The 115343-nt window shown below is 66.5% G+C and carries 86 protein-coding genes, 1 tRNA gene and 1 pseudogene (2 of these 88 running past the window's edge); 46 read left to right on the top strand and 42 right to left on the bottom strand.

Features of this window, described 5'->3' with window-relative positions; translation table 11 throughout:
- The 7 genes from BSF38_RS21755 to BSF38_RS21725 form a co-directional block, all read left to right on the top strand.
- Positions 1-695 carry the end of a UbiD family decarboxylase gene (locus BSF38_RS21755; RefSeq protein WP_076349179.1) on the top strand. 1135 nt of this gene lie to the left of the window's left edge, so the window shows 695 of its 1830 coding nt (coding positions 1136-1830); the start codon falls outside the window, past its left edge; the stop codon is at positions 693-695.
- A 78-nt stretch (positions 696-773) separates the two neighbouring features.
- A complete protein-coding gene (locus tag BSF38_RS21750) occupies positions 774-1628 on the top strand; it encodes a hypothetical protein (RefSeq protein ID WP_076349177.1) in 855 nt (284 codons plus the stop codon).
- 271 nt (positions 1629-1899) lie between these two features.
- Entirely contained in the window at positions 1900-2883 is a 984-nt protein-coding gene (gene rpsB / locus BSF38_RS21745) for a 30S ribosomal protein S2 (RefSeq protein ID WP_237170559.1), read from the top strand.
- A gap of 226 nt (positions 2884-3109) precedes the next feature.
- Positions 3110-3706 (top strand): translation elongation factor Ts, encoded by a 597-nt coding sequence (locus BSF38_RS21740; RefSeq protein ID WP_076349173.1) that lies wholly within the window; start codon positions 3110-3112, stop codon positions 3704-3706.
- 110 nt (positions 3707-3816) lie between these two features.
- Positions 3817-4590, top strand: a complete 774-nt coding sequence (gene pyrH, locus BSF38_RS21735) for a UMP kinase (protein ID WP_076349171.1) — start codon at positions 3817-3819, stop codon at positions 4588-4590.
- A gap of 157 nt (positions 4591-4747) precedes the next feature.
- Entirely contained in the window at positions 4748-5308 is a 561-nt protein-coding gene (gene frr / locus BSF38_RS21730; protein WP_076349169.1) for a ribosome recycling factor, read from the top strand.
- A 117-nt stretch (positions 5309-5425) separates the two neighbouring features.
- A tRNA-Val gene (locus BSF38_RS21725) sits at positions 5426-5499 on the top strand.
- 118 nt (positions 5500-5617) lie between these two features.
- On the opposite strand, the gene BSF38_RS21720 is transcribed toward BSF38_RS21725, so the two are convergent.
- The 3 genes from BSF38_RS21720 to BSF38_RS21710 form a co-directional block, all read right to left on the bottom strand.
- On the bottom strand, positions 5618-8989 hold the full coding sequence (locus tag BSF38_RS21720; RefSeq protein ID WP_076349167.1) for a PVC-type heme-binding CxxCH protein: 3372 nt from the start codon (positions 8987-8989) through the stop codon (positions 5618-5620).
- A gap of 315 nt (positions 8990-9304) precedes the next feature.
- The gene (gene hrpB, locus BSF38_RS21715; protein ID WP_076349165.1) at positions 9305-11854 is read right to left on the bottom strand and encodes an ATP-dependent helicase HrpB; all 2550 of its coding nucleotides are present in this window, start codon (positions 11852-11854) and stop codon (positions 9305-9307) included.
- A gap of 57 nt (positions 11855-11911) precedes the next feature.
- Positions 11912-13408 (bottom strand): peptidylprolyl isomerase, encoded by a 1497-nt coding sequence (locus tag BSF38_RS21710; RefSeq protein ID WP_076349163.1) that lies wholly within the window; start codon positions 13406-13408, stop codon positions 11912-11914.
- A gap of 430 nt (positions 13409-13838) precedes the next feature.
- Between BSF38_RS21710 and BSF38_RS21700 the strand changes: the two genes are divergently transcribed.
- Positions 13839-17732: a serine/threonine-protein kinase gene (locus BSF38_RS21700; protein WP_076349159.1), complete on the top strand. Its 3894-nt coding sequence runs from the start codon at positions 13839-13841 to the stop codon at positions 17730-17732.
- Here BSF38_RS21700 and BSF38_RS21695 read toward each other — a convergent pair.
- Positions 17675-18886: a GTPase gene (locus tag BSF38_RS21695; protein WP_076349157.1), complete on the bottom strand. Its 1212-nt coding sequence runs from the start codon at positions 18884-18886 to the stop codon at positions 17675-17677. The two genes, BSF38_RS21700 and BSF38_RS21695, sit on opposite strands and share 58 nt — an antisense overlap.
- A 306-nt stretch (positions 18887-19192) precedes the next feature.
- On the opposite strand from BSF38_RS21695, the gene BSF38_RS21690 reads away from it, so the two are divergent.
- From BSF38_RS21690 to BSF38_RS21675, 3 genes are all read left to right on the top strand, one after another.
- The gene (locus BSF38_RS21690; RefSeq protein WP_145952264.1) at positions 19193-21058 is read left to right on the top strand and encodes a hypothetical protein; all 1866 of its coding nucleotides are present in this window, start codon (positions 19193-19195) and stop codon (positions 21056-21058) included.
- 752 nt (positions 21059-21810) lie between these two features.
- Positions 21811-22299 (top strand): EVE domain-containing protein, encoded by a 489-nt coding sequence (locus BSF38_RS21680; protein ID WP_076349151.1) that lies wholly within the window; start codon positions 21811-21813, stop codon positions 22297-22299.
- A 9-nt stretch (positions 22300-22308) separates the two neighbouring features.
- Positions 22309-22692: a VOC family protein gene (locus tag BSF38_RS21675; RefSeq protein WP_076349149.1), complete on the top strand. Its 384-nt coding sequence runs from the start codon at positions 22309-22311 to the stop codon at positions 22690-22692.
- A 30-nt stretch (positions 22693-22722) separates the two neighbouring features.
- On the opposite strand, the gene BSF38_RS21670 is transcribed toward BSF38_RS21675, so the two are convergent.
- The 5 genes from BSF38_RS21670 to BSF38_RS21650 all read right to left on the bottom strand — a co-directional run bounded on the left by BSF38_RS21670 (position 22723) and on the right by BSF38_RS21650 (position 30665).
- Entirely contained in the window at positions 22723-22926 is a 204-nt protein-coding gene (locus BSF38_RS21670; RefSeq protein ID WP_076349147.1) for a hypothetical protein, read from the bottom strand.
- A gap of 142 nt (positions 22927-23068) precedes the next feature.
- Positions 23069-24538, bottom strand: a complete 1470-nt coding sequence (locus tag BSF38_RS21665; RefSeq protein WP_076351269.1) for an RtcB family protein — start codon at positions 24536-24538, stop codon at positions 23069-23071.
- 85 nt (positions 24539-24623) lie between these two features.
- Entirely contained in the window at positions 24624-27446 is a 2823-nt protein-coding gene (uvrA, locus tag BSF38_RS21660; protein WP_076351267.1) for an excinuclease ABC subunit UvrA, read from the bottom strand.
- Positions 27447-27572: 126 nt separating this feature from the next.
- Positions 27573-29396 (bottom strand): hypothetical protein, encoded by a 1824-nt coding sequence (locus BSF38_RS21655; protein ID WP_076349145.1) that lies wholly within the window; start codon positions 29394-29396, stop codon positions 27573-27575.
- Positions 29397-29651: 255 nt separating this feature from the next.
- Positions 29652-30665, bottom strand: a complete 1014-nt coding sequence (locus BSF38_RS21650) for a S1C family serine protease (protein ID WP_076349143.1) — start codon at positions 30663-30665, stop codon at positions 29652-29654.
- Between the two features lie 402 nt (positions 30666-31067).
- Between BSF38_RS21650 and BSF38_RS21645 the strand changes: the two genes are divergently transcribed.
- On the top strand, positions 31068-31874 hold the full coding sequence (locus BSF38_RS21645) for a hypothetical protein (protein WP_076351265.1): 807 nt from the start codon (positions 31068-31070) through the stop codon (positions 31872-31874).
- Positions 31875-31917: 43 nt separating this feature from the next.
- Here BSF38_RS21645 and queC read toward each other — a convergent pair whose 3' ends face one another.
- Positions 31918-32622 (bottom strand): 7-cyano-7-deazaguanine synthase QueC, encoded by a 705-nt coding sequence (gene queC / locus BSF38_RS21640; protein ID WP_076349141.1) that lies wholly within the window; start codon positions 32620-32622, stop codon positions 31918-31920.
- A 228-nt stretch (positions 32623-32850) separates the two neighbouring features.
- Between queC and rpmA the strand changes: the two genes are divergently transcribed.
- The 4 genes from rpmA to proC all read left to right on the top strand — a co-directional run bounded on the left by rpmA (position 32851) and on the right by proC (position 36073).
- The gene (gene rpmA / locus BSF38_RS21635) at positions 32851-33123 is read left to right on the top strand and encodes a 50S ribosomal protein L27 (protein ID WP_076349139.1); all 273 of its coding nucleotides are present in this window, start codon (positions 32851-32853) and stop codon (positions 33121-33123) included.
- A 172-nt stretch (positions 33124-33295) separates the two neighbouring features.
- A complete protein-coding gene (obgE, locus tag BSF38_RS21630; RefSeq protein WP_076349137.1) occupies positions 33296-34423 on the top strand; it encodes a GTPase ObgE in 1128 nt (375 codons plus the stop codon).
- Positions 34424-34425: 2 nt separating this feature from the next.
- The gene (locus BSF38_RS21625) at positions 34426-35193 is read left to right on the top strand and encodes a type III pantothenate kinase (protein WP_076349135.1); all 768 of its coding nucleotides are present in this window, start codon (positions 34426-34428) and stop codon (positions 35191-35193) included.
- Positions 35194-35206: 13 nt separating this feature from the next.
- Positions 35207-36073: a pyrroline-5-carboxylate reductase gene (gene proC, locus BSF38_RS21620; protein WP_076349134.1), complete on the top strand. Its 867-nt coding sequence runs from the start codon at positions 35207-35209 to the stop codon at positions 36071-36073.
- A 39-nt stretch (positions 36074-36112) separates the two neighbouring features.
- On the opposite strand, the gene BSF38_RS21615 is transcribed toward proC, so the two are convergent.
- Positions 36113-36556 carry a hypothetical protein gene (locus tag BSF38_RS21615; RefSeq protein WP_076349132.1) on the bottom strand — a complete coding sequence of 148 codons (444 nt, stop codon included), beginning with the start codon at positions 36554-36556 and terminating at the stop codon, positions 36113-36115.
- 414 nt (positions 36557-36970) lie between these two features.
- Here BSF38_RS21615 and BSF38_RS21610 point away from each other — a divergent pair, with 414 nt between their 5' ends.
- Together BSF38_RS21610 and guaA are read left to right on the top strand one after the other, a co-directional pair.
- On the top strand, positions 36971-39295 hold the full coding sequence (locus BSF38_RS21610; protein ID WP_145952263.1) for a hypothetical protein: 2325 nt from the start codon (positions 36971-36973) through the stop codon (positions 39293-39295).
- Between the two features lie 243 nt (positions 39296-39538).
- Complete coding sequence (gene guaA, locus BSF38_RS21605; RefSeq protein WP_076349128.1) at positions 39539-41101, top strand: glutamine-hydrolyzing GMP synthase; 1563 nt, start codon at positions 39539-39541, stop codon at positions 41099-41101.
- Positions 41102-41123: 22 nt separating this feature from the next.
- On the opposite strand, the gene BSF38_RS21600 is transcribed toward guaA, so the two are convergent.
- Complete coding sequence (locus BSF38_RS21600; RefSeq protein WP_076349126.1) at positions 41124-42497, bottom strand: DUF3999 family protein; 1374 nt, start codon at positions 42495-42497, stop codon at positions 41124-41126.
- A complete protein-coding gene (locus tag BSF38_RS21595; protein WP_076349124.1) occupies positions 42494-45031 on the bottom strand; it encodes a DUF2339 domain-containing protein in 2538 nt (845 codons plus the stop codon). Before BSF38_RS21595 ends, BSF38_RS21600 begins: the two co-directional genes overlap by 4 nt.
- A 264-nt stretch (positions 45032-45295) precedes the next feature.
- On the opposite strand from BSF38_RS21595, the gene BSF38_RS21590 reads away from it, so the two are divergent.
- Both BSF38_RS21590 and BSF38_RS21585 read left to right on the top strand, forming a co-directional pair.
- Positions 45296-46501 carry a C45 family autoproteolytic acyltransferase/hydrolase gene (locus tag BSF38_RS21590; RefSeq protein WP_076349122.1) on the top strand — a complete coding sequence of 402 codons (1206 nt, stop codon included), beginning with the start codon at positions 45296-45298 and terminating at the stop codon, positions 46499-46501.
- 53 nt (positions 46502-46554) lie between these two features.
- Positions 46555-46935 (top strand): hypothetical protein, encoded by a 381-nt coding sequence (locus tag BSF38_RS21585; protein WP_076349120.1) that lies wholly within the window; start codon positions 46555-46557, stop codon positions 46933-46935.
- 9 nt (positions 46936-46944) lie between these two features.
- Here the strand turns inward: BSF38_RS21585 and BSF38_RS21580 are convergent, their stop codons facing one another.
- Entirely contained in the window at positions 46945-48492 is a 1548-nt protein-coding gene (locus BSF38_RS21580) for a serine/threonine protein kinase (protein ID WP_076349118.1), read from the bottom strand.
- A 556-nt stretch (positions 48493-49048) separates the two neighbouring features.
- Here BSF38_RS21580 and BSF38_RS21575 point away from each other — a divergent pair.
- The 6 genes from BSF38_RS21575 (at position 49049) to BSF38_RS21545 (ending at position 56084) form a co-directional block, all read left to right on the top strand.
- On the top strand, positions 49049-49381 hold the full coding sequence (locus BSF38_RS21575) for a hypothetical protein (RefSeq protein WP_145952262.1): 333 nt from the start codon (positions 49049-49051) through the stop codon (positions 49379-49381).
- 295 nt (positions 49382-49676) lie between these two features.
- Positions 49677-51164: a glutamate--tRNA ligase gene (gene gltX, locus BSF38_RS21565; protein WP_076349112.1), complete on the top strand. Its 1488-nt coding sequence runs from the start codon at positions 49677-49679 to the stop codon at positions 51162-51164.
- Positions 51165-51308: 144 nt separating this feature from the next.
- The gene (locus BSF38_RS21560; protein ID WP_076349110.1) at positions 51309-52283 is read left to right on the top strand and encodes a carbohydrate kinase family protein; all 975 of its coding nucleotides are present in this window, start codon (positions 51309-51311) and stop codon (positions 52281-52283) included.
- 93 nt (positions 52284-52376) lie between these two features.
- Positions 52377-53129, top strand: coding sequence for a leucyl/phenylalanyl-tRNA--protein transferase (aat, locus tag BSF38_RS21555; RefSeq protein WP_076349108.1), 753 nt, complete (start codon positions 52377-52379; stop codon positions 53127-53129).
- Between the two features lie 475 nt (positions 53130-53604).
- Entirely contained in the window at positions 53605-55626 is a 2022-nt protein-coding gene (locus BSF38_RS21550) for a PQQ-dependent sugar dehydrogenase (protein WP_076349106.1), read from the top strand.
- Between the two features lie 86 nt (positions 55627-55712).
- Positions 55713-56084 (top strand): GxxExxY protein, encoded by a 372-nt coding sequence (locus tag BSF38_RS21545; protein ID WP_076349104.1) that lies wholly within the window; start codon positions 55713-55715, stop codon positions 56082-56084.
- 305 nt (positions 56085-56389) lie between these two features.
- Here BSF38_RS21545 and BSF38_RS21540 read toward each other — a convergent pair whose 3' ends face one another.
- From BSF38_RS21540 to BSF38_RS21510, 8 genes are all read right to left on the bottom strand, one after another.
- Positions 56390-58294 (bottom strand): pyrroloquinoline quinone-dependent dehydrogenase, encoded by a 1905-nt coding sequence (locus BSF38_RS21540; RefSeq protein WP_076351263.1) that lies wholly within the window; start codon positions 58292-58294, stop codon positions 56390-56392.
- 76 nt (positions 58295-58370) lie between these two features.
- The gene (locus BSF38_RS21535) at positions 58371-59708 is read right to left on the bottom strand and encodes a Gfo/Idh/MocA family protein (protein ID WP_076349102.1); all 1338 of its coding nucleotides are present in this window, start codon (positions 59706-59708) and stop codon (positions 58371-58373) included.
- Positions 59709-59929: 221 nt separating this feature from the next.
- On the bottom strand, positions 59930-60985 hold the full coding sequence (locus BSF38_RS21530) for a DUF1559 domain-containing protein (RefSeq protein WP_076349100.1): 1056 nt from the start codon (positions 60983-60985) through the stop codon (positions 59930-59932).
- A gap of 195 nt (positions 60986-61180) precedes the next feature.
- Positions 61181-61435 carry a hypothetical protein gene (locus BSF38_RS30850; protein ID WP_145952261.1) on the bottom strand — a complete coding sequence of 85 codons (255 nt, stop codon included), beginning with the start codon at positions 61433-61435 and terminating at the stop codon, positions 61181-61183.
- Positions 61436-61618: 183 nt separating this feature from the next.
- A complete protein-coding gene (locus BSF38_RS32395; protein ID WP_257787853.1) occupies positions 61619-62116 on the bottom strand; it encodes a LamG domain-containing protein in 498 nt (165 codons plus the stop codon).
- Between the two features lie 1217 nt (positions 62117-63333).
- Positions 63334-63891 (bottom strand): sigma-70 family RNA polymerase sigma factor, encoded by a 558-nt coding sequence (locus tag BSF38_RS21520; RefSeq protein WP_076349096.1) that lies wholly within the window; start codon positions 63889-63891, stop codon positions 63334-63336.
- A 494-nt stretch (positions 63892-64385) separates the two neighbouring features.
- On the bottom strand, positions 64386-64724 hold the full coding sequence (locus BSF38_RS21515) for a hypothetical protein (protein ID WP_076349094.1): 339 nt from the start codon (positions 64722-64724) through the stop codon (positions 64386-64388).
- A gap of 104 nt (positions 64725-64828) precedes the next feature.
- On the bottom strand, positions 64829-65158 hold the full coding sequence (locus tag BSF38_RS21510; protein ID WP_076349092.1) for a cupin domain-containing protein: 330 nt from the start codon (positions 65156-65158) through the stop codon (positions 64829-64831).
- 223 nt (positions 65159-65381) lie between these two features.
- Here BSF38_RS21510 and BSF38_RS21500 point away from each other — a divergent pair, with 223 nt between their 5' ends.
- The 3 genes from BSF38_RS21500 to BSF38_RS21490 all read left to right on the top strand — a co-directional run bounded on the left by BSF38_RS21500 (position 65382) and on the right by BSF38_RS21490 (position 68736).
- Complete coding sequence (locus BSF38_RS21500) at positions 65382-65933, top strand: HD domain-containing protein (RefSeq protein ID WP_237170557.1); 552 nt, start codon at positions 65382-65384, stop codon at positions 65931-65933.
- Positions 65934-66206: 273 nt separating this feature from the next.
- Positions 66207-67505: a HEAT repeat domain-containing protein gene (locus BSF38_RS21495; protein WP_145952259.1), complete on the top strand. Its 1299-nt coding sequence runs from the start codon at positions 66207-66209 to the stop codon at positions 67503-67505.
- 205 nt (positions 67506-67710) lie between these two features.
- Positions 67711-68736, top strand: a complete 1026-nt coding sequence (locus BSF38_RS21490; RefSeq protein WP_076349084.1) for a DUF1559 domain-containing protein — start codon at positions 67711-67713, stop codon at positions 68734-68736.
- Here the strand turns inward: BSF38_RS21490 and BSF38_RS21485 are convergent.
- Both BSF38_RS21485 and BSF38_RS21480 read right to left on the bottom strand, forming a co-directional pair.
- Complete coding sequence (locus tag BSF38_RS21485) at positions 68717-70873, bottom strand: hypothetical protein (RefSeq protein WP_076349082.1); 2157 nt, start codon at positions 70871-70873, stop codon at positions 68717-68719. The two genes, BSF38_RS21490 and BSF38_RS21485, sit on opposite strands and share 20 nt — an antisense overlap.
- Positions 70874-70909: 36 nt before the next feature.
- Complete coding sequence (locus BSF38_RS21480) at positions 70910-72019, bottom strand: HD domain-containing protein (RefSeq protein WP_076349080.1); 1110 nt, start codon at positions 72017-72019, stop codon at positions 70910-70912.
- 303 nt (positions 72020-72322) lie between these two features.
- Between BSF38_RS21480 and BSF38_RS21475 the strand changes: the two genes are divergently transcribed.
- A complete protein-coding gene (locus tag BSF38_RS21475) occupies positions 72323-72907 on the top strand; it encodes a YdeI/OmpD-associated family protein (protein WP_076349078.1) in 585 nt (194 codons plus the stop codon).
- 332 nt (positions 72908-73239) lie between these two features.
- Here BSF38_RS21475 and BSF38_RS21470 read toward each other — a convergent pair whose 3' ends face one another.
- A complete protein-coding gene (locus BSF38_RS21470; RefSeq protein WP_237170556.1) occupies positions 73240-74685 on the bottom strand; it encodes a serine hydrolase domain-containing protein in 1446 nt (481 codons plus the stop codon).
- Between the two features lie 445 nt (positions 74686-75130).
- Between BSF38_RS21470 and BSF38_RS21465 the strand changes: the two genes are divergently transcribed.
- Entirely contained in the window at positions 75131-78499 is a 3369-nt protein-coding gene (locus BSF38_RS21465) for an AsmA family protein (RefSeq protein ID WP_076349076.1), read from the top strand.
- A 31-nt stretch (positions 78500-78530) separates the two neighbouring features.
- Here the strand turns inward: BSF38_RS21465 and BSF38_RS21460 are convergent, their stop codons facing one another.
- The gene (locus BSF38_RS21460; RefSeq protein ID WP_076349074.1) at positions 78531-79037 is read right to left on the bottom strand and encodes a DUF2243 domain-containing protein; all 507 of its coding nucleotides are present in this window, start codon (positions 79035-79037) and stop codon (positions 78531-78533) included.
- Between the two features lie 19 nt (positions 79038-79056).
- Positions 79057-79329: a hypothetical protein gene (locus BSF38_RS21455; protein ID WP_076349072.1), complete on the bottom strand. Its 273-nt coding sequence runs from the start codon at positions 79327-79329 to the stop codon at positions 79057-79059.
- 319 nt (positions 79330-79648) lie between these two features.
- On the opposite strand from BSF38_RS21455, the gene BSF38_RS21450 reads away from it, so the two are divergent.
- Entirely contained in the window at positions 79649-79891 is a 243-nt protein-coding gene (locus tag BSF38_RS21450) for a hypothetical protein (protein ID WP_076349070.1), read from the top strand.
- Positions 79888-80289, top strand: coding sequence for a type II toxin-antitoxin system VapC family toxin (locus BSF38_RS21445; RefSeq protein ID WP_076349068.1), 402 nt, complete (start codon positions 79888-79890; stop codon positions 80287-80289). The genes BSF38_RS21450 and BSF38_RS21445 overlap by 4 nt, the downstream gene beginning before the upstream one ends.
- A gap of 200 nt (positions 80290-80489) precedes the next feature.
- Here the strand turns inward: BSF38_RS21445 and BSF38_RS21440 are convergent, their stop codons facing one another.
- Positions 80490-80999 (bottom strand): gamma carbonic anhydrase family protein, encoded by a 510-nt coding sequence (locus BSF38_RS21440; RefSeq protein WP_076349066.1) that lies wholly within the window; start codon positions 80997-80999, stop codon positions 80490-80492.
- 404 nt (positions 81000-81403) lie between these two features.
- Here BSF38_RS21440 and gdhA point away from each other — a divergent pair, with 404 nt between their 5' ends.
- Together gdhA and BSF38_RS21430 are read left to right on the top strand one after the other, a co-directional pair.
- A complete protein-coding gene (gdhA, locus tag BSF38_RS21435; protein ID WP_076349064.1) occupies positions 81404-82750 on the top strand; it encodes an NADP-specific glutamate dehydrogenase in 1347 nt (448 codons plus the stop codon).
- Between the two features lie 188 nt (positions 82751-82938).
- Positions 82939-84360, top strand: coding sequence for a DUF2339 domain-containing protein (locus BSF38_RS21430; RefSeq protein ID WP_076349062.1), 1422 nt, complete (start codon positions 82939-82941; stop codon positions 84358-84360).
- Positions 84361-84375: 15 nt separating this feature from the next.
- On the opposite strand, the gene BSF38_RS21425 is transcribed toward BSF38_RS21430, so the two are convergent.
- The 6 genes from BSF38_RS21425 to BSF38_RS21400 form a co-directional block, all read right to left on the bottom strand.
- On the bottom strand, positions 84376-85842 hold the full coding sequence (locus BSF38_RS21425; protein ID WP_076349060.1) for a carboxymuconolactone decarboxylase family protein: 1467 nt from the start codon (positions 85840-85842) through the stop codon (positions 84376-84378).
- Positions 85843-86135: 293 nt separating this feature from the next.
- Entirely contained in the window at positions 86136-87515 is a 1380-nt protein-coding gene (locus BSF38_RS21420; RefSeq protein WP_083713210.1) for a carboxymuconolactone decarboxylase family protein, read from the bottom strand.
- A gap of 49 nt (positions 87516-87564) precedes the next feature.
- Positions 87565-87966, bottom strand: coding sequence for a hypothetical protein (locus BSF38_RS21415; RefSeq protein WP_145952258.1), 402 nt, complete (start codon positions 87964-87966; stop codon positions 87565-87567).
- Between the two features lie 44 nt (positions 87967-88010).
- A complete protein-coding gene (locus BSF38_RS21410; RefSeq protein ID WP_076349056.1) occupies positions 88011-88988 on the bottom strand; it encodes a DUF1559 family PulG-like putative transporter in 978 nt (325 codons plus the stop codon).
- 506 nt (positions 88989-89494) lie between these two features.
- Positions 89495-89932 (bottom strand): hypothetical protein, encoded by a 438-nt coding sequence (locus tag BSF38_RS21405; RefSeq protein WP_145952257.1) that lies wholly within the window; start codon positions 89930-89932, stop codon positions 89495-89497.
- Between the two features lie 203 nt (positions 89933-90135).
- On the bottom strand, positions 90136-90711 hold the full coding sequence (locus tag BSF38_RS21400; protein ID WP_076349052.1) for a TetR/AcrR family transcriptional regulator: 576 nt from the start codon (positions 90709-90711) through the stop codon (positions 90136-90138).
- A 105-nt stretch (positions 90712-90816) separates the two neighbouring features.
- Between BSF38_RS21400 and BSF38_RS21395 the strand changes: the two genes are divergently transcribed.
- The 3 genes and pseudogenes from BSF38_RS21395 to BSF38_RS32710 all read left to right on the top strand — a co-directional run.
- A complete protein-coding gene (locus BSF38_RS21395; RefSeq protein ID WP_076349050.1) occupies positions 90817-92112 on the top strand; it encodes an MFS transporter in 1296 nt (431 codons plus the stop codon).
- On the top strand, positions 92109-92723 hold the full coding sequence (locus BSF38_RS21390; protein WP_076349048.1) for a peroxiredoxin family protein: 615 nt from the start codon (positions 92109-92111) through the stop codon (positions 92721-92723). Before BSF38_RS21395 ends, BSF38_RS21390 begins: the two co-directional genes overlap by 4 nt.
- Positions 92724-92840: 117 nt before the next feature.
- A pseudogene (locus BSF38_RS32710) lies at positions 92841-93440 on the top strand (RNA polymerase sigma factor); the annotation flags it as partial.
- A 1141-nt stretch (positions 93441-94581) separates the two neighbouring features.
- Here BSF38_RS32710 and BSF38_RS21380 read toward each other — a convergent pair.
- On the bottom strand, positions 94582-95418 hold the full coding sequence (locus tag BSF38_RS21380; protein ID WP_076349044.1) for a hypothetical protein: 837 nt from the start codon (positions 95416-95418) through the stop codon (positions 94582-94584).
- 1311 nt (positions 95419-96729) lie between these two features.
- Between BSF38_RS21380 and BSF38_RS21375 the strand changes: the two genes are divergently transcribed.
- The 3 genes from BSF38_RS21375 to recA all read left to right on the top strand — a co-directional run bounded on the left by BSF38_RS21375 (position 96730) and on the right by recA (position 99001).
- Complete coding sequence (locus BSF38_RS21375) at positions 96730-97188, top strand: hypothetical protein (RefSeq protein WP_145952256.1); 459 nt, start codon at positions 96730-96732, stop codon at positions 97186-97188.
- A gap of 50 nt (positions 97189-97238) precedes the next feature.
- Entirely contained in the window at positions 97239-97853 is a 615-nt protein-coding gene (gene thpR, locus BSF38_RS21370) for an RNA 2',3'-cyclic phosphodiesterase (protein WP_076349040.1), read from the top strand.
- A gap of 65 nt (positions 97854-97918) precedes the next feature.
- Positions 97919-99001, top strand: coding sequence for a recombinase RecA (gene recA / locus BSF38_RS21365; protein ID WP_076349038.1), 1083 nt, complete (start codon positions 97919-97921; stop codon positions 98999-99001).
- 87 nt (positions 99002-99088) lie between these two features.
- Here recA and BSF38_RS21360 read toward each other — a convergent pair whose 3' ends face one another.
- On the bottom strand, positions 99089-100420 hold the full coding sequence (locus BSF38_RS21360) for a hypothetical protein (protein ID WP_076349036.1): 1332 nt from the start codon (positions 100418-100420) through the stop codon (positions 99089-99091).
- 183 nt (positions 100421-100603) lie between these two features.
- Here BSF38_RS21360 and BSF38_RS21355 point away from each other — a divergent pair, with 183 nt between their 5' ends.
- A complete protein-coding gene (locus BSF38_RS21355; protein WP_210405627.1) occupies positions 100604-102979 on the top strand; it encodes a serine/threonine-protein kinase in 2376 nt (791 codons plus the stop codon).
- Between the two features lie 203 nt (positions 102980-103182).
- Positions 103183-104655: a hypothetical protein gene (locus tag BSF38_RS21350; RefSeq protein WP_076349032.1), complete on the top strand. Its 1473-nt coding sequence runs from the start codon at positions 103183-103185 to the stop codon at positions 104653-104655.
- A gap of 90 nt (positions 104656-104745) precedes the next feature.
- Here BSF38_RS21350 and BSF38_RS21345 read toward each other — a convergent pair whose 3' ends face one another.
- From BSF38_RS21345 to BSF38_RS21335, 3 genes are all read right to left on the bottom strand, one after another.
- Entirely contained in the window at positions 104746-105231 is a 486-nt protein-coding gene (locus BSF38_RS21345; RefSeq protein ID WP_076349030.1) for a molybdopterin-dependent oxidoreductase, read from the bottom strand.
- Positions 105232-105233: 2 nt separating this feature from the next.
- Complete coding sequence (locus tag BSF38_RS21340; RefSeq protein ID WP_076349028.1) at positions 105234-107057, bottom strand: Hsp70 family protein; 1824 nt, start codon at positions 107055-107057, stop codon at positions 105234-105236.
- A 159-nt stretch (positions 107058-107216) separates the two neighbouring features.
- Positions 107217-107693, bottom strand: a complete 477-nt coding sequence (locus BSF38_RS21335; protein WP_076349026.1) for a DUF2760 domain-containing protein — start codon at positions 107691-107693, stop codon at positions 107217-107219.
- A gap of 628 nt (positions 107694-108321) precedes the next feature.
- Between BSF38_RS21335 and BSF38_RS21330 the strand changes: the two genes are divergently transcribed.
- On the top strand, positions 108322-108684 hold the full coding sequence (locus tag BSF38_RS21330; RefSeq protein ID WP_076349024.1) for an STAS domain-containing protein: 363 nt from the start codon (positions 108322-108324) through the stop codon (positions 108682-108684).
- A gap of 262 nt (positions 108685-108946) precedes the next feature.
- Positions 108947-110758 carry a hypothetical protein gene (locus tag BSF38_RS21325; RefSeq protein ID WP_076349022.1) on the top strand — a complete coding sequence of 604 codons (1812 nt, stop codon included), beginning with the start codon at positions 108947-108949 and terminating at the stop codon, positions 110756-110758.
- A gap of 629 nt (positions 110759-111387) precedes the next feature.
- Here BSF38_RS21325 and aroC read toward each other — a convergent pair.
- Positions 111388-112551: a chorismate synthase gene (aroC, locus tag BSF38_RS21320; protein ID WP_076349020.1), complete on the bottom strand. Its 1164-nt coding sequence runs from the start codon at positions 112549-112551 to the stop codon at positions 111388-111390.
- A 68-nt stretch (positions 112552-112619) separates the two neighbouring features.
- A complete protein-coding gene (locus BSF38_RS21315) occupies positions 112620-113507 on the bottom strand; it encodes a phosphoribosylaminoimidazolesuccinocarboxamide synthase (RefSeq protein ID WP_076351257.1) in 888 nt (295 codons plus the stop codon).
- A 233-nt stretch (positions 113508-113740) separates the two neighbouring features.
- Here BSF38_RS21315 and BSF38_RS21310 point away from each other — a divergent pair, with 233 nt between their 5' ends.
- On the top strand, positions 113741-115069 hold the full coding sequence (locus tag BSF38_RS21310; protein ID WP_076349018.1) for an SGNH/GDSL hydrolase family protein: 1329 nt from the start codon (positions 113741-113743) through the stop codon (positions 115067-115069).
- 9 nt (positions 115070-115078) lie between these two features.
- On the opposite strand, the gene BSF38_RS21305 is transcribed toward BSF38_RS21310, so the two are convergent.
- Positions 115079-115343 carry the end of a hypothetical protein gene (locus BSF38_RS21305; protein ID WP_076349016.1) on the bottom strand. 365 nt of this gene lie beyond the right edge of the window, so only the last 265 of its 630 coding nucleotides appear in the window; its start codon lies beyond the right edge, outside the window — the gene reads right to left on this strand; it ends in the stop codon at positions 115079-115081.

Genomic DNA, 115343 nt, shown 5'->3' with positions numbered 1-115343 from the left:
CCGTCGCCAACGCGATCCTCGGCCAGGGGCAGCTCTCGCTGGCGAAGTACTTGCTGATCGTCGCCCGCGAGGACGACCCGGATCTGGACGTCCACGACATCCCCGCGTTTCTCCAGCACTTGCTGGAACGCATCGACTGGAGCGCCGATCTTCACTTCCAGACCCGGACGACGATCGACACCCTCGATTATTCCGGCCACGGCTTGAACCAGGGGTCGAAGGTCGTGATGGCCGCCGCCGGGCCGAAGCGCAGGGAGCTTCCCCGCGAGCTGCCGTCCGGATTGCGACTCCCCGACGGCTTCAGCGAGCCGAGGCTTGTACGGCCCGGCGTGATCGCCGTCTCCGGCCCGAAGTACGACGAGGGAACTCGCCGGCTCGACGGATTCACCGGCTTCTTCGGCCCCGACGATCCGATCCGACGGTTCCCGCTGATCGTGATCGTCGACGACAGCGAATTCACCGCGCGGAGCGTGTCGAACTTCCTCTGGGTCGTCTTCACCCGGTCGAACCCGGCCGCCGACGTCGACGGGATCGACACGTTCGTTCACGACAAGCATTGGGGGTGCAACGGGCCCTTGGTCATCGACGCCCGGATCAAGCCGCACCACGCCCCCCCCCTCGTCGACGACCCCGAGATCGAAGCCCGCGTCGACCGCCTCGCCGCGCCCGGCGGCCCATTCCACGGAATTTACTGACGCCAGCCCGACTCTCTCCGTATCCTGAACGTCGCATCCGTCGTCGTTTCTCCGGCACACTCAAGGTGAGATAGCGCGATGAAGCTACCCCGCGTGCAGATCAGCGTGCGTTGGCTATTGTTCGCGGTGGCCGCTTTCGCCGTATCGACGTGGACCGCGATGATGCTCCAGAGGGCCTTCCATTACCGAGAGCAGGCCGAGAACCAGGCGTGGCTGGAAGCAAAACACCGGAGTGAGGAGCATCGCTTGCGGACCTCCGAGGACAGAAGTTTCGGTGCCGAAGCAATTCCGGGCGAGATCCGGAGGGAAGCCGAGGAGGCCGACCGTCATGGTCGCTTGAAGAGGCAGTATCAGCAGCTGGCGACTCACCCCTGGGAGGACGCCCCGCATGACTTGCCCTTGCCCTACCCCTGGGACCGCGATCGGGACCGCGCCGTCCTGGAGGCCGCGCTGGCCGACCTGATGGACCCCAAAAATCCTGAAAATGCGATCGAATTCTGGACGGCCGGCGGCGCGCCTTGCCCGGAGATCGTCGTCGGCGAGACGACGTACTCTTGGTCGAGCGATTCGGATGGGGACGAGTCGGATGACGCGTGGGACGACCTGAACCGGCGCAACTCGGGCGGACCGATTCTGATCGCGGGGATCGGCGTCGGCGGAAGCCTGAAGGTCAGTTACGACGACCCGGATCGACTCTTCCAAGAGTCGGTGGATGCAGACATGGCCTTCCGTGATTACTTCCATAAGCTCCATCCCACGTCGTGTGGGTATGCCTGGGTGACGCTTCCCGGATTCTCCCGCGACGGTCGCAAGGCGTTCCTCTTCATCTCCGGCGGGTACGGCGGCGGTCATTCCGTGAGCTGGACGTACGAACTGGCTCGTGCCGATAGTGGATGGGAAGTCAGGGAACGAGGCTGTCATGTCAGCCAGTAGACTCCTCCGTCGTGCAAGCGAAGGCGGACGGATTTGACGGAGTACGTATTAGCCGATAAACTGATACTCCCCCTTGAGAAAGGGATCGGCGCGGCGGGTCGAGGCTGAGTTTTCGCCTGGATTGGCGAGCGTGTGCGCTCACTGCGAAGCTTCGCGGCGAGCTGGTGAAATCCACGCAAACCGGTGCCGCGTCGAGGATTGTGACGTAATTACGATCCCTGCTACTCTCGCAAGACCGCCCTGGGCGCATCGCTCCAGGGATCGCGGTCGGATGGAACTAGGATTCGAGAAGGGTGGATTCATGGCTCTGGTCGTCAAGGATCTGATCGACGCCGGCGTACACTTCGGCCATCGCGCCAGTCGCTGGAACCCGAAGATGAAGCCGTACATCTACGGCAAGCGCAACCTGATTCACATCATCGATTTGAAAGAGACCGTGCGCGGCCTGCTCCGCGCGACCAAGTATTTCAACAAGATCGCCTCAACGAACGGATTGATCCTGTTCGTCGGCACCAAGCGGCAGGCTTCCGAGACGATCGTCGAGGAATGCACGCGGAGCGGAATGCCCTACGTCACCGAGCGTTGGCTGGGCGGAACCCTCACCAATTTCCGGACGATCCGCAGCCGGCTTCAGCGGCTTGAGGAGTTGGAGCAGATTCTCGACGGCGAACAGGCCTCGAGCTACTCCAAGAAGATGATCTCCACGCTGGGCCGCGAGCGCCGCAAGATCGAGCGCAACCTCAGCGGCATCCGCAGCATGACCCGGCTTCCCGAAGCCCTGCTGGTCATTGACCCGCGCCGCGAGCACATCGCGGTGGCCGAAGCCCGCAAGCTGGGCATCAAGGTCGTCGCGATGCTCGACACCGACTGCGACCCGGACCTGGTCGACCTGCCGATCCCCAGCAACGACGACAGCATGCGGTCGATCGAGTTGCTGATGAAGCGGCTGACCGACGCCATCATCGTGGGCAAGGCCTCGGCCCCGCCCGAGCCGCCCCCGGCCCCCGAACGCGAGCAGGGACGCGGCGGCCGCCGCATCCCGGGACGCGGCGACGGCATCCGGTTCGCTGATCGCGCCCCGGCCGCCGCCCCGGCTCCGGCCGCGCCCGCCGCTCCGGCCCCCGTCGCGGAAGCGCCCGCTTCGGAAGCTGCAGCCGTCGAAGCTCCGGCTGCCGAAGCGCCGGCCGCCCCCGCCGTCGAAGCGCCCGCGCCGGCCGAGACCGCCGCGCCGACGCCGGCCTCGGAAACCGTCTGAGCACGAGAACGCGGTGAATCGCGAGCGGCCGAAGCTTCGAAGACCTCGGGGTTTCGGCCGTTCCCCACTGGCCGCCGGCGACGCCCTCGACCCATGCCGGCGCAGGCCGGAACCATCTTCGCGCGCCGCCCCGGCCGGTTCCGACGGCTCTCGACCCGCTCGAAGCCTTCAACCAAAACAGCAGCGCATCGCTCTAACTCACAAAGTCTGAAGAGGAGAATTTCTGATGGCCGCGATCACGGCTCAGGCTGTCAACGAGTTCCGCAAGAAGACCGGGCTGGGCCTGATGGAGTGCAAGAAGCTCCTGACCGAAGCCGACGGCGACCTGGCCAAGGCCGAAACCCTGGCCAAGGAGCGAGGGCTCAAGCAGGCCGAACTGCGCGCCGGCAGGGCCGCCACGGCCGGCCGCGTCGAGGTCTACATCCACCACGACGCCAAGTCGGGCGTGCTCGTCGAACTCAATTGCGAGACCGACTTCGTCGCCCGCAACGACGAGTTCAAGCAACTCGCCAAAGACCTCGCGCTGCACATCATGGCCACCAACCCGAAGTACGTCAGGCGGGAAGACGTGCCCGCCGACGTGGTCGAGGAGCAGAAGCGGATCTTCATGAGCCAGGTGGGCGACAAGCCCCAGAACATCCAGGAGAAGATCGCCGTCGGCAAGCTCGACTCGTGGTACGCCGAGTCGGTCCTGCTCGATCAGCCGTTCATCCGCGACGACAGCAAGAGCGTCCGCGACGTCATCATGGGCGTCAACTCCCGCACCGGCGAGAACATCTCGGTGGCCCGATTCGCCCGCTTCGTCGTGGGCGAGGAACGTTGACGTAGGTCTTCCCCTGGAAGCGCCGGCCTCGGAGACGACCGAGCCGGCGCCTCCCTCCGCCAACCCGTTGCGAGCCTAGACGCCACCCGGACCCGCACAAGGAAATGGTCATGGATTCCACCGACTCGACCTCCACCCCGGCGTTCCGCCGCGTCCTCTTGAAGCTCTCCGGCGAAAGCTTCTGCCGGCCCGGCGAGGGAGGCATCAGCGTCGACGAGGTCAGCCGGATCGCCCGCCAGGTGTCGCGGGTCGCGGCCCGCGGCGTCCAGCTCGCCATCGTCGTCGGGGGAGGCAACATCCTCCGCGGCGCCCAGCTCAGCCGCGGCTCCGACGTCATCAAGGAAGCGACCGCCCACTACATGGGCATGACCGCGACCGTCATCAACGGCCTCGCCCTTCAGGACGCCCTGGAGAGCGTCGGCTGCGAGACCCGGCTCATGACCACGATCCGCATGGACGAGATCGCCGAGCCGTTCATCCGCCGCCGGGCGCTCTCGCACCTCGAACGCGGCCGGATCGTCGTCCTCGCCACCGGGACGGGCAGCCCGTTCGTCACGACCGACACCGCCGCCGCGCTCCGCGGCAAGGAACTCGGCGTCGAGGTGCTGCTCAAGGCCACCCGCGTCGACGGCGTTTACTCGGCCGACCCCGAGAAGAACCCCCACGCCATGCTCTACCAGCAGCTCACCTACGACCAGGTGCTCCGCGACGAGCTGAAGGTCATGGACATGACCGCCATCGGCATGTGTTTCGAAAGCGCCCTGCCGATCCTCGTGTTCAACTTCAAGCGGGAAGGCAACATCGAGCGCGCGGTCGCCGGCGAGCCGATCGGCACGTGGGTCGCCGCCAAATCCCGCCCACGCCCGACGCCCGGCTCCGCGTGAGAGAGACGACGGCGCCGAAACGATCTTTCCAACGACCGCCTCGGGGACTGTTCCGGGCGGTCGCGACGTTGGTAACATAATCGCGCAAACGCCCCGAGCCCGCGGGTGGAGAGAAGCCCCCCCGGGAAGGGACCTTGTCGAGCCAGGGAGCCGTAAGATGAGCATCGAAGAAATCGCGCTGGAAGCCGAAGACCGGATGGAGAAGAGCGTCACGCTGTTGACCGACCAGCTCCGCGGAATCCGCACGGGCCGGGCCAACGTCGGACTCATCGAGTCGATCCGCGTCGACTACTACGGCTCGTCCACGCCGCTGAAGCAGCTCGCCAACCTGAGCACCCCCGAGCCCCAGCAGATCCTGATCCGCCCCTTCGACCCCTCGGTGATCGGCGACATCGTCAAGGCGATCCAGACCAGCGACATCGGCCTGACGCCGAACTCCGACGGCAAGGCCGTCCGGCTCAACGTCCCCCCGCTCTCCGTCGAGCAGCGCAAGAAGCTGGTCGGCCGGGTCAAGGACCTCGCCGAAGAGGCCCGCATCTCGATCCGCAACATCCGCCGCGACGCCAACAAGCAGGGCGACCAGGAGCAGACCGACAAGATCCTCACCGAGGACGACCTGGCCACCTGTAAGGAAGAGATCCAGAACCTGACCAAGAAGTTCGAGAGCAAGGTCAACGACCTCGCCGACAAGAAGTCGGCCGAAGTCCTGGAATCCTGACCGTCGAACCGCCCTTCCGACGGAATTCCGGCTCGATCGCCCTCAAGCCTCTTGACCCGCCGGCCAATGAGTTCTATAGTTAACTTCCCCGGGGCGATAAGCTCCGCAACACTCCCCGGGCGATTAGCTCAGTTGGCTAGAGCGCCTGCTCGACACGCAGGAGGTCACAGGTTCGAATCCTGTATCGCCCATAAGAAGGTTCAAGCCTAGCTTGAACTTTCCATCCCGCCGACACAACCGCCGCCCCGCCGAGATCATTCGGCGGGGCGGCGGTTTTTTTTGTCCTGCCCCATTCGCTGAACTCGCGGGTCAGCGGCCTTCGGGTCGGGACTCGGGGGTGTCGCCGGAACCGGGCTTCTGGTTGGCGAGGTAGGCGACGAGGTCGCGGACCTCGGAGCGGGAAAGGGACTTGGTCAGGTCGGCGGGCATCGCGGATGCGCCTCGCTTACGTTCCTCGACGTCGTCCTTGGAGATCGTGACGAGTTTCCCTTCGGGGGTCATGAGCTTGAGGGCGTCGCCGGCCTCCGACTTGAGGATGCCGGCCTGGACCTGGCCGTCGGCGGTGGCGACGACCAGGGTTTCGAAGCCCTCGGCGATCTTGCGGTCCGGGGCGACGATCGATTCGAGGAGGTACTCGCGGGGCTGCCGGCCGCCGACGCCGGAGAGGTCGGGGCCGACGTCGCCCCCCTGGCCGCCGACCTTGTGGCAGCGGACGCACTGAACCTCGGCCTTTTCAAAGAAGATCCGCCGTCCTCGATCCGGGTCGCCGCCGGCCAGCGCCTCGCGGAACGCGGCCACCGGGTCGTCTTTCGGTCGTCCGGCCTCGATCCGCCCGAGTCGGTCCTTGACCTCGGAGGAAGGCCGCCTCGCCGCGGCTTCGATCACGTCGAGCTGGACTTCCGGGGCAACCTTGCCGGCCGCCAGGAGGTCGAGCCAGCGGGCGAGCACGACGTCGGCCGTTGGGTCGGCCAGGTCGCCGAGCGTCGCCAGGGCCGCTTGCTGCTCGGCCGAGACGCCCGAATCGAGGGCGCGCTCCAGGGCCGGGATCGCCTCCTTGGGACGAACCTTGGCCAGGACGCGGAGCCCTTCGGCGCGAAGGCTCGTCTCGGGGGAGTCGACGGCGTGGCGGGCCAGGTCGGCAAGCTGGGCGTCGCCGAGCTGGTTGAGCGCCCGGAGGACCTCGACGCGGACCTCGGCCGGCTTCTTGACGTCGGCGAGGACCTTCCTGAGAGCCTCCGCGTCGGCCTTGTCGGCCAGGGAGCCGGCCGCGCGGGTCGCCGCCTTCTGGACGACCGAGGAAGCGTCTTTCAGGAGTCCGTCGAGCACCGGCTTCAACGCGGCGGCGGCCGCCACCGCGGGACGGTCCGCGATCGGCCGCCAGAGGCCGACCACGGCGTCGCGGCCGGAGGGCTTGGCCCAGTTCCTCAAGGCGTCGATCGCCTCTACACGGACGGACTCGGGTACGTCCTGACGCGCGGCGATCGCAGCGAGGGCGTTCGCGCCGTCCGTTCCGCCGACCCGAGAGTTGGCCGCGACGACGCGCCGCCAGATCGGGCTCGGCAGATCCTTGCGCCCTGCCAGAGCGGCGAGTGCGGGGAATGCGGCGGCGATCGGCTGGTCGTGGATCGCCCGGGCCGCCTCAAGAACCAGTCGGGCGTCTTTGTCGCCGAGGAACATCGCGACCTCGGCCCGGCCGAGTCGCCGGTAAGCGAGGAGCGAGGCCAACCGGACGTTCGCCGAGTCGTCCTTCGCGGCCCGGGCGAGGGTCTCAAGGTCGCCCGCGCCGATAAGGCCCATGACGGCGGCGTGGCGCAGGTAGGCGTCGTCGCCGTCCTTACGGGCCATATCGACCAGCGGGCCGGCCGCCTCGCGACGCCCCATCCGTCCCAGCGCGATCGCGGCGAAGAACCGGACGCGCGGGGTGGCGTCGGCCAGCAGCGGAACCAGCCGGTCCCCCGCCGACGCGGCCCGATCGTCGCCCAACGTCTTCGCCGCCTGCGCGCGGACCTCGGCGTCGGCGTCGGTCAGCAAGTCCGCGAGCGCGCCGTGAACCGACGCTTCGCGGCGGCCGACCTGGCCGAGTCCCCAGATCGCGTGCAGCCGGGCGAGCGGCGCCTTGCTCTGGCGGGCCGCCTGGGTCAACGGTTGAATCGCGCCGGCGCCCTTGGCCGCGAGGGCGAACTGGGCTTTCTGACGGACGCGCATGTCGGCGTGGGCGAGCAGTCCGGCCAGCTCGTCGGGGCTTCGCTTATCGAACCCGTCGGCCAGAATCGTGCGGACCTCGGCGACCTTCGCGTCCCCCTTGAGGGCGGGATCGAACACGCGGTAGAGCCTCCCCTTGCCCGTCTTCTCCCAGCCCTCGACCCAGTCGGAGAAATACAAGGAGCCGTCCGGCGCGAAGTCGACGTCGGTAACCTCGACGCCCCAGAGGAATTCCTCCGATTCGGCCAGCTCGAACGAGGCGCCCTTCGGCTTGACGCTGAACGCGCGGATGCCGCTCGATGTGCCGCTGCCGCGGAAGTCGGCCAGGAAGAAGTGGTCCTTGTACCGATCGGGCAGGGCGGTCACGCCGGGGTTGCGGGTCAGGCCAGACGGGCCGTCGCTGAGGTTCGCGAGAGGCGGGAGGATCGACGCCGACTTTTCAGCCTCGCCGGGGACCCAAAGTTTCTCTTCGTTCCACGGGCCTCGGCTGGTCGGCTTCTCGATGAACTGGTAGCCGATCCGCCAGCCGCTGTCACCCCCTTCGACCAGATGGACCAGCCGGGCTTTGTCGCCGCTGTCGGAGTTGTTATCGACCGTGAACAGATCGCCGCGGGGGTCGAACGCCAGCTCTTGCGGGTTGCGAAGCCCGATCGCGACGACCTCAAGCTCGCTGCCGTCGGGGTTGCATCGCAGGATCGAGCCGCTGTCGAGCTGAACCAACCCTCGGCCGTCGACCTGCACGTTGAAGCCGCGGTCGCCGATGCTGGAATAGAGCTTTCCGTCGGGGCCGAACGTCAGGCCGTGGAGGTCGTGGCCGAGAAAGCCGACGTGGACGCCGTATCCGGTATGGAGAGTCGACCGCTCGTCGGCCACGCCGTCGCCGTTGGCGTCGCGGAGCAGCCAGAGATCGGGGATGCAGGCGAAATAGACGTCGTCGCCCCGCGCCAGCACGCCCGCGCCGATGCCGACGGCCGGGTTGTTGAACCCGTCGGCGAAGACGGTCGCCGCGTCGGCCGCGCCGTCGCCGTCGCGATCCTCGATCCGTCGAAGCCGGTCGTGCGCGACGGAGTACCCGGCGAACTCTTCGGGCGAGAGGAATTTCCGGTACATCGCGACGCGGTCGGCGACCGTCCGGCAGGCCAGGTCGTCGTCGATCCAGTTCACATGTGAACGGTTGTCGGTCACGCCGTCGCCGTGGCGGAACGTCTCGGCGACGTAAAACCGTCCCCGATCGTCGGCCCAGAAGGCGACCGGATTCGCCAGCAGCGGCTCGGCCGCGAACAGCTCGACCTTCAGGCCCGCCGGCACGCGGAACCGCGCGATCGCCTTCTTGCCCTCGTCGGAGGCCGGCTTGATCTCGGGCTCGTAAGGCGGCTTGGCGGCCGGCGCCTGAGCCGAAGCAGCGGAGGAGAAAAACGACAGCGCGGCCGCGAAAGCCAGGCTGAACGCGACGGCCGAGGCGAAGCGGGATCGAGGCATGGCGGCAGGCGACTCCAAGGCTAGGTCTTCGCGAAGCAATAACTTCTCCAAACCCATGCTGACATCTGGGTGCCACGCGGTTCGGTAGTCCGAACCCGTGCGTAACGTCCGAGGCGCTCGGGGCACGGGGCGAGTACGACCCGTGACACCCTTAACCCATCAATACAGTCTTTTTTCTATCCGTCTTTAACTCAGCTTATTGCTTCATCGCGACCAAAAGGCGGGGTGAGAAGGTTCCGACCTTTATTGGACCACGCTCCCGACGCATCTGTCCAGGGGGACCGGAGATCGGGCCGAAAAGCGGCGGCGCCCGCTTCAGGAACGATGAGGCCGCACGACGGCGCGGGCCGTGAGCGGGTCTTCGGGCCAGGCGTGTTTGGGGTAGCGGTTGCGGAGGTCCTTGCGGACCTGGTGATAAGTGTTCGTCCAGAAGCTCTTGAGGTCCGACGTCACCTGGACCGGGCGATGGTTCGGGCCGAGCAGCTCGATCAGCAGCGGAACGCGGCCGCGAGCCAGGCGCGGGGCGTCGATCCAGCCGAACAACTCTTGCAGACGCACCGAGAGCACGGGCGTTCGGCCGGGCTCGTAAGTCAGCCGCACATGCCGGCCGCTGGGGATCGTCAGGGATTCGGGCGCGCTCTGGGACAACTCGCGGACCTGCGCGGGGGCGAGCGTCGCTTCCAGGTAGGGAACCTTGGCGGCCTTCTCGACTTCGGAGGCGCGCGACTTGCCCTGGCAGAGGAATTCGAGTTGTTCGGCGAACATCTCTTCAGTGATCTCGGGCCATTCGAGTTCGGGGACGGCCAGGCGGACGAAATCGTAGCGGGCGAGCCAGGCCGCCGCCGTTGCGTCATCGCGGAAAATCGCGCCGGCGCGGGGGCGTAAAGCGTCGAGCAGGGCCGCCGACGCCTCCCGCGCATCGGCCGGCGGAGCGGCGTCCTCGCGGAGCAACAGATCCTCATACCAGAGCTGATTGACGGCGACGACGCGCTCGCGGTCGGCGTCGTACTGCGTGCGGCGCACCCGACGAACCGATTGCGGAACCAGCTCCTCCAGCCATTCCAGCCGCACCGAGCTGGCGATCGACACCTGCAATTCGAGCGTCCCGCGCCGGCGCTCCTCGCGGGGATCGAGGGCCAGGAACAACTCGCCCTCGCGGACGACCGACTCCCGCGCCAGGCGGACCCCGCGCCCGCCGACCATGACGCCCGTCTCCTCTGAGCCGCGCCGCCGCGCCACGCGGTCGGGGTACGCCAGAATCAGCAGCTTCAACAGCGCTTCCTCGCGGTCGTCCTCGTCGAGGTCGGCTCGTCGCGCCGGGCCTTCAAGCCTCGCTCCCAGACGAACCAGATCGTCCTGGATCCGCGCAACTTGACGAGCGGCCGAAGGATCGATCCCCCGGACGCGCAGCGACGGCGAAAACCGCGCGGATTCGGCCTCGGCGAGCAGGTCGAGGCGAGGCAGGACGTCGGACAGCCCGCGACGGCCGCCGCCAGGGCGGCGGTCGGCGATGTCCTTCTCCGAGAGCAACGCGGCGAGGGCTGCTCCCTCATGGAGCACCCCTTCGCCGGCGGCGGCCAGCAGCAATCGGGCGAGTCGGGGATGCACGGGCAAGGCGAGGATCCGCTTCCCCAGCGGCGTGATCGACCGGGCGACGGGGTCGAGGGCGCCGAGCCGGCCGAGCAGGGTTTCGGCGGCCTCGATCCGATCCTTCGACGGCGGCTCGTACCAGCCGAAATGCTCGGGCTCGCGCACGCCCCACGAATGGAGCGTCAGGACCGTCGAGCCGAGGTCGACGCGGTGGATCTCGGCCGCGTCGAACGGGGCGAGCGTGGCTTGCCGGCGTTCCGACCAGAGCCGGATGCAGCGCCCGGGGCGGGTCCGACCCGCCCGCCCGGCGCGCTGGGCGGCCGAGGCCTGGCTGATCCGTTCGAGGTCGAGCCGGTCCAGACCGCGCTGAGGATCGTGATGGGCGACGCGGGCGAGGCCGGCGTCGATCACGGTGGTCACGCCGTCGATCGTCAGCGAGGTCTCGGCGATGTTCGTCGCCACGATGATCTTGCGACGATCGGAGGGCCGAAGCGCCAGGTCTTGCTCGTCGGCCGGCAGCGAACCGTGAAGCGGCAACACCAGGGCGCCCGCCCGGGCGGCGACCGGTTCGAGTTCCTTGCAGGCGCGGCGGATCTCCGCCGTCCCCGGCAGGAAAACGAGGATGTGGCCGTCGTCGGAGCGATCGGCGAGGGCCGAGGCGACGGCGCTCGCGATGGTTTCGGGATTGGTAGGCTGGTCGGCCTCGCGGTATTCGATCGCGACGGGGAAGGCGCGGCCGGGAACTTCGACGATGGGCGCGTCGAGGAACCGGGCGACGGGCTCGGCGTCGAGCGTGGCCGACATCACGATGATGCGAAGGTCGGGCCGGACCTCGCGTCTGACTTCACGGAGCAGGCTGAGGGCCAGATCGGTGTGGAGGCTCCGCTCGTGGAATTCGTCGAGAACGACCGCCCCCACCGATTCGAGGAACGGGTCGGCCAGGATCTGGCGGGTGAGGACGCCCTCGGTCTCGATCAGAAGCCGGGACGAGGCCGACGCCCGGCGCTCGAACCGGATCTGGTATCCGACCTCGCGGCCGAGCGTCCAACCTTGCTCGTCGGCGATCCGGGCCGCGGCGGCCCGCGTGGCGACCCGTCGCGGCTGAAGGACGATCACCGACGGGTTGTCGGCCCCCAGCAGGCCCGAGCGGACGAGCGCGGCGGGCACGCGCGTCGTCTTCCCCGACCCCGGGGCGGCGGTCAGCACCACCCCCCGCCCCTCTCGGAGACAATCGAGGATGCGAGGCAAGCTGGGATCGATGGGCAGCGGAATCATGGAAGTCGCTCGGCTCGAATCGGCTCGGCGTGCGCGGTCGTCTCGGTCCGTCCCAGGTTAGCTGTTGATCTTGAGGACCGGAACCAGGTGGTTGTTGATGAACCGGTAGTAGGTTCCACCGGGCTTGAGCGGCTGGCCGTTCGAGGCGCGGCCGCGAGCCCGGCCGGTGAAGGCCAGCGCGGTCGCCTTGTTGGCTCGGAACCGGACTTGCCCCTGACGGCCGATCAGCTTGTTATAACCGCTGCCCGCCACCAGGGTCGAGCGCCCGAACCAGCCGTGGGCGAGCGTGTAGCCGCCGCCGCCGGTGACGACGTTCTTGCCGCCGCGGCCGCCGTCGATCGTCGCGGGGATCGTGATATCGTTCGAGACCGTGATCTTGTCACTAGCCTTGGAGCCGTAGGCGACGATCTGCGAGAGGGAGTCCGCCGCGGGCTGGATCGAGTCGAGCACGCCGTTGACGACGACCTGGACCTTCTCGCTGGGGGGGATCGTCGGGGCCGCGACCTGGTTGACCTCGATCGTGTTGGTCGTCGTCTTCAATTGCTTCCAGGTCCCGGGAACGGGAGTGGCGATCAGGACGTCGCCGATCTGCCGGACCGCGCCGGTGACGGCCGGGGTGTAGACCACGAAGGTCTGGGTCGACGTGGTGCCGTCGCTCGGGTCGGTCGCGGTGACCGTGATGTTGGCCTTCTCGCCCGGATGGGCCGACGTCGTGTCGATCAGCAGAACGCCGTTGGGATTCGAGTCCGACAGCGTCGCCGAGTTGATCGTGACCGGGTTGTCGGGGACGGAGACCTCGGGCGGTGAAGCGCCGTTCGAGTGGACTGTCACGTTCGACATGTCGGTCAGAGTGTTGAAGCCGGACACCTGCTGGCCGAAGATGGTGTAATTGTAGTTGAGGGCCGGCTGCGGGCCGAACGTGATGAAGAACTGGGCGTCGCTCGAACCGGCGGTGCCGGAGTTGGCCATGGCGAGCTGGCCGACGCTGTTGAAGGCGAGCTGCTGGGAGATCTCGGTGTTGATCCCCGGCGTGCCGCTCGACGACGACGTGCTGGTCGGGCTGTTCGATCCGCCCTGAGCCACGAATCCCGAGAGGATGCGCGGGAAGTATTTTCCGGTGTCGGTGTAATAACCGGTATTGGTGAAGTTGGTGATGCGGTCGACGGTGTTCGGAGTCAGACCGGGAAAGAACTGGAACGTCATCGGCTGATTGATGAACGTGACGTCGCCGGCGGTGGTGGACGCCAGGTGGGTGACGTTGATCGTCCAGAACTGCCCCTGGGCGACGTTCACCTTGATGTCCGCGTTGTCGGACGTGGCGGTGAACGTCTGCTTGGGGCTGGTGGTCCCGCTGCCGTCGAGCGTGAGCTGATAGCCCTGGGCCGCGGGGACCGAAACGTCGCCGATCGGGGCGAGCGAGGCCGTCATCAACTGGCGCTCTTCAAGCCCCTCGAGGATGGGCCGGCGCTTGGATCGCTGTGCGACGCGACGCCCTGCTCCACTCGCTTGCGAGATCGCGAGGAACAGGCTCTTTCGAAGAATACGGTCCCACATGCGCAGCCTCCTGGCGCTTCGATAGGCTCGACCCGGCCTCACGCGTTGCCGTGAGACGATCGGGCTTGACGATTCCAATAAGAGTATCGGACGAACGGGATTTCCGGCTTGAGTCGGTTTCCCCCCGGATCGCCATTGACCATCGCCCCGGTCGAAGAAAGGATCGGCTTCGACCGGGCCGGAGGATGAGCGAACCCCCGCGCGGCTCGCTCGCTCAAGCCCAAGGTTGTTGAACCGCTTGGACTTAGCGATCAAACCCAAGCATTTATGATTGACACGGCAGGTCCGTGGGACTATAGTATCTTCATAGGCCCGTGCCATTGCATGCACGTATTGGGTCTCATGTCTCCCTCGATCCGAATCTCAAAAGTCTCTGGCGGCGCACGGAAGTCTTGTGTGGGGACGAGCCCCTTGGAACGAGCACGATTTCATGCAGATCCCCGAATCGAACAGCGGGCGCGAACGTCCTGAGGGCTCCGGCTCGCAAGATGGTTCTCCGGCCGCGCGCGGCGAGTCGGGGCCGACGGTGGATCCTCCGACCATCGTGCGCGGGTCGAGCAGCACGTCGCGGCGCGTCCCGGTGCTCGGCCGTGCGGCGGTCTCGATCCCCCTGCCCCAGCCCGGCCAGGTCATCGACACCTTCGTGCTCGAAGAAGCCATCGGGGCGGGCGGCATGGGCGCCGTGTTCCGCGCCCACGACGCGAAACTCGACCGCCAGGTCGCGCTCAAGCTCCTCCCCCCCGACCAGACCGACGACCCCGAGGTCGTCCAGCGGTTCTATCAAGAGGGCCGGTCCGCCGCGCAGCTCGACCACGAGAACATCGCGCGGGTGTACAGCCTAGGCCAGGACGGGATCTATCACTACATCGTATTTGAATATATCGAAGGCGTCACGATTCGCCGGAAGGTCGACGACAACGGCCCGCTGCCGTTGAACGAGGCGGTGGACGTCACGCTTCAGATCTCCGAGGCGCTTGTCCACGCGACGAATCGCGGGGTGGTCCACCGCGACATCAAGCCGTCGAACATCATCCTCACTCCGCAGGGCCGGGCGAAGCTCGTCGACATGGGGCTGGCGCGTCGATTCGAGCGGCAGACCGACGTCGGGCTGACCCAGACCGGGATGACCCTGGGCACGTTCGACTACATCAGCCCCGAGCAGGCGCGCGACCCGCGCGACGTCGACGTCCGCAGCGACCTGTATTCGCTCGGATGCACGCTTTTTCACATGCTCAGCGGCCAGCCGCCGTTCCCCGGGGGAACCGTCCTCCAGAAGCTGCTTCAGCACCAGGAGGAGCCGCCGCCGGACGTCCGGGCGCTGAACCCGGCGGTGCCGGCCGATCTGGCGCGGGTGTTGACCAAGCTGATGGCCAAGGACCGCGACCGCCGCTACCAGTCGCCGGAGCAGCTCGTCCGCGACCTGCTGACCGTCGCCGGCCAGTCGGGGCTGACGTTGTCGCACGTCGACGCGCCCGCCTGGATGTCCAAGCCGCGCCGGCCGTCGTGGGAACGGCACCTGGTCTTCCTCGTCCCCACGGCGGGCTTCGTGCTGCTGGCGGCCGGGCTGCTCTGGTGGGGCCGAGAGCTGGCCGACTCCACGTCGTCCTCGCCGCTGGGCGAGTTCGGCGCGACCGCCCCCCCGCGCCCTCAGACGGCGCTGAACGCCGCGGCCGCCCGGATCGCTCCCGACGCCGCGGATCGGCCGGCCGCGGTCGGGGTCGACGCCGCGGCCCGGAGCATCAGCGTCCGACCGGCCGACGACCTGGCGTCGGTGATCGCGTCGGCGCCTCGCAAGTCAGTCGTCACTCTCACCGACGACGGCCCCTACTTGCTGGGCGGGCGGCTCGGCGGCCCGCGCGCGAACCCGACCCTGCTCAACCGCGACGTGACCATCCGCGCCGAGTCCGGCAAACGGCCGGTTCTCAAGTTCGCGGCCGACGCCCGGGGGGCCGACCAACCCGCCCCGGCCTTGCTCGCCTTCGCCGGCGGGCGCGTCGCGCTCAAGGGGCTGATCATCGAAGTCGAGAGCGAACCGCCCGCCGGCCGCGCGGCGGCCATCCTGGTCGAAGACGCGGAGCTGAAGCTGGAGGGCTGCACGTTCCGTCGCGACGACGGCCTCGAAGCCGCGACCGTCGGGCTCCCGGCCGTCCTCGGCCGCGTGCTCAAGGCCGGCTCGGCCGACGGCGGCCGTCCCCCCTTCATCTTCGCCGACCAGTGCCATTTCGACCCCGGCGCCGTCGCCTTTGAGTGCGAGGGGCCGGCCGATCTTCGGTTCAGCGACTGCACGTTCGGCCCCGGCGGGACCTCGATCTGGCTCAACAACGGCCGCGCCGCCGCGCCGCCGGCCTGCGACGTCTTGATCCAGCGCTCGAGCTTCATGACCGGCCCCGCGCCCGTGTTCCAGATCGACGGCTCGCTCGCCACGTTTCGGGTCGACGACTCGGTGATCGCCCCTGGCGCGGTCGGCGGCGCTCTGGGAAGCCTGATCCAGGTCGACACCCCCCGTAACCTCGACTGGAGCGGCCGATCGAACCTCTACGGCAAGCTCAACGCGTTCCTGACCGTCGCCGGCCAGGAGGACGCCGCGGAGAACGTCCGCGACTTCGAGCACTGGCGAGAGAACCAGTCCGAGCAGCGCGAGGTGAAGAGCGTTCCGGCCCGTTCGCTGGTCTGGGAATCGTCCGACCCCGCCCAGGATCTGGCCTATGGCGTCGATAACCCGACGCGCGCCTTTCAACTCGCGCCAGCCTCCAGCCAGTCGGGCCGTCGCGGGGCGAGCCGAGGTCCCTTTGGCGCCACGCTCGTCGATTCCACCAGCCCCCGACCGGACGCCGCGGCGAAGGAGACGATCGCCGCCCAGCCCGCGTTCGAGCCTGCCAAGACCGTACCGAGCGCCCCGGAGCCGAGCAAGGTCGTGGGCCCTCCCCTGAAACTCGACGCCGACACGCCGCTCGCGCCGATGCCGATGCCCATGCCGATCCCGACGACGACCGTCGCGGCCCGGACGAACGAAGCGACCGGCATCCCCGCGCTGCCGCCGATGACCACCACCCCGACCGATGACCCCGCCGAACCCGCCACGGCCGCATCGAACCGCGAGCCCGAGGTCGCCGTCACGTCCCCCAAAGCCCCGCTTGCGAACGCCGGCGAGCCGAAGCCGGCGGAAACGGACGAGGCGTCGGGACGAGCGACCACGAGGCGGACGGTCAACTCCGACGAGGACGTGATCCGCAGCGCCGAGCAGTTCGTCAACGTGCTCGCCCGCCACGGAACCAAGGGGGGCGTTTTGCGAATCGCGGCGGGGGCCGACCTCGAGCTCTCGCCCGTGGAGTTCAACGGCGGCGCCGAGTGGCGGATCGAGGCCGAGGCCGGCGGCCACCGCCCCCGAATCCGCTTCCGCCCGCCTCTGTTCGCCGCGCGGACGGCGTCGAACTGGACGACCCTCCTGAACGTGCAAGGGGGCAAGCTCCACCTTCAGGGGCTCGACGTCCTGGTTCAGGACGCCGATCCCGAGGCGATGAGCCGGATCGCGGCCGTCGGCCTGGTCGCGGGCGCGAGCCTGACGCTGACCGACTGCACGGTCACGCTCTCGGGACCGGCTTCGAGCCTCGCCGTCGTCGCCGTCCTGCCCGGCCGGACGTCGAACGACGCCCTCCCGACCGATTCCAACAAACCGGCGGTCGTGCGCATCCACGACAGCTTCCTGCGGTCCATCGGCGACGGCTTCACGGTGGCCTCGGACCGGCGACTCGACTGCGAGCTGCGCAACGTGCTAGTCGCCACCGACGGCAGCCTGCTGCACGCGTTGGGCTGCACCCAGGCCACCCGCCAGACGCCTTCGCTCACCCTGAAGCTCGACCGCGTCTCGGCGATGGCCAAGGGAGGCCTGGTTCACCTGGAAAGCTCGCCCGACGAGCCGGAATTGCACCTCGCCGAGGTCCAGGCCGAGAACTCGGTCCTCAGCACCGGCTCGGCCGCCGGACCGCTGTTCCGGGTCGACGGCCGCGAGTCCATGGAAAGCCTCCGCGACCGCATCCGATGGACCGGCGACAACGTCGGTTACCATCAGATCACGGCCTACCGCCGCGACGAAGTCGCCCAAACCGGAATCCGCCCCCGGATCTACGACCGCACCGACTGGAACAACTTCGTCCGCAAGGACGAATCGCCCGTGCTCGAAGTGCAGTTCCTCAACAAGCTTCCGCCGACGGAATCGGCCGGCTCGATGTCGAAGGACGACCTCCGTCTCTCACCCCAGAGCCCGCTCTACCGCAAGGGGTCCGACCTCCAGCGCATCCCCGAAGCCCCCGACGTCGAGACCTGAGCCAACGATCGCAATGTTTGCAACGCCGCGCGTTCGTTCCCGACGGCGAACGACGCGCGGGCGGCGCGCAGCGCCTCCACTTGCTCGGTCCGAAACGGCAAGCCCGCGCCCGGCTCGGGCGGATTCGGAACCAGTCGCCGGGCGATCTCTCGTCCCAGTTCGTCCAGGCCGTCGCCGCGCTCGGCGGATACGGCCACGACCGCAAACGCATCCATCCACGCGGTTTCGGGCGTCCACGCAGCCGGCAGGTCGGCCTTGTTGACGATCACCAGCGCGTCGCCGTCGGCGGCCAAAAGCCGTCGGTCCTCCACTTCGAGCGGCTGCGACCGGTCGAACACCTTGAGGAGCAGGTCGGCCCGCCGATGCTCTCGAAGCGCCCGTTCGATCCCCGATTGCTCGATCAGGTCGTCGGTCCCCCGCACCCCGGCCGTGTCGACCAGCTCGACCGGCCAGCCGTCGAAGGCCGCCGACACGGTCACGACGTCGCGGGTCGTCCCAGGCGTGGCGTCCACGATCGCCCGCTGATAGCCCGCGAGTGCGTTCAGAAGCCGGCTCTTGCCGACGTTGGGCCGACCCGCGATCACGACTCGCCAACCCGCGATGAGCCGAACTCCGACGCGCCCGCGCTCGATCAGCCGATCCAGCTCGGCCAGCCCCCGGCCGCGATCCGCTTCGATTACCGCGATCAACCGGTCGAGTTCCGCGTCGAGCGCCCCCTGCGCCTGTTCGAGCAGGATTTCGGCCGTGCGCAAGGTCGAGGCCCTCGCCAGATCCTCCAGGGCCGCCGCCCGGATCGGGCTCCCCGCCGCGTGCTCGGCGAACGCCCCTGGTTCGACCAGCCGCCCCCCGGCGTTCGTGAGCGTCTCGACCACCAGGTCGACCGCCGCCGGTCCGCCGTGGCACTGGATCTCCACCTCCGGCGGCTCACCGTCGAGGACCACCGCCACGACCTCGTCACCGAGCCCCGAGCCGATCCTCCCCAACCTCGGCCGCCGCCGCGGAGTGGTTCCGAGCCCCTCCCCCCGCGCCGGCCGGAACACCGCGCTCGCAGCCGCCAACGCCCCCTCTCCCCAGACCCGCACCACCCCGATCGCCCCCCGCCCACGCGGTGTGAGGACGCAGACGGATGGCCGACTCGCCGCCGCTTCGCTCATCGAAATCCCGCCTCGATCCGACATACCTGGCATAATTGGGACGCCGCCATGACATCTGGGACTGTCCACGAACAACGTCCAACTCGAAGAGTTGAGTCGAAACGTGAGACCGAAGACATCTGCCACGGAGGACTTGGAGGGGAACGGGGAGGATCTGGGAAACGATCAACCAGGTCGCGTCCCCCTCCGTATTATTCTCCGCGTCCTCCGTGGTGAATTTCCTTGAACCAGCAGTTGGCCGCTGTTCGTGGACGACCCCATGTATCGTAACAAGCTGACGTACCACCAACCGGCGGAGTCCGTGCGATGTCGAGCGGAGAACCGTCGCGCAGGATGATTCCAAGGCTGGCGACGTCGACCGGAAGGTTGCTTGAGAATCGTCGCCTGCCGATCATCGCGGCCGTGCTGGCCGTCTTCCTCTCGCTGCCTGCGCTTGGCGTCGGCTGGATGCTCGACGACTACTATCATCGGACGGTTCTGCTCGGGAACTCGCAGTTGCGGGACCTTCTCGGCCCTCCTTCGGAGATGTTCCGATTTTTCCGGGGCGACCCGGTTCGGACCGGCCGCGTCATGGACGTCGGGCTCTTTCCGTGGTGGACCGACCCAAGCATCAAGGGCGAGTTTCTGCAAGCGCTGACCGTCCTGACGCATCGGCTTGATTACGCACTCTGGCCAAACTCCGCGGCGCTCATGCACGCTCACAGCCTGCTCTGGCTCGGTGCCGCCGTGACGGTCGCGGCGGCCTTCTACCGGCGGATGCTCGGTCCGGCCTGGGTCGCGGGGGTCGCGGCGTTGCTGTTCGCACTCGACGACACGCGCGGCACGACCGTGGGATGGCTGGCTAACCGCAACGTGCTCGTCGCGGCGACGTTCGGTGTCTCGGCCTTGATCGCCCACGACCGCTGGAGGCGCGACGGCTCGCGCCCGGCGGCGCTTCTGGCCCCCATGTTGCTCCTGGCCGCCCTGTTCTCGAAGGAGGAAGGGATCGGGACGTGCGCCTACCTGGCTTCCTACGCGCTGTTCGTCGATCCTCGGGGGCGGTGGCGAGGTGGTCTGGCCTTGTGGCCGTATGTCGTGGCGGTCATCGCGTGGGCGGTTCTCCGGGCGTCGTGGGGTTACGGCGTCCACGATATGGGCCTCTACATCGACCCGCTGACCGACGCCGGGCGATTCGCGACGGCGGTCTCGACCCGCCTGCCGATCCTGTTGCTCGGCCAGTGGAGTCCGATCCAGGCTGACCTCGCCACCGTGCTGCGGCCGTCGATGTTCGCGGGCTTGTGGTGGCTCGCGTCGGCCTTCCTCGCCCTGCTCGCCTTTGCGGAGGCTCCGCTGCTCCGCCGCGATCGGGTCGCCTGCTACTGGGCCGCCGGCATGCTCTTCGCCTCGATCCCGGTCTGCGCCACGGCCCCGATGGACCGGTTGCTCACGTTCGTCGGCATCGGCGCATCGGGCCTTTTGGCCCAATACCTGGCGTTCGTGTTCGGCGGCGCCGTCGGCGGGCCTTCCAGCGCATCGTGGCGGGTCACGGCGAGGGCGCTGGCGTGGTTCCTCGTGGTGGTCCATGCGATCTTCGCCCCGATCTCACTTCCGTTCCGGGCCGCGAACCCGGTGGGCCCCAGGTGGGTCGAGGCGCGTTTCTACGTCCAAATGCCGCTGGGGCCGTCGTTGGAGGATCGAACCGTCGTCATCGTGAACGCCCCGAGCGCCGTGAACGCCACCTACCTGATCCTTCGACGCGAGCAGAGTGGGCTCTCCGTGCCCCGACACACGTGGGTCCTCGCGCCGGCGATGCCTTCCGTAACCATCCATCGCCTCGACGAGCGGACGCTCGCGATCAGGCCCCAAAAGGGGTATCTCCGATGGCCGCTCGATCAGGTTTTCCGGAGCGAGCGCCGCCCGTTCGCACTCGGGGATCAGGTAAGGCTGACGGGCATGATCGTCACGATCACCGACCTGACCGCCGACGGCCGCCCGGCCGAGGCGACGTTCCGGTTCGACGTCCCGCTCGAATCGCCGTCACTACTCTGGCTCTGCTTCCAAGGTGACGGCTTCGAACCGTTCACACCTCCGGCCGTGGGTCAGGACATTGAAATCCAGATCGACTGGAAGGCGCTGCTCTCCCCCGTTGGGCACACCGACCGCACGACCGACAAAGAGCTCTCGAATCATTGATTCCCGCCCCAGTTTTCCTAAACAGAATCGCGGCTGGAATCCATACTCTCCATAGACGTAGCGATGGTGCGCGCGGATCTTTGACAACTCGGATGATCGATGGTCCGTTCGTCGATCGAGGCGAAGGTCAGGACTCGGCTTCATAGAGCCCCAACTCGAAGCGAAAACGGGACGATCGAACCCAATCGCCCGGTCGACCGCGAGGTTGGATTTCCTGGTGGCCGGCGACGAGGCGGCCCTTCGAAAACGCGACGAGCGAACCCAATCGGCCAAGGCGCCCCGCCGGGTCTTGCAAGCTTCGGATCGGGCCGTGGACGGGCCGCACGGAATCGAAAAACGGAGCGATCGAACCCAAATTGCGAAGGCTCGAAAGGGCCTCAGCGACGACAACAACCCGAATCTAAAGTCTTTCCACACAAAAATGTTACAGCAATCTCCCGAAGCGGCAGTGAACACGAGCGGCGAATCGAAAACGCGACGATCGAACCCAATCGCCCCGAAAGCCGCGATGGCGGGTTTCCTGGCGGCCGGCGACGAATCGGCGTCGGGAAACCGCGACGATCGAACCCAATCGTCTTGAGGGTCGCGACGGGGAGCACCTCATCGGCGAGCGACGAATCGGCGTCACGAAAACGCGACGATCGAACCCAATCGCCGGGCGGCATCTGGATTGACTCGGGGCGGGTCTCCGGGTTCATTGGGAGGCCGGGCGGCAACGAAGACCCTGGTTACAACGACAGCAAGGGATACGCATGGCGTACTGGTTGTTCAAGTCGGAGCCCGACTCGTACTCGTTCGCCGACTTGATGGGCGAGGCCGATAAAACGACGGGCTGGAGCGGGGTGCGGAACTTCCAGGCTCGGAATTTCCTCCGCGACGCGATCCAGGTCGGCGACGGCGTCTTGTTCTACCACTCCAGCGTCACCCCGGCGGCGATCGTCGGGATCGCCGAGGTGGTAAAGGCGGGCCACCCCGACCCGACGGCCTTCGACCCGGGGACGGACTACCACGACCCCAAGAGCGACCCCGCCAAGCCGACGTGGTTCCAGGTGTCGATCAAGGCCGTGAGGCCGATCGACCCGCCGCTGGACCTGCCCAGGCTCAAGACGGTTCCCGAGCTGGCCGGCATGGAGCTGCTTCGCAAGGGGAGCCGGTTGTCGGTTCAGCCGGTCTCGGATGCGGAATGGAAGACGATCCTGTCCCTCGCGGGGGGCAAGGCGACCAAGAGTCGGAAAGGCTGAGGAGCGAACATGGCGCGTCTCGAACACTTCGCGATCTACGCCCAGAACGCCGGGGCTCTCAAGGACTTCTACGTCCAGACGATGGGCCTGCGGGTCGTCCTGGTCGGCCCCGGCGAGCCCCCCGCCGGCTACTTCCTCGCCGACGACCACGGGGGCGCGATCGAGATCATCGCCCGGCCCGAAGGCCAGGCGAACGCCAACCAGCGGTGGGTGTGCCACGTCGCGTTCTGGGTCGACGACGTCGACGCCAAGCGGACCGAGCTTGAGGCGCTCGGGCTGACCTTCGAGACCGATACGGCCGTCGACGACGACGCCATGAAGACCGCCTTCTTCCACGACCCCGAAGGCAACCGCTGCCAGATCGTCTGGCGACGCCGGCCGCTGGGAAGCTGAGTCTCAGCCCCGTGCTCCAGCGAATTCGGCTCAGGCGGAGGTCGGCTCTCGAAGGCCAGCGCCGCGCCACTCGATCTTGTAGTTGTTCTCGGCGGCGTACTTCTCGATCTCGGCCTTCGACTGGGGGAGCACGACCCGGGTCAGCTCACGGTACGATCCGCTCCCCGACCGCTTCCAGTCCACGACCTCCCCAAACCACTGTCCGTCCAGGTAATAAACGATCAGGATGGTCATGCCCAATACTCCGCCCCGATGACATCAAAGGATTTCGACGATCAGCGTCTTCCTGAAGTAATGTACGGGTAGAGGCCGCACCAAGCAACACGGCCGACGCGCCGGAGAGCATCCTCCCGGCGCGTCGGCTGGTTCTCATATTTTAACCCTTGATGACGCCGACGGGCCGCAGGCGGGCGACTTTCTTGGAGATGCCGACCTTGTCGACGACGTCGACGACGAGGTCGACGTCCTTATAGGCCGCCGGCTGCTCCTCGGCGAGTCCCTTGTGTCCACGCGCCCGGGCGATGATGCCGATGGCGTCGAGTTCTTTATCAATTCGGCGCCCCTCGGCCAGGCGGATCGCGGCGGTCCGGCTCATCATCCGGCCGGCCCCGTGACAGCTCGTGCCGAACGAGTGGATCATGCTCCCCGGCTGGCCGGCCAGCACCCAGCTCGCCGTCCCCATGCTGCCGGGGATGATGACGGGCTGGCCCACCTGGGCGTACGCTTCGGGGATCTCGGGATGCCCCGGAGGGAACGCCCGCGTGGCCCCCTTGCGGTGGACGCAGACCTGCTTCTGGACCCCGCCCCCGACGTCGTGGTCCTCGAACTTGGCGATGTTGTGCGCTACGTCATAGACCAGGTCCATCCCGAGCGCCTCCCATGGCTTGCCGAAGATCCGGGCGAAGACTTCGCGAGCCTGGTGCGTCAGCAACTGGCGGTTGCACCAGGCGTAGTTGGCGGCGGCCCGCATCGCTCCCAGGTAGTCCTGCCCCTCGGGGCTCCGAACCGGCGCGCAGGCGAGCTGCCAGTCAGGAAGCTCGAATCCATACTTCTTCGGCGCGTTCTTGAAGACGCCCAGGTAGTCGTCGCAGACCTGGTAGCCCAGCCCGCGCGAGCCCGAGTGGATCAGGACGGTTACCTGCCCCTCGCGCAGGCCCATCACCTCTGCGGCCGTCGCGTCGACGATCCGGTCGACCACCTGGACTTCCAGGAAGTGGTTCCCCGAGCCCAACGTGCCGCACTGGTCGGCGCCGCGGAGGATGGCCCGCTCGCTGACCCGCCCGGGGTCGGCGCCGTCGAGCCGCCCGCCGGCCTCGGCGAACTCGATGTCGCGGGCGACGCCGTAGCCCTTGTCGACGACGAACGAGACCCCCTCGCCCAGCAGCCTGATCAGCTCGGGCTTGCTGAACGAGAACGCCCCGCGCTGGCCTACGCCGGTGGGGATGTCGCGGAAAAGCTGGTCGACGAGCGGCCGGATGCGGTCTTTAATGTCCGCCCATTCGAGGTTGGTCCGCAGCAGGCGGACGCCGCAGTTGATGTCGTAACCGACCCCTCCCGGCGAGATCACGCCCCCCTGCTCCGGGTCGGTCGCAGCGACGCCCCCGATGCAGAAGCCGTACCCCCAGTGGATGTCGGGCATGGCCAGGCTGGCCTTCTGGATGCCCGGCAGCGTCGCCACGTTGACCACCTGCTCAGGACCCTGGTCCTTCTTGATCTGACCGATCAGCGCGTCGTCGGCGAAGATCAGGCCGTCGACCCGCATATCGGCGCGATACGTCTTGGGAATCCGCCACTGGCAAGGAGCCACCTGCTCCAGCGGTCCCTCGTAGCCTCCGGTCTTGGCCATCGTCCGAGCCTCCGTTTCGAGACGCTTTCGCTTCGCACTCGTCGTGTTCGCACGATCCAAAGGACGCAGACCCATCAAGACAGGTTCACGACCCGCCTTCAGATGCTTGAGCCAGGGCCTTCGCGACGACGACGCCGGTGAGCGTGCCGGCCTTGGCGACGTCCTCGGGCGTGCCCTCGGCGACGATCCGGCCGCCGTCGTCGCCCGCCTCGGGGCCGAGGTCGATGATCCAGTCGGCCGAGATCATGATCTCCGGGCTGTGCTCGACGACCAGCACCGAATGGCCTCGATCGACCAGGCTGTTGAGGGCCTCGATCAGCCGGATCATGTCGGACGGGTGGAGGCCGGCGGTCGGCTCGTCGAGGATGAACAGCGTGTGCGCGACGTTCCCCGCGCGGTTGAGGGCGGCGGTCGAGCTGCCGAGGAACGCCGCCAGCTTGAGCCTCTGTGCCTCGCCGCCGGAGAGCATCGCGGCCGGCTGGCCGAGCCGCAGATAATCGAGCCCGATGTCCAGCAGCGGCCGCAGCCGCGACTGGATCTTCGGGCGGTTGCGGAAGAAGGCGAACGCCTCGCGGCCGGTCAGATCCAGGACCTCGGCGATGTTCTTGCCGCGATACGTGATTTCGAGCACCTCGGGACGATACCGGGTCCCCTTGCAGTCGGGGCAGCGGACCATCACATCGGGGAGAAATTGCATGTCGATACGCCGGAAGCCGTCCCCCTTGCAGGCCGAGCACCGGCCGCCCTCGATGTTGAAGCTGAACGTCCCGGCCCCGTAGTTGCGGAGCTTGGCGTCGTGGGTCGCGGCGAACGTCCGACGGATCTCGTCGAACGCCTTCAAGTACGTCACCGGGTTCGACCGCCCCGATCGGCCGATCGGCGACTGGTCGAGAAACACGGCTTCCGCAAGGTCGCCCGTCCCCGTCAGATCGACGAACGGGGCGACCGGGAGGATCTCGTCGGCGAGCCGTTTTCGAAGGGCCGGGTAGAGCGTCTCCTCGACCAACGTGCTCTTCCCCGCGCCGCTGACCCCAGTGACGACGCAGAGGACGCCGAGCGGGAAAGCCGCGTCGACGTCCTTCAGGTTGTGTCCCGAGGCCCCCTTGAGGGTCAAAACCCCGCGCGACGGCTTCCGACGGTTCTTGGGGACCTCGATCCGCCTGCGGCCGGCGAGGAAGTCGCTGGTGGCCGAGCCCTCGACCGCGTCCAGGCCCGCGACGGGACCGGAGTAGAGCACCCGTCCCCCGGCGTCGCCCGCGCCCGGGCCGAGGTCGACGACGTGATCGGACGCGCGGACGACGTCGGCCTCGTGGTCGACGACGACCAGGGTGTTACCCTCGTCGCGAAGCGCTTGGAGCACGCCGACCAGCCGGCCGACGTCGTGGGCGTGCAGGCCGATGGTCGGCTCGTCGAGGACGTAGAGCGTCCCGACCAGGCCCGAGCCCAGCGTCTTGACCATCGTCACCCGCCGCAGCTCGCCGGCCGAGATCGTCCGCGACGGCCGGTCGAGCGTCAGGTAGCCGACGCCGATCCGCGTCAGGTAGTCGAGCCGCGCGGCGATCGGGGCTCGAAGACGGCCCATTCCGGCGTCGTCGAGTCCGCCCCACGACTCCAGCAGCTCGCGGGCGCGGCCGACCGAGAGGGCCGAGAACTCGGCGATGTTCGTCCCCTCGATCCGGACGGCGAGCGCCTCGGGACGGAGCCGCGCGCCCTGGCAGTCGGGACACGTCCGATACCGCCGCCAACGGCTGAGGAAGACCCGGACCGCGACCTTGTACGACTTGCGGTCGAGCCGCTCGAAGAACCCCGCCAGACCCGGAAACCCGGCGGCCGGAACGCCCTCGACGAGGATGCGGACTTGCTCGGCGTCGAGGTTCTGGAACGGGACGCTGACCGGCAGGCCGAGCGCCGGCCCCTCGACGATCAACTGATCGCGGAGCCCCCGGTGCGCGGGCGTGTTCCAGGCGGCCACGGCCCCTTCGCGGAGCGATTTCGAGGGGTCGGGGACGATCTTGGCCATGTCGAGGTCGACGACGCTCCCCAGCCCCTCGCAACGAGGGCACGCGCCAAGCGGGCTGGTGTAGCGGAACAGGTTCGGCTGGGGTTCAAGGTGGTCGGTCCCGCATCGGCTGCATCGCCAACCGCGGACGAACGTCCACGAGTCGGACCCGGTCACGATCCGACACCGTCCGAGTCCCTTCGTGAAGGCCGTCTCGATCGAATCGAGCCGGCGGCGGATCGAGTCCTTGCCGCGCGTCAGGCGGTCGACGACGACCTCGATCTGGACGGCGGGGGTCGCCTCGGTCCGACCGACATTGAGGCTCTCGGTCGTCAGGTCGATCAGGCGGTCGCCGAGCCGGACGCGCGTGAGGCCCTGTTCGAGCAGGCCGCGGCCGAGGGCTTCGACGTCGGTCTCGGCGAGGATCTCGACCGGATAGACGACCTCGTAGCGGTGGCCGGCGGGCAACGTCTCGATCGCCTGGGAAACCGAGCGGGGGGTAGCCGGGACGACGGGCTCGCCGCAGGTCCGGCAGACGACTCGGCCGTGACGGGTGAAGAGAAGGCCGAGGTAGTCGTGGAGTTCGGTGATCGTCCCTACGGTGCTCCGGCCCGAAGGCCGCGACTCGCGAGCGGCCAGCGCGATGGCTGGCGGGATGCTCTCGATCCGGTCGGCGTCGGGCTTTTCGAGGGGTTCGAGGAACTGCCGGGCGTAGGCCGAGAAGGTCTCGACGTACCGCCGCTGGCCCTCGGCGTAGAGGGTGTCGAACGCCAGCGAACTCTTACCCGCGCCGCTGACCCCGGTGACCGCGATCAGGCGGCCCAGTGGCAGGTCGAGGTCGATCGCCCTGAGGTTGTGGGTCCGGGCGCCTCGGAGGCGGATCCAGGATTCGGAACGCGGCGTGGGCATGGGGCCGACGTCCATGGTGCGAGGAAGGCGGGCCAGCCGCTTCAGCGGAAAGTGAAGCGGCGAGCCAGACGTCTGGCTCGCCGCGAGGTTCAACCGGTGGGCCGGCGATCGGCCTGGAGGCCGGGATCAGGGGTTGGCTTTACGGAGGCTGAAGCCGGTCTGGGTGAAACCGTCCTCATCCATGACGCTGTAGCTGCCGCCGAGGGTCAGGTACTTGGCGAAGACGTCGAAATCCGGCAGCTTGGCGGGGTCGATCAGCTTGGGGATCTCGGGCACGTCGCGGCCCTGGCGGCTGGCCGCCATCGCCTGCTGGATCGCCTTCTCGAACTGGCCGCTCTTGAGCATGTCGTAAGACAGCCGAGCCTGCTCGTCGGGACGGACGAAGGTCAGGCCGCTGATCTTCTCGGGGAACTCCTTGGACACGGTCTGGAAGGCCGAGCTCTCGGCCAACGGCACGACGCCGGGGCGGAGAACCTGCTCCAGAAGCGTGGCGTCGGTGGTCAGATAAACGGTGTCCTTGGCGACGGCCACGCTGACGGGGCCCTTGATCTGCGGCTGGACGCCTCCCTGGTTGGGAAGGTTGGGCAGCTCGAAGTCAAGGATGGTCGTCCCCTGGAAATCACGCTTCTTGGGGGCGGCGTGGGCGATGTCGATGACCCGGTTCAGGGTGTTCTGGAACGCCTTGGCGTCTTCGAGGCTGATCGCCACGACGACCCGCTGGCTGTCCTCCTTGATCGGCTTCTTGAAGTCGCTGATCATGGTGATCCGGTCGCCCAGGGGGCCGAACAGGTCCTTCTGGAAGCTCAGCGGCTCGCCGCCTTCGGGCCCGACGAGCTGCTGCTCAAGGACGTTGAGCATGCCAGGCTGGAACTTGTTGACCAGGTCGTTGATGGCGTTGAAGGCGTTGTCGAGGTCCCAACTGAACGACTGGTAGCTGGCCACGGTCGCCGGCACCCAGGGCTCGGGCTTGAGCGCGACCGGCGGGAACGAGAACAGCTTAAGCAGCCCCTGGATCGGAGCGGGGGCGAGGAAGAAGGTCTTGGTCAGGCTCGTGTAATTGCCGGTGTTGAGCGTGAGGCTGCCGCCGGCCGACTTGAGGCCGTTGAGACCCAGCTCCTGGACCAGGAACTCGATCTGCTGCGCCTGCGCCTCGGCCCCCTTGGAGCCGGCCTTGGTGACGATCTTGACGAGCTTGGCGAGGTCGATGAACCAGACGGCGTGGGCCGAATCGGCCCCGATCTTGGCCTGGGTCTTGATGTAGGCTTCGCCCGAGCCCAGCGACTGCGAGCCCCGGCCTTCCGCGTGGGAAACCAGGTCCTTGACGCTGTTCACGCTGCTGCCGATGTAGAAGACGCCGCCCGCGTTGGTCCAGACCATCGGCGGAGGCGGGACGGCCGGCTTGTCGTCGTCGCCCTTCTCCTTCGGCTCGGGGGCCTGGATCACGTGAAGCGGGAAGTTCTGGAAGGTCTCGGTGCTGACCTTCGCGCCGTTCTGCTCCGCCTGCTTGTTGCTGCGGTTCAAGACCTCGGCCATCTTGTCGGCGTTCTTGCCGGCGTCGGCGATGATCGCCACCGACACGGGAACCACCGGGTCGTCCTGGGCGACCGCGGCGATCGCGATGGCGCCCTGGGGCAGCTCGAGGAGTTCCAAAAGCGTCACGCCCACCTTGTCCTTCAGCGCGTCGCTGGTGGACTTGAGCTTTTCACTGAGATCGGCGCGGAGGGGCCCCAGCGCGGGATCGTTCCAGAGCTGTCCGTACTGGCTCTGGCGGAACGCCTCGCGGAACTTGACGGCGTCGGCGATCTTGACGAAGAAGATGGTCGAATCGGGGAGCACTTGCTCCGGAGGCGCCGCGGCCTGAGCGAGGTTCGCTTGCAGTCCCACGAGACCCGAAAGTCCGAGCCATCCGACGAGGGCCAGGCGAAGAATCGCCCGCTTGGCCTTAGGCATCGCTGTCACTCCATTCCTAGCACGCCACGGTTCACCGACCGAGGAGAATCGACCTGCCGACGACCCTATCCCGGCCGTCGGCCCCTGCGCGCCAGGCTCCAAGCTTGGCGCATCGCCGGCGGTGACCGACGAGCCTTCTTCAAATCCGAACCGGCCTCACGGAGGCCGGCTACAAATGCTGAATTCCGCGAAAGGTCCTGGTGCTCGATTGTCACGACCGGAGGCGGCGCGTCGAGGGGGCCGCACCGGACGTCCTCAGGATTTCGGACCTGAGCCGGTGGCGTCGGTCTGGGCCTTGTCCTTGACGGCGGCGGCGGCGTGGGCCTGAGCCGACGACAGCCCCTCGGGTTTCTCCCGCCGCATGCGACGCGGCGGATCGAGGTAGCGGTAGCCGCTGTTGGGGTTGGTCTTGTCGTACGAAAAGGCTTCACGATGACGCAGGAAATCCTTGACGTAGGCGACCGGAATGGCGAACCCGAGGTTGTCGGCCATGTCGGCCCGCGCCCCGCGGCTGGTCACGCCGATCACCTCTCCCCGCTGGTTGAACAGCGGCCCCCCGGAGTTCCCCGGGTTGATCGCGGTGTCCGTCTGCAGGTAGAGCTGCCCCTCCAGGTTCCGACTCCGGCTGCTGACGATCCCCTGGGTCACCGTCCGCTCGAGCCCGAGCGGGTTGCCGACCGCGAAGACCGAGTCGCCGGTGTTGACGTCTTCTCCATTACCCAGGACCACGTGGTTGGGTTTCAGGTCGGCGGGCAACGGCAGCTTGATCAGGGCCAGGTCGAAGAACGGGTTGAGCGCCACGATCTCGACGTCGTCGATCCGCCGCCGGGCCAGGCCGCCGCCGGGGATGTTCTGATAGAGGATCGCCGAGATCCGGGTCTCCCCCTCGATCACGTGGGCGTTGGTGATCGCGAACCCGGAATCGTTGATCAAGAACCCCGAGCCCTTGCCCGAAGGAGTCTCGATCGAAACCACCGCCTCACCGAACTTCGCCACCACCTCTTTCACCGCCGACGGCTTCAGGACGCCCGTCGAGTAGAACCCCGACGGGTCGGCGTCGACGCCCACCGCCGCCGCGACCGGGCCGGCGGCCGCCTCATCGACCTTCGCGCGCCGCGCGATCTGGTCTCGAGGTATCCGCAGCAGGTCGTAGCCCAGGTCCACGTAAAGCGCATTCGGCTTCTCAGCCACGACGTCGCCGGTCACCCGCTGACCGTCTTTCAAGACCAAGGTCTCGAAGACGCCGGCGTACGCGGTGCCGACCGCCAAGCATAGAAGACTCGCCGCCCCGATCGCACGATGCCCAAGCATTGGCGGAGAAGCCCTTTCGGTGAAATCCAAAAAGAGGGAGAATGGAGCCCGCGCAGCCCCATTGTAAAATCCCATGCAACCGTTGCAACCCTGGCGAAAGGGTCGGTCGCCGGAAATCGCCCGCCGGAAACCCTAAGCTCTTCCTTAGTTTGCTAAAACATTGGGTAAACTTGAAGACGACTTGACGGACTTTGCGGCTTCGGGCTACTTTTTGGCCGATCACAGCCCCGACGGTCACCTCTGAATCGCGATTTTCCTCGTCCTACAGTCATCCTCATACGCCTCGGTTACCTGACCTGGGGAGGTCGTCCCGTGTGGATCCTCGCAAAGCGGACAGCGCTAACACTTGTGCTCTCTCCCATGCTTATCGCGCTCGTCGTGCCAAGCGTTTGCCTGGGAGGGCAAGACGACCCCGATAAGGCCGACGCCGCGCAAGCGGCCGCCCCCAAGAACGATAACGACGCCTCCGCGCCGGAGGAAGCCCCCCAGCAGGCGGCGGCTGAGCTGCCCCGCCCCAAGCCCGACATCGCACCGCAATTGGTCCCCGCGCTGCCGACGATTCCCTGGCGGCACGACCGACACGCCTTCGGCTTCACGTCGATCAACACCAAGCCCCTGCCCAAGGATAAAGAAGGCATCTGGGCCCTCGACTTCGCCTACAAGCCGGTCCGAATCCTCACGGTCGAGATTCCCGGCAAGGGTCGTCGCAACGTTCACTACCTCTACTACAAGGTCGTGAATCGGACCGGCACCCCACGGACGTTCGTCCCCCAGTTCATCATGGTCAACAGTTCGGGTCAGCGATTCGAGGACGTGGTCATCCCGCAGGCCGTCCCGCTGATCCAGGCGCGGGAAGACCCCACGATCGCCGTCCGGGGCGCCGTCAACATCATGGGGGTCGTCCCGCCGAGCACCAAAAAGGGTGTCGACGACGCCGTCTTCGGAGTGGCGACCTGGGACAACTGGGACACCAAGGCCGACCGGTTCAGCATCTACGTCCGCGGGCTGTCCGACGGCTACAAGGAAATCGCCAACCCCAGCGGCGAAAAGCCGATCGTCCGGTACAAGACGCTCCGTCTCGACTTCATCCGTCGTGGCGACGAGCGGAACATCTCCGAAAAGGAGATCGAAGCCGGCGATCCTCCGTACGACTGGGTCTACTGGTGAACCCCGACGACCCACGCCTCGCCTACGCCGGCGACGCCCCGCGTCAGCCGGCGTAGGCGATCGGGTCGGTCAGCCCCAAACTCTCGAACGCCGCCAGGCGCAGCCGGCACGAATCGCAACGGCCGCACGACAGCCCTTCAGGCGTCGGGTCGTAGCAACTGTGAGTCAGCCCGTAATCAACCCCCAGCTCGATTCCCCTGCGGATGATCTCATTCTTGGTCATCGTCAACAGCGGCGCGTGGACCCGATACCGCCCCCGGCCCTCGACCCCCGCTCTCGTCGCCAGGTCGGCCAGGTATTCGAAGCCCTGCAGGAACTCGGGCCGACAATCGGGATAACCCGAATAATCGACGCAGTTCACGCCAACGAACAGGTCGTACGCCCCCAGCGTCTCGGCCCACGCCAGGGCCAGCGAGAGAAAGACCGTATTGCGGGCCGGGACGTAGGTGATCGGTATCCCCTCGGCCATCGCGTCGGCCGAGCGATCCTTCGGGACCTCGATCTCGGCCGTCAGAGCGCTGCCGCCGAAGGCCCGAAGGTCGATCGTCAGTTCGACGTGGCGGGCGACGCCCATCGACCGAGCGACGCGGCGGGCGGCCTCGATCTCGACGGCGTGCCGCTGACCGTAGGCGACCGACAGCGCGTACGGCGTGAAGCCCGCCGCCTTGGCCTCGGCCAGCGTGGTCGCCGAGTCGAGCCCCCCACTGAGCAAGACCACGGCCGGGCGGTTCTGATGTCCCTCGATCACGGTGAGCGACCCTTTCCGTCGAGTAGGGGGAATCCGACCAAGCGAGGCGTCAAACCGGACTTGTCGGCCGCCCGATCGCTCGGCTATTCTAACATGATCGGCGGGGAATCGTCGCGTTTCGCATTGCGCGACGCGCCGGACTCGTCCTCGCCTGTCCGTGGTCGCGGCGGCCGCGCCCGACGATTCGTTCCTGGTTTTTGTCACGTAGCGTAGAAGGTTGATCGCGCAATGGCTCACAAAAAAGGGCAGGGATCGAGCCGCAACGGTCGGGACTCGAATCCCCAGATGCTGGGCATCAAGCTGTACGGCGGCCAGACGGCCAAGCCGGGAAGCATCATCTGCCGGCAGCGGGGAACGCGCTGGAGGCCCGGCAAGAACGTCGGCGTCGGTCGCGACTGGACGATTTTTTCGCTGATCGACGGCAAGGTCAAGTTCGACCAGGAAGGCCGCCGGATCAACGTAATGCCGCTGGAAGTCGCTGTCGCCGCCGCCTCGAACTGAGCTGAGCAGCCGCGCTCGCCCGGGCATCGAGATTTCCATGATGAGGAGGGCGAGCCTCCCTGCGAATCGCTCCATGTGACGCGACTCGGCGGGAGGCTCGCTCTCCCTTTTACTTACGTCTTTCGTCGACAGGCCGCGACGGGCCCTAATCCCCGTCTGGACTCATTTTCTCATGTTTGCGGATCGTGCGACCATTTACGTGAAGGCCGGAGACGGCGGCAACGGCTGCATGAGCTTCCGCCGTGAAAAGTACGTGCCTCGGGGCGGCCCCAACGGGGGCGACGGCGGCAACGGCGGCAGCGTCGTGATCCGCGCGTCCGCCAACCACACGAACCTCGCGCACATGTCGCGACAACGGCACTGGAAGGCCGAACGCGGCGAGCACGGCGAAGGCTCCGACAAATTCGGCCGCACGGGGCAAGACCTCGTGATCGAGGTCCCGCCGGGGACCATCCTGCGCGACCGCGACCGCGGCCACGTCCTCCGCGACCTCAAGGAGCCCGGCGATACCGTGATCGTCGCCCAGGGCGGACGCGGCGGGCACGGCAACACCCACTTCAAGTCGTCCACCAACCGCGCTCCTCGGCAGCACGAGAAGGGGCTTCCCGGCGAAGAGCGGTGCATCGTCCTCGAACTGAAGGTCATCGCCGACGTCGGCCTGATCGGCCTTCCCAACGCCGGCAAATCGACCCTCCTGTCGCGGATCTCCCGGGCTCATCCCGAGATCGCCGACTACCCGTTCACGACCAAGTACCCCAACCTCGGCAGCGTCGTCATCGACCCCGAGAACGCGTTCGTCGTCGCCGACATCCCCGGCCTGATCGAAGGAGCCCACACCGGGCTCGGCCTCGGGCACGAGTTCCTCCGCCACGTCGAGCGCACGGGGCTTCTGGTCCATCTGGTCGAAGCCATGCCGGTCGACGAGTCGGACCCGGTCCACAATTACCGGATGATCCGCAAGGAGCTGGAACAGTACAGCCCCGCCCTGGCCGAACGTCCCGAGCTGGTCGTCGTCACCAAGATGGACCTCACCGGGGCCGACGAGGCCCGCGACCGGATCGCCGCCGAACTCGGCCGCGAAGTGCTGGCGATCTCGGCGGTCAGCGGCAAGGGCATCCCCATTCTGCTGAACGCCATCCGCGAGGGGCTCAAGAACCGGTCCAAGCCCGAAGACGTCGAGAGTCCGCCGGCCGAGGCTCCTCCGGTCAAGATTCTTCCGGGTAAGAAACCTTCGGTCGCAGCCGCCCCGGTCGAGAATGAGAATGCTCCGGTCGAAAGCACTCCGGTCGCGGGCGAATAACCATGTTGCGCGTCGTCGCCGACATTGGCAACTCGCGGCTCAAATGGGCCCGGCTCGGCGCCGACGGAATGCTCGGCGCCTCGGTCTCCCTGCCGCTTGACGATCCAGGCGCGTGGGCCGTCGTCTGGGACGACTGGCATCATGACGAGCCGGAAGGCTCGGCCTGGGCCGTCTCGACGGTGAACCCTCCCCTGGCCCGCCGGCTGGAAGAGTTCTTGAACGAGCGACGCCCCCAGTGCGTGCGGTGGTTCCTGACCGCCGCCGAGGTCCCGGTCGACAAGGACGTCGAGGGGGCCGACACCGGCGGCTCGGACCGGGCGTTCGCGGTCTTGGCGGCGTCGCGGCTGCTGGGGACGGGCAAGCCGGCGCTCGTGGTCTCGTGCGGAACCGCGATCACCGTCGAGCGGATCACCGCCGCGGGCGTCTGGCAAGGAGGGGCGATCGCCATGGGCCTGGGCCTCTGCGCCCGCGCCCTGCACGCCTTCACGGCCCAGCTCCCGCTGGTCTCGCCCGACGCGACCGCCCCCTCGTGGGGACGATCGACCGAACCCTCACTCGAAGCGGGCGTCTTCTGGGGCACTGTCGGTGCCGTTCGCGAACTGATCGCCCGCCAGCGGACCGACCTGAGCGCCGATCCCCTGGTCGTCTGGACCGGCGGCGACGCCGCGCTCCTGGCCCCGGCCGTCGAAGGCCCCTCCGCCCGGGTGGTCCCGGACCTCGTCCTTCAGGGCCTCGTCCACGCAGCCTTCGACCCGTCCCACGACCTTTGATTCGAGCCAGACCATGAGCACGTCGACGACAGCGCCGTCTCGTTCCGACCGCGACTCCGCCCCGAGCCGCCGATGGGGGTTCATCGGAGCGGGCAAGATGGCCTCGGCCCTGATCCGGGGGATGATCCGAGCGGGTGTGACGACGGCCGACCTAGTCTCGACCAGCGACCCGCTCGCGAGCACCCGCGACGAGCTGGCCCGGGAGACCGGGATCACGGCGGCGGCGTCGAACTTCGCCATGGTCGAGCGGAGCGACGTCCTGGTTCTGGCCGTCAAGCCGCAGAGCATGGGGCAGGTCCTCCGCGAGCTGGCGGCCGTCGTCACGCCCGACCACCTCGTGGTCTCGATCGCGGCGGGCGTATCGATCGCGACGATCAGCGATGCCCTGGGCGCCGGGCGACGGGTGGTCCGGGTGATGCCCAACACCCCGGCGCTGCTGGGCGAGGGCGCCTCGGCCTACGCGCTGGGGCCGAACGCGACGAGCGACGATGCGGCGGTCGTGCAGGCGTTCCTCGATTCGGTCGGCCGCGCGGTCCGCGTGCCCGAATCGCAGCTCGACGCCGTGACCGGCCTGTCGGGGAGCGGCCCGGCGTTCGTTTACATGATCATCGAAGCGCTGTCCGACGGCGGCGTCCGCGCCGGCCTCCCCCGCGACGTCGCCACGATGCTCGCCGCGCAGACGGTTCTCGGCAGCGCCCGGATGGTCCTCGAAACCAACCTCCACCCCGGCGCTCTCAAGGACCAGGTGACGAGCCCCGGCGGCACGACCATCGCCGGCCTCCACGCCCTCGAACGCGCCGGCGTCCGCGGCGCCCTCATCGACGCCGTCCAGGCGGCCGCCCACCGCTCCGCCGAACTCGCGGCCGTCGCGCCCCAATGAGCCGGTTCGCATCATACCCAATGGTGCTTCACGACGCAGCTAGCCGCCGAGGCTCTCGGCGGTCAGTTCGATGAACGCGAAGATGAGGGCGATGAAGAAGATCAGGTAGACGAGCGAGTACAACCGCAGCAGGTTGGTCAAGGCGAGCATGAGGTGGCCGACGTCGCTCCCTTCGGTGCTCGCGACCTTGTGGAACTCGCGGCCGGCGCGGTGGGTCCAGATTCCGAAGACCATGAACAAGAGGGTCAGAAAAAGAAGGCCGACCTCGATCTCCTCGCGACGCTGCCAGCGGATGATCGCCGAGACGACGAAACAGAGCCCGATCCCCAGCATGAACAGACCGACGAAGCTCATCTTCGAGCCCAGGTGGCCGACGACCGCGTTCTCCGACTCGCGAAACTCGTACTGTGAGATCGCGACGGCCGGTGCGTAGGGTTTGATGGGTGACGGGACGGGCCCCACGCCGCCGGATGCCGATGTCATCGCTCTGTCTCCTCTCCGAATTTCCAGCCCTGCTGATTCAGGTTCAGTCTGCCCCCATGGGTCGACGGCTGTCAAGCCGACGGCCCCCCCCCGACCGGCGGCCGGCTGTTGACAATCTTGATTTGATGCGATTATATTCGCGATCGTGCATGCGCGATGGCGGCTGTGAATGCGTCCGCAGACCATGAATAGTTATTCATAAAAGGACGGCGACGTCGCCGTGACGGCCCGGCGGAATCCGCGGTTTCGGGCTCGGTCCGTTCGACGAACCTCCTCCCAAATCGATCCACCCTGGGAGACTGCATCGTGATGAAGTTGGCGAACCGGCTGAGGCGGCTCGTAACGAAGGTTCCGTCGGCCCGGCGCGTCCGTCGGCGACCGCTCGGCTGCGAGCTTCTCGAGGATCGACGACTTATGGCCGTGAGTCTCCAGCTCGATTATTCGCTCGATTCCTCCGGCTTCTTCACGTCCGATCGCAGGGCGCTGCTGGAGAGCACCCTCAACGCCATCGCATCGCGGCTGGGAGACACGCTCGCCGCCGTATCGTCGTACACGTACACGATCTCGACGTCGGGCGGGTCGCGGCAGGTCACCACGTCCGTGCCCGCCAATACGATCAAGCTCTACCCGTTCGGCGACGCGCTGAGCGGTTCGACGGTGGGGCAAGGGTCGGGAGTCTGGTTCGAGAGCGCCAACAACGCCATGCGAGGCCAGGGGGCCAACGACTACGCGCCCAACATCGGTTACATCAAGTTCGACAACGACGGCAGCACCAACTGGTTCTTCGGCGCGACCACGGCCGGACTGACGGGGAGCCAGACCGACTTCGTGTCGGTCGCGCGGCATGAGTTCCTGCACGTCCTCGGGATGATGCCCAACCAACCGACTTTCTCTCGTTACCTCCAAAATTCGACGTTCGTCGGGCCCAACGCCAAGGCCGCCTACCACAACTCCCCCGTGCCTATGAACGGCGCCCACATCGCGAACTCGGTGACCTCGGTCATGAACGCCGCGACGCTCAACGGCACGCGCGAAGACCTCCGGAGCCTGGAGTGGGGCATCCTGAAAGACATCGGCTGGGACGTCCGGTCGCCCGCCGGCTTCTTCAAGAATTGGAGCCTCTTCACCGGGGGAGACGGCGACGGCAAGACCGTCGTCAAGGTCATCCCGTCGCAGGGGGTCTACATGATGCAGGTCGACGTCCTGGCCGGCGATCGACTGCGACTTCTCACCCGGGATGGGACGTCCGCGAGCGAACGGGGCGTGGACAGCTACCTGAAGATCTTCAACGCCGCCGGCCAGCAGATCGCCAGTGAGGACGACAACATCGGGGGAGGCAAGGAGGACTTCACGTACACCTTCGCCAACGGAGGAACCTACTGGGTGGGGGTCGGCACGTACGACCAGCGCGAATACAGCTTCACGACTCCCTCCACCGCGACGCCCTCGTCGACGGCCTTCTATCTTGAAGCCACGCTGACGGGACGAGCCGACGAAGAGCCGAACAACATCAAAAGCGCCTCGACGCCGATCGCCTTCAGCGCGGGTCGGTATGTGAAGCAGACGACGCTGGCGGGCGGCGACGCCGACTACTACCGCATCGACGCGCAGGCTGGGCACACCTACTCGATCAAGGCGGAACTCCCCGCCGGAGGTGGGTTGAGCGGGTCGACGATGGTCTCGATCTATGACGCCTCGGGGCGAAAGATCGCGGGTTCGGACGGGTCGTCGCGCTACGGCCAGACCAGTTTCACGGCCCCGGCCTCCGGCCCCTACTTCGTCTTGGCGTCGAGTTGGGTCGGCGCCGACCAAGTGAAACCGGACGAACTCACCATCTCGTTGGGTGGATCCACCGTGATCGGCTCCGAGTACTCGAGCTCGTTCGACCGCGTCGGCGGCAGTGACTACACGCTGAGCATCACCGACACGGCGCCTCCCATCCAGCTCGGCCCCCATCCGGTCTACCTTGATTTCGGCCCCGCCGGCTTGTGGGCCTGGAGCGCCGAGTACGGGTACCAGCAATTGAGCACGTCCGATCCGGAAGGGATGGTGGTCGGCACGGACGGCTCGCTTTACATCGACTTCGGCTCCGCGGGCGTGTGGCGGTGGACCCAGAGCGCCGGGTATCAGTTGATCAGCGCGGCTAATCCGGAAGGGATGGCGGCCGGCGTGGGGACGTCGCTGTTCCTCGATTTCGGCCCCTATGGACTGTGGCTCTGGAACGGCGCCGGTCTTCAGCAACTGATCGCCGCTGATCCCGAAGGGATCGCCGCCGCGCCGGACGGCTCGCTCTACGTCGATTTCGGATCGTTCGGCCTCTGGCGCTGGACCGCTGGCGGAGGGTTCCAGCAACTGATCGCCGCCAATCCCGAAAGGATCGCGATCGCGCAGAACGGCTCGAACTACGACGGCTCGGTGTTCGTCGACTTCGGGTCGTTCGGCCTCTGGCGGTGGACTCAGCGCACCGGCTTCCAGCAACTGATCGCGGCCGCTCCGAAGGGGATGACCGCCGCGCCCGACGGTTCGCTCGCCGTCGACTTCGGCTCGTTCGGCCTCTGGCGGTGGTCGGCCCAGGACGGCTTCCGGCAGTTGAACACCGCCCCCCCCGGAAAGCTCGCCGCCGCAGCCGACGGCTGGTTGTACATCGACTTCGGCCCCGCGGGCTTGTGGCGATGGAGCCTCATCGGAGGCTACCAGAAGCTGCACCCGAACGCCGTCCAGAACCTCGCGGCGCGCTGATTCGCCGCGTCGAACCTCCCCCTCGCTCCAGGCTCCAGACAGCCCACCCCGCCGACGCGCCCCGCGTCGGCGGGGTGGGCAAACGCATTACGATCGGAATCTCCGGAATCATTCGATTCGAAAACCGCTTCATCGCGGGTTCTCGGGGATTTCCCATCTTGCTAGAATGACGATTTGGTCGACGGGACTCGCAACGAGGGCCGTCGCGATCCTTGATTCCTTCCGGAAGGAACGCGAGCGTTCATGGATCCTTCTGCTCTTTCGGCCCGCCCGGTTCTGGTTCTCGACTTCGGCGCGCAGTACGTCCAACTGATCGCCCGGCGCGTCCGCGAGCGGCACGCGTTCGCCCGGATCGTCCGTCACGACATCACGGCGGAGCGCGTCCGCGAATTGAACCCGCTGGCGATCATCCTCTCGGGCGGTCCCAAGAGCGTGTACGAGCCCGGCGCTCCGCAATGTGATCCGGGCCTCTTCCACCTGGGCGTGCCGGTGCTGGGCATCTGCTACGGGATGCAACTGGCGGTCCAGGCGCTCGGGGGCAAGGTCGAAGCGCCGCCGGCTCGCGAGTTCGGCCGGACCGACTGCCACGTCCTCGACCCGGCCGAGCCGCTGTTCCACGACGTCCCCCGCGACACGGTCGTCTGGATGAGCCACGGCGACCAGATCCTCGACGCCGGCGCCGACTTCCTTCCCCTGGCCGCCACCTCGACCTGCCCGATCGCCGCGGCCAAGCACCGGACGATGCCGTTTTACGGCCTGCAATTCCATCCCGAGGTCTCGCACACGCCCTACGGCTCGCTGATCCTGGGCAACTTCCTCGACCGGATCTGCGCGAACCCGCGCTCGTGGACGATGGAAGCGTTCATCGAGCGCGCCGTCGAGCAGGTCGGTCGCCAGGTCGGGCCCGATCAGCGGGTGGTCTGCGGCCTCTCGGGGGGCGTCGACTCGGCGGTCTGCGCGGCCCTGCTGGCCCGGGCGCTCGGCCCCCGCGTCGTCTGCGTCTTCGTCGACACCGGGCTGCTCCGGGGGGGCGAACGGGCCGACGTCGAGAACGTCTTCCGGTCGCACAGCGAGGCCGAGCTGCGCGTGATCGACGCCTCCACGCAGTTCCTGAAGGCCCTCGAAGGGGTGACCGACCCGCAAGAGAAGCGGCTGCGGATCGGCCACACGTTCATCGACGTGTTCCGCGAGGAGGCCCGGTCGATCCCCGGCGCCCACTTCCTGGCGCAGGGGACGCTCTACCCCGACGTCATCGAGAGCGGCGGCGAGCCCGACGGGCCGACCGCCACGATCAAGATCCACCACAACGTCGGCGGCCTGCCCGCGGAACTCGGCTTCGAGCTGATCGAGCCGCTTCGCGACCTGTTCAAGGACGAGGTCCGCCGCCTGGGCCTCGAACTCGGCCTCCCTGACTCGCTCGTCTGGCGACATCCGTTCCCCGGCCCCGGCCTGGCCGTCCGCTGCCTGGGCGAGGTGACCGCCCCTCGCCTGGAGGTCCTCCGACAGGCCGACGCGATCTTCCTCGACGAGCTGCGGCAGGCGGGCCTCGAACGCCAGATCGCGCAGGCGTTCGCCGTCCTGCTGCCGGTCCAATCGGTCGGCGTCATGGGCGACGCACGGACTTATGAGAACGTGATCGCCATCCGCGCCGTCGAGACCGAAGACTTCATGACCGCCGACTGGTCGCGCCTGCCTCACGAGGTCCTCGCGCGGTCCTCCACCCGGATCATCAATTCGGTCAAAGGCGTCAACCGGGTCGTCTACGACGTCACCAGCAAGCCGCCGGGAACCATCGAGTGGGAGTGACCGAGCTTCGCCTACGGCTCCGCTAGCCGCCGAGGTCGTCCGCCGGGAGCTTCTTCAGCCGCTGGCCGGCGCGGAGGAGCGCCCAGGCGAGAACGGCGACCATGAAGATGATCGCAAGCCACAAGAGCGCGGAACCATCGAACCGCGACCGGTGGTCGGCCGACGCACGGTATCGGGGGTTTGGAACCTGCGGGCCGAGCGTCGCCGGGGCGGGTTGACGGTCTCGGCCGATCGCCGCCAGGACGGTCGCAGCGTCGTACTGGGGCGCGTCGAGCGTGTCGGAGCCGTACGCGACGCGGTAGGTCCGGCCCGCATCGGCGAGGAAGACGAGCCGACGCCCCTTGCCCTCCCCTTCAACGCCCGTCACGTCGAGCGGCGGATTGTCGGCGTTCTCGATGACGAGCCGGTAGCGGTCGGCCCGGCGCTCGGCGAAATCGATCCTCGTGTCCTCGCGACGAAAGTCCCCAAACGCGAACAGCGCGAGCGTCCCGCGACCGATCTCGACCCATTCCTCGCGGCCGATGCGATCGGCCGGAACCAGCACCCGGGCGGGCCGGCTGAAGTTCCGGCTCGACGTGCGGAGACGAAGGCCGGTGAGGGGCTGGCGGCCGGTCACGACGTCCACCTGCGTCACCTTCTCCTTGGCGACGGTCTCGACATGGAAGCTCACGACCGGGTAAGGAAACGTTTCCTCCTCGGCGACGCCCGGTCTTTCGACGGTCTTCCACAGCTCGATCCGGTCGATGCGAAACGGGCGACGGAGGATCGACGCGACTTCGACGTCCCCGCCCTGGCCCCGGTTGCGGATCAGCTCGCGAAACGGCGACTCGCGCTCGTCGAGTTCCTGCTCGACGACGAACTTGAACCGACGAAAGCCGTTGGTCGGAAACGCGACTTCCAGGTTGCGGACGTCCATGAACCGCGCGTAATCGAAGATCCGGCCGTCATTCTTCAGCAGGACCCACGCGCCGTCGCGATCACCGTAGACCCGAACCCGGCGCTCGAAATCGGTGAGCGGGGTGCGGACGGTCGCGCCGTCTGCGGCCGGCGCGTGTTCGTCGAGCGCGACGACGACCTCCAGGGCCTTGCCCTCCTCGACGCGCAGCGAGACGAGCTTGGCGAGACAGGCCTCGCGGCTCACGAAGGTTCGCGTCTGTCCGATATTCTCGATCACGAACGGGACCTCGGCGTTGCGGTCGTCGACGATCCGGATGTCGGGACAACCGTCGCGGCTGGCGGCGTAGATGTCGTCGTCGAGCGGGACGGCCAGGATCTCGTCCTCAGCCGCCGCGCCGCGGACGACGTCTTTCTGGAACCGGAGTCGTGATTCGTCGTCGGCCGCCGTCGCGGTGGTCGCGAGGCCGACGCAGAGCAGCAACGTGATTCGTCCGATCATGGCAGGGCCCCCTGGTCGTTCGCCACAGGCGTCTTGGCGAACTCCGCCCGCGACCTGAGATAGAGGAAGGCGGCGAAGAGGATCAAAATCCCCAGCAGGATGAAGGCGATGATCCGATAGAACTGGTCGAGGGTGGCCAGGTCGGAGAGGAAGACCTTGAAGCCCACCACGGTGAAGAGCCCAAGCCCGACGTATCGAAGCTCGCGCACTTGCTTCTGGATTCCCCCGACGATCAGACCGAGTGCGAAGACCGTCCAGAGGATCGAGATCCCTCCGGCCCTCAGCGTCGGCACGAACTGGTTCAGGAACGTGTTCAGCTCCAACGTCAGGAAGACGAACAGCAGGCCGATCGCCAGCCCGGCGGCCACGCTCGACAGCGAGGGAGCGTCCGGGATGTGGCGAACCCGAGGAGCCGCGAGCATGAAGAATGCGATGAGCGCACCGAAGTCGAACAGCCGCATGACGGCGTCCAGCGGCGAGTAGGCGCCTCCGTAGACCAGATCTTCGCTGACGTTCCACGCAGGCAGATCGAAAACGAACAGCTTGAGCAGCACGCCGGCGACGAACAGCGACAGGACGATCCCGATCGGCCTGGCGAACTCGCCCCGGCGCTCGCGGATGAGGACCCAGCACATCGCCAGCCACAAAAAGGTGAGCGTCGTCATCTTCGCGGCCGGGAAGAGGTCGCCCAGCGTACGAGCGATCTCCAGATGCAGGAACAAGAAGGCCATGCCGGCCGCCAGAATGACCGAGCCGCGGACGGCCCAAGGCGATCGGACGCGCTCCGGCAGATTGTTGGCCGGGTCGACGGTCAAGGCCGAAGCAGAACTCGGCGACTGGAGCAGGAAGTACGCGCCCGCCACCGACCCGATCGGAACCCCAAAAACGACCAGGCGCTGAAGGAGGTGGGCGAAGTAAACGCCCAGGGTCGCCCCGGCCGTCGCCGGGGCCCTCATGCCGTACTGGTAGGGCAGGTCGATCAGGCCGAAGCGGTACAGCACGATCGCGTACATCACGAAGGCCGCGCGGCGGATGAACTCGCTCTGGACCTTGTCGGCGAGCCAGAGCATCACGAGAGCCTGAACAGCCCAACAGACGGTGATCCACTGCCACGAGAGAATCAAGGGAACGGTCACGCCCAGGAAGAAGATCGCCAGGCTCATGAAGCCGTGCATCAGCTCGCGATCAGCGATCCGACGCGCCAGGAAGTAATAGACGTGGGCGACGTAAAAGGCCGCCAGCCCCAATGTGACCACGGCGACCGCCCGCTGGCCGTAGACGTCGCGGACGAGGTAATAACTCGACGCGAAGAAGACGCCGGCGTTGAGCAACAGCCCGATCAGCTCCAGGAGCGTGCTCCGGGTTCGCTGGACGATGTTGAAGAGGAACAGGGTCGTCGAGTAAAGGACGAAAACGCCGATCAGGAAGAGCATCGCCTCCCAGAAATGGGACGGGTCGTAGTCCGTCATGGCCCCGAAGAACAGGCCGTAGGTGAAGACGAAGGCCAGGTAATTGAGCAGGTGCCAGTTCTTCTTGAAGCTGATGAAGAAGACGCCGCAGCCGAGGAGCAGGATGTAGGAGAAAAGCCCGCTGAAGTTCGTCTGTTCCGAAGAAAGGATGATCGGCGTGCCATAACCGCCGACGATCCCCAGGACGGCGATCAAGAGCGAGTCGAACCGGACGGCCAGTGCGCCGGCGGTCACAGTGACGAGGGCCATGAGTACGAACGCCGGAAGCGGACCGATGAGATGGTGGAATTCGGCCGCGGCGTAGACGCTGAAATAAAGCGTGGCGATCCCCCCGCCGATGAGCGCGTGGCCGAGCAGATGATAGAGCGTGCCCAGAATGCGGACACCGGCCACGATCAGACCTGCGCCGGCGAGCATCGACAGCGCCACGCGGACGGCCGGGGCGATCCAGCCGTGGTCGATCGAATACTTGAGGAAGAAGCCGACGCCCGTCACCAGGACCACGACCCCCAGCCGCAGCAGCCACGTGCTGGCGACCGCGAACTCCATCGAATAGCCGGCCGGCCGATGCTCCTCGCCGACAACGATCCAGTTGCCGATCTTCGCCAGGATCTCCTTGGCGGCGGTCTCGAACCGGCTCGGCTCGCGAGGAGGAGGAAGAGGAGCCGACGGCCGCGGCGCTGGACGCGAGCCGACCGGCTTCTCGACGGCCGTAGGCTCGGCCAGGACCGGGTCGACGAGCGTGGAGCCGGGCTCGAGTATCCAGCCGTCCCGAGGCGAGGCCGACGGCTTCGGATGGATCGGCGGAGCCGCCCACCCAACTTCCACCCTGGGCTCGGCCGGAGCGGTTGCTTCCGCCGCGATCGGCTCGGACGGCTCGATCTTCTCCGTAACCGCCTTCCGCGTCCAAAGGCTCAGCAACTCGCGGCGCGTCTCCAGGAGGTCGTTCCTGAGACTGCCAAGCCGGCGTTCCAGGCTTTCGAGCATCTCCGACTGCTGGCGCAAGAGCCAGATCTGCCAGGAGATCAGGAAGACGGCGAGGATGACGAAGAGTTCGGAAAGCATGGCGGTGCGCCTCGGTGAAGTGAGGGTCGCGGACCTCGACCCGCGGCCGACGGTCGTCAGGCCGATCCTGAGAATACCATGACCGTTCCGATCCAACTTGTGCCAAACTTTCGGATGAATAGAAGGAAAACGTCTCCCCCCGCCGCTCGGCTCGATAGTTGTGGTTTTCGAGCGTCTCGCATTGGAATCGAGCGGCCGGTCGAGTAGAGTCGAGCGGCCGCGCCTCCACACATCGTCTCGGTTCGTAAAAAAGGACGGGTCGTCATGTTCCATCGGTCGTCGCGTCTAGCGGTCCTGGCTCTCATCGTCTTCTCGGCAGTCCCTTTGCCGGCGCGCGCCGAGACCAAGACCATCGCCCGATGCGGGGCGGGGTTTCTCGAAGAGGTCGACGGCTATCGGGTCTTGCACATCAAGGGCACGGCCTATGAGATGGGGTATCAGCAAGGCGCGTTGCTTCGCGACGACATCCGCGAGAACGTCCGCTACCTGTTCGACGTCAAGGGCAAGGAGATGAAGGTCGATATCGCCGGCCTCAACCTGCTCGATCCCAAGCGGGCGATCGGCGGCATCGCCGCGTCGCAGAAAAAGCACATTCCCGCCCGGTTCTTTGAGGAGATGCAGGGCGTCGCCGACGGCGCGGGGATGAATGTGCAGGATATCATCGTCGCCAATTTCATCCCCGAGCTGTTCCACTGTTCGGGATTCGCCCTGAGCGGTTCGGCCACCAAGGACGGCACGCTGTACCACGGCCGCATCCTCGATTACGGCTGCGACTGGCGGCTTCAAGAGCACGCCGTCCTGACCGTCGCCGAACCGACCGGCAAGATCCCGTTCGTGAACGTGACCTACGCGGGGTTCGTGGGATCGGTCACGGGGATGAACGCCAAGAAGGTCTCGATCGGCGAGATGGGGGGCAAGGGGCTCGGCCACTGGGACGGCGTCCCCATGGCGTTCCTCGTACGCATGGTGCTCGAAGAGGCCGAGACGCTCGATCAGGCCGTCGCGATCTTCCGCGACCATCCCCGGACCTGCGAATACTACTTCGTGATCGCCGACGGCAAGGACGGCAAGGCCGTGGGGATGGAGGCGTCGTGGAACGTCTTCACCGTGATCGCGATGGGCGAGAGCCACCCGAAACTGCCCGAAGGCGTGAAAGACGCCGTGGTCCTCTCGGCCGGCGACCGCTACAAGGAACTCGCCCGACGCGTGAAAGCCGGCCTCGGCCAGTTCGACGCCGAATCGGCCCGCCACCTCATGGACCGGCCGGTCGCCATGAAGTCGAACCTGCACAGCGTCCTGTTCGAGACCACCACCGGCCGGTTCTGGGTCGCCAACGCCGACAAGGACGGCAATCCGGCCGCCGAGCAGCCGTACCACGCGTTCCAGCTCCCCGACCTGCTCCAGCACCAGGCCGACGCCTCGGCCCCGTCGCTGCCGATCGAGGTCAAGCAAACCGCCGCCTCGCGCTGAGGCGGGGCGATCTCAGGTGTTCGAGGACCCCATCCGGGCCGAGGACGGTCGACGTGCTCCCTCCGGGTCAACGCGACTATAGCTCGGTCCGGCTCTCGCGGCACGCGGTGGAGCGGTTCATCGAGCGGTTCGGCGTCGAGCCCGAGCAGGCCGAGGAGGGGCTGCAGCGGGTGCTGGGGCGGACGCGCCGGTTGGGCCGCAACCCGGCCAACGGCGCGATCGCCCTGCTGGGGCTGCACCAGAGCCGCGTGGTGGTCGCGATCATCCAGGAATCGACCTGCTTGACGGTCTTGACGTGGAACCAGTTCGAGCCCCGGCTCGGCGAGTTCGGACGGTCGAAGACGCCCCGGAAATGGGGACGCCTCCTCAGCCGCCTGGCCACTCCCCTGACGAACCCGACCGAGCCGCCGGACGATCCGAAACCGAAGTCGTGAGGGCGATCGTCAGCTCGCCGACGTCTCCGTCGCCGACGCGACGGGAAGCAGCTCGGCGATCGCGTCTTGAACCTGTCTGAGCTTGAGGGGCTTGGAAAGCACGATCATCCGTTCCGCCGCCGGCAGCTTCTCCTTGAGGACGTCCTGACGAGGGCCGAGGAGGACCAGGGCGAGGAACGGCAGGCCGTCTTCCTCGGCCTTCGCGCGCATGGCGGCGAGCGAGTCGAGAGAGCCGGGGCCCAGGCCGTCGACGTCGAAGATCAAGGCGTCGGAGGGGGACTCGCTGTAGCGTTCGGCGGCGCGCTCGGGGTCGGCGACGATCATCACGCGGTATCCCATTCGCGAGAGGGTCTTCCGCATGGCGTCCTGGATCTCCGACTGAGCCTCGACGCAGAGGATGTTCTTCAAGGCGACGGGCTTGATCTCGGCCGCCTGCTCCCCTTCGGACTCTGGCGCCTCCACAGGCGCCTGGAAGATCGAGGGATCGAGTGCCAGGGCCTCTTCCAGGCTCCCTTCGACGTGCCCCGCCGGAGCGTGCGTGCCCCCTCCGGCCACCGAATCGCGGAAGTGCTTGAGGTCGTCGACGACGCCCTCCATCGTCTGATACCGCGCCTTGACGTCGACCTTCATCATCCGCTCGATGATCCGGCTCAACCCTTCGGCAGGCGGGTAGCTGTGCTCGCTGATCGGCTTGATGACGCCGAACGAGCGCTTGAGCATCTTCTTGAGCGGGTCCGTGCTCTCGGAATCGGCGAGCGCGACCTGGCCCGTCAGCATGTGATAGAAGACGCAGCCGAGGAAGAAGATGTCGGACCGCGGATCGCCCTTGGGGCTGCCACAGGTGCGCTCGAGGGCCGAATAGTCGACGGTGCGCTGGCTGTGCATCCCCTTGGCGTCGTCCCCCTCGATCGTGGCCAGGCCGAAGTCGACGAGCTTGGCCACGCCCGAATTCGAGATCAGGATGTTCGTCGCCTTGAGGTCGCGGTGGGTGACCCCTTGCTCGTGCGAGTATTTCAACCCTTCGGCCAGGCCGATCATGAGCGGCAGAGCCTGCGGCCCCTTGAGCCGCATCCGAAGCCGAAGGAACTCGCGCAGGTTCATGCCCTCGACGTATTCCATCGCCATATAAGGGCGACTGTCGTGCAGGCCGGCGTCGGTGATCAGGACGATGTTCTCATGCCGCAGCCGCATCCCGGCCTCGGCCTCCTTCTGAAACCGCCTTACGGCGTCGGGCATCTGGGCGAACCGCTGGCGAAGCACCTTGATCGCCACGGGCTCGCCGGTGTCGACGCGTTCGCCCCGGTAAACCCGAGCGAACGTCCCCTCCGCCAGGTGGAACAGGGTCCGGTAATTGCCGAAGAAGAAATTCCCGGTGTCCCCCTTCTTGAGCCGCTCAAGCTGCCAGCTCGTCAACCACCCTTTGCGCATGAGCACGCGGAGAAAGGCCTCGGCCGAGCTGTCGGCCGCATCGGCGCGCGCCTCGCGATATTGATCGCGACTGATTAGTCCAATGAGCGTGAGCTGATCCACCAGCGTGTCGATATCAAGTTCGGTCATGGGGTTGCGTATCCTGACCCAAGCCAAGAAGGGGGACCGCGAGATGACGACGCAAGATCCAACAACCGCCGAAGTGGCCGGCGCGACGCGAAGACCCTGGGCATGAAAACAGGCGTCCTTCGCCGAGGAATCTCGACGAACGCCTCGTCCCCAGCCTCGCCCCTGGCGACGCCGCGCTTTCGAGTTCTTCCGTAATTTCAGTTTACGCTCGAACACCTCCCACGTGACACGTGTCATTCCGACTCACGCGATTTTCCGAGCCCCTCTCGAATGGATCGATCGCCTTGTCTGGCAAGGTGTTGCGAGCGTCGCCCCGATTCCGGCGACGGCGGGCGAGGCTCTCGAACTCGCCGTTATTCAGAGAAAATAATGAGTCTGACATGCATCATGTCACTGGCAAGGCTTAGGTTGCTTAACGTGGAGTCTTTTTAAGTCGCGTCTCAGGCTGGAAACATCGACGAGCCACGCGATTGGGAAAGGCATCAGGGGCAGGATGAAGTCATCGCCGCTCGAGGCGTTCGAGCATCGAAACCGGCGGTTTGAGGAGCAACAGGGAATGTATCAGACATTGGCACCCACGCGAGCTACGACGACGACGACGACGACGACGACGGCCAGCGGCCAGGCGACGACTCCCGAATGGTCGAATCGGCGGGCGACCGAGCAAGCCACCCGGGCGGCGATGGCCCGACAGGTCAGCGGACGAAGGCGGTTCGTCGACCCGACCACCTGCGAGCGCGACTACTCGCAGGCCGAGATGGAGTTCATGCTCGCGATGAACGCTTACAAGCAGCAGAGCGGCCGGATGTTCCCCACCTGGAGCGAGGTGCTCGAAGTGCTCCGCGGCCTCGGTTACGAAAAGCCGTCGCTCGACGACGACGTCGAATGACGCCCGCCACCGTCCTGTCTCGTCGCGGACACGGAGGTCCCGACGGGGCCAAGCCTTTCCCGTCGGAGGTCGCGCCCCTCGACGGTCGTCCTCCCGTTGACAGCCGCCGCCAAAGACCCTATCGTGGACCCAATTCGTTCGTTCCCAAGCTGTTCGAGCGATCGCTGGTGGGCTGAAGGAGTGCCGCCGCGACCGCCCGATCGCGTCGGCTCGACGGTTCGAGCCCCGCCGACTCGCCCCTGGGCGTCGCGCGGCCGCCGTCCCCGCGTTCCACCACTCCCATCGATCGAGGTCCATGAGCGTACGCACCCGATTCGCGCCCAGTCCCACCGGTTTCCTGCACATCGGGGGAGTGCGGACGGCGCTCTTCAATTGGCTGTTGGCCCGTCATCACGGCGGTCAGTTCATCCTTCGGATCGACGACACCGACCAAGAGCGGCACGTCGACGACGCGGTCCAGCGCATCCTCGACGGCTTCCGATGGATGGGCATGGACTGGGACGAGGGCCCCGAGGCCGGCGGCCCCCACGGCCCCTACTACCAGTCGCAGCGCGCCGACCGCTACCAGGCGGCCGTCGACAAGCTGATCGCCTCGGGCCGCGTCTATCGCGACTATAGCACCGAAACCGAGCGGAACGTCGAGCGCGACGCCTCGAAGCGCGAAAAACGGCCGTATCGCTTCCGCCGGATCAACCATTCGCCCGACGACGTCGCCCGGTTCGAGTCCGAGGGCCGCCCGTACGCGCTGCGGTTCGAGGTCCCGCTCGGCCGCGTCCTGGTGTTGAACGACCTGATCAAGGGCGAGGTGACGTTCTCGACCGACGAGATCGGCGACTTCGTCATCGTCCGCCCCGGCGGCGCGCCGCTCTACAACTTCGCGAGCGTCGTCGACGACGTGGACATGGAGATCACCCACATCGTCCGCGCCGAGGAGCACCTGTCGAACACCTTCCCGCAGCTTCTGATCCTCGAAGCGCTCGGCGCGACGCCGCCGGCGTTCGCCCACGTCCCGTACGTGGCCGAGCCGGGTTCGAAGGAGAAGATGTCGAAGCGGAAGACGGAGGATTACGCCAAGCGCGGCGTCCTGGTCTACCTGCACCAGTACATCGAGAAGGGTTACCTACCCGACGCCCTGCTCAACTACCTGGCCCGCCTGGGATGGAGCTTCGACGGCACGCAAGAGCTGTTCACGCGCCCCGAGTTGATCGAGAAATTTTCGCTCGATCGGGTCAACAGCTCCCCCGCCAGCCACGACCCGGACAAGCTGTTCTGGATCGAGGGCGAGTGGATGAAGGAGCTTCCCCTCGAAGAGAAGATCGCCGGGGTGGTCCCGTTTCTGGCCGCCGAGGGGCTCGTCGAACAGCCGCTTGCCGACGCCAAGAGAGCCTACGTCGAAGCCGTGATCCTCGCCCTGGGCGATCGGCTCAAGACGTTCGCCGACGTCGTCAAGCTCGGCCGGTTCTTCTTCACGCCCGAGCTGACCTACGAGGCCGATGCCGTCAAGAAGCGGCTCCGCAAGCCGGGCGTTCCCGAAATGCTCGGCGAGCTCGACGCGCTGCTCGGCGCGGTCGAGCCCTTCGACCTGGCGACGCTTGAGGCGGCCGTCCACGAGTTCGCCGAAAAATCCGGCCGGAAGATGGGCGACGTCGTCAACCCGCTGCGCGTGGCGACCACCGGCCAGGGCGTCGGACCGGGCCTCTACGACTGCCTCTTCCTGCTGGGCCGCGAGACGTGTCGAGCCCGCATCCGCCAGACGTTGGCGATGCTCGAACAGAGCAATTGAGTAAAGCGGTTGGACCGGCCTCACAGAGACCGGCTACAAATCAGACCGGCGCGTAGGTTTTGTTGTAGCCGGGGTCTTTGACCCCGGGACGCGCGCCATGGGACAAGGGCGGCCGAGCTTCGGCTGACGAGGAGTTTTCTTATAATGCGCATCTTCGTGACCGGTTCGATCGCGTACGACTACATCATGGTCTTCCCCGGCAAGTTCAAAGACCACATCCTCGCCGACAAGATGCACGTGCTGAGCGTGTCGTTCCTGGTCGACTCGCTGACCCGCCGTCGCGGCGGCACCGGCGCCAACATCGCCTACAACCTGGCGCTCCTGGGCGAGAAGCCGGTGCTCGTGGGCACGGTCGGCGAAGACTTCGAAGACTACCGCCAGGGGCTCGAAAAGCGTGGGGTCGACTCCTCGGGGGTCCGCGTGATCGCCAACGAGCACACGGCGTCGTGCTTCATCAACACCGACCTCGCCGACAACCAGATCACCGCCTTCTACCCGGGCGCGATGTCCAAGGCCTCGACCGTCTCGCCCAAGGACCTGGGCGCGACGACCTCCGACCTGGTCGTCATCGCCCCCAACGATCCCGCGGCGATGGCCCGCTACGCGGCTGAATGCACCCTGGCGGGGGTTCCTTACCTCTACGACCCGTCGATGCAACTCCCCCGGATGGACAAGGTCGGGCTTCAGGAAGGTTGCAAGGGCGCCAAGATCCTCGCCGGCAACGACTACGAGTTCGGCATGATGGCCGAGAAGCTCGGCGTTTCCGAATCCGAACTCCGCGGCAGCGTGCCGATCACCGTCATGACGCTGGGCGAAAAGGGCGCGCTCATCACGGTCGACGGCAAGGAATACGAGATCCCCTCGGCCAAGCCGGAGAAGGTGCTCGACCCCACCGGCGCGGGCGACGCGTTCCGCTCCGGGTTCGTCGCCGGCATGAGCCGCGGCTTCTCCTGGCCGGTCGTCGGCCGCATGGCCTCCTTGACGGCGGTGTACGCCATCGAGCATCCTGGAACCCAGGAACACGCGTACTCGCTCGACGAGTTCCTCGCTCGCTACCGGTCGAACTACGGTTCGAACGAAGAGATCGAGGCGTTGAGCAACGGTCGCGGCAAGGCGTGAGCCGGCCGTCGACCTTCGGCCTTCCCGTCGCGACCCCGCGCTTTGCGAAGGCGCGGGGCCGCGACGGGCTTCGACAATCGAGAGTAGGCTGGAATGGCGCTCTTTCGGCTGGGTCCCGACCCAATCTTCCCGCCCCCCCATCTGGCCGAGCCGGAGGGCCTGCTGGCGATCGGCGGCGACCTCTCGGCCGGGCGACTCCTGGCTGCCTACCGCCACGGGGTCTTCCCCTGGTACGAGAACGGCGGGCCGATCCTCTGGTGGTCGCCGGACCCTCGCCTGGTCCTGTTTCCGAGCGAGCTGCGGGTCTCGCGCAGGCTCCGCCGAACGCTTCGGTCGGACCGGTTCGAGATCCGCTACGACACGTCCTTCGCCCAGGTCATCCGCGCCTGCGCCGAGACGCCTCGGGAGCATGAGGACGGCACCTGGATCACCACCGAGATGCAGGCGGCCTACATCCGCCTTCACAAGCTCGGCCACGCGCACTGCATGGAAGCCTGGCGCGACGGCGCGCTCGTCGGCGGCGTCTACGGCGTCCTGGTCGGCCGCTGCTTCTGCGGCGAGTCGATGTTCCACACCGAGACCGACGCCTCCAAGGCCGCCCTCGTCGCCCTCGTCGAGCGCCTCGAAGCCGACGGCGTCGGCCTCATCGATTGCCAGGTCAAAAGCGAACACCTCCTCCGCCTCGGCGCCCGCGAAATCCCTCGCGACGAGTTCCTGATGCACCTGGCCAGCGGCCTCCAGGACGATCCCCAAGCCGTCACACACGCCAACGGCAATGGCCGCCGCAACGGCTCGATCTTCAGCTACGCCTCCAGCCGGCTGCTGTCGCGGAAACGCAACGGATAGATCGCGTTCGGAACCGGCTACCCGAAACATCCACTTGCTGCTCTGAAAATAGCCCGTGAGAGCCGAGGGCCCGCCCCATTACGAGCCCGAAGCGCCAGCGAGTGAATCGATCCGAATGGCCGACCGAAAATTCACTCGCTGGCGCTTCGGGCTTGTATCCGGATCTGGCCGACCGCGATCCCCCATTTTCATGAGGCCGGATGTCCCCACGGCGTCATGATGGTTTGTATTCCGAGGGATCGGAATAACAGTCGGACACTGAGCACTTCGCCTGGAGGACGTGGCGTTGGCGTCGGATGTGATCGGAGATACGCACTGAGTCCATAGCGAACGGTCGCCGGCGCGCCAGCATCGTATCAGGCCGCGGCTGGATTGTGGCCCCTCGCGGCGTACGGGTATAACGGACTCCTCGGACCCGATCGAGGCGGCGTTTCCGCGGCGATCGGACAGGAACCAAGTCCCAGGAGTTTGCGCGATGAGGCGATCGATTGTTCTGGCTTTGGCGGTATGCGGCGCGGTCTCTCAGGCCGGGGCTCAGACGCAGCCGAAGGCCGTGGTCACGGGCCTGACCAACCCCGAATCGGTGGTCGTGAACGGTCAGGGGCAGGTCTTCGTCTCGGTCGTCGGCGAATTCGGCCGCGACGGCGACGGCGCCGTGCTGAAGATCGACCAAGGCAAGGCCGTGCCGTTCGTCTCGGGTCTCGACGACCCGAAGGGGCTTGTCGCTCATCAGCAATGGCTGTTCGTAGCCGACAAGACCCGCGTCTTGAGAATCGACGGCCAGGGCAAGTCGGAAGTCTTCGCGCCTGCCTCGGCGTTCCCCACGCCGCCGAAATTCCTCAACGACCTGGCCGTCGACGTCGAGAGCGGCACGCTCTTCGTCAGCGACTCGGGCGACCTCAAGGGGGGCGAAGGCGCGGTCTTCCAGATCTCGCCGAAGGGGGGCGTGAGCCTGGTCCTGGACAAGAAGGGGCTCCCCGCACTGCACACGCCGAACGGCCTGCTCCTCGATGGAGCGTCGCATCTGCTGCTGGGCGATTTCGGCACGGGGGCGCTTTACCGCATCAAGCTGGCCAACAGCTCGGTCGAGAAGGTCGCCGACGACCTCGGAACAGTCGACGGTCTCGCATGGGACCAGTTCGGCCGGCTGTTCATCAGCGACTACAAGGGCGGACGCGTGTTCGCGATCGCGCGTCCCGGAACCAAGCCCGTGCTTCTGGTCGAAGGCCTGAAGAGCGCGGCTGACCTCACGGTCGATCCCACCGCCAAGCGGCTCCTGATCCCCGACATGGGGGGCGGCTCGGTCGTCTCGGTGGCGATCTCCGTCCCCGGCGCCGAGGTCAACGAGGAACCGCTCGCGTTGAAGACCGAGGTCGCATTCCCGAACTTGCAATGGGCCGGCTGGAAGGGCGAGACCGAGGACGGCCGGGTCAACACCCTGCGGCCGATCGTGCTGACACATGCCAACGACGGCTCGAACCGCCTCTTCGTCGCCACGCAGCACGGCGTGATCCACACCTTCCCCAATGACCAGAAGGCGACCCAGACCACCATCTTCCTCGACATCCAGGACCGCGTCTCCTACAACGACAACACCAACGAGGAAGGCTTCCTGGGCCTCACGTTCCACCCTCGATTCAAGGAGAACGGCTACTTTTACGTCTTCTACACGACCCGGAAAGCCAAGCTGACGAACGTCGTCACGCGGTTCCAGGTCCGCAAGGACGACCCCAATCAGGCCGACCCGAACTCCGAGGTTGAGATCCTCCGCTACGAAAAGCCGTACTGGAATCACGACGGCGGCACGGTCGTCTTCGGGCCGGACGGCTACCTCTACGTCACGCACGGCGACGGCGGCGCGGGCAACGACCCCCACGAGAACGGCCAGAATCTCAACACCCTGCTCGGCAAGGTCCTCCGCATCGACGTCGACCACAGCGAGGGGGGCAAGAACTACGCGATCCCCAAGGACAATCCCTTCGTCGACCAGAGCGACGCCCGGCCCGAGATCTGGGCTTACGGCATCCGCAACATCTGGCGGATGGCCTTCGACCGCAAGACCGGCTGGCTCTGGGCGGGTGAAGTCGGCCAGAACCTCTGGGAAGAGATCGACATCATCACCAAGGGGGGCAACTACGGCTGGAACCGCCGCGAGGGCTTCCACCCGTTCGGAAGGAAGGGCGTCGGGCCCCAGCCCGACCTGATCGAACCGATCTGGGAGTACTACCACCACGACACGGGCAAGTCGATCACCGGCGGCACCGTCTATCGCGGCCCTCGTCTGCCCGAGCTGGACGGCGCGTACCTCTACGCCGACTACGTCAGCGGCCGCCTCTGGGCCTTGCGCTACGACGAAGCGAAAGGCCGCGTCGTCGAGAACCGCCCGATCCCGTCGCGCGGCCTGAACGTGATGTCGTTCAGCGAGGACGAAAAAGGCGAGGTCTACTTCCTGACCACCACCATCAATGGCCAGGGAATCTACTGGTTCAGCAAGTGAGACGCCCCTCCACGAACAACGTCCTATTGTGGATTCAAGGGAATTCACCGCGACTCACGCGGAGGGGACGTTGCGTGGAGGAGAACATGCTTCATGAAGAGACCAGCGGAGCCGTTATCGATGCGGCGATGAAGGTCCACTCCATTTTGGGACCCGGCTTGATGGAGAGTGCTTATGAAGCATGCCTCGCTCACGAGTTGCGGAGCAGAGGCCTGAACGTCGAGACGCAAGTTCCGCTGCCGGTGGTCTACGAACTTGTCCGAATCGACGCCGGGTATCGAATCGACATGATGGTCGCCGGTGTCATCATCGTCGAAGTCAAGGCGGTGAACGAGATTGCGCCGATCCATAAGGCCCAACTGATTTCCTACTTGAAATTGAGCGGCGTTCGAGTCGGCTTGCTGCTCAACTTCAACGTCGTCCATCTGCGAGACGGCATCTCTCGCCTGGTCGTCTGAGTCCCGTCAAACGTCCAACACAATCCACCACGGAGAATACGGAGCGGACGGGAGGGGGAATTCAGCAAGGTTCGACCTGCCCCGCCTCCGTGTCCCTCCTGTCCTCCGTGGTCGGTCCCGTCAAATTCCAACACAATCCACCACGGAGAATACGGAGCGGACGGGAGAGGGATTTCAGTAAGGTTTTGACCTGCCCCCCCTCCGTGTCCCTCCTGTCCTCCGTGGTCGGTCGTACCATCGTCCAGGAGGGGCCGTCCCCTTGACGACCCGATCTCCGGGGCGGCATGCCCGAGGGGAAGTTCGGCTCAAGGCTTCGCGCTGTCCCCGTCGCCCCCTTCCAACGCGAACGCCACGAAGGCGTCACCGGCTTTCGTGTTGAGCTTGCCGGCGCCGCCGGCGGCGATCACGACGTATTGGCGGCCGTTGACCTGATAAGTCGATGGGGTGGCGTATCCGCCGGCGGGCAGCGGGTGTTCCCAGAGCAGCTTACCGGTCTGCTTGTCGAAGGCGTGGAGACGTTCGTCCTTCGTGCCGGCGATGAAGACGAGTCCGCCGGCCGTGACGATCGAGCCGCCGAAGGTCTCGGTTCCGGTCCGGGGCACGCCTCGGGCGGTCAGTTCGGGGTGTTCGCCAAGCGGGACTTGCCAGGCGAATTCGCCGGTATTCAGGTTGATCGCCGTCAGCACGCCCCAGGGAGGCTTCATCGCGGGGTAGCCCTCGTGGTCGAGGAACTGGACGTAGCCCGAGTGCCCGTAAGGGCCGAACCTCGGCACGTCGCCCTTCTTGGATTCCACGAGCGTGATGATGTTGGGGACGTTGTTGGAGTTGACGAAGAGCAGGCCGGAGGTCGGATCGAACGACGCGCCCGACCAGTTGGCGCCGCCGTGATAGCCGGGGATCACGACCGTCCCACGCAGGCTGGGAGGGTTGAACGCCGGGCCGCCGCGGACCTCGCGGAGGCGGGCGAGAACCGACGCCCGGTTGGACTCGCCGATGTCGGTGACGTTCGACTCGTCGAACGACTGGACCGCGAACGGCGGCGGCTTGACCGGGATCGGCTGCGTCGTCGCCGCCTGCTCGCCGGGCACGTCCGAGGCGGGGACCTTGCGCTGCTCGACCTCGAACAGCGGCTTGCCGGTCTTGCGGTCGAACAAGAAGACGTAACCCGTCTTCGTCACCTGCGCGACGGCGTCGATCTTCTTGCCGTCGTGCGTGACGGTGACCAGATTCGGATAGACCGGCAGGTCGTGATCCCACATATCATGGCGCAACGTCTGGAAGTGCCAGACGCGCTTGCCGGTCCGGGCGTCGAGAGCGATGGTGCAGTTGGCGAACAGGTTGTCGCCGTGGCGGTCGCCGCCGTAGAAATCGAACGCCGCCGAGCCGAGCCCGGCGAAGACCAGCCCGCGCTCGATGTCGACGCTGAATCCTCCCCAGGCGTTCGCAGCGCCGCGATCCTTCCACGACTCGCCTTCCCACGTCTCGGCGCCGACATCACCCGGGCGGGGCACGGTGCGAAATTGCCAGAGTTCCTTGCCCGTGCGGACGTCGAACGCCCGGACGTCCCCCGGCGCGGCGATGCCCGGCCCCTCGCCGCACGCGAAGCCGACGATCACCACGTCCTTCCAGACCGCCGGGGCCGACGTCGGCCCGTAGCCGAGCGACGCGAATTTGGGCTCAAGCGCGGCGTGGAGGTCGCGGATGCCGCCGTCGGCGAACTTCGGGTCGAGCTTGCCGGTCTTGGCGTCGAGCGAGAACAGCCGCCCGTCCGACGTGCCGTGAAGGATGCGCCGCGCGCCCCCGGGCTGGCCGTCGGACCAGTAGGCGCAGCCCCGGTTGACGCCGCCGGACATCGGCCCGTGCGGGAACGGATGGTCCTTGAGCGGATCGAATTGCCAGATCTCCTTGCCAGTCGCCGCGTCGAGGGCCACCACGCGGAGATAGCCGGTCGTGACGTACATCACGCCGTCGACCACCAGCGGCGTGCATTCGATCGTCTTGCCGGCGCGGCCCTTGAGTTCCCCCGTGTGGTACGTCCAGGCCGGCTTCAAGCGCGTTACGTTCGCCCGGTTGATCTGATCCAGGTCCGAATACCGCGCGCAGCCGGGGTCGTTCCCCACGCCCGGCCAGTCGACGGTCCGCCCGGACTGCCCCGCGACATGACCTGAAAACACGAGCACGCAAACGACGCTGGCGACACATGAACGCATCACGAAACTCCCGAGACGACGCCGCGGACGGGGCGCCTCCAATTCCATTTCCGTTCGACTCGACCCGAGTCGACGATCACGCGCGGGCCGGGGCGCCCGCCTTGGCGGAGGGCGACTCGGGCAAGCGCCAGGGGGCGCGGTAGGGGCGGGAGAGCATCTTGGCGGCCTCGGGGTCGCCGACGATCGTCTCGGCGGCGGGGTCCCAGACGAGCTTCCGGCCGGTCCGGATCGCAATGTTGCCGAGGTGGCAGACCGTCGCCGAGCGGTGGCCGATGGCGACGTCGCAGATCGGCAGCTCGCGCGACTTGATACAGTCGAGCCAGTTCTGGTGGTGGTCTTTGCTCACGTAGAGGTGGACGTCCCCCTTGGCGAGCGGCTCCTTGAGGATCTCGTCGGGCGTCGAGCTGATCTTGCCGCGCGACACGGCGATCGAGCCCTTCTCGCCCTCGAACAGGACGTTAGGGCCGCCGTCAGTCCCCTGCGAGCAGAGGATCTTGATCCCGTCGTCGTAGGTGTAAACGATGTGGCTAGTCTCGGAGACCTCGAACCAGCCGTCCTTGTTGAACGTCGCCCTCGCCTCGATCGCGACCGGCCCGCTGTCGTCGCGTCCCAGTCCCCACTGGGCGATGTCGAGGTGGTGAGCGCCGAAGTTCGTCATCTGGCCGCCGGAATAGTCCCAGAAGAACCGGAACAGGTAGTGGACGTGCTTGGCGTTGTACGGCCGATCGGGCGCGGGGCCGAGCCAGGTGTTGTAGTCGAGCTCGGGCGGCGGCGAGCCGTCGGGCATGGCCGGACCGTCGAAGTTGACCTTGGGCAGGTGGATCTTGACCTGCTTGATCTTGCCGAGCCGGCCCGAGCGAACCAACTCGCAGGCGAGCCGGAACTTGTCGTCGGAGCGCTGCTGACTGCCGGTCTGAACGATCCGTTTGGCGTCGCGGGCGACGTCGACCATCGTCCTCCCCTCGGACACGGTCAGGCTCAGCGGCTTCTCGCAATAGACGTCCTTGCCAGCGACGCAGGCGTCGGTGGTGGCCAGGGCGTGCCAGTGGTCGGGCGTGGTGACGACCACGGCGTCGATCGTCTTGTCGTCGAGCAGCCGGCGGTAATCGCCGAGGGCCGCGACCTTCCGCCCCCCCTGCTCCGCGAGCTTCGCCGCCTTGGCCAGGCGGTCCTTGTCGACGTCGCAGACCGCGACGACCTCGGCGTCCTTAAGCTTCAGGAAGTCCTTGAGGTTGTTCGTCCCCTGGTTGCCGACGCCGATGAACCCGAGCCGAATCCGCTCGCTCGCCGCCGCCGTACCGGTCCCGCCGAGCGCCCGGCCGGTCACGATCGTCGGAAAGGCCATCCCGGCCGCCGCCGCCGCGCCGGTCCTTCGGAGAAACTCGCGACGAGGCGTCTTCGCGTCGGAACCCATCAGATCAACCCTCCGAAAGCGACGGAGAAACCGGACCGTTGCGCCCGGGCCGGCGGTCCGCGACGCCCCTCGGCCAAGACCAAGAGGCAGGACGCCCTCATTGTGCGGCGGCCGGCCCCTATTCGCAACCGACTACCCGGAGACCATCGAGAATCCAGGATCGGGCGTCGGCCGGTCCCCGTTCCGCACCCGTTCGGCGGGTGCCGTCCGATTCGAGAGGCTCAGTAGCTGTCCGCAGAGACGATCTCCCCGCCGTCGCGGCTGCCGAGGGACATCCAGGTCGATTGGCTGATGCTGTCTTTCACGAACCGGACCGAACCGTCGGCGAACGCGACGTTCACCCCTCCTGCGTGGTTGCTCGAAGGCGTCTGGAGCTGGCCGAAATCAACGCCGCAGTTCTCGTTGCAATCCCAGCGGCAAGTCGAAAACGTGAACTGCGACGAGTTGGGAGTGATGATGATGTTGGTCATGGTGAAGCCGGGGGCTCCGACCTGCCAGCGATACCCTTTGTTGGAGAAGAGGCTCGGGGTCTTGATCGTCGCCTGGCATTGGGCGGCGATCGCCATGATTCCGGCCAGATTCTGGCGGGCGTCTCTGACCATCATGGTCGGGTCGCCGGTCAGGCTGGAATTGAAGCCGGCTTTGTACCAGCGGTATTTTTGCGTCCCTTCGGCGCCGACCAACGCCTCGGTTGCGGCAATCGTGTTGGAGGTGCCGTCGCTCACGCTGGCGAGGCCATAGGTCTTATTCTGGCAGAAGATCCCGTTGGAATTCTGGGATACCCAGGCGTCGGTTCCGGTGCCGCAATTGCCCTGGTAGCTACAGATGTTGTCCTGGCCGGCGAGGCCGTCCGAAGGGCAGATGAAAGAGGAGACCTTGGTGTTCCAAACCGTGATGTTGGTCCAGGTCATGTCGGAATTCACCGATCCCCGAGGATAGGAGCCGAAGTCGAAGTTGCAGGCGTTGTAGACGGGAGACTGCTCCAGGTAGGGCAGCAGAAACGCGTGCGCGCCGAACACGCCCCAGGTCGTGAAATTGTCGTTGTTCGGCGGTACGTTCGAGTAAGCGGCGCTGTTCATCATGGGGAAGGCGCCGACGGCCTGGTGGTAGTTGTGCAGGGCGAGCCCGAGCTGTTTCAGGTTGTTGACGCACTGTGCGTGTCGGGCCGCCTCGCGAGCCGCCTGAACAGCGGGGAGCAACAGCGCGATGAGGACCGCGATGATGGCGATGACCACGAGCAATTCGATCAACGTAAAACCGCGTCGATTTCGTGACATGAAAGCTCTCCGAATGGATGAAGCCTGAGACGGTCGCAACCGCCCCGCCGAAACCCTCTGCAACAACGAATCCTGAATGAAGGTCAGGAGAATGAAACGCGGAGCTCCGGACCGGCCGGATCGAGTCGCAACATCAACCAATCATATTACGAGCATTTTTACAGCGAATGGCACGCATCGACCGAGACGCCGACGTCACGCGTTCCTTCCGATGGAGTCGGCCGACGACGCCCCGCCAGGCGGAGTGAGGTGGGACGTCGATTTCGGCTTGGTCTTGGGTTTGGCCTTCTTGTTGTTCTGCATGAACTCCTTCATCGCATCCTGCGATCTCAGGTCGGCCTTCCTGAACTCGGGAGACACCTGCCCGTCGCTCGAGCCTCCACAACCCTGGAAGACACCAACCAAACCCACCAAGGCGAAGCCCGTCGCGAGTGCTTGAAGACGACTCATCGATAAATCTCCTCCCGGCATGGAGCCCTTCGAGGGCTCCCGCTTCCACCAGCGTTTCGGACACCACCGCTGATTCCGAACTGACCGGCGGCATCATGAACATAAACCTATAACTCGCACACCATTGCCACCGAATTGATTCGGAGGATTCGCATCGACGACGGAGTTGGAGGCTCGCCCCGTTCATTCCGCGGGGAGTTCGGGTTTGGCCAATTCGTAATGGAGACGAATCTCCTGGGAAGTCAGCGGCCGATCGTAGACGGCCAGTTCGTCCAGCCGGCCGACGAACGATCGGCTGCCCTTCGGCGCCGAGGGCTCCGACGTGAGCCGCCCTACGGCCAACTCGCAAAGCAGATTGGAGGGCCCTCCTTCCACGGGGGCGGAATGGCTCTTCACCCCGTCGACGTAGAGGTCCATGCTCGCGCCGTTCGTTTGCGCGACGACATGATGCCAGCGCCAAGGAATGTAGAGCTTGTCGGAGAAGAGGTCGGTCCCCACGTTGTCGTTGAGCGGCCACCGTCGCAAGAAGCGGATCGACGCCGGTTTGTTCAAGGAATAGCGTTCATACGCGGTGAGCTCAAGGAGCAAGGCGTGAACATATCGCTTCTGACTCGCCTGCGCGAGGTCCTCCGTCGTCGGGCGAAGTCCAAAGAGCGAGGCATGGCGGATCTGGTCGGCCATGAACCAGAGTTCTACCGCGCACCCCGGCTCGCTGTCGAACCTCCAGAGGCCGACGGTGGACAGGAACTGCTCCGGATGGCCGGCCTTGAAAACGGCGTATCCGTCGCCCTGGGAGCCTCCCGACACGGTGATCGGGCCGTGAACGACGAGGGGCCTTTCGCCCACGACTTCGTTTGGAACGCCGCCGTCGACCAAGGCTTGAAATCGCCAATAGCTCTTGGGCTTCGACCGAAGCACCGCCGAGGGGTAAGTCGGATCCAATCGCAATCCAGGGGCCATCAGTTTCGGAGGGGTGGCGAAGCCCTCGACATCCGCGACCGCCTCCGCAATCCTTCCGGCGCCGGGATCGAGCTCGAATTCCTTGCTCTTCTCGATGCGTTGAATGCGGCGAGGATAGCCCTTCGGGCCGATCACTCCGGCTTCCGCCTCGCCTTCGAAGACCCTGACCTTGGATTTGCCGTCGGCCTCGACGTTGAGCGCGAATTCGGTGCCGAGATCGATCACGGCCGATCCGGCGGAGACGACGACGAACCCCTTGGCGCTTTCGGGCACCCTGGCTCGCAATTTGCCCCGGCGGCAGTAGACCCTGTCGATCGACACCAGATCAATGTCTGCAGGTCCCTCGAGCGTCAACGTCACGCCGTTCAAGAAGGAGAGGACCGCGTGACCAGAGCGAATCGAGAATCGCCCCGACGACAGAACGGCACCCTCGTTCAAGCCGGGCTCGCTCATCGCCTCCCACTGCACCTCGTCGAGCTTCAATACGATCGCCAATACGTCGTCGGCCTCGACGCCTTTGGATTGCAGCGTCGAGGAAAGGCCGGGCGGGTGGTCGGCAGTCTCAACTCGCCAATTCGTCCACCGAAAGATCGCCAGCGCGAGGAGCAGCGCGGTAAGTACCGCGGCCCCCGTCCACCTCGGACGGGGCCTGGGGCCCCGGCTGAATCCGGAGCCCCCGACGCGCCGCATGATCTCGTCTTCGTGGTCGTCGTCGAATCGGCCCTCGTCCGTTCCCCATCCCAACTCCTCCTGAAGCGAGAGCCACCTGGGCTCCACGGTCTGGACGGCCTTGAGCATGCCCAGCATGCGAATCTCATGGACGAACGACCGCAAGAGCTCCTCGTCCTGTCGGAGCCGCGAAAGCAGTTCCTCGACTCGGGACGTCGCGAGTTCCGCTCCTCGCCAGGCCGAGAGCAGATCGATCAGATCTTGGTCCATTATTCCAACGCCTTCTGCATGCAGGTTCGCAGCAAATGGTTCGCCCGATACTGAAGGCGATAGACCGCGCCCACCGTCGTACCAAGCTCGCCGGCGAGTTCGACGGGCTTGTGCCCGTCGAGCCCGGATCGCACGACCCGGCGCATCCGATCGGGAAGTCGCCCGATGCACTGCAAAAGCACCTCGATCGACTCCGAGCGATCGTTGGAGACCACTTCCTCAAACTTCGACTCGATCAGCCGAGAAACCTCCTCATGGAATCGTTCCATCGCCTTGTGGCGACGCGACGAGTTGCGGAAGTACTCGTAGACCTTGTTCCGGGCGATCCCCCTAAGCCAGGCCCCGAAGTCCTCGTCGCGACGGAACTCATGCAGGTTCCGGAACGCCGCGATGAAGACGTCCTGTGCTAGGTCGTCGACGACGTCCATCTGGTGGACGTGAGCCGCGATGAAGCTCCGCAAGAACAAGCTGAAATCGCGAATGATCTTTCGAAACGAGTCTTTGTCGCCACGGAGTACTTCGTCGATCGTGGCGTTGAGATCCGTGGCATGAGGCATGTTCCGCAGTCTCGATGAGGAGGACCTTCGCCCCGGAGTTTCCGACGTCGAAGGTAATCGGTCCATCAGTCGAAAGGCGATGCTCGCTCTCATCTCGAACGCTTAAGTCGGAACTCGTTCATGATTCACTCACGACGACTCAAGAAGGCGGGCTCATCCGAACCTCGACTTCGAGACGGGAGTGGCCAAGTAGATTTCAGGCAAAGGTGCAGATCGGACATCTGATGAGGTCGAGAGCGATGACGATCGCAAGTCGATTTCGTGTATCTAGTTTGCCACCGTAAGGCGAATTCGACACCGCTTCCGAAGTTTTTTTCCAGAGCGATCGAAGACTCGTTCACTCGAGCCTCGCCGAAGGACCCCGTCCCGGTCGAAAGGGTGTCGACGCGGCGAAACGCGCGACACGGGCCAGCCGTTGGAGCGGCGTTGCACTGCCCGGCGTCACGTTCCACAAGTCCGGTTTCTCTCGGAGTGTCGTCGGGCGTCTCGCCTCGCTAATTGAAGCTGCGGCATGGGAGCGTCGCGGCCCGCGATCGGAACTGTTCGTCCCACGCCCACCAGTCGGCCTCCGGAAGGACGCCGTAGACCTGCAAGCCGGGGGGTTCCACGGACGCCGACAGGAAGGGTGGGACGTCCTCGTCGTCGCCGAACCACCATGGCATGGCGTGGAGGCGCACATCCCCGGGGAGGGATTCATAGACGCGGGAGAGTTCCCGCCAATTGTCCTCGTCGAAGCGGCCCCAGTCGAAACCGTAGATGCGCACGACCTCGACGAGACAGGAGAGGTCGTCGACGGGTTCGGCCTCCAGAGTGTCGTAAAACGGCACGGTCAATCTCGAGCTCCTTCCGTTCCGCTTCGCCGTCGCTTCTTCAACGCCCCGTCCAGGAACCCGAACAGCGCCCGTCTCCGAGGTGAATCGCCGACCGGTCGGCGTCGTCACGTCGAATCGTAATGGATCGCCAGCCAGACCGTCGGCTGGCTCGGGTCGGTCCACTCGACCCGGTGTCGCGTGTGGGCGGGGATGTTGACGAACGCGCCCGACCGCAGGTCGATCGGCTCCTCCCCTTCGAATCTCAGCCTGGCCCCACCGGTCAGCAACAGCACCCATTCGGCCGTCTCCTGATCGTACCAGAACCCTTCGGGCGAAGCGTGGCCGAATGAGACGATCCGCTCGATGCGAACTCCCGGCGCGTGAAGGAGCGTCTGCAACAGTTCCTCGGGCGGCTCGGCGGGAATCTCGGCGAACAGGTTCGTGAGACCGTTCACGGCTACTCCTCGGCGGGATCGCCCGCCCGGTCTTCTGGGATGTAGGGGATCAGGCCCTTCCGAAACGCTTCCTCCTGAATCACCCTCGGCAGGCGCTCCGCCCGGCGCGGGCCAACCGCCGACCCGACGGAGACGAGCGGGTTCCGATCGGAGATCTCGCGCCGCCGTAGTGATAAACTATGGGAAATCGCGGACCGTTCCAACCCCTGGCCCGAGAGCCGGCGTGAAGCCTGATCGGAGCACGATGGCGACGAACATCCCCCTGATCCTCCGCGCCGTCCTCGAAGAATACGCCCTACCATGGGACGGCGACCACGGCGTCGCACACTGGGCGAGGGTGTACGAGAACGGACTCCACCTGGCCGGGGAGACGGGCGCCGAAGTCGAGGTGGTTCGGCTGTTCGCCGTGCTCCACGACTCCCGGCGGGTCAACGAGGGGCACGACCCGGACCACGGTCCTCGCGCCGCCGAGTTCGCCCGAACGCTCCGAGGCCGGCTCTTCGAACTGCCCGACCACGCTTTCCACCTGCTGCACCGAGCCTGCGCCGGCCATACTCACGAGCGCACGCATCCCGACGTCACGATCCAGACTTGCTGGGACTCCGACCGACTCGACCTGGGCCGGGTCGGGATCACGCCCCATCCCAGCCTTCTCTGCACCGAGGTCGCGAGACGGCCCGAGACGATCCGGTGGGCCGACGGCCGGGCGAGCTTCCGGAAGGTCCCGGAGTTCGTTCGAGAGGAATGGGGGATCGAACCCGATGAGATTCGCTGATCTGTCGGAAGCCGCGAACCCGATGCTCGATTTCGGCCTCGAACCCGATGGAGGTCGCCCCGCCCCCCCCTCGCTCACGAGGTGACCGGGAGAGACCGAGGCTGCCAACGAACGAACCGCATCACCCGTGCGCCATCGAGCGAGAGGATTGCTCCTGTGAACGCTTACACCTCGCCGCCCGACCCACTTTCGATCTTCCAACGCCTTCTCCTAAGCGTGGCGGAGTATTTCATCTTCGGTCGTCGTGTTTCAAACGCTCCGATTTCCGAGAACTTGTATCAACCGTTCGCGACCGACCGGATTGCTCTGGACTCGCCGGACGTCGCCAGCATGAGCCGCAACGGCCACGTCCGAGAGGCAGCCGTGCGACGGCTGGCGAAAAGCACCGACGGCTCCGAAGTCCCGTTCCTGCTCGTTTGCGTCAACGACTGGGTCTCTCCGGTGCGTGAGGCGGCCCTCGCCGCCCTCCAGGCGCGGCTCCGTCCCGAATACGCCGGGCATTTCGTCCGCAACCTCCCGCTCGTGATCCGGCTCGCCGATTGCGGCCGGCACGACCACGCGCCGTTCGTCGCCGCCGTCCTTGATCAGCTTCGGGCCCCGGAGTCTCGCCCGGCCCTGCTGGAGGGTCTTACTTCCGCCGACCGGGCCGTCCGGCGGCTCTGCTTCCGCCTGGCGATCGAGACGGCCGACATCCCTCGGCTGGAGTTTCTCGGACAAGCGATCCGGGACGACGACCCGAGCGTCCGCCTCTGGGCGGCCCGGACGGCCGGTTCGACGCTCGGCCTTGAGGACTATCTCGACCTGACGGCCGTGATGGCGCGCGATCGGTTCATGCCGGTGCGCCGGCAGGCTCTCGTCGGGCTGGTTGAGATGTCGCCCGAGCATGTCGAGCCCGTCCTCAGGGCCTCGCTGCTCGACCCGCACGTCTCGATCCGGGAGATCGCCCGCTACCACCTGGCGAAGTCCGGCGGATTCGACGCCCGGTCGTTCTATCGCGCGGCAGTTTACGAAGGCCGCCTGAAGAACCTCTCCTCCGCCCTCGCCGGCCTCGGAGAGACGGGAACCCGCGAGGACGCCAAACTGGTCGAGCCGTGGCTGTCTCAACCCAACACGAAGATCCGCCGCGCCGCCGCCCGAGCCCTGGGCCGGCTCGATGGCGATTCCCACATCGACGACTTGCTCCGAGCCCTTGAGGACGACCGGCCGAACGTCAGCCGCGCGGCCAAGGACGCCCTCCGAGGGCGGCTCCGCTTGATCGCCCCGGAACGGCTCTGGCAGGTGTTCGAACGGGATCGCCGTTCCCATGCGCGCCGCCATTCCCTGGGCTTGCTGGCCGGACTGGGGAAATGGGAACGACTCCCCTATCTCATCCGAGCGTGCTCCGACGATGATCCGGAGATCGCGGCGCGAGCGCATCGGCTCATCGCGGACTGGTTCGCGCGATTCAATCGCTCTTTCACCCCGCCGTCGCCGGAGAACCTCCGTCGTATCTCGACCGCTCTGGAGACGTACGGTCCAGCCATGGAGCCCGAGGCCGTAATGCGGCTTCGAGAGTATCTCAAAGGCTGGTAGAGCGGCGAAACCTCTCCCCAAATCTGCCCCGCGGCCCGCCCTTCACCTTAGCGATCCTTCAATGCTGACCACTTGACACAGAGATTCATGTCTGCCAGACTTCTCTGAACCTGAGACTGAGTCTCAATTCCAATAGACTAAGAAATCTTAATGAAATCTGGCCCCGAGTTGGGATTCTTCTTCGATGGGGAGCTTCAAGCCAGCCATGCAACGAGCGCGTACACGAGGTTTCACGCTGATCGAACTGCTTGTGGTGATCGCCATCATCGCCGTCTTGATCGCGCTGCTGTTGCCGGCGGTGCAGGCGGCTCGTGAGGCGGCGAGGCGGATTCAGTGCACGAACAACCTGAAGCAGCTCGGGCTGGCGCTCGCCAATTACGAGAGCAGCCAGAGCGTCCTGCCGATGTCGGTGGTCGTGGCCACGACCAAGACCGGGACGGGGTTCTGGTCGAACGGCTGGAGCGCTCAGGCTCGCTTGCTCCCGTTCATCGAGCAGGAGAATGCGTTCAACCTGATCAATTTCACGCTGTCTTACTCGCAGCCGGCCAACACGACGGTGCCGCAGATGACGATTGCCGGGTTCATCTGCCCGAGCGAGATCAAGCCCCAGCCGAAGCCGACGGCCACGGCTCAGTACGGGGTCCTGAATTACAACGTGAACGTGGGCGATTGGTACGTCTTCGGCGGCGTCGGCTCGGCTCCGAGTCGAGGCGCGTTCAGCCCGAATCGAAGCCGTCGCTTGGCCGAATTCACCGACGGCCTGAGCAACACGCTGATCTCTTCCGAAGTCAAGACGTACCAGGGATTTCTGACCAGTTGCTCGCTGTCGACGGTCCTTGAGCCCGGCTCCATGCCCTCGCCGGCCGCCGACCCCTACGCGGCCGTGCCGGAATACCTCTCCGGGGCTTGCACCTACAAGACGACCGGGCACGCCGAGTGGGTCGACGGCGCCTCGACGGAGACCGGCTTTACAACGGCTTGGCCGCCGAACAAGGTCGTCCAGGGGGGCCCCAATGCCAACTCGGCCGAGGTCGACCTGATCAGCAAGGGCGAGAAGGCCGGCGGCCCCACCTATGCGGCGATCATCTCGCGCAGCTACCACCCCGGCGGCGTCAACGTCCTCTTCGGCGACGGCTCGGTCCACTTCATCAAGAGCAGCATCAACGGCGACACCTGGCGTTCACTCGGCAGCGTCAGCGGCGGTGAGGTCGTCAGTTCCGACTCGTACTGACACGCCTCCCCCATCGTAAATTCCCAAGCTCAAACGACGCCCCGACTCCCCGCCTGATCCAGGTTGGGAGTCGGGGCGTCTTTGCTTGAGAAGCTCGACGACCCGTCATCCGGGGGAGGACATCGGATCGCTCGGGCCGTAAACGGAGCAGCATCCACGCCAAACCGATGAGGATCGCCCCCGCGACGTGAAGCCCGATTCCAAACGACAAGCCGCGAGGGCGGATCTCCAGCACGAGCCGTCCTTGAGCGTCGGCCGTCGCGATGAACGGCACGAGCAGTTCGGCGCAGCGGCGGCCCGGAAATGCGGGTCGGCCGTTGGCCCACCACCAGGAGCTGGGGTTTTGATTGACGTGAACCGTCTCGCCCGGTTCGACCTGGAAGATCAGACGGTTCGGGCTCCAGAAGATCGGCTCGACCGTTCCGCGATCGGTCCAGGCTTCGCCGCGATACTCCGGGTCTTCGCGAGCCAAGCGAAGCGTCGGCGCGTTGCGGTAATAGCTCAGCATCGGCTCATATCCCTGGATCACGCCGTACCCTCTCAGAGAGCACGGGTAGCCAAGGCCGCTCTTGACGTTCACGATCTCCGGGACCGGCGGCCCAGGGAACAACTCGGGATCGGGCCGAACGCTGAACGCCAGCGGGAATTGCTGATGGCCCAGAACGAGGAAGTCCACGGCGACGACGCCGACGAGTGATGCGGCCAGAGCGCGAACCGCCCATCGCCGTGAGCCGCGCCATCGGGCCACGACGCTGCCGACCGCCAGGCCGAGCCCCAGCATCCCCAGGAACCGCCAGCGGGTGACCACGTGGGCCGACCCGATGAACGGCCAGTCCATCAGCCAGGCGCTCGGCTGATACCATTTCAACGAGCCGATCGCGAGCCAGAAGCAGGCGAGCGCCAGCGTGTGCCACCACCGCCAGCCGAACGCCAGACTCACGACGACGAGAGCGAGGACGACCGGCCCGACATAGCAGGTGAGTTCGCCGAAGACGGTGCCGAGCGCCGCGTTGAAGTCGCCCGTCCAGTGGGGCGACGGGCGATGGATCAGGTAGTGGAAAAGGGTGAGCGGCGTCTCGTTCCAGTACGTGACGCGCTCGCGCTTGTCATCGAGCAAGATCAAGAGGATAGTGCTCAGCCGCCAGCCGCACATCAGTAAGAACACACCGACCGCCGCCGCCGTGTGAAGCAGCAGAGCCTTGCGACGCTCCGACGGCTGGACCCGGAAGGCGCGGAGCCAGATCGCGGTCGTCAGCGGGGCGGCGTAAAGGCTCATGTACTGGATGCCGTTCAGCACCACGAAGGCCATCCAGAAGCCCAGCCAGAGACCGTCGGAGAACCTCCGGCCGATCCGAAAGGCGAAGTAGGCCAGCCACGGGACGCTGCAATAGCTCATCGCCAGGATGTATCCGAGGGACGTGTCGATGACCACGCCCCCGTTCAGACCGTAAACGATCGCCGCGGCCGCCGCCGCCCAGGGCTCTCGAAACCAGAGCCAGGCGAGCCGATAGGCCCCCTCGACGGCGAGCAGCAGGCAGAGGATCGCCGAGACGCCGAGGCCGGTCGGCGTCCCCAGGACCAGCACCAGCGGAGTCGCCATCGAGATCGCGCCGATCTGGGGCTCGGACGCCAGGGGAAACCCACCGCGCGACCAGGGGTTCCACCACGGAAACTGCCCCCAGACCAGGATCGTCCGCCGCAACGCCTCGAACTTGTCGAGCACGAAATCCCAGTCGGAGAACCCGAAGCCGTCGGGGTTACTCAGCATCGGGTACGCGAGCGAGAGCACCCCCAAACGCAAAACCCAGGGAATCCAGCGATCAGCGGCCGATCTGGGCGGTTGATCCCCCGCAATCGAACCGATCGGCCAGGCGTCCGATGGTTTGACCCTCCACAGACGTATCAACCCGATCCCGAGGATCGACAGCACCAACCCCTGGCCGAACGCTTTCCGGAACCACGGAGGCAGGCTGAACACCATCGCGAAGACGACGTCCAGCGCCAGCGGCCCCAGCAACACCCCGAGAGCGACGACGACCAGCAGAATCAGCGGCCGATACGACCCGGGATCGACCCACGGGCGAAGACGCTGAAGCCAACCCTTCACCTTGTCCCACGACCTGCCGTTCGTCGTCACTTCGGCGGAACCCTCCCATTGATGGCTGTCCCGAACTTACTCCTCGTATTCTTCGGCCAGATCGCGGATGTAGTCGAGCGCCTCTTCCAGTTCGCAGACGATCGCGCCGGGCTGGCGGCCTCGGGAGTCGAGTTCGCGGAGCAGCATCAGGTCGTCGAATTCCTCGGACTGTTCGAGCCGCGACCGGGCGCGGGCGCCGAGGGAGCCGTCGCGGTAGGCGAGGGCGTCCATGTGCAGCGCGATGAGGGTCTCGGTGCGCTGGGTGATCGTCCCCTCAAGGGCCTGGAGGCCGGCGACGACGTGGTCGGCCGGGTCGATCGCCTTGCCGACGTCGTGCAACAGGGCGGCCAGCAGGAACTCCTCGTCGTACCCCCGCTCGTCGCGGGCCAGCTCGAAGACCTGCAAGCTGTGGTAGAGCGCGTCTCCCTCGGGGTGATGCTTCGGGCTCTGCTTGACCCCTTCGAGAGGGCGAAGCAACATGCGATACAACTCGAAGCGGTCGATCTGATCCTCGACCCGTTCGACCTCGAAATCGAGATCGACGTCGGGGTTTTCGGCCTTCAACGCGGCCTCCAGCTCGGCGATCGACGCCCGCTCGATCGGCTGGCCGGTGATCGAGCTTTTGAAGACGTAATGCACCTTGTCCTCGGGGTACAAGGTCAGCTCGTACGGGAAGCGGTCGTCGATATGGATGTGGGTGAAAACCCGCTCCTCGCCGTACTTGACGATCCGCTTGTGCTCGACTTCGTACTCCAGTCCGAATTCCTGAAGGACGTCGGTGACGATCGCCTGGCTGTCGGAGAAGATGTGGATGTCGATGTCCGACCCTTGCCGGACGTGCCCCGTCCAGACGCTGCCGATCAACCGGGGGCGGAACCGGGCGAGCTTGCGCATGAGGCGCAGGGCCTCGAAGCGCATGTCGCGCAGGTGATCGAGCCGCTTCGGCCCCTCGTGAATCCGGGCCATCGCCTGGATCTGATCGCGGATCTCGGCGTTCGACGGCAGGTCGGCCGGCCGGAATCGATACTCGACCCCGAGCTGCTTGGCGGCTTTGCGTTTCGCGGTGAAGTACTCGGACTCGGTCCGATGATACATGAGCTGGGCGGCGAGAAAGGCGATCTGCCGCCGGATGCGTTCGTCAGCCATGGGAGAAAGGTGCGTCGATTAGGCCCATCAAAGCGACGCCGGGCCGAGACGCCAACCCACCGGAACCCCCGGCCAGCGAACGCCTCCAACAGCCAATTTGACTGTCGCTCAACCCTATGGCGTCGATTCGTCCGGGTCAAGCCGTTTGCGGAAAACGTGCACCTGTAACGGAAACGTCCGGGCGGCCGATACAGAGTCGAGACGGGCACGAAAAACCAAGAACAAAGTCTGACTCCGACGGCCTCCAAGTCCGCCCCCGGCGGCCTGGGTCGACGCGATGGTCAAGCGGCAGGGCTGAAGCGCATGGACCCCATCTTCTTCGAAACGCCCGAGGACTTCCGGGCTTGGCTCGCCGAGAACCACGCCACGGCGGATCGCCTCCTGGTCGGCTTCTACAAAAAGGGTTTGGGACGGAAGCGTCTCACCTGGCCGGAATCGGTGGACGAGGCCCTCTGCTACGGGTGGATCGACGGCGTCCGGAAGGGCATCGACGCCGAGAGCTACACGATCCGGTTCACGCCGCGTAAGAAGGGCAGCGTCTGGAGCACCGTGAACATCGCCCGGATCCAGGCCCTGACCGAATTGGGCCGCATGCAGCCGAACGGCCTGGCGGCGTTCGAGGCCCGGAAGGAGGACCGGTCGGGCATCTACTCCCATGAGCAGGGGGACGTCGAAATGCCCGAGCCGTACCTGGGCCTCCTGCGGGAGGACCCGGCGGCCTGGAAGTTCTATGAAAAGCAGCCCGCGTCCTACCGCAAGGCGGTCAACTGGTGGGTCGCGAGCGCCAAGAAGGAAGAAACGCGACGGAAGCGGCTGAACTCGCTGGCAGCGTACTCGGCCCGGGGCGAGCGGGTGCCGCAGTTTACGTGGAGGAAGGCTTCGGGGTGAAGCCAGGGGCGACCACGCGAAGAAGCCACTCCGCTGCTCAAATGCTCCCAGGGGCCAAGCTCCCCCAGCTCTCAGGGGTCAAGCTCCGAGGGGTCAGGTCAACTCCCGGTCGGCGCTGGGGTCAGACTTTGTATTTGGGTCGGCGCTGAGGTCAGACCTCGGCGCTGGGGTCAGTCCTTGTTTTTGGTTTTCACGGACCAGCTTGTGAGGCCACGCTTCGCTTTTTAATTCTTCGAGACCTCAGCCCCACCATGCCGACCGACGAGGATCAAGCATGACTTCCTCGCAAAAGCAGCCTCCCTCCGCAACGAGCGACAGCCCTGGGGTAATTGTCAGTCCTCGGGTTGGAGCCCCAGGCCCTGGATTTTGCCGGACTTGTCGAGAGCGATGAAGACTTTGAGCGTCTCTTTCTCGAGGACCGCTCGATAGCGCAACTGCAAGGCGCCGTCGTTTTCTTTCCGCTCCAGGAGTTCGAACGTCTTCAAAGCGCCGAGCGGGGCGAGCTTGTCCTTGCCTTCCTTGATGTGCGGGACGAGCGCTTTCTTGGCCGTGTCCGTGAAGAGTTCGAGATCGACCTCGCCCTTCAGCGCTCCTTCGAGCATGAGCCGGAGACGCTCGGTGGTCTTGCCGTCCTTGTCGGCGATCGGCTCCGCGGCCTTCTCTTCGAGCGCCGGTACGAACCGGCCGGCGATTCCACGGGCGAGCGCGCCCGCGTGGCCGCCGTCCGAGTTGGTCAGGACGATCACGGTCAGCTTGTCGTCCGGGAAGCGGGCGAGTTCGGTGGAGAAGCCCGGGATCCCGCCGCCGTGCGAGACGTGTCGGTGGCCGTTCACCTTGTCGATCCCCCATCCGAAACCGTAGCCCGCCTCCCCCTTGGCCAGTCGAGTCGCGGTCCACATCTGTTGCAAGGTCGCCTCGTCGAGCAAGGTGTGGTTGGCGAGGGAGGCGTCCCACTTGACCAGGTCGCTGACGGTCGAGACGAGCATGCCCGCCGAGAACGGCTGGGTCGGGCTGACGTACTCCCCGTTCTTCAGCTCCTTGCCGTCCCACTCATACCCTTGCGCGCGGTTGGGGATGATGGCCCGGAGATCGTTGACGCGCGTCCGCGCCATGCCGAGCGGCTTGAAGATGCGCTCGGCCATGAACTCCCCGTACGGCTTGCCGGCCACCTTCTCGATGAGCATCCCCAGCAAGAAGTAGCCCGTATTGCTGTAGTTCCACTTCTCGCCCGGCACGAATTCCAGCGGCTCCTTCGCCACCAGATCGATGATCTCGCGCTGGGCGTAGTCCTTACGCGCCGTCTTGAAGAAATCCTTAACGGACGTATAACTCTTGATTCCTGATGTATGACTCAGCAGATGGCGGACAGTCACTTTTTCCCAGGCCGCCGGGAGATCCGAAAGTCGCGCCGTGATCTTGTCGTCGAGCGTGAGTTTCCCATCCTTCACGAGCATCATGATCGCGGTCGCGGTGAACGTCTTGGTCACCGAGGCGAGTTGATAGACGGTGTTCTCCGTCGCCGGAACCTGGAGTTCGACGTTCGCCAGGCCGTACCCTTTCGCCAGCACCACTTTCCCGTCCAGCACGACGGCGACTGAAACGCCCGGGATGTGGCGCTTCTGCATCAGGCCCAATACATAAGAGTCGACGCCGGCCGAAGCAGAGCCCGTCGTCGCCTCGGCCTTGACCGTCCCAGGCGGCCGAGGCGCATCCTGAGCCCGGGCCAACGACGCACCGAAAACCACATGGAGAAGAATCGCGCCCGTCGTGAGTCTCATCGCAAGTTCCATCATCGTGGGAAATTGGAAAGTTCGGCCCAAGGAGCGCGAGGAATCTTCCATCGCCGCCGGGGACGTGTCGCGATACTATTCGGCGCTGGTTCCGAGATATTTGAAAATGGTGTGTCGTGTCGACAAGAGAAGGACGGCTACCTCGCAGCCCGCGGACGCCCCAGAGTTGGATGATCCAATGCAGGTTGAATCCTCAGCGCAGAGGCCGCCGAACTCGCGGACTGGGCTGGACCAATCGTCGTAATCAGGCAAGCTACTGAAATCGCACGAATCACTGCCAGCCGAACGACCCTCATCGGGCTTGCGAGCGGCCTCACCGGGCTGTCAAGCGGATGAACGCCTCGGGTCGAGATTTGACAAGGCCCGATGGGCCGGATTGGTCTCGGCCCGACCGACGATTCGAAGGTCCACCCGGGAAGGAGCCCACGCAGCCATGGACGAACAAGTCATCGCCGCGAAGCCGCCGAAGCGACTCAGACGCTTGATCCGATCGATCGTGGTTCTCGCGATCCTGTTCCTCCTCATGCTCGCGTCGCTGCCGACCGTGCTCAGCACCTCCCCCGCACGCCGCATGCTGGTGCAGGCGATCAACAAGAAGCTCAATCCGGGACGGATCGAGCTGGGCGGGGTGTCGCTGTCCTGGACGCGCGGGCTCGTCCTCAAAGATCTCGTCCTGGTCGACCCGCAGGGCAAAACCGTCGTCACGGCCGATTCCGTCCGGACCGACCGGGGAATCCTCGGCCTGGTCGCGTCTCGATCCGACTACGGTGTGATCCGTGTCGAAGGGGCGAGCGTCGACGTCGAGCGCCGAGCCGACGGCTCCATCGACGTCCTCGACGCGCTCGGCGGGCTGATGGGCGGGGGCGGCGAGTCTCGGGGCGGTGATCCAGGTCCGGGACCGGGACAGAGCCCGGCCGTGGCGGTCGTCGTCAAGGGAGGCCGCGCGCGGATCGCCAGCCCCGAACTGGCCGAGCCGATCACCGCGGGCGCCTTCGAGGCCTCGGCGACGATCGTCCCCGGCAAGCCCCTCGACGTCGCCGTGACCCTCACCGACGAAGGCCGTTCCCTGGATCTGCACGCCGGTTACGACATGAACGCGGCGCCCGGGACCTCGCCCGACCAATCGTTGACCCTCACCGGCAAGAACTGGCCGCTCGCCGTCCGCCAGGCGGGCGTCACTGCCAGGTGGCGGCTCGACGGGCCCCTCAAGGCCGACCGCAAGCAGGGTCTCTGGTCGGCCCAGGGCGACGTGGTCCTCCGCGACGTCGTCGCCGACGGCCCCGTCCTAGCGGGGGATCGGCTCGCGCTGGAGAGTGTGACGGCCGGCTGCGACGTCACGCAGACGTCCTCGGGCTGGTCGATTCGCAAGCTCGACCTCAAAAGCCCGATCGGCGAGCTGACGGCGACCGGCGACATCCCGGCGACCGGCGAAACTCCCACCCGGCTGTCGGGCCACGTCGACCTGGCCGCGACTTCGAAGCTCTTGCCGCGGGCGATTCCGCTGCGACACGGCATCGTGATCAACAAGGGCCAGGCCCGAATCGAGGCCGCCCTGACCACGCGCGACGGTGCCGAGCGGCTCGACCTCTCGGCGAACCTGGCCGACCTGGCCGCGACCGAGGGGGGACGCCCGCTCACCTTGCACAAACCCGCCTCGTTTTCGACCGCCCTGGTTCGCAGCAAGGGGAACACGGCCGTCGAGTCGTTCGCCATCAAGGCGGCGGGCGTCGACGCCACCGCGACGGGCGACCTTGAGCGCGGCGTGAAGCTCTCGGGCACGGTCGACCTCGCGGCGATCGAAGCGCAGGCCCGCGAGCTGATCGAGCTGGGCGCGGTGAACCTCGCCGGCAAGGGAAGAGTGGCCGCCGACTATCGCCCCGACGGCGGGATGTTCAAGGCCCGGCTCGCGGCCGAGTTCGACGGGTTGAAGGTCGCGGGCCTCACGGCCGAGCCGATCATTCGCGACCACGTCCGCCTCGAAGGGGCCGCCGACGGTCCTCGCGACAAGAACGGGACGCCGCTCGACTGGCACGCCGTCCGGCTGGGCGTCAAGGCCGGTGAGACGAAGGCGAGCCTGCAAGCGACGGTCACTGAAGGCGTCGCCGCCGTCGTCCTCGACGGCTCGATCCCGATCACGACGCCCGCCCCGGCCGTCGCCTCGGGCAAGGTTTCGGTACGACGGGTCGGCCAGGTGTATCACCTCGACGAGGTCCAACTGACCGCGACCCCCGTCGACCGCCGGGCCGCCTCGGCCGCGGTCAGCCTGCGAGCGAAGGGTCAGCTCGACGTGGCCGCCGGGCAACTGGTTCTCGTTCCGGTCGGCGCACAGCCGTCCGCCGGCATCGCCATCGGCCCCCAGGGGTTCATGCTGAGCGGGATCGGCAAGGCCGACGCTCCGATGACCATCGACACCGTGCTCGTCGGCGAGCTGTCGGCGCTCGATCGGGCGCTCGGCTACTGGACGGCTTCTCCCCCGCGCGGCCTGGGAGGCGACTGGTCGGGACGGGTGACCCTGGCCCGTCAGCTCGACGGTCGGCTCGACTTCAACGGCTGGGTGAATTCGCCCAATCTCGTGGCGACCACCCCCCGAGGCCCGGTCTCCCTCGCCCTGAACGGGGCCTATGCGACGTCCAACGACCAGCTCGTCCTGACCAACCTGGACCTGACCACCGTCTACGGCCGGCTGGTCGGCGGCGGGACGATCGCCGAAGCCCGCGCCAGGCGCCTGGCCGACGTCGCGGGCACCCTGGAGCCGCGCTGGGAGACGCTCGACCCGCTCGTGGCATCGGCCGTCGAGCCGCACGCCCAGGTTCGCGCGACCGTGAGGCCGTTCCACCTCAAGGGGTCGCTTGCGGGGGGCTCGGCGTCCCAGATGTTGAAGGGGATGGAAGGAGAGCTGGGGGTCGATCTCGCCTCGGCTCAGGCGTTCGGCATGAAGATCGGCCCGACGCCGGTCGTGCTGCGATTGGCCGGCGGCAAGGCCGTGTTCGATCCGATCGCGTCAACGCTCAACGACGGGACGCTCGCGATCAGCGCCGACCTCGACCTCGAAGACCCGAACGCCCTCTGGCTCCGATTGGCCAAGGGAACCAAGATCGAGGGCGCGGCGATCAACAAGGACGTCTCCGACGACGTGTTGTCGTACATCGCCCCGATCCTCAGCAAGTCCAGCAACGTCTCCGGCAAGGTCTCGCTGACGGTCGACGGCGCGTCGATCCCGCTGATCGGCGACGGGGCCCTCCGCGTCGACGGCCAACTCGTCTTCCAGGACGTCGTCTTCCAGCCCGGCCCGTTCACCGCCGAGATCGTCACGCTGACGGGCAACACCGCGCCCAAGCTGACGTTGGAGCAGCCGTTGCAGCTCCAGATCGCCGACGGCCGGGTCAAGCAGAGCGGGCTGACGATCCCGCTGGCCAACGGCACGAAGGCGAGCATCCAGGGGTCCGTCGGCTTCGACAAAACCCTGGCTTTGCGCGCATCGGTCCCCGTCACGCCCCAGATGCTCGGGGGCAACGCCGCCGCCAAGCAGTTCGTCGGCGGCACGAACATCACGATCCCGATCGGCGGCACGATCTCGCACCCGATCATCGACCGCAACGGCCTCCGACTCGCCCTCAAGGACGCTGCCCGCTCGATGGTCAAGCGCGGCGTGCAGGCCCAGGCCGGCCGCCTGCTCGACCAGGTCATCCCCCCCGCCGCCGGCAACGGCAACGGCAACTCCACCGGCGGCTCGTTCGGCCGCGACGCCCTCAAAGCCCTCGAAGGCGTCGGCCGCGACCTCGCCCAGCCCAAGCGGCGCTGATGCCGAGGCCGCGAACCACCCCCGCGTCGCATCAGCGAGCCGCCGTCGCCGTATCGTCGCCGTGATCCGCCCGGATCGTGGACCAGCCGAAGAGGATCAGGACGACCCCGGAGGCGAGGAACGCCATATCCCAGGGCAGGTGATTCCCGGCCTCGACGACGTGGTGTATCCCCAGCAGCTCGTGGTCGATGACGCCCTCGATCAGGTTGAACAGGCCCCAGCCCAGCGCCAGCGACCCGACCAAGGTCCTGGTCGAGAGGGGAACGTCCCTTCGCTGGACCGCATGCCAGAGGAGGGCGATTCCCAAAGCCGTCATGGTCCAGGTGAAGGCATGGAACAGTCCGTCCCAGAACATATTGATCTCGACGTTCACCAGGGCGGTCGTCGCATCGACGCCCGTCCTGGGATACTTCGCCGAGAGCATGCCGTGGAGTTGCAGCACCTGATGGAACAGGATGCCGTCGACGAACCCGCCCATACCGATGCCGAGTAAGGTCCCGGCGGCGGTCAGCTGCCGGAGCTTTGATGCGTTGTCCATGATTCGCCTCGATTCCGGGTCAGGGCTCCTCCGCCGCTCCCGGCTCGGGCGAGTCCGACCGCCGAGATGCCTGCCTCGCCCACGGCGGGCCGAAATACATCACCGCCACGACGCCGAGAAACACGGGGAAAGGAAGGAAGGTCACGAGGAGGTGGTAGGCGAAATCGTCATTCAAGATGCCGGCCCGCACCCGCTCCCCCGTCTCCGATCTGCAAAGCGGACAAGCCCGGACGGCGTCGGCGCCCAGAACCGCCAGGGAGGCAAGGATCACCAGACGTGAGAGAATTTTCATCACCTCGGTCGCCTCCTTCCACAAAGCCTGCGGAGCGAGAGACCCGTGCGGCGCGGATAGTGTTGGATTTGTTCTTGGTCGTTCTCGCGGGCGCCGTCATGGAGGCCGCCCGGCGCTCCGATGATACGACGATTCCTGACTCATCGCGATCGAAAAGACCAGATTCGACTCAGCGAATGCGGAAAGCAAATCCAGACCCTCACGAAGCCGTGGGGACGCCTGGTTTGTAATTGGGAGGCCGCCCACCGATTGGCCCACATGAGCCGAATGTGCTAAGTTGAATTGGGGATGAAGAGGTTGACAACAGAGGATCTCCACGATGACACAGCAGCAATGGGAGGCTATCGAGCAGACGCTGTCCGGACTATCCGCGCCGGAAATGTGGGAGGTCGCAAACCGCATCCTGAAATCGATCCGTACCGAGAGTCCCTCGGTCGATCGAACCGCCAAGCAACACGAGGCGTTGACCCAACTATGCCGATTGGTCGATACAATGCCTACAGCCGAGCACGGCGACGGCCTGACTAACCGCGACCATGACCGCCTCATCTACACGCGATGAGCGGCATATTCGTCGATACCGGCGCGTGGTTCGCCCGGTTCGTCCCCACTGATCCCGACCATAACGCCGCCAAAGCGTGGCTCGACCGCAACGCTCAGCCACTCATCACGACCGATTATGTGCTCGACGAGTTGTTGACGCTGCTCAAGGTGCGCGGCGAGTACCAACGCGCCCTCGAAATCGGGCCGCGGATTCTTCGTGGTCAAGTATGCGAAATGGAACGGGTCACGCCGTTCGACGTCGAAGAGGCGTGGCGGGTCTTCTCCACCTATCAGGACAAGGGCTGGAGCTTCACTGATTGCGTCAGTCGTGTCGTCATGGAGCGGCTCGGGATCGCCACGGCCTTTGCGTTCGACGAACATTTTCGGCAGTTCGGCACTCTGGGCGTCGTGCCGTAATCTTAGTTGGGGACCTGAAAACAGCAAGCTAGTCCGCCCCCCAGGACGCGTGGCGTGCGACCGAACCGTGGAGCGCGGGAGCTTGCTCCCGCGCCTAACACTCATGCGGCGGCAAGCCGCCGCACTCCACATCCACATCCGAATCCACATCCGGCTCGAACGCTCGGGCGACTGTTCTACTTGCGAATCCCTTACGGGCGTCACGCGGGCCGCGTCGGCGGGACGACCGGAAAGTCACCGGCCAGGTGTTGTCGGGACTGTTCGACGTAGTGCCGCCAGGCGTGGTCGATCCGGGCTCGGGTCGATTCGTCGACCTGACGAATGATCCGGGCGGGAACGCCGAGGACCAAGGAACCGGGCGGGACGTCCATTCCCTCGACGAGGACCGCGCCGGCGCCGACGACCGAGCCTCGGCCGATACGGACTCCGTTGAGCAGGGTCGCGCCCATGCCGATGAGGCAATCGTCCTCCACGATGCAGCCATGGAGGATGGCGCGATGTCCCACGGTGACCCGGCGGCCGACGACGCAGGGGAAGCCGGGATCGGCGTGGAGCATCGACAGGTCCTGGATGTTCGTCTCGTCGCCGACGGCGATCCGCTCGGCGTCGCCCCGGAGGACGGCGTTGTACCAGACGCTCGCGTCTCTGCCGAGCTGGACGTCGCCCAGAACGACGGCCCCGGCGGCGATGAAGGCGGATGGATCGATCATGCGAAGGAGTCCGGTGGGTCAGGGGGGAGCGGTGAGGAAAGAGAGGAACTCTGGTCTTTTGGGGGAGACGAGAAGTACACTGGTCTTTTCTGCCGATAGAGCTGTAAACCCTATTTGAGAAGACGATCGAGGCCCCCATCCTCGCTCGGGTCGTGCCGGGTTGATCACGGCGGGCGCTCATCCTCGTCATGAGGCGGGCCGGGTCGCCATCGGCAAAGCTGTTTCGTGATAAGGGTTTCGGCCGGCGGGCGACGCCCAAACCGGGCGAAGCGAGGCGATCTGGCCGCCGATGCGTCGACAGCAGCCCACGGCTCCGCGCCCTTGAACGTCCTCGGTCAACCGGCCTCGCCCCCCAAACAAATGCCGCATCCAGGCTTTACCATCAACCCCAGGGTATCTCTTCCATGCCCCGAATCGCCGAGCAAATTGAACAGATTTACCGCCAGGTCATCCACCGCAACCCGGGCGAGGCCGAGTTCCACCAAGCCGTCAGGGAGGTCATCGACACCCTCGGGCCGGTCCTCCGCAAGCACCCCGAGTTCGCCGATCACAAGATCATCGAGCGGATCTGCGAGCCCGAACGCCAGATCATTTTTCGGGTCCCCTGGCAGGACGACCGCGGCGAAGTCCATATCAACCGCGGCTTTCGGGTCGAGTTCAACAGCGCGCTGGGGCCGTACAAGGGGGGACTCCGGTTCCACCCGTCGGTCTATCTCGGGATCGTCAAGTTCCTCGGCTTCGAGCAGATCTTCAAGAACGCCTTGACCGGGCTGCCGATCGGCGGGGCCAAGGGAGGATCGGACTTCGACCCCAAGGGCAAGTCGGACGACGAGGTGATGCGGTTCTGCCAGAGCTTCATGACCGAGCTGTACCGCCACCTCGGCGAATACACCGACGTGCCGGCCGGCGACATCGGCGTGGGTGCCCGCGAGATCGGCTACTTGTTCGGCCAATATAAGCGGATTACCAATCGCTACGAGTCGGGCGTGCTGACGGGCAAGAACCCCCAGTGGGGCGGCGCGCTCGTCCGTCGCGAAGCGACGGGCTACGGTGCCGTCTACTTCGTCGACGAGATGCTCAAGGTCCGCGGCCAGTCGTTTGAAGGCAAGCGATGCGTCGTCTCGGGCTCGGGCAACGTGGCGATCTATACGATCGAGAAGATCCAGGAGTTGGGCGGCAAGGTCGTGGCGTGCTCCGACTCCGCCGGCGTGATCTACCACAAGGACGGGATCAACCTGGAGACGCTGAAACGGCTCAAGGAAGTCGAGCGAGAGCGGATCGCCGGCTACGTCAAGGAGCACCGCGACGCCGAGTACATCGCCGGCGGAAACATCTGGGAGATCCCCTGCCAGGTGGCGATGCCGTCGGCAACGCAGAACGAGCTCGACGGCGAATCGGCGCGTCAGCTCGTCGCCAACGGCTGCATCGCCGTGGGCGAGGGGGCGAACATGCCGACGACGCCGGAAGGGGTCCGCGTGTTTTCCGAGGCGGGAACCTCATACGCGCCCGGCAAGGCGGCGAACGCCGGCGGCGTGGCGACCTCGGCCCTGGAGATGCAGCAAAACGCCAGCCGCGACGCCTGGACGTTCGACTACACCGAACGTCGGCTGCACGAGATCATGAAGGAAATCCACCGGTCCTGCTACGAGATGGCCGAGGAGTTCGGCAGCCCGGGCAACTACGTGATCGGGGCCAACGCCGTGGGCTTCATCCGCGTCGCCGAGGCCATGGTCGCCTTCGGATTGATCTGACCTGACCGAGTCGGATGCCGCACGCGCCGGCGGCGGCGGCGCGTTACAATCCCGAAGCGCCAGGGAGTGAATGAATCCCTGACGCATGCACTCGATCGCGCTTCGGGCTTGTAGGGCGCGTGCGCAACCCGAGCGTGAGCCGCGCTCTACGTTGGCTTTCGCGTCCTCCCACTCCCAAGGTTCCGATCATGTCGAAGCCAGCCCAACGCGTCGAGACCACGGTTGTCGACCCGACGGTCGCTCCGGCCCCCGGGGCCGGCGGCTGGGGCTGGACGCTCTTGCTCGGCGTCGTGCTGACGGCCGTCTATCTGTCGAATCGAATCGACCCGATCGGTTCGGAGGACACGGCGGCGGGCGAGTTGCTGCCGATGGCGATCGCCCGCGGCGACGGCCCCTATCTCGACCGATTCGCGCCGGTCTTGATAGACCGCGGCGGCGGCCCGCTGTCATGGGCGATGCGGCGGTCGCATGGCCATATCATATCGCGTTATGCGATCGGTCCGGCTCTCGTCAGTCTCCCGCTCGTGGCGGCCCAGCTCGCGATCCTCGACCGGATCGCCCCGGGGTGGGACCGAAACCCGGGGAGGGCGTTCCTCCGGGCCGGCCGGATGTCGAAGGTCGCCACGGCGCTGATCGCGGCCTTGACGGCGATGGCGATCCACCGCCTGCTGCGCCGGCTCGGCGTCGGGCCGATGGCCGCGCCCGCGACGCTCGCCGTGGCCCTCGGGTCGAATCTTTGGATGATCGCCAGCCAGGCGCCCTGGGAGCACAGCCCGGCGGTCTTGATGCTGACGCTCTCGATGATCTTCCTGACGCCCCCGCCGACGAGCCCGGCGCGGCTCCTCCTGGGGGGCGCGACGACGGCGATGATGGTCTGCTGCCGTCCGCTCGACCTGATCTTCGCCGTGGCCCTGATGCTCCGCGTGGCCTTTGAACGCCCTCGCGCGCTCGCCTGGTTGTTGCCCGGGCCGATCCTCCTGGGATCGGCCCTGCTCGCCTACAACCTGTGGTTCTTCCAGTCCGTCATGGGCGGGCTGTCGGAACTCGAAAAGCTCCACCCCCAGCTCCACGGTCGCGACGGGACCTGGTCGGGGAGCTTCGCCGAGGGGCTGGCCGGGACGCTGTTCAGCCCGAACCGGGGCCTGTTCGTCTTCTGCCCCTGGCTGGTCCTTGCGCTGGCGACCCTGCCGGCGACCATCGGCCGTCTCCGATCCTGGCCGCTGGGCCGCTGGATGCTCGGCGCGCTGGTCGTCGACCTGGTCATGTTGTCCAAATACTCGGTCTGGTGGGCCGGTCACAGCTTCGGACCGCGCTACTGGACCGACGCCATGCCGATCTTCGCGGTTCTGCTCGGCTTCGGACTCGAATGGGCCTGGGCCCACAGCCGACTCTTGGTTGCGGGCTTCGTCGTGACCATCGTGCTGGCCGTGACCGTCCAGGCGATCGGGGCGTTCTGCTATCCGAGTTCGTGGAACATCGCCCCGATCGACGTCGACCACAAACCGAGTCGCGTCTGGGACTGGGCCGACAGCGAAGTTGCGCGGGGCCTTCGCGAAGGCCGTCAGCCCTGGTCCCAGATCAACGACCCGATCTGGCCGACGGGTCGCTGAACCGGACCTAGAACGTCACTTCTCCAGTTGCAGTCCGGCGGCTTCGGTGACGCGATCGAACCAGGCGCGGGTGGTCGTGAAGCTGATCAGTTGCACGACGTCGCGGGGGCCGGCCAGCTTGACAGCCGCATCGACTTCAGAGTCGGTCAGCACGACGGGCGAGGCGGCCAGCTTGCGCGCCACCGTGAACATCGCCCGATCGACCGGTGAGAACTCCGACCAATCGCCGTCCAGCGCGGCGATCTGATCATCGGTCTGGCCCAGTTCCTTGAGACGCCGCTGCGCCACGCCGGCGGCGTACCAGGCGCGGTCCTGGCGGGCGATGATCCAGCTCGCCTGGGCTTTCAGCAGCGGCTTGAGGTCCCCCTTCTCGTCAGCCGCGAGGACCGCGGTGATCCGGTTCGCTCCCTCGCGCGGGAAGTTGGCGGCCAGGCGGACCCATTGCGGCAACGGCCCATCCGGCAGGGTCGACGACACGATCGCGCGGGCCTTGGCGTCGTCCACGAGCGGCAGACGCGGGGTTCGCGCGCGGGCGGTCTCCAGCGCCTTCGCGACGTCGGCCCGGGATTCGAGCGGCGGCCGATTGCAGACCGTGAGCTTCGTGGGCTCGCCGGTCTTGGAATCGTTCACCACCGGCGCGACCTTGGTGATCAGAGACTGGAACTTCTCGGACGTCGGGGTCAAATAGGTGTGAGCCGCAGCGGGAGCAGCCGGGGCGGCGACCTCGCCACTCTCCGTCCGCCTGCCGAAGCCGCCGCCCCCCTGCGATTGGGGAACCCCGGCGCCTTCCTTCCAGCGATTGATCGCGTTGTTGCCCGCGACCGAGAGGATCATCTCAAGGATTTGCAAGTCTTGATAATCCTTGCGGAGCCCGTCGATATCGGCGTCGCTCAGCGTATGCGGCTCATACGTGAGCTTGCGGGCGAAGGCGAAGGCCTTGCGCTGGGCGGGGTTGAACTCCGACCAGTCGCCGTCCAGCGCGGCGATCTCGTCCTCCTTCAAACCGGCTCGCAAGAGCTTCCCTTCCTGGTGCCCCAGGCAATACTGGCAGTTGTTGGCTCGCGAGGCGATCCAGAACAGCTCAACCTTGAACGCACCGTCCAGCGACATGTTCGGGTCGGCGTTGCGGGCGAATTCCGGCCCCGCGCCCGCCGGAGCGGCTCCCCGGTTCGCATCGCCTCGAGCCCGACCGGCCGCGTTCCCGGCCGTCGCGGGCCGATTCCCACCGTAGCCGAAACCCTCGCCGGCGGGCAGATAGAGCGCCCGGATGCGACTCTCGTAGCCGGCCCCGCGTTCGCCGAGCTTCGCCTTCTCGGCCTCGGTCAGCTCGGGGAGCGGAATCCGAGGCTTGCGAGCCTTCATGTCTTCGATCAGCCGCTTCATTTCGGGTCGCGTGAGCGGTACGGGACGGGGCTCGTCTGCCTTGCCGATTCCGGCCGAAGCGAACATCAAGCCCACCGCCAAAGTCGCGGTCTTGCGCATGGGGTCTGTCCTTTCTGAGAGTCCGACGTGAGGAGGAAACTATTATGACGCCGTGGGAACACCCGACCTCATGAAAATGAAGTCGCGGTCGGCGGGGTCCGAGTACAAGCCCGAAGCGCCAGCGAGTGCATTTGCGGTCGGCCGTTCGAAACCCTGCACTCGCTGGCGCTTCGGGCTTGTACTCGGGCATGCGCTGGTTCGTCTCAAGTCTATTTGCCAGAGCGGCACGAGGTGATGGGTTCCGGCGCGTGACGATCAAGCCGCACGGCAGTCGCGGCCCGATCGTTTCGAGTTCAATTCTCGAGTCGCAAGCCGGCGGCCTCGGTGAGCCGGTCGAACGACGCGGCCTGGGTGGCGAGGTAGACGACCTCGGCCGTTTCGGAGTCGGAATAGTGCTTGCGGACGGCCTCGACGTCGGCGTCGGTGACGAGCGCCGGGTCGACGGTGATCTTGCGGACGAGGGCGAGGGCCGCCTGTTCGGCCGGCGGGCTGGCGAAGTCGGGCTGGTCCAGGGCGAAGACCTGGTCGTCGCTCAATCCCAGATCGTTCAGCCGCCGCTTGGCGTGGCCGAGGGCGTACCAGGCGCGGTCCTGGCGAGCGCCGACCCAGGCGATCTTGCTCTTGAGGACCGGGCTGAGCTTGCCCTTGGTCTCGACGCGGGCGAACGCGTCGGCCAGCCGCTTGCCCCCCTTGGGGAAGTTGCCCAGCAGCCGCGCCCACTGGGGCGCGGGCCCCGATCCCGACCAGTCGGCGGGGAGCACCGAGCGGGCCTGGGCGTCGTCGGCCAGCGGCAGCCTCGGGGTGCGCTTACGGGCGGCGTCAAGGGCCTTCTCGACCTGCTCGCGCGATTCGAGTTCGCCGCGCGAGGCTGGCTTCGCGCAGACCATGCCGGTCGCGTTCGGATCGAGGGGCGCCACCAGGCTGCGCAGCGACTTGTATTTCTCGGCCGTCGGGGTCAGGAAGACCCGGTGCTTCTCCTGGGGGATGGCCAGCGGGCCGGTCCAGCGGTTCGTCCCGTTGTTGCCCGACACGGTCATGATGATCTCAAGGATCTGCAAATCTTTGTAGTGTTGACGCAGCCGGTCGACGTCGGCGTCAGTCAGCGCATTGGGCTCGAAGGTCAGCTTGCGCGTGAAGACGAACGCGGCGCGCTCGGCGGGGGTGAACTCCGACCAGTCGCCGTCGAGGGCGGCGATCGTGTCTTCCTTCACGCCGTCGCCCGCGAGCTTGACCTCTTGATGGCCCTGGCAATAAGTGCAATTGTTGGCCCGCGACACGATCCAGAAGAGCATCGTCTTGAACGTGTTGTCGACCGTCATCGTCGGGTCGGGCTCGCGCGAGCCGCCGTTGCGGTCGCCGAGGAGGGCGGGATCGATGTGGATCTGACGCAGCCGGCCGTTGTTGACGATGCCGCCGCCCATCCCGCCCGAGCCGGGCCGAGCCTTGGCGGCGGCCCCGCGCGCCTTGGCTTCGGCAAGCTCCTCCTCGGTCGGAGGGGGCAACGGAAGTCGCGGGCGCGACTGCTTCGAGCCTTCAAGCTGTTCCTTCAATTCCTGCCGGGTCGCGGCGACTTTCGACGGTGCGTCCGACGCCGGAGCGTCGTCCGCCAGGCAGACCGCCGGCAAGGCCGCGAACATCGAGGCCGCGAGGACGGATAGCAATCGTAGTCTCATCGGTTGACATCCTCTTTCGAATCGGTGTGTATCTTTTGATCCGGGATGATCAGTCGTCCTGACGCAGAACCAGAAGCTGCGGATGCGTGGAGACAGCGTAGACGGCTTTTTTCGACGTGACCTTGCCCTTGTCGTTCTTCAACTCGAGGACGACGGCGTAGTTGAGGTCGGTCCCGACGAGCTTGCCCTCGTCGTCGGCCTTGTAGCTCTGAAGCAGAAGCCCCGAGTCCCAATCATCGTCGGCGACGTGGATCGAGGGGGTTGATTTCGCGAGGGCGTCGGGCGTCTGGCCCCCCTTCCAGGCGTCGAGCGCGGTCTGGAGGGCCTTGCGGCCGTCGGCGTGGTCGGCGGGTGTCGCGGAAGGCCCGCAGCCGCCGGTTCCAAGCACCAGTATCAGGGCGCCTGCCAGCCACAACGGCCGGCGGGGCGAAAGGGTCCGTTTCCCGTTCAATGCGGAAATCTCCGAACGAAAGGTTGAGATGAGTCGACTCTCGATCAATAGCTGTCGCTGCTGAGGACCTCGCCGCCGTTGCGGGTTCCCAGAGCGCGCCAGGTCGGGATGCTGACCGACGACTTGACGAACCGGACCGAGCCGTCGGCTAGAGTCACGTTGACGCCGCCGGGGTGGCGGCTGTTGGCCGTCGTGCTGATCCGCGACGGCGGGAACATGCACGACCGCGAGTTCGGCGGGCTGCCGTGGTAGTACCGCGTCGACGTGTGCGTGTCCGTCATCCAAGGCGCGCCGCCGTTCGAGTTCCCCTGCTTGGTCAGGTCGAGGATGTTGACCGCCAGGCACTGCTGATACGCCTCGTCGGCGGAAGCCGGGTAGGTGCCCGGACGATAGGTGTCGGACAGCTCAGTCGAGATCGTGTTGCTGAAGTCGCCCTTCACGTGCTCGCTGAAGGCGGCGGTGTTGCTCGTGCCGTCGACCACGCTGGCGATCCGCACGGTGTAGTCAGTGAACAGCAGGCCGTTGGGGGGCGGCATCATGGTGTTGACCTGCGACGTGTCCTGAGTGCCGTACGAGTTGACGATGCTCGTCCCGCAGTTGGTCCGGTAGTTGATGCCCGCCCATCCGACCGGGAGCGCGTCCGCGGAGTCGCTCGGACAGAGGAAGACGTTCACGCTCGTCACCATGGCCGTCGCGTTCGACGCGTGCGACGAGTTCAGACTGAAGTTCATCGAGTTCGAGATGGTCGTCTGCTCCATGTAAGGAAGCAGCCGCGCCTGATGCGAGATGTCGTTCGACGTGTTGGTCGCGACGTTGAGGCCCCGACCAATCGGGAACGCCCCCTGGACGTCGTGGTAGTTGTGCAGCGCCAGACCGATCTGCTTGAGGTTGTTGACGCACTGCGACCGCCGAGCCGCCTCGCGAGCGGACTGCACGGCGGGAAGCAAAAGCGCGATCAAGACCGCGATGATCGCGATCACGACCAGCAATTCGATCAGCGTGAAACCGGAACGACGAGTCATGAAAGCCTCTCTTTACCTGTACGAATGATGAAGCGCGACGATTGTGGACTTCGGAATGCGCGGACGGCGATCATCGGCCCCGTGGGCGACCTCTGTTGGAGAGACGCCCGCGCGGCGCGCAGGGAGTGCAATTGGATCGTGGTCGGTCGTCAAAGCAGACTGTCGCGAGCATGCCTTCTCCGCTCGGGAGAAGGCGCCCCGCAGGGGCGGATGAGGGTCATAGCGGTTCGCGTTGCGTGACGGCCCCGTGACTCGGCGTCCGAAATCCGTTGATGATTCCGACGACCCTCATCCGGCCGTTCCGGCCACCTTCTCCCGGGGGGAGAAGGCTGTTTGCAACAGCATTATTGATATCCAACCGCGACGCGCGAGCAAACCGCGCTCATTCCGGACGGCACGGATTCGGATGAACCGATCTCATGCCCCCTCGGGGGCAGTTCCCTCGACCGATGCTAAGGGCGCGAGAAGCGCGGGATCACCCCATTGAACGCGCAAGCGCGGAAGCGTCAGACAGACGCCGGGGCGGCCGATCGGGGAGGGTGGAAGACGGAGAGCCCGCAGTAGGAAGGGAGAAGCTGGGACTCGTCGAACGGAAGGGGCTGGGAATTCAGCTCGCGTGATTCGGGCCGGTCGATCCAATTCGCCCACAGGCCGTGGCCGTCGATCGGCGCGACGAGCGGGGCCGAGGGAACGGCCGGACTGCCCGAGCAAAAGGCCCCGGAGCACGGTACCGGCGCGTCGGCCGGATTGGACCTTGCGGGGCCGGACTGCGCGAGTTCGGCCAACGCCCCGGCGTCCCACAACTCATCCAGGCCGGCTAATGCGGGGTCGCGCGTCCGGGCGACCCCGTGCCCCTTGCAACCGGCTTGCGCCGGTGTCGGCGCAATCAGGGCGAGGGCCGCCAGCGCGAGAAGCGCCGTCGTCCCAAACCGTGCCGATCGCATCGAGGCGGCCGTTTGCATCATCACCGGATTATTGACTGTGTGTTGGATCTGAGGGGCCTACCAGTGCGAGAGCCTGATCCCAAAGACAGTACAACCCACCCTTGGCGCCTGCAAGAAAGATCTGCGTAATTTTCGAATCTCGTTGATCGCAATCGACAGGACCAGGATGATTCGACCGCCGATCGAGGCTTGCGCGTCGCGTTTCAGCGGGTCTTGGCCGTCTGGGCCTTGATCAGGGTGGCGGCCGCCTCGCGAACGGCCGACGCGGCGTTCGGGTCGGAGAACGACTGCGGGAACGCGTACACGCCGTCCATCAAGACGATCAACTGTTCCGTCAACACCTCCGGCCGCGACGCCCCCAGACGGCCGCACAGGTCGAGCAGCCGCGCCCGGACCTCGCCTTTGTGGGCCGCGATCACCGCGTGCGCGGGGTGGCCGGCGTCGGGAAACTCGGTCGACGTGTTCAGGAACGGGCACCCCCGGTGCTCGGGGTGTCGCACCTTCTCGATCGTGGCCGCGATCAGGTTCCACAACCGCTCGCGGGGGTCGTCGTCCGCCCCCGTCGCGCGATCCCACCAGGCGAAGAACCGCCGGTTCCGCTCCTCCAGGTAGGCGACCACCAAGTCGTCCTTGGAGGCGAAGTTGCGGTACAAGCTCATCTTCGCCACGCCCGACCGCGCGATGATCGTGTCGATTCCCACCGCGCGAACCCCCTCGCGGTAAAACAGGTCCGTCGCTACGTCGAGGACACGCTCGCGCGCCGTCTTCGCGGGTTCCAATGCTCTCGCCTCCCTCGCAACCGAATTGACATGAGACAGACCCGTCCGTAACATCATCCCTGAAGCGGGCCACCGGGATCAAGGGGTGAGAGGAGATTGGGAGCCATGTCGACGCGGGGATCGCTCCATTACGCCTGGATCGTCGCCGGGGTCACGTTCCTGGTCCTGCTGGCGACGGCCGGGGTCCGCTCCGCGCCCGGGGTGTTGATCGTCCCGCTGGAGCAGGAGTTCGGCTGGAGCCGGGCGACGATCTCGCTGGCGATCTCGGTGAACCTGGTCCTCTACGGCCTGATCGGGCCGTTCGCGGCGGCGCTCATGGGTCGCCTGGGTTTGAGGAAGACGGTGCTGATCTCGCTGGTCGTCGTGACGACCGGCGTGACGTTGACGACGCGGATGACGGCCGCCTGGCAGATGATTTTCCTCTGGGGCGTGGTCGTCGGCGGCGGGACGGGCATGACCGCGATGGTGCTGGCCGCGACGGTCGTCAACCGCTGGTTCGTGGAGCGCCGCGGCCTGGTGCTTGGAGCGCTGACGGCGAGCGCGGCCACCGGCCAGATGGTCTTCTTGCCGCTCCTGGCGTGGATCGTCCAGACGCTCGGCTGGCGGCCGGTCTCGCTGCTGGTCGCGGGCGCGTCGGCCCTGGTGATCCCGCTCGTCGCTCTCTTCCTGCGCGATCAACCGTCGGACGTCGGCTTGCGGCCTTACGGCGCCCGGCTTGACATGGAAGAGGCGGTTCCGGTCGCGTCGAACCCGGTGGCCGACGCTCTTTCGGCCCTGCGAGACGGCCTCCGCTCTCTCGATTTCTGGCTCCTCGCCGGCAGCTTCTTCGTCTGCGGGGCCAGCACCAACGGGCTGGTCGGAACCCACCTGATCCCGGCCTGCCTCGACTACGGCATCCCAGAGGTCCAGGCCGCCGGCCTGCTGGCGACGATGGGTTTGTTCGACCTTGTGGGGACGACGGCCTCGGGGTGGCTGTCGGATCGCCTCGACAACCGGCTGCTGCTCTGCTGGTACTACGGGCTTCGCGGCCTGGCCCTCGTGTTCCTGCCCGTGGTCCTGGGACCGGCCTCGTGGGGCCTGCCGATCTTCGCGTTGATCTACGGACTGGACTGGATCGCGACCGTGCCGCCGACGGTCCGGCTGACGGCCGACGCCTTCGGCAGGGCCCGCGCCGGGGTGATGTTCGGCTGGATCGTGGCGGCCCACCAGATCGGCGCCGCCTCGGCCGCGCTCGGCGCGGGCGCGATCCGGTCGTGGACCGGCGACTATCAGCGCGCCTTCCTCACTTCGGGGGCCCTCTGCCTGATCACCGCCGCGTTCGTCCTCCAGATCGGCCGCACTCGCACGGAGCCGGTCGAAGACGTTCTGCTCGACCCCTCGCCCGAGCCGGCGCTGGGATGATGACGACCAGGGTCAAGGCTTCCGGACTGTTGATCCTCGCCGGCCTGGTGGTGCTGACCGTCGCCGCGTTGAAGCCCGCGGCCCCCTACCACCCGGTCACACCGACCATGAGAACCGCCGCCGGCGCGGCGACCGGCCGGCGCGTGACCTCGCTGGAGGCGATCGGGTCGGACGGCCGATCCCACGCGCCGGCGACGGAGGCGATCGACCGCCCGCTCGTCTTGATCTTCATCCAGGACGGCTGTCCGTGCAGCGAGTCGGCCGACCCGTATTTCCAGGCGCTTCAGGCCGCCTACGGCGCGCGGGCCTCGTTCCTCGGCGTCATCGACGGCGACCTCGCCACAGCCCGCGACTGGTCCGCCCGCCACGGCGCCCGCCACCCGATCCTGGCCGATCCCGACAAGCGGATCATCACGGCCTGCGAAGCCGAGCGCTCCGCCTACGTGATGCTCGTCGCGCCCGGCGGGGCGATTGCAGAGCTTTGGCCCGGCTATTCGGCGTCGACCCTGACCGAGATCGGTGCGCGCCTCGCGCGGCTCACAGGACTCGGCGAAGTCCCGCTCGCAACCGAAGGTGCGCCGACGGAGATGGTCTCGGGCTGCTCGTTCTGAGCGAAGCTCGGCTCCGGACGCCCGAACTTTCGAAACAAAAAACGGGGCCGAGTCCGCGACTTCCCGCATGGTAGTGTCGACGGGAAGGAAATCCGCCTCGACGCAGGGCCGACGATCATGGCAAACCGACAACCCGCCTCCGCGCTGCGGCAGTTACGAACCCTGTTCGCCGAGGGGACGACGACGGGCTTGACCGACAGCCAACTGCTGCGGCGGTTCGCGGCCAAGCGCGCCGAGTCGTCGGAATCGGCCGCGGCGGCCGAGATCGCCTTCGCGTCGCTGGTCGACCGCCACGGGGCGATGGTATGGGGCGTCTGCCGCCGGGTTCTTCGCGACAATCATGAAGCGGAGGACGCGTTCCAGGCCACGTTCCTCGTGCTCGTTCGCCGGGCCGGATCGGTGCGCGTGGACGAGTCCCTCGGCCGCTGGCTCTACGGCGTCGCCCATCGCGTGGCGCGTCGAGCACGCTTCGAGACGGAACGTCGCGCGAATCGGCCCGGCCTCTCCGCACCCGACGCGCCGACCGATCCGGCGGTCGACGTCGAGAGGCGGGAAATCGGCGACGCCTTGAACGAGGAGGTCGACCGGCTCCCGTTGAAATATCGCTGCCCGATCGAGCTTTGCTACCTCCAGGGCATGACCTACGACCAGGCCGCCCGCCAGCTCGACTGGCCGACGGCGACGATCAAGAGCCGGCTGGCCCGAGGCCGACTGCGTTTGCGACGGAGCCTCGTTCGTCGAGGGCTCACGCCAAGCGTGCTCGCGACCGTCGCCGCCGAATCCCGCGCAGCCGTCCCTCCCGTGATCGTGAAATCGACCGTCCGCGCGGCGGCCTCCCTCGGCGTTGGCGTCATCCCACCGACAGTCACAACCTTGTTCGAAGGAGTGCTGAAGATGATGGCATTGGAGAAAATCGGCCTTGCGGCGGCAGGCGCGGTCGTCGCGCTCGGCCTGACGGCCGCCGGTATGACGCAGCTCCCGCCGCAACGCCGCGTTTCCAGTTCGCAGTCCCCTGCGATCGGGACGAGGCCCCAGGACAAGCCGAACCGGCCTGTCGCGATGGATTCTCGATGGGTCAAGAGCCTCCCCAACGGAGCGACCATCGAGGTCGTCGGGGTTTCCACCCACCCTTCCGGACCTCGCACCTGGTGGCACCCAAACGGCACTCCTCTGGAACAGCCGCCGTGCGACCCGTCCGACGCAAAAATCAGTTCGGGCGACCTGCGCGGTGCTCGTTCGGTCGTGGTGCGAAGCGGTACGTCAAGCGCAAAACCCAGTTCGGACGAATCGTTCGTTGCTCGCTCGATCGTGGTGCGCATCTCGGGTGTGCCTGCCGGATTGGAGCACATGTGGTCGATTCATTACGGCCAACAGGTCTCCAAGGGCATCGCGAAGCGCAACGGCAAAGCCGTGCCCGATCTGAGCGAGTCGACCGTCCTCTTCGAACGAGAGAGGAAATCCTGCACGATCTATTTCCAGGTTCATACAAGTCCCTGGAAGACCATGCGCATGTTCGGCAAATCCGAATCCGCCTCGGGCTCTATCAGCGGACCGAGCTTCATCACCAGTGAAGCGATCGCAACCGAGAAGGGAACGAAGTGGACGATCACCCATAACTTCCCGGACGATAAACCGTTCCGAGTCGTGGCGATCGACCAGAATGACGTGGAGCACCCTGCGAGGAACCACTCAGGACTTGGCGTTCCGAGCTTCCAACAACTCAACATGGAATTCGATCTCCTTCCTGACCAAATCAAGCAATTCCTCGTCCAGACCAGGGGTCTGGAGAAGATCGAAATCCCCAACATCATGCTCGACCCGGCCGGCCCGTCCTGATCGACACTGTGAAGAATCAGGCTCACGGGGAGGGGCTGTCGACGGGTTGGTTTGCGGCCCCGATCCGCTTCGCGCCCACGGCCAGCTCGTCGATCCAGAGCGTCTGATCGTGCGGGACGCCGTGATGGAAGTACGGCGTCATCAAGAACTGGTTGAACTTCATCTTCGGGAAGTCGGTCGATCGGAACACCACGTCGGTTCGCTCGATGACGAGCTTCCCATCGACCCAGCCTCGAAGCTCACCATCGCGATTCGGCTCGTCCCGAGCCATGTCCAGGCTGTTGAGCTTGAACATCGCCTCGACGCAGTGCCATTTCCCGTCGTCGAACAGGACGTCCTGGCTGTCGAAGAACCGCCCGTTGTAGCCCCCCTTGAGCGGTCCTTGGCTCAAGCCGTGTGGCGCGTCCTTGTTCTGGATGTCCTGCGTCGCCAGCCGCAGCTTGCCGTTGACCGGCTCGATGTAGAGCGTCAGGTGACTGGCGGCTGGTCCGTGGTACTTGTCGTTCTCGGTCGTCATGAAGTGGAGCAGATGCGGACCATAGGGCTTGTTCGTCCACGACCAGTTCGGCGACAGCTTGAGGTGGAACCGCAGGTAGACGACCTCGGACGGCTCGATGGAATGACGGACTCCCGATGAGTCGGACGGGATCAGCTTCCCTTTCGGAAAGTGGTACTGGACGGCGTGCTTCCCGACGACCGCATCATCCGACAGCACGAAGCGGCTCCCGTCGTACCAACCTCGGCTCGCAGACTTCGCATCCTCGAACCCTTCGGCGAAGAACAGCGCCCGATCCGCCGTCGAAGTCGGGCCCGCCCATGCGAGCCCCAGCGAGGTAAGCAGGACCGTGTGCATCAGCATGCGACATCCTTCCCGGATAAATGGGTTTGACGACCGACGCCCAGCCTACAAAAAAGACCGCCTCAAGCCATCAGATCCCCGAATGAGCCCTCAACTTCAACGTCCCGCATCTGAGAGACGGCCGCTCCCAGATGATCGACTGAGTCGTCTTCCGTCCGCGTTCTCCGGTCCTCCGTGGTGAGTTTCTTTGGACGTCGGGACGATTTACCACGGAGGATTCGGAGGACGCGGAGAGGAATATCGGGACCATGCACGCGCGGAGCGGATTCCCCGCCGGGTATTTCCTCAGCGACCCGTCACACGTCGTAAATTAGAGGTAGACCCTCGCGGTCCACGGGCTCTTTGACATCTCGGTTGCGGACGAGGGCGATGCACGGGACCGCTCCAATGAAGGCGGTGGAATTCTTGAAAATCGGGACGAACGAATCGGCATGCTCCAGTTTGGGGCGACCGACCTCAGGAAAATGAGCTGACGAGGAGTCACGCGGGCGGCCTCCGAATGGTAGCCCGAAGCGCCAGCGAGTGAATTCCCCGCTGGGCGACCGGAAATTCACTCGCTGGCGCTTCGGGCTTGTATTTCGCTCCCCGATCGTCCCACGAGCTATTTTCAGATCAAGCCAACGGCGATGGTCGGCTCAGTCGAGTCGAAGCGGCGCGAACGAAGCCAATCTCGCCGTGAGGCGGCCTGAGGACTCGCGGTGCGAGAAACGCGCCGAACGAAGCCAACGGCGTCAGCTCCTTCGAGTTGGAGACGGCGCACGAACGGACCCAATCCGCCCGAAGGCGGGATCGATCTCGAAGGCGAGTGTTCCGAAGCCGTCGAGGTCGTGAGCGAAGCGGAGAAACCAGGGCTTTCGGCGCGAACGAAGCCAATCGACCGATGACAACGAAACCCTTCCAATCATGATGGTTACGTCGACGAAAAGGGCGAATGCGCCAGGACGATCAAAGCCAATTTCGGGACGACGTCGGAGCCGGTTGGGCCGATCGCGCCAGGTCCGTTTCCGGCCGGTTGGGCTCGCGCCGGGAGGGGGCCGAGACGAGGAAAACGGCGTGATTTCGGCGCGAACGAAGCTGATCTCGGCGGAGGAGTCTGAGTGGGTCGGCCATGCTCGACGGTGAGCGGCGAGGCGCGAGTTTCCGAACTCAGAACGACCGCGCGAGGCGGTTTCGGCGCGAACGAAGCCAATTTCCGGGGAGGGCGAGGCGGTTAATCCGACGACACTTGTCTTGCCAGCCGGTTCTCCGCGCGGGATCTTGATTGATCGTCTCCCCCGCGAGATGTGGATTGAAGCCGAGACGGACGACACCATGACGAGACGAAAATGGATGCTCCTGATCGGCGCGGTCGCCTTGCTGGCGGTCGGGTTCGAGGTCGTCGTCTGGATGAATCACGGGTCGAGGGCGGCGGTCGAGGTGGTCAACGACGGCGATACGACGCTTGAGAATCTGGTGGTCGGCTTCGGCGAGACGAAGATCGCACTCGGCGACGTGGGGGCCGGCGATTCGGCCCGGGTCTGGCTCGACGGCGATCGGAAGGGGGCGGTCACGTTGGCCTTCACCCAGAATCGCAACCCCCTGACCGGTTTCTTCCTCGACGACGTCGACCTCCGACAGTTGAGTGAGGAGAATCTCAAACTCGTCATCCACGTGCTACCCAACCAGGTGATGCGAAACATCGAAGACGGCGAGGCCGAGCCCACGCCCCTGGCGCGGCTCTGGCGACGGTTCGTCGAGATCATCAAATCCGAGCTGTCCTACCGCCGCTGAGCCTCGACTTCAACACGCCTCGACCCACACACACGGAAAACGACCGCTCAATGGCCCAGACGACACGCACATTCATTGCAATCCCCCTTCCCGACTCAATGGGCGATCGGCTGACCAAACTCCAGGGTCGGCTGGCCCCGCAGTTGCCCTCGGTCCGATGGAGCGAGACGCTGCCGTTCCACCTGACCCTCGCGTTCCTGGGAGACGTCCCTTACGTCGATCTGAATAAGATCTGCGGAGCCGTGGCCAAGGCCTCACGGACCGTCAAGCGGTTCGAGCTGACCATAACCGGCCTGGGCGCGTTCCCTAATCTGGCCAGACCGCGCGTTCTGTGGGCGAAGGTCGAAGGCGAGGGCCTCGCGCTGCTCGCCGACCTCCACAAAGCGGTCGGCGCGGCCCTCGAAGAGGTCGGGTGCATCCCCGAAGACGAGCGGTTTTCCCCCCATATCACCCTGGGGCGGATCAAGCCCGGTCGAAGCGCGGCGCAGCCGAACAGCCTGGGCGCCGTCGTCGCCCGGCACCAGACCTGGTCGCTCGGCGGGTTCAGCGTCGGAGAGGTTGTCACCTTCTCCTCAACCGTCACCCCCGAAGGTCCCGCCTACGCTCCCCTCGCCCGCGCCCCATTGGCCAGCGCGCGAACCCGGACCGACGACTTGACCGAATGACCACCCGGTGCTATCATAGTGATCGCACGTACATAGAACAAGCAAATTCGTAAGGAGCCGACGCCGTGGCCAAGCGACAGGTAGCAACCGAAGTGAAGTCGGCGCCGGCGTCGGCCGAGACGAAGGCGCTGAACACGGCGATCAGTCAGATCGAGAAGACCTTCGGCGCCGGATCGATCATGAAGCTCGGCGAGGGGAGCCACCTGGAAGTCGAGGGGATCTCGACCGGCGCCCTGTCGCTCGACCTGGCGCTCGGCGGCAAGGGGCTGCCGCGCGGCCGGATCGTCGAGCTGTTCGGGCCCGAGTCGAGCGGCAAGACGACGATCGCGCTGCACGCGGTGGCCAACGCCCAGCGGACGGGGGGCGTGGCGGCGTTCATCGACGCCGAGCACGCGCTGGACCCGTCGTGGTGCAAGAAGCTGGGCGTCGACATCGAGTCGCTGCTGGTGAGCCAGCCGAGCAGCGCCGAGGAGGCGTTGCAGATCGCCGAGATGCTCGTGCTGTCGAACGCCGTCGACATCGTGGTGATCGACTCGGTGGCCGCGCTGGTGCCCCGGGCCGAAATCGAGGGCGAAATCGGCGACAGCCACGTCGGCCTCCAGGCCCGGCTGATGAGCCAGGCGCTGCGGAAGCTGACCGGCGGCGTATCGCGGTCCAAGGGGGTTCTGGTCTTCATCAACCAGATCCGCGAGAAGATCGGCGTGATGTTCGGCAGTCCCGAGACGACGCCCGGCGGCCGGGCCTTGAAGTTCTACAGCTCGGCGCGGATCGACGTCCGCCGCATCGGCCCGGTCAAGGACGGCGAGGAAGTGACCGGTTCGCGGGTGAAGGTGAAGGTCGTCAAGAACAAGGTCGCGCCGCCGTTCCGGGTCTGCGAGTTCGACATGATGTACACCCACGGGATCTCCCGCGAAGGCGACATCCTCGACCTGGCCCTCGTCGACAAACTCGTCGAGAAGTCGGGCTCGTGGTTCAACTACGGCGACATCCGACTCGGCCAGGGCCGTGAGAAGGCCAAGGACTACCTTCGCGACAACCCGGCCGTCGCCGAGGAGATCTCGGCCAAGGTGATCGCCAACCGCGCCGGCCACGTCGCGTCCTTCAGCCCCAACGGCGCCGTCGAAGAGGAAGGCCCGGACGAGGATTGAAATCCGACTCCCGTTGTAGCCGGGGTCTCCGACCCCGGTCCGCCGCCCAGGGACCGACCCCACGGAAGTCGGCTACAATGACGGGCCTCAGTTCGCATCCATGGAACGCACACCCTTTGACGCGATATCCGGGGCGATCGGCAGGCAGAGCAGCACCCGCGACTCGGTGGTGAGGGGGACGAGGCTCCCCGGCGGCGAATCGGCGACGGGAAAGAGCGTCTTGATGAGTCCATAGACGTTGGCGGCGCCCTGTGGGGCGTAGGCCAGAGCGTTGCCGCCGCCGGCCAGCACCGCGTCGGGCGGGAACCCGTCGCCGAGGGCTCCGGCGAGCTGGATCTCGCCGTTGGCCTGGATGTCGAACTCCAGCCCGAGCGAGCCGAACTCGACCTCGGTTCTGCGGGGGTCGACGCGCGAGGCCCGGGGGGTCAGCCGGAACTTCATCTCGCGGGACAGGGCCGCGAGCAGGTCGACACCCACGGCCCCTTGCCCGGCGCTGAGCTTCCCCTTGGCTTCGAGCCAGCCCGGCCCCTGCCCCGGCCGGTCTCCCCATCGAGCCTTGTGAACGGCCACCCGGGCCGGGCCGGCCAGCCGATGCCTCGGAAATCGGCGTCCCACCAGCGTGCCCAGGTCGACGTCGAGGAGGTCGCCCGTGAAGTCGCCTTCCCACTCGCGGCTCCCCGACTGCCGGAGCGTGAGCACGCCGTCGACCTTGGCCCGCTCGCCCATCCACCCCGTGGCGTCGAAGAAGACGTTCAGCACCCGGGCCGGGGGCGGCAGCCCCTCCAGGGTCTTGAGCACCAGGCTCGTCCCCACGGGGTCGCTGGCCCTGTCACGGGTGAGGGTCAGCTCGCACCGGGTCTTCGACCCCGGCTCGACCAACCGGTAGGCCACGCGGAGCATCGGCTTCGCCTGGTCGGCCGAGAACGCCCCCGCGACGTCCTGAACCGAGAACCCCAGACCGTCGCCGAGGTCGACCTGGCAGGTCGGGGCGGTGAGGCTGACGTGGTCGAAGGCCAGTTCGCCCGACCGCTGGATCAGGGTCCCGATCTGGGCCATGGCGAGCTTCGGACTCTCGCCGCGGAGGGCCAGGCCCTCGGCGTGAATGGTCAGCTCCCGATCGCTCCGCACCAGCCGGACCATCCCCGCCCGGGCGATCTCGACCAGACCCTTCCCGCGCGGCTCCTCCTGCCGCAGGACGATCCCGCGGTAGACCACCTCGCCAGGCTGGGGATACAGCACGGCGTCGAGCGTGACCTGAAGCCCAAGCTGCCTGCCCAGCACGATCTCGACGTCGCGGATGTGCCCCGGCCGGTTGATCCGCCAGGCGTAGGCCGCCACGAAAACCGTCGGCAGCACCGTGGCCGCGACCAAGGCGGCGGTCGCCAGCCCTTGTCGGAATGGTCGCGAAAGGGGAAACATCCTTGCCTCCCTCGGCTCGATTCGATCGCCGAAGACCCGGTCCCTCCGGTCTCCCGACGACCCCCACGGTTACCATAGTTCAAATCGCCCGATCGCTCAATGAGACTTGCCCCGGAGAGTCAGTTAGAATAAAGGGGGAGGGCAAGCGACCCGACGGAGTGGTTTGGGGGATCGGGAATGGGCGTGGGCGACCAGATTGCGGCCAACGGCTCGGCGGCGGACGTCTCCGAGGAAGCGCGGCTGGCGCGCGTGCTCGAAGCACTTCGGGCCGCGCTCGACGACGGTCCGAACATCGACCTGAAGACGCTCGCGGCCGAGCATCCCTCGATCGCCGACCACCTCCGAAGCTGCCTGACCGTGTTATGCTCCCCCGAGGCATCCGAGAGAGGGCCGTCGTGGGACCCGGAGGCGGCGAACGATGAAGAGCCGATGGTGCTCGGCGATTTCCTGGTCGTCCGGTCGATCGCCCGGGGGGGGATGGGGATCGTCTTCGAGGCCCAGCAGATCTCGCTCCGCCGCAAGGTGGCCCTCAAGGTCCTGCCGTTCGCCGCGGCCCTCGACGACCAGCACGTCCGGCGGTTCGAGATCGAGGCCCAAGCCGCGGCGCAGTTGCATCACGCCAACATCGTGCCGATCTTCGCCGTCGGCTGCGATCGCGGCGTCCACTACTACGCCATGCAGTTCATCGAAGGCCAGACTTTGGCCGCCCAGATCCACGAGCTGCAAGTCGAATCGGGGGCGGTCGACTCGTCGCCGGACAGCTCGGCCACGGCTCCGCAAGGGCCCGCCACGACCGTTTACATACCCGGTCGCCACGGTGAGTCCGAGGCCGCGTCCCCCCTGCCCTCGCCCTCCGACTCGAAGCCCGCGGCGGCCGACGTACTCTCGACTCTTCCCAGGCTGTCACGGTCGTCGCCCCGCAAGCCCGACCATTACCGGACGGTCGCGGAAGTGGGGCTTCAGGCCGCCCTGGCTCTGGAGTACGCCCATCGCCAGGGGGTGATCCACCGCGACGTCAAGCCTTCGAACCTGATGATCGACCTGCGGGGGAACCTCTGGGTCACCGACTTCGGCCTGGCCCGGTTCGGCGAGGACCGAGGGCTGACGATGACCGGCGACCTGCTCGGCACGCTCCGCTACATGAGCCCCGAACAGGCGCTTGGGCAGCGGGCGTTCGTCGACCATCGGACCGACGTCTACTCGCTGGCGGCGACGCTCTACGAGTACACGACGTTGGCCCCCGCCGTCCCGGGGACCACCCACCAGGACATCCTCCGGAGGATCGCCGACCATGAACCCGTTCCGGCCCGGCGGGTCGATCCGAAGGTTCCCCACGAGCTGGAGACGATTCTTCAGAAGGCGATGAACCGCGAGGTCGAGGGCCGGTACGCGACCGCCCAGGAGATGGCCGACGACCTGCGGAGGTTCCTCGAAGACAAGACGATCCTGGCGAAGCCGCCGACGTGGTGGGATCGGGCCGTGAAATGGGGACGCCGGCACCCGTCGCTCGTCGCCTCGGCTCTGGCCACTTTGATGCTGGCGGTCGTCATGCTCGCCGTCTCGATCGTCCTGATCGGCCGGGCGCACGACGCGACCAAGGACGCCCTCGGGCTCGCGAAGAAGAACGCCGAGACCGCCCGGCTGGAAGCCGAGATCGCCGCCGATAACGCCTACTGGGTGCTCAACGGGATCACCGAACCGATCAAGAAACTCGCGAACCCCGATCTCGACCGCGACCCCAAGTTCGTCTCGGCCCGGCGCGACGTCGTCGACGAGGCCGTCTCGTGCTACCACGAGTACCTCAAGACGCTCGAAGGCGAAGGACGGACCGTCGAGGAGGCCCCGGAGATCTGGCTCCGGATCGCACTCCTTTATACCGCGGCCGACGATTTCGAGGGCACGAAAGACGCGTATCGCAAAGCGATCGAGGCCGCCAGAAAACTCCTGGCCGACGGACCGACGGCGCCCCGCTGGAACGAGTTGGGCCGGGGCCATTTCCACCTGGGCGCCGAACTCTGGCTGCATGGCGAGAAAGAGGCGGCGGTCCCTCATCTCCGGGGGGGCATCGAAATGAGCCGGAAGGCGATGAACCTGGCTCCCGACGACATCGCCATCCTCCAGTACGCGGCCTGGCAACGGCTGTTCTGTCCGCTCGTCGAAATCCGCGAGCCCGAGGTCGCGCTCCAGGCGGCCCGACGGCTGGTCGAGGTCACGTCGGAGAAGGTTCACAACCGCAAGACCCAGGCCGGCGGCATCCGGCCGTTCATGACCCTGGCCCTCGCCGAGTACCGCAACGGCAACCTGGAGACCGCCCGCGACGCGGCCGAGCACTCGATGAAGATTCGCGACGGCGGCGACGCCTACGAATGGTTCGTGCTGTCGATGATCCTCGCCCGGCAGGGCGAACTGGATCGCGCCCGCACCCTCTATCACGAGGCCGTCCAATGGACCAAGCGGTACCGCTACGGCGACTTCGAGCTGCACTTTCTCGACGATGAGGCGGCGGTTTTGTTGAAGCCACAACCCGACACGACCGAACCCCCGACGCCATTATCATGAGGCCGGGTGTCCCAATGGCGTCATGATGGTTCCTCGCGCGGGTCGAATGATGAAGGGATCGTGGAGATTCGGGAAACCGACGGCCGGGCCTCTTGGCGAAAATGTTTGCGTTTGTGTATGATGCCCGGCATCCGTCCGAGTCATGAATCACAATCTCTTTGATGCGACCTCGGCGGCGACCGATTCGTTGAGGAAGGTCCGTGATGCGTAGGTTCAGCCTGGGCTCGTCGACCGACCGCAAGATCGTCGTCCTGGAAGTCGTGGGCGCTCGCATGAGCGTCGTCCGGATGAAGCCGGACGGAACCACGACGCGGCAGGAGAAAGAGCTGCCGAGCGAGTCGGAAGCCCGTGCCGCAAGCGAGACGGTCGCCCACGAGCTGCTCGCTCGCGGGTACGTCGAGCACGACGCCAAACGAACCGCCCCGGCCCCGACCTCAGTCTCAGCCAAGGCCGCCGTCCCGCCGCCGAAGCCGAGCAGGCCCGCTCCGAAGCCGGCCCCCCCGGTTCGCGAATTCGACGACGAGCCGCCGTCGTCCCTCTTCGACGACCTCGAACCGGCCTCCGAACCGGTTGCGCCGCTCGCCCGGCTCGCCCCCCTGCCCGATTCCTCTTCCGCGAATGGCGAGCCGAAGAAAAAGAAGACCGGCAAGAAGAAGAAAAAGAAGTCGGCGGGCGAGTCCGACGGGCTCGACAAGCGGGTGCTGGCCGGCGTCGGCGGCGTCGCGCTCTTGCTCGTCTGCGGGTTAGGCTACATCGCATACGACGTCTTCTTGAAGCCCGCCTCGATCATCGGCAAGTGGGGCGGCTCGATGGTCGAGCACGAGATCAGCCGGTCGCTCACCCACACGGGTTACGACCTCGTCCTCGACGCGAAGAAGAATGCGTCGATGACGATTAACGGCGAGTCCACCACGACCGGAACCTACTCCGTGAAGGGCAACCGCCTCAAGCTCATCCTCAAGGACGAAGACGGCGAGACCAACGATCGCGAGTTCAAGATCAAGCTCGGCGCCTCGACGCTCGACCTCATGGACCCGCAGAGCGGCAAGCTGATCGTCCAGTTGATCCGGCTCACCGGCGCGCCGGCGGCCGGCGGCAAGGCGAAGGCCGACGCCAAGGCGGCGGCGGAACTCGTCGACAAGGACGCTGGCAAGAGCGACCCGGCGGCCGATCTGAAGATCGCCTCCGTCGAACTCTCCGCGAAGGACGGCGCGTTCCGGCTTCGCCACCCTCAAGGCTGGGAAACCGACACCGGCGCCCGTCCCGACAACACGTATTCGTACATCATCCTCACCAAGGACCCGGCGAAGATCCAGATTTACGCCGACATCCAGGGCTCGCTCATGTCGGGCTCCGACTCGGCGGGCCAGTTCGAGGAAGGGAGCGAACTCGCGCCGGTGCATCGCGCCCACGAGATGTACAAGAAGGTCGCCGCCGGGGAGCTGAGCGAGTACCAGGAAGGCAAGCCCGACGTCTTCAAGGGCTCGGGCCTCGGCGAAGGCCGGATCTCCCTGTTCAAGGCGTCGGGCGGCCTGTTCGGCTCCAACCTCAAAGGCTACCACGTCACGCTGCTGACCAAGGACCGCCGGCTCTCGGTCCTCGCCTACGGACCCGAGAAGGACTTCGAAAAGCTCAAACCGGCCTACCTGGCCGTCTGCCGCAGCCTCGGACACTGAGAACTCTGGGCGAGAGAACGTATCACCACATCGACAACGACTGATGCTTGCAGCGGCATTTCTTGATCTCCCTCGTCGACCGCCCCGCCGTCAGCCTTGCTTCTCGTGAAGCGCGGCGTGTTCGGCGTCGGTGGTCGGGCGGGTGTCGCGGCCTCGGCCGGTGGTCACTTCCATGCGGCTGAGGTACTTGACGTTCGCGCAGTCGTCGAGTTCGTCGGTGTGGCAGGCGGCGGGGTTGGGGATGATGAACCGGATCGGGCCGCCGTGCTTGGGGCCGAGCGGAACGCCGTTCAGGTGGAAGACGATGACGGCCTCGGCGCGGACCGCCTGGAGCGGCACCGGGACGTGGAAGTCGTCGCGGTCGGCGTGCAAGGTGATGTAGCGCGCCTCGGGCGAAACCTCGGCCAACCGCAGCACGGCCTCCAACGTCACGCCCGACCCTTGCCGATTGGGGTGGAAGCGGGAGATGTCGTCGACCCGGTCGGCGGCGGGGAGACCGGCGAGGTCGTCGAAGCTGAGGCGCAGGGGCTTCGCGACGGCGCCGTCGACGATAAGCAGCGTGGGTTGATCGCTCATTTTCAGTCTTCGCTCGGCTCGCGGACGTTGAATTCGAGCTTCCAGCGACGGTCGTCGCGGGTGCTCCGGCACCAGAGTTCGAGTGCGCCGACCTCGTTGACGTGGGAGTGCAGCCGGACCGGGACGACCGCGCCCTCGGCGTCGCCCTCGACGGGCAAGGCCGTTTCGAGCGGGGCGAGTTCCTGGATCTCTTCCGGGTTCCAGCGGTCGAGCACGGCACCCAGCGGGTCGTCGCGGCGGGTCGTCGAACTGAGGAACCGGAACACGGCCGGCTCGCCGACGATCAGGCCGAGTTCCGAGCTGGGGACGTCGGCCTCGGTCCCCTCCTCCATGCCCATCGGCACGACGCAGAGGGCCTTGACCGGCGGCGAAACGCCTGGCACCGCAGGTGCCGAGGTCTCCAGGCCGACGTAATACGACCGCCCCACGCCCCCCCGAATCCGCACGCCCCGGCCCTTGCGGACCTGCCCGTAATACGCGGCGCCCCGGGCGACCGCCAGGTCCAGGTCGTTCGATCGTAGCTCGGGGACGGGCTTGCCCGCCCACTCGGAAAGCACGTCGAGCACGCGCCCGCGCAGCTCGTTCGACTTGAACACGCCGCCGTTGAACAGGACCGACGACGGCATGATCATCGACCCGCCGGTGTGCAGCGAGCCGGCCTGCTGGCCCAGGAACCGCGCGAGGTGGCGGGTGATCGCGGGGTCGGCGGCGTAGGGCAGGCCGATCTCGGTCAGGCCCACGCGACGCCCGCGCACGGGCTGGTCGGTCGGCGCGCATCGGGGCAGGAAGCCGTCGACCAGCACCGCGTGCAGCGTCTCGCGGGTCAGCTCGGTCTTGATCGCGCCGCCGATGACCTTCGAGCCGCGACCGAGAATCGCGACCGGGGCCGCCGCCTTCTTGGGGTCGGCGAACAGGGTCTCCTTGGCCGTCCGGCAGGCGTGGCCGAGGGCCACCCGCTGGGCCGCGTCGAGCCCGTCCATGCCCTGGGGCAGCGAGCCGGCCACGGCGTAGGCCAGGGCCAGGTCCATGTTGTCGCCGCCGAGCAGGATGTGCTCGCCGACCGCGAGCCGCGACAGGACGAGGTCGCCGGCCTCCTCGGTCACGGCGATCAGGGTGAAGTCGGTGGTGCCGCCGCCGACGTCGCAGACGAGGATCACGTCGCCGACCTTCACGGATTTCCGCCAGTCGTCCCCCCGGGCCGAAAGCCAGGCGTAGAAGGCGGCCTGGGGCTCTTCGAGCAGCGTCACGTGCTTGAGGCCGGCCTTGCCGGCGGCCTCGATCGTCAGCTCGCGGGCCACGGCGTCGAACGAGGCGGGGACGGTCAACAGGACGTCCTGATTCTCCAGGCGGTCGGCGGCGGTCTTGCCGGCGATCGTGGAGTTCCAGGCGTCGCGCAGGTGCTCCAGATACGCGGCCGAGGCGTCGACCGGCGAGACCTTGGCGACGTCGTCGGCCGCCGTCCACGGCAGGATCGCCGCCCGGCGGTCGACCCCGGCGTGCGACAGCCAGCTCTTGGCCGAACTGACCAGCCGGCCGGGGACCTTCGCGCCGTGGTCGCGGGCGAAGACGCCGGCCGCGCGATCCAGCGACGCCTTCCAGGGGAGGTCGAGCGCCCCGGCGGGGAACTCCTTGGCTCCGGCCAGGTACAGGAACGAGGGAAGCAGCGGCCGAGGCGCAACGTCGTTCAGGCCGACGACCTGCGGGATCGGAAGCTGCTCGATCGGGACCGGCGGCGACGACGGATCGGCCGGGCCCTCGCCCGACGGGGCGTAAGCCAGGGAGCTGTTGGTCGTACCCAGATCGACGCCCACGACGAATCGCGACATGCCGGCCTCTTGAATCGAATCGAAATCTTACGACGGCTCAGGATCTCAGAGTCTGTCCCTCAAGCGCGAATTGCGGGAGGGCGAGGCTCCCGCCGAGCCGGTTTTCAACTCCGCGTGCGGCTCGGCGGGAGCCTCGCCCTCCCTCTACGAGACAGGATCTCAGGGGATCTCGACTTCGGCGGGGGACAGCACCGACGAGTCGTCGCGGGCGACCGGCAGGACCGGCAGATGGACCGACCGCACCCGCCAGCCGTGATGCTTGAGCACGCCGTTGAACGGCGCGACGCCGTTGACGTTGCCGATCAGGCGGACGGCGGCCGGGTCGAAATCGGCGGGGATGTGCACCTGGCTCTCCTCGGGGCCGGTCAGGATCGGCTCGATGGTCAGGTAGTCGTGCAGGGTCTTGCGGCACCCCCGGTGGATGTCGCGGACTGCGGCGCCGATCTGGGCGTCGGTGTAGGCGTCGATGTCTTCTTCGAGGAAGTCGACCAGCCGACCGTCGCGCTGCAAGACCGCCAAGATCCGCAGGTCCGGACCCGTCGGCTGACGGGAGAAGAGCGGCTCGACGCGGGCCGCGAAGTCGGCATCGGTCAGGGTCCGCCAGAACGTCTTCAAGGCCAGCACAAACCGATTCAAGCGTATCCCCTAATCTGGCGCGGTTTACCATTGGGTCGCACACGGGACGAGGCCGAATTCCCTTCTCCCCGCATGCGGGGAGAAGGTGCCCTGAAGGGGCGGAGAGGGGGTTTCGAACGCCTCGGCCCTCGAAAATCCCCATGATCCCCCCTCATCCGGCCGTTCCGGCCACCTTCTCCCCTCGAAGGGGAAAAGGCATGCTCGCGACAGCCGGTTTTGTTTGATGGATGGCGCGGGGTCGGCTCGTCCCAACCCGTGCCACCCCAGTATGGCGAGGTTGATTTTATCATTCGAGATCGCCGAAGAAAACGATTCGATTCGCGACCTAGGGTATTATGATAGACTCCTTGAATTGCAGGTGAAGAAACCCGCGCGGTAAGATGGGATGGAAAATACGTGGTTTCGCCGGAGCGGTCGGAGTTTGCGAGGCGTTTGGCGCGAGGCCGGCGTCTTGAGGCTCTGGGGCCCGGTCGAGTCACAATCCTCCCCACGGCCGCCTCGCTGGCTCGTCGTCGGGATCGACGACCGGGAAGCCCGCCGGCCGCTCGCGGAGCCTCGCTGCATCTATTTGGTCGCTGGAACGGGAACTCGAAGGTCGAGGCGTCCCTCTGGAGGAGCTGCCGTCGCTATGAGCACTTTCACAACCCGGGATGACGCGGACGCCCTGCTCGTCACGTTCACCGACCCTTCCGGGCTCAACGATTTCCGCAACACGCCCCTCCGCGACGCCCTCTTCGACCTCGTTCAGTCGCGTTCGGAACCACGCGTCGCCCTCGACATGAACAAGATCGACTACCTGTCCAGCTCGGGCGTGGCGATCCTGGTCGGCCTCAAACGACGGATCGAGACCCGCAACGGCAAGATCGTCCTCTTCCGCCTCCAGTCGATCGTCCGCGACCTCCTCCAGGTCATGAAGCTCGACCGCTACTTCGTCATCGTCGACGATGAAGAACAAGCCGTCGCATCGCTTCGCTCCGTCTCTTCGGTCTAATCACTCCCTTCGCTTTCCTCGCTTCCCTCGGCTTCCGAGCCCCCCTATGTTCCCGGCTCGTATGAAGTCCGTTCACGAGCCGGACCGAACAAGAGAGTCGTAAGCGAATCGTTCCGACAGGGCGCGGGCTCCTTTCCCCTCGGGGAACGGACCGCGTCGGTCGTCGGTCGGCGATTCGCGCGTCTGTCCGTCTTGGCCGGATGACCAACCGAATCAGGGAGGGCGGCTCACTGCCACGAGCCGCCAGGGAAGGGAGTCTTCCATGGGAATCATGCGGAGAGGGTCTAGCCGGCCCGGTTCGGTCCGGCGCAGTCGGCTTCAAGGGCCCGAGGTCCTTGAATCCCGCCAGTTGCTCGCCTCCAACATCGCGGGCTATCTGTCGCCGTATATTCCGAGCGACCTGTACGTCCGCAACCCGATCACCAATCAGCGCGAGTTCGTCAGCGCCCAGTCGCTGCAACGGCCCAACGACCCCAACGGCCCCCTGGTCAGCAACCAGGGCAAGATCGTCTCGGGCAAGGACCGCGCCGGCAACGAGTACACGATCACCGTCCACGGCCCCGGTCAGGTGATCGTCACCGACACGACGCCCAACGACGGCGCCCTCGACGACGACATCGCGACCATCCAGATCGTCGGCTCGAACATCCGTTCGACCTACGTGACGGGTTCGACGGTCGCCTCGGCCCGGACGCTCACCAACGGCGTCGTGAAGTTCAACCAACTGATCGCCGCGCAGGGGGTCAAGTCGATCCAGCTCAACGGCTTCGACCTGACCAGCAGCGTTTCGCCGGCGCAGTCCGCGGCCACCGGCATCTTCCTCCACGGCGGCGTGCAGACGCTCCAGTTCCACGACATCGTCGGCATCTTCGATCAGTCCACGGGCGCCGCGCCGTACCAGATCACGATCGGCGACCCGAACGTGCCGCTGAAAGTCAAGCCGTCGATCTACCTCGACTCGATCTACAACTCGGTCTTCGACTCCACCTCGGACACGATCCCGACGACGCCGATCACGACGCCGTACGTCCAGTTCTCGATCAACGGCACGGTCCAGAACTTCAGCATCGTGTCGGCCACCCAGTCGGCGGTCGCCCCCAACTACATCGCGGGGAGCCAGGACGGAACCGTCGAGACGTGGTCCGGATACCCGGTCTCGGGCCCTCCTCCGGCGGCCTACCAGTTCTTCTACAACATCGTCGGCACGACCGGCCGCACGTCGCTTCAGGCGTTGGCGGTCGACAACCTCAAGGTCCGAGGGTCGGCCAAGAACTTCACGGCGCAGAAGAACACCACTCCGTTCACCTCGTCGGAGAGCGGCCTGCGGTACCTGCGACGGGCGACGTTCGGCGGCAACGCCGACGCGGTGGCCCTCGACGTGAACGGGAACATCGGCGACCTCACGTTCAAGAAGGGTCTCGGCGACCCGACCGGCGTGTACACCGCCTCGGCGACCGTCCCGTCGACCTCTGAAACGGGGACGGCGACGCAGACCCAGCTCCTGCCGGCGACCAACTACGGAATCCCCGCCGGCTCGACGGGATACCCCGCGGCGGGCGATCTCGGCGGCGTCGTCCGGGCCAGGAACATCCGGTCGATCCGGGCCAAGGCGGCCGACGTCCACCTGATCACCGCCCAGAACCCCGACTTCGTCTCGCTCAACCAGCCCAGCACGCCGGACTACGTGGTTCAGCCCGGCACGGCGATGACCAACACGGCCATCACGACCGATGGTTCGATCAACCACGTCAACGTCACGGGCAACCTGCTGAACAGCGAGATCAAGACGGGATTCAACTACCAGACGTACCTCCAGGGGCTCCAGGGGACCCGACGCGCCAGTCGGATCGCCTCGTACAAGCAGAACGGCGACCTAGTCAACAGCGTCGTCTCCGCGACGTACATCCCCGCCAACGGCGTGTACAACCAGGCGACCGGCACCGCGGGGCGCGGCCAGATCCGCGGCCACGTGCGCGGGTTCGCCTACGGCACCGGCGGCCGCACGGCCCTCGGCAACTACGGAGCCGGCGTCTTCGCCCGCTCGAAGATCGGACGCCTGCCGGTCTCGCCCTGAGCCGTCGGCAAACGATTGATCGGCACGGGCTCGCCCCGACCCGTGCCGCCGAACGGTCCAAATACGAGCCCGAACCGCCAACGAGTGAATCCCCATGTTTCGTGGGCGATCCCCTCCCTGGCGGTTCGAGCTGCTCTGCTCCGAGAATTCCGGGCGCGGGGGCGTCGGGAGGGTCATGCGGCCTTCGGGGTCGGGAAGGGGTCGTGGCAGTCGGCGCCGGTGGACGGCATGCGGTGGATCACCACCAGGATCTTATGCGCCACCGCCACCACGGCCTTCTTCCGCCCCATCCGCTTCGCCCAACGGCCGTAGGCGGCTGGCCGCCCACGCGGCTTGCACCAGCGTCGCGCGTGGAGCAGTCTGCACTTCGTGCTCCACGCCTCGCGACGGGGGCGACAAGATCGGGTTCGGTCCGGAGGACCGAGCCGATCGGGGTGCGGGCCAGGTTGCCATGCGGGCTCGAAACGCCACGTGCGAAGACGGCCTCCGCGCCGAGTGCCGCCGATCCGACCCGGCCATACCGAACCCCGACTCCATTTTCACGAGGCCGGGTGTCCCAAAGGCGTCATGGCGGTTTGGACTGGAAGCGTCAGCGGGTGGATCGGCTCACGAGCTTCAACATGTTCTTGTCAGCCCGACGCCTGTTCCTCGCCCCACGACGCCAGGTGCTGGCGGTTGAGCGTGTGGATCGCGGCCAAAGCGGCCTGGACGGCTTCGAGGCTGGTGCCAACGTACTTCTCGACGAGGGCGGAGGCAATCTCGAAGGCAACCACGTTCTCGACGATCACGCTAGCGGCGGGCACGGCGCAGACGTCGGACCGCTCGTACGAGGCGGGCGTCGGGCTCTTGGTCGCCATGTTGACCGACGGCCCCCGCGCGGCGAGGGTGCTGATCGGCTTCTTGAACGCCCGGACGACGATCGGCTCGCCGTTGGACGTGCCTCCTTCGATGCCCCCCGCGTTGTTCGTCGGCCGGCGGAACCCGAAGCGGCGGTCGTCCTCGGCGTGATCGGGATCGAACTGGATCGGGTCCATGACTTTCGACCCGGGCCGGCGGGCGGCTTCGACTCCCAAGCCGATCTCGACGGCCTTGATCGCCTGGATGCTCATGACGGCGGCGGCCAGGCGGGCGTCAAGCTTGCGGTCGTACTGGACGTGGCTCCCCAGGCCCATCGGGCAGCCGGTGACAACCGCCTCGACCACCCCGCCGAGGGTGTCGCCGGCCTTCTGGGCGGCGTCGATGGCCGCGACGATGGCGACATCGGCCTCGGGATTCAGCGTGTAGACCGGGCTGGCGTCGCGGACGGAGAGGTCACGGCTCAACGGCGGAGCGGCGATTCCGCCCAACTCGGAAACGTAGCCGAACACCTCGATCCCCACCGCGCGGAGCAAGAGCCGGGCCAAGGCGCCGACCGCCACGCGGAGGGCCGTCTCGCGGGCGCTCGCTCGCTCCAGAACCTGGCGGATGCCGGTCTGGTAGTTGATCGACCCGGCGAGGTCGATGTGACCGCCGCGAGGCGACGCGGGCTCGGCCAGACGTTCGAGCTTGGCGTCGTTGTTGATCAGGCGGAGGGTGATCGGGGCGCCGGTGCTAACGCCGTGGAAGGTGCCGGAATCGATGATGACCCGGTCGGTCTCAAGCTTCTGCCGCTTGCCTCGTCCGTAGCCCCCCTGGCGCCGTTCCAGTTCGCGGTCGATGAACGTCTTGTCGATCGCGACGCCCGAGGGGAAGCCTTCGACGATGGCCGTGAGGGCCGGTCCGTGCGACTCACCGGCGGTCAGGTAGCGGAGCATGTGCGGGGTCTTTCCATCGACTCAAGAAGACAGGGGACGATCTCGGATCTTCGGCCGAGCCACTCGACTCAGCGCCAGGGGAAGACCTGGCCGGTGAGCAGCTCGTACGCTTCAATATACTTCGAGCGGGTCCGGGCGACGATGTCGGCCGGCAGCGGCGGGGGCGGGCTGGCCTTGTCCCAGCTCGTCGCTTCGAGCCAGTCGCGAACGAACTGCTTGTCGAACGACGGCTGTGGGCCGCCCGGCTTGTACGCGTCGATCGCCCAGTACCGCGAGCTGTCGGGCGTGAGCGCCTCGTCGATCAGCAGCAGCTCGCCCGTGCGGTCGTCGAACCCCCACTCGAACTTGGTGTCGGCGAGGATCAGGCCCTTCGACCGGGCCTCGATCGCGGCTTTCTCGTAGACTTCGAGGCTCAGCCTGCGCAGGGTCGCGGCGATCTCGGTCCCGAGCGCATCGGCCATGACCTCGAACGGCACGTTCTCGTCGTGACCGGTCTCGGCCTTGGTCGCCGGCGTGAAGATCGGATCGATGCGGTCGCTCTCGACCAGACCCTTGGGCAACCTGATCCCGCAGACCGTCCCCGACGCCTTGTATTCCTTCCAGCCGCTCCCCGACAGATACCCCCGGACGACGCACTCGAACGGCGCGACCCGCGCCTTGCGGACGAGCATCGACCTCCCGCGCAGCTCCTCGCGGACCTCGTCGGAAAGCTCGATCGGCAGGTCGGCGACGTCGCTCGAAATCAGGTGGTTCGGCACGCCGAGCCGGTCGAACCAGAAGCCGCTCAGGCTCGTCAGCACGCGTCCCTTGTCGGGGATCGGCGTCGGGAGAACCCAGTCGAACGCGCTGATGCGATCGGTGGCGACCAGGAGCAGCCGATCACCCAGATCATAAACGTCGCGGACCTTCCCCTGCCGTCTGGGAATGCCCTTCAAATTCGTTTCCGAAAGCGCCACGCCGACCAACCTCCACCCGACATCCGTTCATCACCGCGTCAAGCTGAACTTTAAACAAAAGCCCGGCCGGGGACAAGGGCTGGAGTCGATCGTCACGGGCGGAACCGGCCTCGATCGAGAGCCTTGGCAATTTCGGGCCTCGCGGTCAATGCGATGGCGAGGCGGCCGTCGCGCACTTATCCTGGTTTGAGATCGTGAGCAGCCGAAGCATCAACGAGAGGGGATGTGAATCCATGCCGTCGCCGGACGTCGAGAGCCGAAGCGAACCGAAGCCGGAGACGCCTACCGCGAGAGTCGATGCGTCCCCGGCGCTTCTCACACGGCGGAGGCGTCGGCGGTGGCTCTTTCGACTTGTCACCCTGTCCTTCCTGCTCGTCGGCCAGGAGGCGCTGTTTCGGTTCCTGTTCCCGCTGCCGGAGGTGAACGGGTTCAACCGGATTCATTACCAGCAGATGGCGCAGGTGCATCCGCAGCTTGGCAAGGCCATGAAGCGGGGACTGGTGTACGATCGGCTGCTGCTGGAGAGTCGGCCGGACGGGTTCTCGAAGGTCCATAATCTGAACCTCTACGGGTTTCGAGGTCCGGATTTCGCGATCGAGCCAAGCGCGGGGCGGCGGCGGATTCTGGTGATCGGCGACAGCGTGACCGAAGGCCAGGGGGCCGACGACGGGACGACGATCACCGCTGAGTGGTCGCGGATCTTACAGCGCGAGGGGACGGCCGCCGAGGTCGTCAACCTCGGCGTGATCGCCGCGAGCCTGCCGCATCTGTCGATCTTGACGCGCGATGCGGTCTCGCTGCTGCATCCGACCGACGTCGTGGTCGTGCTCTACGCCAACGACCTGCCGGCGCCGGCCTATTTGCCCGTCTTCGACACGCCGGGGAAGCCGTTCGTCGGCGATTCCCGCCTCTGGTGGCGGCCGAGACTCGCCGTCCTCACCAGCCGGGCGATCTTCGAGGAGCCGATCTACCGCCGGTGGCTGCACCTGCCGGTCCAGTTCTTCGCCCCCGTGCCCGATTCCACCAACCCCTGGACCGACCGCAAGGGACGCCCCGACAACCTGTCCCCCGCGCTCTACGACGACATGGTCGCGGGACGGCTCAACCCATGGCTGTACAACCAGTCGGCCGACATGCCCGTCGCGCTCGCACACGATTTCGGCCAGGGGGGCTCGCCGTTCCGGTACCTCCAGCGCATGGCCGAAGTCTGCCAGAAGAACCAGGCGCGGCTGATCCTCGCCTACGTGCCGTTCTGCGGCGTCGTCAACAGCCGTTACGTCCCGTCGCTCGTCGAGCTGGGCATGGACCGGACGATCGCCGAGGCGCTCGCGACCGACCCGAAGTATCGCAGTCAGAACCGGTTCCTGGCCGATCTTTGCCGCGACATGAGCCTTCCGCTGGCCGACGCCACGGCGGACCTCGAAAAAGCCGAGGCCGCCGGGTCGGTTCTGTTCTGGCGATACGACACCCATCCGAACGCCGACGGCTACGCGACGATCGCCCGGCGCATCCACGCGACCTGGCGGGATGCGACCGGGGGTAGGTCGAAAGGTAAGAACTAGCTCACGCGATCACTTCTTATCGACCAGTTCCAGGAACGTGGGGCCGAGGAAGATCCAGTTGGTGGGCGTGTACGAGATCGGGCCGTTGATGCCGAAGACGGCGAGCTGGTAGGACTTGCCCGGCTTGGCGTCCTTGAGTTCGACGCGGTTGGGCGCGTTGAAGCCGGCGGCGATCGGGCCTCCGGTGTCGCCCGGCTTGTACGGGAGCTTGCCGTCGACCCAGACCTCGCCGTAGTCGTCGACGACTGTCTGGAAGAAGACCCGCTTACCCTCG

Source organism: Paludisphaera borealis (assembly GCF_001956985.1).
Lineage (GTDB): Bacteria > Planctomycetota > Planctomycetia > Isosphaerales > Isosphaeraceae > Paludisphaera > Paludisphaera borealis.
The sequence above is the reverse complement of the archived record's forward strand: the minus strand, read 5'-3'. Positions and strand labels throughout refer to the sequence as shown.

Excerpts from the sequence above, each read along its gene's own strand:
- BSF38_RS21750 (WP_076349177.1), top strand. The coding sequence starts at position 774 with ATGAAGCTACCCCGCGTGCAGATCAGCGTGCGTTGGCTATTGTTCGCG.
- rpsB (WP_237170559.1), top strand. The coding sequence starts at position 1,900 with ATGGAACTAGGATTCGAGAAGGGTGGATTCATGGCTCTGGTCGTCAAG.
- BSF38_RS21740 (WP_076349173.1), top strand. The coding sequence starts at position 3,110 with ATGGCCGCGATCACGGCTCAGGCTGTCAACGAGTTCCGCAAGAAGACC.
- pyrH (WP_076349171.1), top strand. The coding sequence starts at position 3,817 with ATGGATTCCACCGACTCGACCTCCACCCCGGCGTTCCGCCGCGTCCTC.
- frr (WP_076349169.1), top strand. The coding sequence starts at position 4,748 with ATGAGCATCGAAGAAATCGCGCTGGAAGCCGAAGACCGGATGGAGAAG.
- BSF38_RS21720 (WP_076349167.1), bottom strand. The coding sequence starts at position 8,989 with ATGCCTCGATCCCGCTTCGCCTCGGCCGTCGCGTTCAGCCTGGCTTTC.
- hrpB (WP_076349165.1), bottom strand. The coding sequence starts at position 11,854 with ATGATTCCGCTGCCCATCGATCCCAGCTTGCCTCGCATCCTCGATTGT.
- BSF38_RS21710 (WP_076349163.1), bottom strand. The coding sequence starts at position 13,408 with ATGTGGGACCGTATTCTTCGAAAGAGCCTGTTCCTCGCGATCTCGCAA.
- BSF38_RS21700 (WP_076349159.1), top strand. The coding sequence starts at position 13,839 with ATGCAGATCCCCGAATCGAACAGCGGGCGCGAACGTCCTGAGGGCTCC.
- BSF38_RS21695 (WP_076349157.1), bottom strand. The coding sequence starts at position 18,886 with ATGAGCGAAGCGGCGGCGAGTCGGCCATCCGTCTGCGTCCTCACACCG.
- BSF38_RS21690 (WP_145952264.1), top strand. The coding sequence starts at position 19,193 with ATGTCGAGCGGAGAACCGTCGCGCAGGATGATTCCAAGGCTGGCGACG.
- BSF38_RS21680 (WP_076349151.1), top strand. The coding sequence starts at position 21,811 with ATGGCGTACTGGTTGTTCAAGTCGGAGCCCGACTCGTACTCGTTCGCC.
- BSF38_RS21675 (WP_076349149.1), top strand. The coding sequence starts at position 22,309 with ATGGCGCGTCTCGAACACTTCGCGATCTACGCCCAGAACGCCGGGGCT.
- BSF38_RS21670 (WP_076349147.1), bottom strand. The coding sequence starts at position 22,926 with ATGACCATCCTGATCGTTTATTACCTGGACGGACAGTGGTTTGGGGAG.
- BSF38_RS21665 (WP_076351269.1), bottom strand. The coding sequence starts at position 24,538 with ATGGCCAAGACCGGAGGCTACGAGGGACCGCTGGAGCAGGTGGCTCCT.
- uvrA (WP_076351267.1), bottom strand. The coding sequence starts at position 27,446 with ATGCCCACGCCGCGTTCCGAATCCTGGATCCGCCTCCGAGGCGCCCGG.
- BSF38_RS21655 (WP_076349145.1), bottom strand. The coding sequence starts at position 29,396 with ATGCCTAAGGCCAAGCGGGCGATTCTTCGCCTGGCCCTCGTCGGATGG.
- BSF38_RS21645 (WP_076351265.1), top strand. The coding sequence starts at position 31,068 with ATGCTTATCGCGCTCGTCGTGCCAAGCGTTTGCCTGGGAGGGCAAGAC.
- rpmA (WP_076349139.1), top strand. The coding sequence starts at position 32,851 with ATGGCTCACAAAAAAGGGCAGGGATCGAGCCGCAACGGTCGGGACTCG.
- obgE (WP_076349137.1), top strand. The coding sequence starts at position 33,296 with ATGTTTGCGGATCGTGCGACCATTTACGTGAAGGCCGGAGACGGCGGC.
- BSF38_RS21625 (WP_076349135.1), top strand. The coding sequence starts at position 34,426 with ATGTTGCGCGTCGTCGCCGACATTGGCAACTCGCGGCTCAAATGGGCC.
- proC (WP_076349134.1), top strand. The coding sequence starts at position 35,207 with ATGAGCACGTCGACGACAGCGCCGTCTCGTTCCGACCGCGACTCCGCC.
- BSF38_RS21615 (WP_076349132.1), bottom strand. The coding sequence starts at position 36,556 with ATGACATCGGCATCCGGCGGCGTGGGGCCCGTCCCGTCACCCATCAAA.
- BSF38_RS21610 (WP_145952263.1), top strand. The coding sequence starts at position 36,971 with ATGGCCGTGAGTCTCCAGCTCGATTATTCGCTCGATTCCTCCGGCTTC.
- guaA (WP_076349128.1), top strand. The coding sequence starts at position 39,539 with ATGGATCCTTCTGCTCTTTCGGCCCGCCCGGTTCTGGTTCTCGACTTC.
- BSF38_RS21600 (WP_076349126.1), bottom strand. The coding sequence starts at position 42,497 with ATGATCGGACGAATCACGTTGCTGCTCTGCGTCGGCCTCGCGACCACC.
- BSF38_RS21595 (WP_076349124.1), bottom strand. The coding sequence starts at position 45,031 with ATGCTTTCCGAACTCTTCGTCATCCTCGCCGTCTTCCTGATCTCCTGG.
- BSF38_RS21590 (WP_076349122.1), top strand. The coding sequence starts at position 45,296 with ATGTTCCATCGGTCGTCGCGTCTAGCGGTCCTGGCTCTCATCGTCTTC.
- BSF38_RS21580 (WP_076349118.1), bottom strand. The coding sequence starts at position 48,492 with ATGACCGAACTTGATATCGACACGCTGGTGGATCAGCTCACGCTCATT.
- BSF38_RS21575 (WP_145952262.1), top strand. The coding sequence starts at position 49,049 with ATGTATCAGACATTGGCACCCACGCGAGCTACGACGACGACGACGACG.
- gltX (WP_076349112.1), top strand. The coding sequence starts at position 49,677 with ATGAGCGTACGCACCCGATTCGCGCCCAGTCCCACCGGTTTCCTGCAC.
- BSF38_RS21560 (WP_076349110.1), top strand. The coding sequence starts at position 51,309 with ATGCGCATCTTCGTGACCGGTTCGATCGCGTACGACTACATCATGGTC.
- aat (WP_076349108.1), top strand. The coding sequence starts at position 52,377 with ATGGCGCTCTTTCGGCTGGGTCCCGACCCAATCTTCCCGCCCCCCCAT.
- BSF38_RS21550 (WP_076349106.1), top strand. The coding sequence starts at position 53,605 with ATGAGGCGATCGATTGTTCTGGCTTTGGCGGTATGCGGCGCGGTCTCT.
- BSF38_RS21545 (WP_076349104.1), top strand. The coding sequence starts at position 55,713 with ATGCTTCATGAAGAGACCAGCGGAGCCGTTATCGATGCGGCGATGAAG.
- BSF38_RS21540 (WP_076351263.1), bottom strand. The coding sequence starts at position 58,294 with ATGCGTTCATGTGTCGCCAGCGTCGTTTGCGTGCTCGTGTTTTCAGGT.
- BSF38_RS21535 (WP_076349102.1), bottom strand. The coding sequence starts at position 59,708 with ATGGGTTCCGACGCGAAGACGCCTCGTCGCGAGTTTCTCCGAAGGACC.
- BSF38_RS21530 (WP_076349100.1), bottom strand. The coding sequence starts at position 60,985 with ATGTCACGAAATCGACGCGGTTTTACGTTGATCGAATTGCTCGTGGTC.
- BSF38_RS30850 (WP_145952261.1), bottom strand. The coding sequence starts at position 61,435 with ATGAGTCGTCTTCAAGCACTCGCGACGGGCTTCGCCTTGGTGGGTTTG.
- BSF38_RS32395 (WP_257787853.1), bottom strand. The coding sequence starts at position 62,116 with ATGGCCGACCAGATCCGCCATGCCTCGCTCTTTGGACTTCGCCCGACG.
- BSF38_RS21520 (WP_076349096.1), bottom strand. The coding sequence starts at position 63,891 with ATGCCTCATGCCACGGATCTCAACGCCACGATCGACGAAGTACTCCGT.
- BSF38_RS21490 (WP_076349084.1), top strand. The coding sequence starts at position 67,711 with ATGCAACGAGCGCGTACACGAGGTTTCACGCTGATCGAACTGCTTGTG.
- BSF38_RS21480 (WP_076349080.1), bottom strand. The coding sequence starts at position 72,019 with ATGGCTGACGAACGCATCCGGCGGCAGATCGCCTTTCTCGCCGCCCAG.
- BSF38_RS21475 (WP_076349078.1), top strand. The coding sequence starts at position 72,323 with ATGGACCCCATCTTCTTCGAAACGCCCGAGGACTTCCGGGCTTGGCTC.
- BSF38_RS21470 (WP_237170556.1), bottom strand. The coding sequence starts at position 74,685 with ATGAGACTCACGACGGGCGCGATTCTTCTCCATGTGGTTTTCGGTGCG.
- BSF38_RS21465 (WP_076349076.1), top strand. The coding sequence starts at position 75,131 with ATGGACGAACAAGTCATCGCCGCGAAGCCGCCGAAGCGACTCAGACGC.
- BSF38_RS21460 (WP_076349074.1), bottom strand. The coding sequence starts at position 79,037 with ATGGACAACGCATCAAAGCTCCGGCAGCTGACCGCCGCCGGGACCTTA.
- BSF38_RS21455 (WP_076349072.1), bottom strand. The coding sequence starts at position 79,329 with ATGAAAATTCTCTCACGTCTGGTGATCCTTGCCTCCCTGGCGGTTCTG.
- BSF38_RS21450 (WP_076349070.1), top strand. The coding sequence starts at position 79,649 with ATGACACAGCAGCAATGGGAGGCTATCGAGCAGACGCTGTCCGGACTA.
- BSF38_RS21445 (WP_076349068.1), top strand. The coding sequence starts at position 79,888 with ATGAGCGGCATATTCGTCGATACCGGCGCGTGGTTCGCCCGGTTCGTC.
- BSF38_RS21440 (WP_076349066.1), bottom strand. The coding sequence starts at position 80,999 with ATGATCGATCCATCCGCCTTCATCGCCGCCGGGGCCGTCGTTCTGGGC.
- gdhA (WP_076349064.1), top strand. The coding sequence starts at position 81,404 with ATGCCCCGAATCGCCGAGCAAATTGAACAGATTTACCGCCAGGTCATC.
- BSF38_RS21430 (WP_076349062.1), top strand. The coding sequence starts at position 82,939 with ATGTCGAAGCCAGCCCAACGCGTCGAGACCACGGTTGTCGACCCGACG.
- BSF38_RS21425 (WP_076349060.1), bottom strand. The coding sequence starts at position 85,842 with ATGCGCAAGACCGCGACTTTGGCGGTGGGCTTGATGTTCGCTTCGGCC.
- BSF38_RS21420 (WP_083713210.1), bottom strand. The coding sequence starts at position 87,515 with ATGAGACTACGATTGCTATCCGTCCTCGCGGCCTCGATGTTCGCGGCC.
- BSF38_RS21410 (WP_076349056.1), bottom strand. The coding sequence starts at position 88,988 with ATGACTCGTCGTTCCGGTTTCACGCTGATCGAATTGCTGGTCGTGATC.
- BSF38_RS21405 (WP_145952257.1), bottom strand. The coding sequence starts at position 89,932 with ATGCGATCGGCACGGTTTGGGACGACGGCGCTTCTCGCGCTGGCGGCC.
- BSF38_RS21395 (WP_076349050.1), top strand. The coding sequence starts at position 90,817 with ATGTCGACGCGGGGATCGCTCCATTACGCCTGGATCGTCGCCGGGGTC.
- BSF38_RS21390 (WP_076349048.1), top strand. The coding sequence starts at position 92,109 with ATGATGACGACCAGGGTCAAGGCTTCCGGACTGTTGATCCTCGCCGGC.
- BSF38_RS21380 (WP_076349044.1), bottom strand. The coding sequence starts at position 95,418 with ATGCTGATGCACACGGTCCTGCTTACCTCGCTGGGGCTCGCATGGGCG.
- BSF38_RS21375 (WP_145952256.1), top strand. The coding sequence starts at position 96,730 with ATGACGAGACGAAAATGGATGCTCCTGATCGGCGCGGTCGCCTTGCTG.
- thpR (WP_076349040.1), top strand. The coding sequence starts at position 97,239 with ATGGCCCAGACGACACGCACATTCATTGCAATCCCCCTTCCCGACTCA.
- BSF38_RS21360 (WP_076349036.1), bottom strand. The coding sequence starts at position 100,420 with ATGTTTCCCCTTTCGCGACCATTCCGACAAGGGCTGGCGACCGCCGCC.
- BSF38_RS21350 (WP_076349032.1), top strand. The coding sequence starts at position 103,183 with ATGCGTAGGTTCAGCCTGGGCTCGTCGACCGACCGCAAGATCGTCGTC.
- BSF38_RS21345 (WP_076349030.1), bottom strand. The coding sequence starts at position 105,231 with ATGAGCGATCAACCCACGCTGCTTATCGTCGACGGCGCCGTCGCGAAG.
- BSF38_RS21340 (WP_076349028.1), bottom strand. The coding sequence starts at position 107,057 with ATGTCGCGATTCGTCGTGGGCGTCGATCTGGGTACGACCAACAGCTCC.
- BSF38_RS21330 (WP_076349024.1), top strand. The coding sequence starts at position 108,322 with ATGAGCACTTTCACAACCCGGGATGACGCGGACGCCCTGCTCGTCACG.
- BSF38_RS21325 (WP_076349022.1), top strand. The coding sequence starts at position 108,947 with ATGGGAATCATGCGGAGAGGGTCTAGCCGGCCCGGTTCGGTCCGGCGC.
- aroC (WP_076349020.1), bottom strand. The coding sequence starts at position 112,551 with ATGCTCCGCTACCTGACCGCCGGTGAGTCGCACGGACCGGCCCTCACG.
- BSF38_RS21310 (WP_076349018.1), top strand. The coding sequence starts at position 113,741 with ATGCCGTCGCCGGACGTCGAGAGCCGAAGCGAACCGAAGCCGGAGACG.